At 51.8% G+C, this 113,595-nt stretch carries 116 protein-coding genes and 1 pseudogene (1 of these 117 running past the window's edge); 54 read left to right on the top strand and 63 right to left on the bottom strand.

What is annotated here, in order from left to right; genetic code table 11:
• Positions 1-155: 155 nt before the first annotated feature.
• From HZS52_RS12950 to HZS52_RS12925, 6 genes are all read left to right on the top strand, one after another.
• On the top strand, positions 156-1,133 hold the full coding sequence (locus tag HZS52_RS12950) for a succinylglutamate desuccinylase (RefSeq protein ID WP_190372923.1): 978 nt from the start codon (positions 156-158) through the stop codon (positions 1,131-1,133).
• 211 nt (positions 1,134-1,344) lie between these two features.
• A complete protein-coding gene (locus HZS52_RS12945; RefSeq protein ID WP_022522698.1) occupies positions 1,345-2,115 on the top strand; it encodes an ABC transporter ATP-binding protein in 771 nt (256 codons plus the stop codon).
• Between the two features lie 15 nt (positions 2,116-2,130).
• Positions 2,131-2,835, top strand: a complete 705-nt coding sequence (locus tag HZS52_RS12940; RefSeq protein WP_027960125.1) for an ABC transporter permease — start codon at positions 2,131-2,133, stop codon at positions 2,833-2,835.
• Positions 2,835-3,566, top strand: coding sequence for an ABC transporter permease (locus HZS52_RS12935; protein ID WP_022522697.1), 732 nt, complete (start codon positions 2,835-2,837; stop codon positions 3,564-3,566). Before HZS52_RS12940 ends, HZS52_RS12935 begins: the two co-directional genes overlap by 1 nt.
• A gap of 176 nt (positions 3,567-3,742) precedes the next feature.
• Entirely contained in the window at positions 3,743-4,510 is a 768-nt protein-coding gene (locus HZS52_RS12930) for a transporter substrate-binding domain-containing protein (protein WP_190372922.1), read from the top strand.
• A 404-nt stretch (positions 4,511-4,914) separates the two neighbouring features.
• Positions 4,915-5,718: a TraX family protein gene (locus HZS52_RS12925; RefSeq protein ID WP_190372921.1), complete on the top strand. Its 804-nt coding sequence runs from the start codon at positions 4,915-4,917 to the stop codon at positions 5,716-5,718.
• A gap of 9 nt (positions 5,719-5,727) precedes the next feature.
• Here HZS52_RS12925 and HZS52_RS12920 read toward each other — a convergent pair whose 3' ends face one another.
• From HZS52_RS12920 to purE, 3 genes are all read right to left on the bottom strand, one after another.
• Positions 5,728-7,302: a diguanylate cyclase domain-containing protein gene (locus HZS52_RS12920; protein ID WP_190372920.1), complete on the bottom strand. Its 1,575-nt coding sequence runs from the start codon at positions 7,300-7,302 to the stop codon at positions 5,728-5,730.
• A 163-nt stretch (positions 7,303-7,465) separates the two neighbouring features.
• Entirely contained in the window at positions 7,466-8,605 is a 1,140-nt protein-coding gene (locus tag HZS52_RS12915; protein WP_022522694.1) for a 5-(carboxyamino)imidazole ribonucleotide synthase, read from the bottom strand.
• Positions 8,606-8,616: 11 nt separating this feature from the next.
• Positions 8,617-9,132: a 5-(carboxyamino)imidazole ribonucleotide mutase gene (gene purE, locus HZS52_RS12910; RefSeq protein ID WP_022522693.1), complete on the bottom strand. Its 516-nt coding sequence runs from the start codon at positions 9,130-9,132 to the stop codon at positions 8,617-8,619.
• A gap of 219 nt (positions 9,133-9,351) precedes the next feature.
• Here purE and HZS52_RS12905 point away from each other — a divergent pair, with 219 nt between their 5' ends.
• On the top strand, positions 9,352-9,624 hold the full coding sequence (locus HZS52_RS12905; RefSeq protein WP_008958942.1) for an XRE family transcriptional regulator: 273 nt from the start codon (positions 9,352-9,354) through the stop codon (positions 9,622-9,624).
• A 126-nt stretch (positions 9,625-9,750) separates the two neighbouring features.
• Here HZS52_RS12905 and chrA read toward each other — a convergent pair whose 3' ends face one another.
• Both chrA and ilvD read right to left on the bottom strand, forming a co-directional pair.
• The gene (gene chrA, locus HZS52_RS12900) at positions 9,751-10,944 is read right to left on the bottom strand and encodes a chromate efflux transporter (protein WP_190372919.1); all 1,194 of its coding nucleotides are present in this window, start codon (positions 10,942-10,944) and stop codon (positions 9,751-9,753) included.
• 112 nt (positions 10,945-11,056) lie between these two features.
• Entirely contained in the window at positions 11,057-12,739 is a 1,683-nt protein-coding gene (gene ilvD / locus HZS52_RS12895) for a dihydroxy-acid dehydratase (RefSeq protein WP_009287633.1), read from the bottom strand.
• 172 nt (positions 12,740-12,911) lie between these two features.
• Here ilvD and HZS52_RS12890 point away from each other — a divergent pair, with 172 nt between their 5' ends.
• Both HZS52_RS12890 and HZS52_RS12885 read left to right on the top strand, forming a co-directional pair.
• On the top strand, positions 12,912-13,208 hold the full coding sequence (locus HZS52_RS12890) for a type II toxin-antitoxin system RelE/ParE family toxin (protein ID WP_022522690.1): 297 nt from the start codon (positions 12,912-12,914) through the stop codon (positions 13,206-13,208).
• A 4-nt stretch (positions 13,209-13,212) separates the two neighbouring features.
• Positions 13,213-13,527: an addiction module antidote protein gene (locus HZS52_RS12885; protein WP_022522689.1), complete on the top strand. Its 315-nt coding sequence runs from the start codon at positions 13,213-13,215 to the stop codon at positions 13,525-13,527.
• 94 nt (positions 13,528-13,621) lie between these two features.
• On the opposite strand, the gene HZS52_RS12880 is transcribed toward HZS52_RS12885, so the two are convergent.
• Together HZS52_RS12880 and HZS52_RS12875 are read right to left on the bottom strand one after the other, a co-directional pair.
• Positions 13,622-14,140: an RES family NAD+ phosphorylase gene (locus HZS52_RS12880; protein WP_009287632.1), complete on the bottom strand. Its 519-nt coding sequence runs from the start codon at positions 14,138-14,140 to the stop codon at positions 13,622-13,624.
• Entirely contained in the window at positions 14,137-14,568 is a 432-nt protein-coding gene (locus tag HZS52_RS12875; protein ID WP_022522688.1) for a DUF2384 domain-containing protein, read from the bottom strand. Before HZS52_RS12875 ends, HZS52_RS12880 begins: the two co-directional genes overlap by 4 nt.
• A gap of 176 nt (positions 14,569-14,744) precedes the next feature.
• Between HZS52_RS12875 and recC the strand changes: the two genes are divergently transcribed.
• Positions 14,745-18,371, top strand: a complete 3,627-nt coding sequence (recC, locus tag HZS52_RS12870) for an exodeoxyribonuclease V subunit gamma (protein WP_190372918.1) — start codon at positions 14,745-14,747, stop codon at positions 18,369-18,371.
• Positions 18,372-18,379: 8 nt separating this feature from the next.
• Here recC and HZS52_RS12865 read toward each other — a convergent pair whose 3' ends face one another.
• Complete coding sequence (locus tag HZS52_RS12865; RefSeq protein WP_138801637.1) at positions 18,380-19,315, bottom strand: Rpn family recombination-promoting nuclease/putative transposase; 936 nt, start codon at positions 19,313-19,315, stop codon at positions 18,380-18,382.
• Positions 19,316-19,347: 32 nt separating this feature from the next.
• Positions 19,348-20,529 (bottom strand): nicotinate phosphoribosyltransferase, encoded by a 1,182-nt coding sequence (pncB, locus tag HZS52_RS12860; RefSeq protein WP_190372917.1) that lies wholly within the window; start codon positions 20,527-20,529, stop codon positions 19,348-19,350.
• A 120-nt stretch (positions 20,530-20,649) separates the two neighbouring features.
• Between pncB and HZS52_RS12855 the strand changes: the two genes are divergently transcribed.
• The 6 genes from HZS52_RS12855 to HZS52_RS12830 all read left to right on the top strand — a co-directional run bounded on the left by HZS52_RS12855 (position 20,650) and on the right by HZS52_RS12830 (position 28,807).
• Complete coding sequence (locus HZS52_RS12855) at positions 20,650-20,943, top strand: nucleotidyltransferase domain-containing protein (protein WP_041158177.1); 294 nt, start codon at positions 20,650-20,652, stop codon at positions 20,941-20,943.
• Positions 20,944-21,047: 104 nt separating this feature from the next.
• On the top strand, positions 21,048-21,356 hold the full coding sequence (locus tag HZS52_RS12850; RefSeq protein ID WP_190372916.1) for a nucleotidyltransferase family protein: 309 nt from the start codon (positions 21,048-21,050) through the stop codon (positions 21,354-21,356).
• Positions 21,357-21,411: 55 nt separating this feature from the next.
• Positions 21,412-25,284 carry an exodeoxyribonuclease V subunit beta gene (gene recB / locus HZS52_RS12845; RefSeq protein ID WP_190372915.1) on the top strand — a complete coding sequence of 1,291 codons (3,873 nt, stop codon included), beginning with the start codon at positions 21,412-21,414 and terminating at the stop codon, positions 25,282-25,284.
• Positions 25,285-25,316: 32 nt separating this feature from the next.
• Complete coding sequence (recD, locus tag HZS52_RS12840; protein ID WP_190374918.1) at positions 25,317-27,608, top strand: exodeoxyribonuclease V subunit alpha; 2,292 nt, start codon at positions 25,317-25,319, stop codon at positions 27,606-27,608.
• Positions 27,601-28,092 (top strand): hypothetical protein, encoded by a 492-nt coding sequence (locus tag HZS52_RS12835; RefSeq protein WP_022522677.1) that lies wholly within the window; start codon positions 27,601-27,603, stop codon positions 28,090-28,092. Before recD ends, HZS52_RS12835 begins: the two co-directional genes overlap by 8 nt.
• A gap of 4 nt (positions 28,093-28,096) precedes the next feature.
• On the top strand, positions 28,097-28,807 hold the full coding sequence (locus HZS52_RS12830; protein ID WP_190372914.1) for a biosynthetic peptidoglycan transglycosylase: 711 nt from the start codon (positions 28,097-28,099) through the stop codon (positions 28,805-28,807).
• Here HZS52_RS12830 and HZS52_RS12825 read toward each other — a convergent pair.
• The 7 genes from HZS52_RS12825 to argP form a co-directional block, all read right to left on the bottom strand.
• The gene (locus HZS52_RS12825; RefSeq protein WP_022522675.1) at positions 28,784-29,377 is read right to left on the bottom strand and encodes a hypothetical protein; all 594 of its coding nucleotides are present in this window, start codon (positions 29,375-29,377) and stop codon (positions 28,784-28,786) included. The genes HZS52_RS12830 and HZS52_RS12825 overlap by 24 nt on opposite strands.
• 31 nt (positions 29,378-29,408) lie before the next feature.
• Entirely contained in the window at positions 29,409-29,984 is a 576-nt protein-coding gene (locus HZS52_RS12820) for a hypothetical protein (RefSeq protein ID WP_190372913.1), read from the bottom strand.
• Positions 29,985-30,151: 167 nt separating this feature from the next.
• A complete protein-coding gene (locus tag HZS52_RS12815; RefSeq protein WP_190372912.1) occupies positions 30,152-30,667 on the bottom strand; it encodes a hypothetical protein in 516 nt (171 codons plus the stop codon).
• Positions 30,668-31,126: 459 nt separating this feature from the next.
• Positions 31,127-31,369: an EamA family transporter gene (locus HZS52_RS12810; protein WP_022522672.1), complete on the bottom strand. Its 243-nt coding sequence runs from the start codon at positions 31,367-31,369 to the stop codon at positions 31,127-31,129.
• 28 nt (positions 31,370-31,397) lie between these two features.
• A complete protein-coding gene (istB, locus tag HZS52_RS12805) occupies positions 31,398-32,204 on the bottom strand; it encodes an IS21-like element helper ATPase IstB (protein ID WP_138801155.1) in 807 nt (268 codons plus the stop codon).
• Positions 32,201-33,382, bottom strand: a complete 1,182-nt coding sequence (gene istA, locus HZS52_RS12800; protein ID WP_190372911.1) for an IS21 family transposase — start codon at positions 33,380-33,382, stop codon at positions 32,201-32,203. The genes istB and istA overlap by 4 nt, the downstream gene beginning before the upstream one ends.
• 604 nt (positions 33,383-33,986) lie before the next feature.
• Entirely contained in the window at positions 33,987-34,874 is an 888-nt protein-coding gene (gene argP / locus HZS52_RS12795) for an HTH-type transcriptional regulator ArgP (protein ID WP_190372910.1), read from the bottom strand.
• A 273-nt stretch (positions 34,875-35,147) separates the two neighbouring features.
• Between argP and argG the strand changes: the two genes are divergently transcribed.
• The 4 genes from argG to HZS52_RS12775 are packed head-to-tail and all read left to right on the top strand — an operon-like array spanning position 35,148 to position 39,038.
• On the top strand, positions 35,148-36,395 hold the full coding sequence (argG, locus tag HZS52_RS12790; RefSeq protein ID WP_190372909.1) for an argininosuccinate synthase: 1,248 nt from the start codon (positions 35,148-35,150) through the stop codon (positions 36,393-36,395).
• Positions 36,388-36,930 (top strand): formyltransferase family protein, encoded by a 543-nt coding sequence (locus HZS52_RS12785; RefSeq protein WP_190372908.1) that lies wholly within the window; start codon positions 36,388-36,390, stop codon positions 36,928-36,930. The genes argG and HZS52_RS12785 overlap by 8 nt, the downstream gene beginning before the upstream one ends.
• A gap of 22 nt (positions 36,931-36,952) precedes the next feature.
• Positions 36,953-38,416: an argininosuccinate lyase gene (gene argH, locus HZS52_RS12780; protein ID WP_190372907.1), complete on the top strand. Its 1,464-nt coding sequence runs from the start codon at positions 36,953-36,955 to the stop codon at positions 38,414-38,416.
• 1 nt (position 38,417) lies between these two features.
• Positions 38,418-39,038 carry a LysE/ArgO family amino acid transporter gene (locus tag HZS52_RS12775; RefSeq protein WP_190372906.1) on the top strand — a complete coding sequence of 207 codons (621 nt, stop codon included), beginning with the start codon at positions 38,418-38,420 and terminating at the stop codon, positions 39,036-39,038.
• Between the two features lie 60 nt (positions 39,039-39,098).
• Here the strand turns inward: HZS52_RS12775 and HZS52_RS12770 are convergent, their stop codons facing one another.
• Positions 39,099-39,986 carry a DMT family transporter gene (locus HZS52_RS12770; protein ID WP_190372905.1) on the bottom strand — a complete coding sequence of 296 codons (888 nt, stop codon included), beginning with the start codon at positions 39,984-39,986 and terminating at the stop codon, positions 39,099-39,101.
• Between the two features lie 135 nt (positions 39,987-40,121).
• On the opposite strand from HZS52_RS12770, the gene HZS52_RS12765 reads away from it, so the two are divergent.
• Entirely contained in the window at positions 40,122-41,045 is a 924-nt protein-coding gene (locus tag HZS52_RS12765; protein ID WP_190372904.1) for a LysR substrate-binding domain-containing protein, read from the top strand.
• On the opposite strand, the gene HZS52_RS12760 is transcribed toward HZS52_RS12765, so the two are convergent.
• Positions 41,042-41,956: an SMP-30/gluconolactonase/LRE family protein gene (locus HZS52_RS12760; RefSeq protein ID WP_190372903.1), complete on the bottom strand. Its 915-nt coding sequence runs from the start codon at positions 41,954-41,956 to the stop codon at positions 41,042-41,044. The genes HZS52_RS12765 and HZS52_RS12760 overlap by 4 nt on opposite strands.
• Complete coding sequence (locus tag HZS52_RS12755; protein WP_190372902.1) at positions 41,953-42,819, bottom strand: SDR family NAD(P)-dependent oxidoreductase; 867 nt, start codon at positions 42,817-42,819, stop codon at positions 41,953-41,955. The genes HZS52_RS12760 and HZS52_RS12755 overlap by 4 nt, the downstream gene beginning before the upstream one ends.
• 143 nt (positions 42,820-42,962) lie before the next feature.
• Between HZS52_RS12755 and HZS52_RS12750 the strand changes: the two genes are divergently transcribed.
• The gene (locus HZS52_RS12750; RefSeq protein WP_190372901.1) at positions 42,963-43,853 is read left to right on the top strand and encodes a LysR family transcriptional regulator; all 891 of its coding nucleotides are present in this window, start codon (positions 42,963-42,965) and stop codon (positions 43,851-43,853) included.
• An 82-nt stretch (positions 43,854-43,935) separates the two neighbouring features.
• Positions 43,936-44,345, top strand: a pseudogene (locus tag HZS52_RS24410) (ATP-binding domain-containing protein); the annotation flags it as partial.
• A gap of 149 nt (positions 44,346-44,494) precedes the next feature.
• On the opposite strand, the gene HZS52_RS12745 reads toward HZS52_RS24410, so the two are convergent.
• From HZS52_RS12745 to HZS52_RS12700, 10 genes are all read right to left on the bottom strand, one after another.
• Positions 44,495-44,938: a hypothetical protein gene (locus tag HZS52_RS12745; RefSeq protein ID WP_223827921.1), complete on the bottom strand. Its 444-nt coding sequence runs from the start codon at positions 44,936-44,938 to the stop codon at positions 44,495-44,497.
• Positions 44,939-45,426: 488 nt separating this feature from the next.
• Complete coding sequence (locus tag HZS52_RS12740) at positions 45,427-46,791, bottom strand: SIR2 family protein (protein WP_190372899.1); 1,365 nt, start codon at positions 46,789-46,791, stop codon at positions 45,427-45,429.
• 129 nt (positions 46,792-46,920) lie between these two features.
• Positions 46,921-47,577, bottom strand: a complete 657-nt coding sequence (locus HZS52_RS12735; protein WP_190372898.1) for an NADAR family protein — start codon at positions 47,575-47,577, stop codon at positions 46,921-46,923.
• On the bottom strand, positions 47,558-48,598 hold the full coding sequence (locus HZS52_RS12730) for a phosphoribosyltransferase-like protein (RefSeq protein WP_190372897.1): 1,041 nt from the start codon (positions 48,596-48,598) through the stop codon (positions 47,558-47,560). The genes HZS52_RS12735 and HZS52_RS12730 overlap by 20 nt, the downstream gene beginning before the upstream one ends.
• 319 nt (positions 48,599-48,917) lie before the next feature.
• Positions 48,918-49,649 carry a Qat anti-phage system TatD family nuclease QatD gene (qatD, locus tag HZS52_RS12725; protein WP_190372896.1) on the bottom strand — a complete coding sequence of 244 codons (732 nt, stop codon included), beginning with the start codon at positions 49,647-49,649 and terminating at the stop codon, positions 48,918-48,920.
• Positions 49,646-50,953: a Qat anti-phage system QueC-like protein QatC gene (qatC, locus tag HZS52_RS12720; RefSeq protein WP_190372895.1), complete on the bottom strand. Its 1,308-nt coding sequence runs from the start codon at positions 50,951-50,953 to the stop codon at positions 49,646-49,648. Before qatC ends, qatD begins: the two co-directional genes overlap by 4 nt.
• On the bottom strand, positions 50,950-51,828 hold the full coding sequence (gene qatB / locus HZS52_RS12715; RefSeq protein ID WP_190372894.1) for a Qat anti-phage system associated protein QatB: 879 nt from the start codon (positions 51,826-51,828) through the stop codon (positions 50,950-50,952). Before qatB ends, qatC begins: the two co-directional genes overlap by 4 nt.
• The gene (locus HZS52_RS12710) at positions 51,806-53,683 is read right to left on the bottom strand and encodes a KAP family P-loop NTPase fold protein (protein WP_190372893.1); all 1,878 of its coding nucleotides are present in this window, start codon (positions 53,681-53,683) and stop codon (positions 51,806-51,808) included. Before HZS52_RS12710 ends, qatB begins: the two co-directional genes overlap by 23 nt.
• A 165-nt stretch (positions 53,684-53,848) precedes the next feature.
• Positions 53,849-54,172 carry a DUF427 domain-containing protein gene (locus HZS52_RS12705; RefSeq protein ID WP_190372892.1) on the bottom strand — a complete coding sequence of 108 codons (324 nt, stop codon included), beginning with the start codon at positions 54,170-54,172 and terminating at the stop codon, positions 53,849-53,851.
• A gap of 149 nt (positions 54,173-54,321) precedes the next feature.
• Positions 54,322-54,561: an EamA family transporter gene (locus tag HZS52_RS12700; RefSeq protein ID WP_423250057.1), complete on the bottom strand. Its 240-nt coding sequence runs from the start codon at positions 54,559-54,561 to the stop codon at positions 54,322-54,324.
• 54 nt (positions 54,562-54,615) lie between these two features.
• Between HZS52_RS12700 and HZS52_RS24640 the strand changes: the two genes are divergently transcribed.
• Positions 54,616-54,744, top strand: a complete 129-nt coding sequence (locus HZS52_RS24640; protein ID WP_263364868.1) for a hypothetical protein — start codon at positions 54,616-54,618, stop codon at positions 54,742-54,744.
• 84 nt (positions 54,745-54,828) lie between these two features.
• On the opposite strand, the gene HZS52_RS12695 is transcribed toward HZS52_RS24640, so the two are convergent.
• Entirely contained in the window at positions 54,829-55,272 is a 444-nt protein-coding gene (locus tag HZS52_RS12695; RefSeq protein ID WP_190372891.1) for a winged helix-turn-helix transcriptional regulator, read from the bottom strand.
• A 109-nt stretch (positions 55,273-55,381) separates the two neighbouring features.
• Here HZS52_RS12695 and HZS52_RS12690 point away from each other — a divergent pair, with 109 nt between their 5' ends.
• Together HZS52_RS12690 and HZS52_RS12685 are read left to right on the top strand one after the other, a co-directional pair.
• A complete protein-coding gene (locus HZS52_RS12690; RefSeq protein WP_190372890.1) occupies positions 55,382-56,626 on the top strand; it encodes an MFS transporter in 1,245 nt (414 codons plus the stop codon).
• A 34-nt stretch (positions 56,627-56,660) separates the two neighbouring features.
• Positions 56,661-56,927 (top strand): hypothetical protein, encoded by a 267-nt coding sequence (locus HZS52_RS12685; protein WP_190372889.1) that lies wholly within the window; start codon positions 56,661-56,663, stop codon positions 56,925-56,927.
• Between the two features lie 165 nt (positions 56,928-57,092).
• Here the strand turns inward: HZS52_RS12685 and HZS52_RS12680 are convergent, their stop codons facing one another.
• Positions 57,093-57,962, bottom strand: coding sequence for a WYL domain-containing protein (locus HZS52_RS12680; protein WP_190372888.1), 870 nt, complete (start codon positions 57,960-57,962; stop codon positions 57,093-57,095).
• A 117-nt stretch (positions 57,963-58,079) separates the two neighbouring features.
• Between HZS52_RS12680 and HZS52_RS12675 the strand changes: the two genes are divergently transcribed.
• The 3 genes from HZS52_RS12675 to HZS52_RS12665 all read left to right on the top strand — a co-directional run bounded on the left by HZS52_RS12675 (position 58,080) and on the right by HZS52_RS12665 (position 64,811).
• The gene (locus HZS52_RS12675) at positions 58,080-61,658 is read left to right on the top strand and encodes a hypothetical protein (protein ID WP_190372887.1); all 3,579 of its coding nucleotides are present in this window, start codon (positions 58,080-58,082) and stop codon (positions 61,656-61,658) included.
• Positions 61,659-61,855: 197 nt separating this feature from the next.
• Positions 61,856-63,667: a hypothetical protein gene (locus HZS52_RS12670; RefSeq protein WP_190372886.1), complete on the top strand. Its 1,812-nt coding sequence runs from the start codon at positions 61,856-61,858 to the stop codon at positions 63,665-63,667.
• A gap of 175 nt (positions 63,668-63,842) precedes the next feature.
• Entirely contained in the window at positions 63,843-64,811 is a 969-nt protein-coding gene (locus HZS52_RS12665; RefSeq protein ID WP_190372885.1) for an Rpn family recombination-promoting nuclease/putative transposase, read from the top strand.
• Between the two features lie 160 nt (positions 64,812-64,971).
• Here the strand turns inward: HZS52_RS12665 and mmuM are convergent, their stop codons facing one another.
• A complete protein-coding gene (gene mmuM, locus HZS52_RS12660; RefSeq protein WP_223827919.1) occupies positions 64,972-65,931 on the bottom strand; it encodes a homocysteine S-methyltransferase in 960 nt (319 codons plus the stop codon).
• Positions 65,928-67,370, bottom strand: coding sequence for an amino acid permease (locus tag HZS52_RS12655; protein WP_190372884.1), 1,443 nt, complete (start codon positions 67,368-67,370; stop codon positions 65,928-65,930). The genes mmuM and HZS52_RS12655 overlap by 4 nt, the downstream gene beginning before the upstream one ends.
• Before the next feature lie 288 nt (positions 67,371-67,658).
• Here HZS52_RS12655 and HZS52_RS12650 point away from each other — a divergent pair, with 288 nt between their 5' ends.
• Positions 67,659-68,627: an Rpn family recombination-promoting nuclease/putative transposase gene (locus tag HZS52_RS12650; protein WP_022522639.1), complete on the top strand. Its 969-nt coding sequence runs from the start codon at positions 67,659-67,661 to the stop codon at positions 68,625-68,627.
• A 36-nt stretch (positions 68,628-68,663) separates the two neighbouring features.
• On the opposite strand, the gene HZS52_RS12645 is transcribed toward HZS52_RS12650, so the two are convergent.
• Both HZS52_RS12645 and HZS52_RS12640 read right to left on the bottom strand, forming a co-directional pair.
• Positions 68,664-69,266: a glutathione S-transferase N-terminal domain-containing protein gene (locus tag HZS52_RS12645; protein WP_190372883.1), complete on the bottom strand. Its 603-nt coding sequence runs from the start codon at positions 69,264-69,266 to the stop codon at positions 68,664-68,666.
• Positions 69,266-70,519: a YbfB/YjiJ family MFS transporter gene (locus HZS52_RS12640; RefSeq protein WP_223827918.1), complete on the bottom strand. Its 1,254-nt coding sequence runs from the start codon at positions 70,517-70,519 to the stop codon at positions 69,266-69,268. Before HZS52_RS12640 ends, HZS52_RS12645 begins: the two co-directional genes overlap by 1 nt.
• 145 nt (positions 70,520-70,664) lie before the next feature.
• Here HZS52_RS12640 and HZS52_RS12635 point away from each other — a divergent pair, with 145 nt between their 5' ends.
• A complete protein-coding gene (locus HZS52_RS12635; RefSeq protein ID WP_190372882.1) occupies positions 70,665-71,558 on the top strand; it encodes a LysR family transcriptional regulator in 894 nt (297 codons plus the stop codon).
• Positions 71,559-71,568: 10 nt separating this feature from the next.
• On the opposite strand, the gene HZS52_RS12630 is transcribed toward HZS52_RS12635, so the two are convergent.
• A complete protein-coding gene (locus tag HZS52_RS12630) occupies positions 71,569-72,453 on the bottom strand; it encodes a LysR family transcriptional regulator (RefSeq protein ID WP_190372881.1) in 885 nt (294 codons plus the stop codon).
• Between the two features lie 121 nt (positions 72,454-72,574).
• On the opposite strand from HZS52_RS12630, the gene gstA reads away from it, so the two are divergent.
• The gene (gstA, locus tag HZS52_RS12625) at positions 72,575-73,180 is read left to right on the top strand and encodes a glutathione transferase GstA (RefSeq protein WP_138801398.1); all 606 of its coding nucleotides are present in this window, start codon (positions 72,575-72,577) and stop codon (positions 73,178-73,180) included.
• A gap of 331 nt (positions 73,181-73,511) precedes the next feature.
• Here the strand turns inward: gstA and HZS52_RS12620 are convergent, their stop codons facing one another.
• From HZS52_RS12620 to HZS52_RS12600, 5 genes are all read right to left on the bottom strand, one after another.
• Positions 73,512-73,799 (bottom strand): type II toxin-antitoxin system RelE/ParE family toxin, encoded by a 288-nt coding sequence (locus HZS52_RS12620; protein ID WP_008959972.1) that lies wholly within the window; start codon positions 73,797-73,799, stop codon positions 73,512-73,514.
• Entirely contained in the window at positions 73,796-73,984 is a 189-nt protein-coding gene (locus HZS52_RS12615; RefSeq protein WP_008959973.1) for a hypothetical protein, read from the bottom strand. The genes HZS52_RS12620 and HZS52_RS12615 overlap by 4 nt, the downstream gene beginning before the upstream one ends.
• Positions 73,985-74,231: 247 nt before the next feature.
• Complete coding sequence (locus HZS52_RS12610) at positions 74,232-74,927, bottom strand: haloacid dehalogenase type II (RefSeq protein WP_138801399.1); 696 nt, start codon at positions 74,925-74,927, stop codon at positions 74,232-74,234.
• Positions 74,908-76,143, bottom strand: a complete 1,236-nt coding sequence (locus HZS52_RS12605) for an MFS transporter (RefSeq protein WP_138801400.1) — start codon at positions 76,141-76,143, stop codon at positions 74,908-74,910. Before HZS52_RS12605 ends, HZS52_RS12610 begins: the two co-directional genes overlap by 20 nt.
• A gap of 17 nt (positions 76,144-76,160) precedes the next feature.
• Positions 76,161-76,496: a zinc ribbon domain-containing protein YjdM gene (locus HZS52_RS12600; RefSeq protein ID WP_190372880.1), complete on the bottom strand. Its 336-nt coding sequence runs from the start codon at positions 76,494-76,496 to the stop codon at positions 76,161-76,163.
• 99 nt (positions 76,497-76,595) lie between these two features.
• Here HZS52_RS12600 and HZS52_RS12595 point away from each other — a divergent pair, with 99 nt between their 5' ends.
• Positions 76,596-76,985, top strand: coding sequence for an ester cyclase (locus tag HZS52_RS12595; RefSeq protein ID WP_190372879.1), 390 nt, complete (start codon positions 76,596-76,598; stop codon positions 76,983-76,985).
• On the opposite strand, the gene HZS52_RS12590 is transcribed toward HZS52_RS12595, so the two are convergent.
• The 4 genes from HZS52_RS12590 to HZS52_RS12575 form a co-directional block, all read right to left on the bottom strand.
• Positions 76,973-78,592, bottom strand: a complete 1,620-nt coding sequence (locus HZS52_RS12590; protein ID WP_190372878.1) for an ABC-F family ATP-binding cassette domain-containing protein — start codon at positions 78,590-78,592, stop codon at positions 76,973-76,975. The genes HZS52_RS12595 and HZS52_RS12590 overlap by 13 nt on opposite strands.
• A gap of 308 nt (positions 78,593-78,900) precedes the next feature.
• Positions 78,901-80,577, bottom strand: a complete 1,677-nt coding sequence (locus tag HZS52_RS12585; protein ID WP_190372877.1) for a methyl-accepting chemotaxis protein — start codon at positions 80,575-80,577, stop codon at positions 78,901-78,903.
• A 242-nt stretch (positions 80,578-80,819) separates the two neighbouring features.
• Positions 80,820-81,278, bottom strand: a complete 459-nt coding sequence (locus HZS52_RS12580) for a GNAT family N-acetyltransferase (protein WP_223827917.1) — start codon at positions 81,276-81,278, stop codon at positions 80,820-80,822.
• Complete coding sequence (locus HZS52_RS12575) at positions 81,262-81,636, bottom strand: winged helix-turn-helix transcriptional regulator (RefSeq protein ID WP_144810790.1); 375 nt, start codon at positions 81,634-81,636, stop codon at positions 81,262-81,264. The genes HZS52_RS12580 and HZS52_RS12575 overlap by 17 nt, the downstream gene beginning before the upstream one ends.
• Before the next feature lie 90 nt (positions 81,637-81,726).
• On the opposite strand from HZS52_RS12575, the gene HZS52_RS12570 reads away from it, so the two are divergent.
• Together HZS52_RS12570 and HZS52_RS12565 are read left to right on the top strand one after the other, a co-directional pair.
• On the top strand, positions 81,727-82,053 hold the full coding sequence (locus tag HZS52_RS12570) for a nuclear transport factor 2 family protein (protein WP_190372876.1): 327 nt from the start codon (positions 81,727-81,729) through the stop codon (positions 82,051-82,053).
• On the top strand, positions 82,053-82,826 hold the full coding sequence (locus HZS52_RS12565) for an SDR family oxidoreductase (RefSeq protein WP_190372875.1): 774 nt from the start codon (positions 82,053-82,055) through the stop codon (positions 82,824-82,826). Before HZS52_RS12570 ends, HZS52_RS12565 begins: the two co-directional genes overlap by 1 nt.
• Positions 82,827-82,850: 24 nt before the next feature.
• Here the strand turns inward: HZS52_RS12565 and HZS52_RS12560 are convergent, their stop codons facing one another.
• Positions 82,851-83,309, bottom strand: coding sequence for a nucleotidyltransferase (locus HZS52_RS12560; RefSeq protein ID WP_190372874.1), 459 nt, complete (start codon positions 83,307-83,309; stop codon positions 82,851-82,853).
• Positions 83,310-83,640: 331 nt separating this feature from the next.
• Entirely contained in the window at positions 83,641-84,552 is a 912-nt protein-coding gene (locus HZS52_RS12555) for an AraC family transcriptional regulator (RefSeq protein WP_190374914.1), read from the bottom strand.
• Between the two features lie 158 nt (positions 84,553-84,710).
• Here HZS52_RS12555 and HZS52_RS12550 point away from each other — a divergent pair, with 158 nt between their 5' ends.
• From HZS52_RS12550 to HZS52_RS12540, 3 genes are all read left to right on the top strand, one after another.
• Positions 84,711-85,544 carry an oxidoreductase gene (locus HZS52_RS12550; RefSeq protein WP_190372873.1) on the top strand — a complete coding sequence of 278 codons (834 nt, stop codon included), beginning with the start codon at positions 84,711-84,713 and terminating at the stop codon, positions 85,542-85,544.
• A 175-nt stretch (positions 85,545-85,719) separates the two neighbouring features.
• Positions 85,720-86,550 carry a helix-turn-helix transcriptional regulator gene (locus HZS52_RS12545; RefSeq protein ID WP_027960094.1) on the top strand — a complete coding sequence of 277 codons (831 nt, stop codon included), beginning with the start codon at positions 85,720-85,722 and terminating at the stop codon, positions 86,548-86,550.
• 79 nt (positions 86,551-86,629) lie between these two features.
• Entirely contained in the window at positions 86,630-87,241 is a 612-nt protein-coding gene (locus HZS52_RS12540) for a LysE family translocator (RefSeq protein ID WP_022522614.1), read from the top strand.
• On the opposite strand, the gene HZS52_RS12535 is transcribed toward HZS52_RS12540, so the two are convergent.
• Positions 87,225-87,545, bottom strand: coding sequence for a hypothetical protein (locus HZS52_RS12535; RefSeq protein ID WP_190372872.1), 321 nt, complete (start codon positions 87,543-87,545; stop codon positions 87,225-87,227). The two genes, HZS52_RS12540 and HZS52_RS12535, sit on opposite strands and share 17 nt — an antisense overlap.
• 24 nt (positions 87,546-87,569) lie before the next feature.
• The gene (locus tag HZS52_RS12530; RefSeq protein ID WP_190372871.1) at positions 87,570-88,295 is read right to left on the bottom strand and encodes an ArsR/SmtB family transcription factor; all 726 of its coding nucleotides are present in this window, start codon (positions 88,293-88,295) and stop codon (positions 87,570-87,572) included.
• Between the two features lie 75 nt (positions 88,296-88,370).
• Here HZS52_RS12530 and HZS52_RS12525 point away from each other — a divergent pair, with 75 nt between their 5' ends.
• Complete coding sequence (locus tag HZS52_RS12525; RefSeq protein ID WP_022522611.1) at positions 88,371-88,718, top strand: NIPSNAP family protein; 348 nt, start codon at positions 88,371-88,373, stop codon at positions 88,716-88,718.
• Positions 88,715-89,062 carry an antibiotic biosynthesis monooxygenase family protein gene (locus HZS52_RS12520; protein WP_022522610.1) on the top strand — a complete coding sequence of 116 codons (348 nt, stop codon included), beginning with the start codon at positions 88,715-88,717 and terminating at the stop codon, positions 89,060-89,062. Before HZS52_RS12525 ends, HZS52_RS12520 begins: the two co-directional genes overlap by 4 nt.
• A gap of 10 nt (positions 89,063-89,072) precedes the next feature.
• Here the strand turns inward: HZS52_RS12520 and HZS52_RS12515 are convergent, their stop codons facing one another.
• The 6 genes from HZS52_RS12515 to trpB all read right to left on the bottom strand — a co-directional run bounded on the left by HZS52_RS12515 (position 89,073) and on the right by trpB (position 94,841).
• Positions 89,073-89,864 (bottom strand): carbon-nitrogen hydrolase family protein, encoded by a 792-nt coding sequence (locus tag HZS52_RS12515; RefSeq protein ID WP_190372870.1) that lies wholly within the window; start codon positions 89,862-89,864, stop codon positions 89,073-89,075.
• Between the two features lie 120 nt (positions 89,865-89,984).
• Positions 89,985-90,233, bottom strand: a complete 249-nt coding sequence (locus HZS52_RS12510) for an addiction module protein (protein ID WP_027965502.1) — start codon at positions 90,231-90,233, stop codon at positions 89,985-89,987.
• A gap of 122 nt (positions 90,234-90,355) precedes the next feature.
• Positions 90,356-90,976: a LysE family translocator gene (locus HZS52_RS12505; RefSeq protein ID WP_027960087.1), complete on the bottom strand. Its 621-nt coding sequence runs from the start codon at positions 90,974-90,976 to the stop codon at positions 90,356-90,358.
• A 139-nt stretch (positions 90,977-91,115) separates the two neighbouring features.
• A complete protein-coding gene (locus tag HZS52_RS12500) occupies positions 91,116-92,606 on the bottom strand; it encodes a Fic family protein (protein ID WP_027960086.1) in 1,491 nt (496 codons plus the stop codon).
• A gap of 139 nt (positions 92,607-92,745) precedes the next feature.
• The gene (gene trpA, locus HZS52_RS12495; protein ID WP_190372869.1) at positions 92,746-93,591 is read right to left on the bottom strand and encodes a tryptophan synthase subunit alpha; all 846 of its coding nucleotides are present in this window, start codon (positions 93,589-93,591) and stop codon (positions 92,746-92,748) included.
• A 20-nt stretch (positions 93,592-93,611) separates the two neighbouring features.
• Positions 93,612-94,841 carry a tryptophan synthase subunit beta gene (trpB, locus tag HZS52_RS12490; RefSeq protein ID WP_190372868.1) on the bottom strand — a complete coding sequence of 410 codons (1,230 nt, stop codon included), beginning with the start codon at positions 94,839-94,841 and terminating at the stop codon, positions 93,612-93,614.
• 118 nt (positions 94,842-94,959) lie between these two features.
• On the opposite strand from trpB, the gene HZS52_RS12485 reads away from it, so the two are divergent.
• Positions 94,960-95,874, top strand: coding sequence for a LysR family transcriptional regulator (locus tag HZS52_RS12485; protein ID WP_190372867.1), 915 nt, complete (start codon positions 94,960-94,962; stop codon positions 95,872-95,874).
• Between the two features lie 20 nt (positions 95,875-95,894).
• Here HZS52_RS12485 and HZS52_RS12480 read toward each other — a convergent pair whose 3' ends face one another.
• Positions 95,895-96,761 (bottom strand): LysR family transcriptional regulator, encoded by an 867-nt coding sequence (locus HZS52_RS12480; RefSeq protein ID WP_263366035.1) that lies wholly within the window; start codon positions 96,759-96,761, stop codon positions 95,895-95,897.
• Between the two features lie 137 nt (positions 96,762-96,898).
• Between HZS52_RS12480 and HZS52_RS12475 the strand changes: the two genes are divergently transcribed.
• The 3 genes from HZS52_RS12475 (at position 96,899) to HZS52_RS12465 (ending at position 98,378) form a co-directional block, all read left to right on the top strand.
• On the top strand, positions 96,899-97,669 hold the full coding sequence (locus HZS52_RS12475; RefSeq protein ID WP_190372865.1) for an NAD(P)H-dependent oxidoreductase: 771 nt from the start codon (positions 96,899-96,901) through the stop codon (positions 97,667-97,669).
• A 183-nt stretch (positions 97,670-97,852) separates the two neighbouring features.
• Complete coding sequence (locus tag HZS52_RS12470) at positions 97,853-98,125, top strand: type II toxin-antitoxin system Phd/YefM family antitoxin (protein ID WP_035584465.1); 273 nt, start codon at positions 97,853-97,855, stop codon at positions 98,123-98,125.
• Positions 98,106-98,378, top strand: a complete 273-nt coding sequence (locus tag HZS52_RS12465) for a Txe/YoeB family addiction module toxin (protein ID WP_022522593.1) — start codon at positions 98,106-98,108, stop codon at positions 98,376-98,378. Before HZS52_RS12470 ends, HZS52_RS12465 begins: the two co-directional genes overlap by 20 nt.
• A 28-nt stretch (positions 98,379-98,406) precedes the next feature.
• On the opposite strand, the gene HZS52_RS12460 is transcribed toward HZS52_RS12465, so the two are convergent.
• Positions 98,407-99,006 carry a class I SAM-dependent methyltransferase gene (locus HZS52_RS12460; RefSeq protein WP_190372864.1) on the bottom strand — a complete coding sequence of 200 codons (600 nt, stop codon included), beginning with the start codon at positions 99,004-99,006 and terminating at the stop codon, positions 98,407-98,409.
• 29 nt (positions 99,007-99,035) lie between these two features.
• The gene (locus HZS52_RS12455) at positions 99,036-99,989 is read right to left on the bottom strand and encodes a LysR family transcriptional regulator (RefSeq protein ID WP_190372863.1); all 954 of its coding nucleotides are present in this window, start codon (positions 99,987-99,989) and stop codon (positions 99,036-99,038) included.
• 106 nt (positions 99,990-100,095) lie between these two features.
• Between HZS52_RS12455 and HZS52_RS12450 the strand changes: the two genes are divergently transcribed.
• Complete coding sequence (locus HZS52_RS12450) at positions 100,096-101,079, top strand: aldo/keto reductase (protein ID WP_190372862.1); 984 nt, start codon at positions 100,096-100,098, stop codon at positions 101,077-101,079.
• Complete coding sequence (locus HZS52_RS24635) at positions 101,080-101,211, top strand: hypothetical protein (protein WP_263364864.1); 132 nt, start codon at positions 101,080-101,082, stop codon at positions 101,209-101,211.
• Between the two features lie 4 nt (positions 101,212-101,215).
• On the opposite strand, the gene HZS52_RS12445 is transcribed toward HZS52_RS24635, so the two are convergent.
• Positions 101,216-102,124, bottom strand: coding sequence for a LysR family transcriptional regulator (locus tag HZS52_RS12445; RefSeq protein ID WP_052475590.1), 909 nt, complete (start codon positions 102,122-102,124; stop codon positions 101,216-101,218).
• 133 nt (positions 102,125-102,257) lie between these two features.
• Here HZS52_RS12445 and HZS52_RS12440 point away from each other — a divergent pair, with 133 nt between their 5' ends.
• The 3 genes from HZS52_RS12440 to HZS52_RS12430 all read left to right on the top strand — a co-directional run bounded on the left by HZS52_RS12440 (position 102,258) and on the right by HZS52_RS12430 (position 105,224).
• Positions 102,258-103,451 (top strand): M20 aminoacylase family protein, encoded by a 1,194-nt coding sequence (locus HZS52_RS12440; RefSeq protein WP_190372861.1) that lies wholly within the window; start codon positions 102,258-102,260, stop codon positions 103,449-103,451.
• Positions 103,452-103,531: 80 nt separating this feature from the next.
• Positions 103,532-103,756: a DUF3311 domain-containing protein gene (locus HZS52_RS12435; protein WP_052475592.1), complete on the top strand. Its 225-nt coding sequence runs from the start codon at positions 103,532-103,534 to the stop codon at positions 103,754-103,756.
• Positions 103,749-105,224 (top strand): sodium:solute symporter family protein, encoded by a 1,476-nt coding sequence (locus HZS52_RS12430; protein WP_141440852.1) that lies wholly within the window; start codon positions 103,749-103,751, stop codon positions 105,222-105,224. The genes HZS52_RS12435 and HZS52_RS12430 overlap by 8 nt, the downstream gene beginning before the upstream one ends.
• A 133-nt stretch (positions 105,225-105,357) precedes the next feature.
• Here HZS52_RS12430 and HZS52_RS12425 read toward each other — a convergent pair whose 3' ends face one another.
• The 3 genes from HZS52_RS12425 to HZS52_RS12415 all read right to left on the bottom strand — a co-directional run bounded on the left by HZS52_RS12425 (position 105,358) and on the right by HZS52_RS12415 (position 107,090).
• Positions 105,358-105,987 (bottom strand): SDR family oxidoreductase, encoded by a 630-nt coding sequence (locus HZS52_RS12425; protein ID WP_190372860.1) that lies wholly within the window; start codon positions 105,985-105,987, stop codon positions 105,358-105,360.
• A 93-nt stretch (positions 105,988-106,080) separates the two neighbouring features.
• Entirely contained in the window at positions 106,081-106,770 is a 690-nt protein-coding gene (locus tag HZS52_RS12420; protein WP_190372859.1) for a VIT1/CCC1 transporter family protein, read from the bottom strand.
• A gap of 56 nt (positions 106,771-106,826) precedes the next feature.
• Positions 106,827-107,090, bottom strand: coding sequence for a PQQ-dependent sugar dehydrogenase (locus tag HZS52_RS12415; protein WP_223827916.1), 264 nt, complete (start codon positions 107,088-107,090; stop codon positions 106,827-106,829).
• 106 nt (positions 107,091-107,196) lie between these two features.
• Here HZS52_RS12415 and HZS52_RS12410 point away from each other — a divergent pair, with 106 nt between their 5' ends.
• Both HZS52_RS12410 and HZS52_RS12405 read left to right on the top strand, forming a co-directional pair.
• Entirely contained in the window at positions 107,197-107,739 is a 543-nt protein-coding gene (locus tag HZS52_RS12410; RefSeq protein ID WP_041158240.1) for a P-loop NTPase family protein, read from the top strand.
• A 149-nt stretch (positions 107,740-107,888) separates the two neighbouring features.
• Positions 107,889-108,824, top strand: a complete 936-nt coding sequence (locus tag HZS52_RS12405) for a glycerophosphodiester phosphodiesterase family protein (RefSeq protein WP_009287588.1) — start codon at positions 107,889-107,891, stop codon at positions 108,822-108,824.
• A 57-nt stretch (positions 108,825-108,881) separates the two neighbouring features.
• Here HZS52_RS12405 and HZS52_RS12400 read toward each other — a convergent pair whose 3' ends face one another.
• Positions 108,882-109,775 carry a dihydrodipicolinate synthase family protein gene (locus HZS52_RS12400; protein WP_022522582.1) on the bottom strand — a complete coding sequence of 298 codons (894 nt, stop codon included), beginning with the start codon at positions 109,773-109,775 and terminating at the stop codon, positions 108,882-108,884.
• A 381-nt stretch (positions 109,776-110,156) separates the two neighbouring features.
• Between HZS52_RS12400 and HZS52_RS12395 the strand changes: the two genes are divergently transcribed.
• The 3 genes in view from HZS52_RS12395 to HZS52_RS12385 are tightly spaced (at most 34 nt apart) and all read left to right on the top strand, a layout consistent with a single transcriptional unit that may run on beyond the window.
• Positions 110,157-110,600: a hypothetical protein gene (locus HZS52_RS12395; protein ID WP_022522580.1), complete on the top strand. Its 444-nt coding sequence runs from the start codon at positions 110,157-110,159 to the stop codon at positions 110,598-110,600.
• On the top strand, positions 110,569-111,795 hold the full coding sequence (locus HZS52_RS12390; RefSeq protein ID WP_022522579.1) for a hypothetical protein: 1,227 nt from the start codon (positions 110,569-110,571) through the stop codon (positions 111,793-111,795). Before HZS52_RS12395 ends, HZS52_RS12390 begins: the two co-directional genes overlap by 32 nt.
• A 34-nt stretch (positions 111,796-111,829) precedes the next feature.
• On the top strand, positions 111,830-113,595 hold the 5' portion of the coding sequence (locus HZS52_RS12385) for a bifunctional diguanylate cyclase/phosphodiesterase (RefSeq protein WP_190372858.1). The gene runs 1,111 nt beyond the window's last position; the window shows 1,766 of its 2,877 coding nt (coding positions 1-1,766); the start codon lies at positions 111,830-111,832; its stop codon lies beyond the right edge, outside the window.

Below are 113,595 nucleotides of genomic sequence, written 5' to 3'. Positions count from 1 at the left end.
AGCTTCCGCGTGTTTCATGAAGACGCTTTTTCACGAATACGCTAGGGTTTTACACGCGAACGACCTGCGGGCTTGTGGCATACGCCCAGCGTGGTAAACCTAGGCTCGCTTTTATACTGACAACGATACTCAAAACAGTTAACTGAGGAGCGACAATGCTAGGCCAATGGCTCGACTGGTCGCTTGATGGGCAACTCCCCACCGCCAGCCAAGGCGTCTTCGCCAGCGGCACTTATCATTTGCATGCGCCTGGTATTTTGGAGCTCACCCCTAACACGGTAAGCCAAAGCGCCCACACGTGCATTTTTTCAGCGGCGATCCATGGCAATGAAACCGCACCGGTTGAACTGGTGGGTGAATGGTTAAGCGGCGTAGAAGCGGGCAGCATATCGCTCGGCGCTCCTGTGCTGGTGATTTTAGGCAACCTGCCCGCGCTTAAGGCGCAGCAGCGTTTCCTTACCACCAATTTAAACCGGCTGTTTAGCCGCGAACTAGCCGCCAAGGGCGAGGAGCCAGATCGCGCCAGGCAATTAATGGCCGCGGTGGATAGTTTTTATGCCCGCCATGCCGGGCGCCCCAAACTGCACTACGACCTACATACCGCAATTCGGGATAGCCGCTACCCCTGTTTTGTAGTGGAGCCTTTTGCCGAATCCTCCACCGATGCTGAGCAGTGGGGCTGGCTGGCGGCGGCGGGTATGCAGGCGGTGCTGCACCAACATCAGCACAGCTGGACATTCTCCCACTACAGCAAGCACTATCACGCCGCTCAGGCATTTACCTTTGAGCTAGGGCGGGTAGCGCCTTTTGGCCACAACGATATGGCATCATTACAACCGATGCGTACACTACTCACCGCGCTTAGTGAAGGACATACGCCACCCAATCAGCCCGCCACGCAAATGCAGTTTTTCCAGGTTCAACACGAATTAATGCGTCACTCGGAGGACTTTACACTCTGTTTTGCCGAGGACACAGCCAACTTCAGCCGCTTTGAGCCCGGCACTCTGCTGGCCCAAGACGGTAAGTCGGGTGAGTTTCGGGTAGGCGATACGCCCCTTCATGTGGTGTTTCCTAACGCACAAGTAGAGGTGGGCGCCCGTGCCGCGCTGTTGGTGGCGCCTATCGTTTAACCCCCCAAGCAGGATCTACTTTAGCCAAGACAATAACAATGGTGAGGCGACAACAGAACCCTCGACGTCGATACGACTATCGTCGAGTGCATAATGTTAGAAGGAAAGCGCGCATAATGCGCCCAGCCTGATAGAATCGCCCCTTTTTCGCGCCAGCCGCATCAAACAAACCCACTTGTTGCTGCGGCAACTCTGTACTGGAGCCAATGATATGGCCGCTACGCCTACTCCCCTTGAAGTGCGTAATATTAAAAAACGCTTTGGCGATACGGAAGTTCTGAAAGGTCTTTCATTACAAGCCCAAAAGGGCGATGTGATTACCCTGATTGGTGCCTCTGGATCGGGTAAAAGTACTTTTTTGCGCTGCATGAACTTGCTTGAACAGCCCGACGATGGCGACCTCATTGTCCATGGCGAACCCATTCGCTTTAAGACCACGAAGCACGGCCGCGAACCTGAAGATTGGAAGCAGGTGGTACAAATGCGCGCCAAGCTCTCCATGGTGTTCCAGAGCTTTAACCTGTGGGCCCACATGACGCTGCTCGAAAACATCATCGAAGCGCCGATTCATGTGCTGAAAAAACCCAAAAAAGAAGCCTTGGAGCACGCCCATGCACTGCTCGATCGGGTTGGCTTAACGGCCCGCGCCAACGCCTACCCAGCACAGATGTCCGGCGGCCAACAGCAGCGCGGCGCTATTGCCCGCGCACTGGCGATGGATCCAGAAGTGATGCTGTTTGACGAACCCACCTCCGCTCTTGACCCGGAATTGGTCGGTGACGTATTGAAAGTCATGCACGACCTCGCTGAAGAGGGGCGCACCATGGTCGTGGTGACTCACGAGATGGGGTTTGCCCGTGATGTCTCCAGCCAAGTGATTTACCTTCACCAGGGCCTGGTGGAAGAAGCTGGCCCGCCCGATCAAGTGTTAGGCAACCCGCAATCACCGCGCCTGCAGCAATTCCTGGCACCTAATTACTGATCCGCGAGGCTGACCATGATTGATTTACAAGGGTATGGCCCCCGGCTGATCGAAGGGGCTGGCGTCACCATCCAATTAGCGGTGTTGTCGCTGATTTTAGCGATTATTTTAGGGCTCCTGACCGCCAGCGCGAAGATGTCGCGCAACTGGTTAGCTCATCGTCTTGCCACGCTTTACACCACACTTATTCGCGGTGTGCCCGACCTCGTGTTGATGATGCTGTTTTTTTTCGGCGGCCAAATTGGCGTCAACATGATCACCGACTGGATTTACTACTCGTTCGATATCGATATTTTTATCAATATTAATGCCTTCGTCGCGGGCGTTGTCACCATTGGGCTAATCTTCGGGGCCTATATGGGGGAAACCTTTCGCGGCGCTTTTATGGCGGTCGATAATGGGCAAATCGAAGCAGGTAAAGCCTATGGCATGAGCGATGGGCTGGTTTTTCGTCGCGTCCGTTTTCCGCAGATGATGCGCCATGCGCTGCCTGGCCTTTCCAACAACTGGATGGTATTGCTCAAAACCACAGCACTGGTCTCGGTAATCGGGCTTTCTGATATGGTGCGTGTCGCCTCAGAAGCCTCTAAAGCGACGCGCGAACCTTTCACTTTCATGATTATTGTCGCGCTTATCTATCTGCTCATCGCCAGCGTTTCGGAATGGATCTTTGCTCGTCTGCAAAAACGCTACAACATTGGCTATGGGGAGGCAGACTAATGACCGCTTTCATGACATGGCTCGAAAATCAGCTTGCCGAGAACAGTATTTTCACGCTGCAAACGCTTTCCTACTATGGCGATGGGTTGACCACCACGGTGCAACTGGTCTTTTTATCACTGGTCATTGGCTTAATCGCTGCGGTACCCCTTGCCATTGGGCGTGGTTCAAAACACGCCTGGATTAAGTGGCCTATTTTTGCTTACACCTATGTTTTTCGTGGCACACCGCTACTCATCCAACTCTACCTGATTTATTACGGCGTGGTGTTCGTGGACGGAATCCAAGAAAGTTGGCTATGGGTGATACTTGAAGAACCGTTCGTTCCCGCACTCATTGCATTTACCCTCAACACCGCCGCCTATACGACCGAGATTTTTCGCGGCGCGATTAAGTCTACCTCGAAAGGTGAAATTGAAGCGGCTCGTGCCTATGGCATGTCACCTCAGCAGACCATGCGGCGCATTATTATCCCCAGCGCTTTTCGTCGCGCACTGCCGGCCTACGGCAACGAAGTCATTTTCATGCTACATGCCAGCGCTATTGCCAGCGTAGTGACGATTATGGATCTGACCGGCGCGGCGCGCTTTGTCTATGCGCGTTTTTATGCACCTTTTGACGCATTCTTGTTTGTGGCAGCGATATACCTGTGTTTAACCTTCACCATCCTGTATCTCTTTCGTTATCTAGAGAAAAAGCTGCTCGCACATCTACAGCCACAGAACTCCTAGTGTGAAACAAACGTTGGTTTACGAATCATCAAGCGCTTTTCGTCAACGCCGAGTTAGGATAAGTTATCAATGATCATCACAACGCAACCTGTGACTAACGTGGTCAACGCCCTATAGGCAACGCCATCATTAGGCAGTGGTTGCTTAAATGAACTCTGCTTCCAAGGAGATACATAATGAAAAAACTGCTGTCTGTCTCACTGCTAGGCTTAGCCGTTGCAGTAAGCGCCGCCCAGGCGCAAGAAGACCAACTACGTATCGGGGTTGATGTGCCTTACGAGCCGATGGAATATCGCACGCCGGATGGCGAGCTGACCGGCTTTGATATCGACCTGGGCAACGCCCTCTGCGAGCGTATCGGCGTTGAATGTGAATGGGTTGTACAGGGCTGGGACGGCATTATCCCGGGTCTCATGGCACGTAAATACGACGCTATTATGTCCTCCATGACGATCAATGATGACCGTCGCGAGCAAGTGCTGTTCTCTGACCCCTACATCACCCCACCGTCCGCCTGGTTTGCTCCTGAAGGCACCGACCTTGATGCAACCAATGAAGAGTCGCTCGCCGGCATGACCATCGGCGTTCAGCGCGGCACTCTGCAGGACAATTACGTCACCGACATGTATGGCGATGTCGCCGACATCAACCGCTATTCTACCGCCGATGACATGGTGCTGGACATGGAGTCCGAGCGTTTGGACATCTTGTTCCTCGACTACCCAGTCGGTAAGTCCACGTTACTGGATAGCGAAGAAGGCAACTACGTTGTTGTCGGCGAGATGCTCACCGAACCTAAAGAGTATTTTGGTGATGGCTTTGGTATCGCGTTCCGTCAACGCGACGAAGCACTCGCTGAGCAGTTCAACGAAGCCCTGGCTGAAGTGAAAGAAGACGGCACTTACGACGAGATCTACAACCGTTATTTCGGTGGGCAAGAGTAAGCATCACAGCAAGCCCTAGGGCCTGTTGACGTTTCACTCGCGGCCGCGCTGGAGCCCGTTTTTATTCGCGGCAAGGCAGGAGGAGAGAAGTTTGGTGGTTCCAAATGAACGACGACTAACGCCGCCGCGGATAAAAACGGGCCCAGCCCTTCGGGTTGCCCCGCAAAGCGCGCCATACGGCGTTGCAAAACTTGAAAAGGGAACCACCCTTCCCAGCGTTTTGCGCCTTGTCTGACGCGCTTTGTGGGGCAACGCGGTTCGCGATGAAACGTCAACAGGCCCTAGTGTCCATCACCCCGGCAACCGCCGGGGTGATGCGTTTCTACCTAACGCTGAAAATTCAGTGAACTAGGTAAAGCTACCTCTGTCTGTGTATCATCGCGCATGTTCAACACGGAGGTTTTATGGCTCACCCGACTAGCCCACATGCAGGCACGCTACCTCGCCTCTCTTCTCACTGGACCGGCTGGGGGCAGTGGCTGGCCCTGATCACCATGACCGTGGATCACCTCACTCGCTATGTGCTGCCCGGCGATTGGGATCTAAGCTGGGCCGGGTCTTCCATTGGCCGTATCGCCTTCCCGCTGTTTGCCGCCATGGTGGCCTGGCACGGCCTGTTTAATACCCGCAACCCACTGCGCTACTCGCGCCGAATTCTAATTATCGGCTTGGTTGCCCAACTCCCCTACATGATGATGCCACGCTCATCAGACGCATTTATCCTCAACGTCTGCTTTACCCTGGCCAGTGGTTTAACCTTAGGTGCGCTAGTGCGCCAAGGCTGGCAGCACTACCAGCAGCAAACGTTAGGTTTGCCCTGGTTGTTAGCCGGTGCAGCGGTAGGTGTGACCGTGTGGTATCTGCTCGGTTTTTGGGTGGAGTACGGGCACAACGGGCTGCTGCTGATTCCACTATTAATGTTCGCGATGCACGCCTTGAGCCAAACTGAGAGCCATTTCCAAGCGCGCCTATGGGCAGGCCTAGCGGCATTTCCAGCACTCTGGATTTCCGGGCAAATGAATGCCTCTGACATGGCCAAATCGTTTACTGTAGGTACGTGCCTCATCGTGCTGGTACTTGCTGCAGGTGCAGCGCAACGAATCCCCCCCGTCTACTTAGTGATGCCGCGACGTTTATGGTTAGCGTGGTACCCCGGCCACTTTGCGTTAATCGCTTTATGGGTGCTGCTAATCGGTCAATTGGCTTAAGCGTTCGGATCACTGCATTTTATCGCGCATCCAGGGCTGGTAGCGGCAAAGCTGCGCCCGGCCTTCTGTTTTTGCACGATACATCGCAATATCCGCTTGTTTAAGTACTTCTTCGTAATCGCAAGCGACGGTTGTGAAGCAGGTATAGCCTATGCTGGGCGTTACGTTGGTATCGTTACTTGCCAGTCGGTAAGGCTGAGAGAGAGCCTGCTGAACCTTAAGCATATAAGTCTCAGCACGCGCCTCCAGGATCTCATCTGCCCCCTCGCCAAGCAGGGCCATTAGCACAAACTCATCCCCGCTGAGACGAGCAGCCATATCCTCCCCGTTCAAGCAGCTTTCAAGGCGGCGAGCCACTTGCACTAGTAGATTATCGCCCGCTGCATGTCCCAAAGTGTCGTTAATCAACTTAAAGCGATCCATATCCAAAAACATCAGTAACCCGCTCTGAGGCTCTGTTTGTTTCTCATCGCAAAGAGTTGCCAAACGCTCGATAAACAGCCGCCGATTGGGTAGATCGGTGAGAGAGTCATAAAAAGCCTGACGGTAAATAATCGCCTCAGCACGCTTACGCTCGGTGAAATCTTCAATAATGGCTACGCCGCCGACCATCTCATTACTGGCACTATGCACACCGTTGAAGAATGCCCGTAGCGGGGTGCCTGCGCTCGCTTTGGGCAAATAGTAAGTTCCCTCATAATAGCCAGTTCCTTTAGCGAGGGCATTGCGCACGGCCTTGGCAACCTCTGGATTCGCCGAGCTGGATAGCATCTTATAGCCGAGCAACTGAGCGCGGTTAACGTCCAGTATCTCCAACAGCTTACTATTACAATCAGTGATGAAACCCTGGCTATCAAAATGCAGCACTCCCAACGGCGAGCGTTGAAAGATAGAGCGGTAGCGATTTTCGCTCTCTTGCAACTGCGCCTCCCGGGCCGACATATTCACCCGCAGGGCAATGTTATCGTGAATAATTCTGCTTAAACGTCGACTAGTGGTAACAATCAGGCCAAGAAACAGGCTAAGCATGGCACCAATTAAAACTGCCAGCGGTGAACCTAATAGTAAAAACTGCACTAGCAGGGGAAGCAAAATCGGCAGCACAAAACCGAGTGCCACCCACCAAACGGCCGAAAGCGTTGTGACACCACCGGCAGCAATGCCCGCCAATACAATCGAAAGCGCAGCCACCTGACCGTGATTTTCGCCAGTAAACAGAACGACCCCGCCGACTCCCCAGACACAGCCAGCTAAAACTGCCCCGGCGCTAAACCGGTATAGCCAGCGGCGGCGCTGCTGTTGCTGTGCCGGTAAGCGGCGAAAATAGTAGGCCAAGGCAAGGCGAGCGAACGAAACAAAGGTCAATACTGCGAGCCAGGTGAGCAGTACCCAGCTTGCGACCACTGGCCACATGGCAGCGACTAGCAGCATGCCTGCCAACACGCTGCTTAGCACCGGTTGCCAAAGGTTGTCGTACAGCAGACGTACTTTTTCGCTATGCAGGCGCTTTACAGTGACATGGTGGTCGCGATGGAAACCACTGCGCAGCCCAGGGGCAGACCCAGTAGTTGAAGAGTGAGGCATACTAACTATCCGCCTAAAAGTCGCTATTAAGATCAGCATAATTTGCTGATTTTTTGTTGTGGCTCCTTTTTAGCGCATTTAGTCACTTTTAGCGATAAAAGTTGCATGATTGGACAACATTGGTAGAAAAAAGCCGCCTGAGCTAAGCAGGCGGCTGTAGAAACTACTGTTTGATGGTAAAGCTTAGCTGTGGCGGCGGCGCCTCCGGCAGTAACGCACTACAGGCGTTAACTTTTTCCAACAGTTCGGCATGGTTGGGCGCGAGAATATTGACGTGGGCGAGCTTACGGCCGGCACGCTCTGCTTTGTCGTAGCGATGCAGGTGCGTATTAGCAAGCGCTAGAATCGCCGCGTTATCGCCTTCACGACCAATCACGTTAATCATGCAGGTGGGGGCAATCGCCTGGGTATCGCCTAAGGGCAAGCCCTGTATCGCGCGCAGATGGTTTTCAAACTGGCTGGTCACTGCGCCGTCCATCGTCCAGTGGCCAGAGTTATGCACCCGGGGCGCCATTTCGTTGGCGAGCAGGCTGCCATCGCGGGTTTGAAACAGCTCTAGCGCTAGCACGCCCACGTAATCCAGCTCATCAAGCAGTGCACGAATATAGCCATCAGCGGTTTGCTGAACGCTGACATCCAGATCCGGCAGCGGCGCCACAGAGTAGCGCAGGATGCCATCCACATGCTGGTTTTCGGCCATGGGGTAGAACACCACCTCACCATCACGACCGCGCACGGCAATCATCGAGACTTCCCGCACGAAGTCGACGAAGGCCTCAACGACCAACTGCGAATGGCCAATTGCGCTCCACGCCTCGCCAGCCTGCTCAGGCTGTTTCAAGACGGCCTGGCCTTTACCGTCGTAGCCTTCAGTGACCGATTTTGCCACCACCGGGCAACCCAACTCACGGGCGGCGGCTTCAAGCTGCTCGGCGCTCTGCACTACCCGGTAAGCAGGGGTCGGAATGCCTAGACGATCAAACAGTGTCTTCTCTTCGACCCGGTTCTGGCACACTTCAATGGCACGACTGCTGGGATAAACCGGCTTGTGCTGCTCAATTTCGCGCAACAGTTGAACGGGCAGGTGTTCGAACTCGTAGGTCACTACATCAACCTTGGCCAAAAACTCAGCCAGGTGCTGGTTATTAGGATCGACAATTACATCGCCAATCCCAGCACTGGGATTACCCGTAGTATCTAAAAAAGTGAAACGATTACCCAGCGGATAACCCGCTAGCGCCAACATGCGGCCTAATTGACCTGCACCCAGTACGCCAATGTTTTTTGCAATACCAGAGTTCATAGCCAGACTCCTTATTCCGCTTCCGGCTCGGGGCGCGGGTCAGGGTTGTCGAGAACTTTCTGAGTCTGCTCGGCGCGAAACGCTTCAACCGCGCTGCGTACGGTCGCATCTTGCAGGCCAACGATCTGCGCTGCTAACAAACCAGCGTTAGTCGCGCCCGCTTTACCAATCGCCAGGGTGCCCACTGCGATGCCGCCGGGCATCTGCGCAATGGAGAGCAGCGAATCCAAACCTTTTAGCGCTTTCGACTCCACCGGCACACCCAGTACCGGTAGTGGCGTTTGCGAGGCCACCATACCTGGCAAGTGAGCAGCACCGCCCGCGCCTGCCACAATTACCTGCAAACCGCGCTCGGCAGCGCTCTTGGCATAGTCAAACAGCAGGTCAGGTGTACGGTGTGCTGACACCACGCGAGTTTCATAAGCCACGCCCAAACGCTCCAGCATGGAAACAGCGTGCTCCATGACTGGCCAGTCGGACTTGGATCCCATGATCACGCCCACCTTGGGTGCGCTGTTCGACGACATGCAAAACTCCTCGGCCCAACGGCCTATAAAAAGCGAAACTAAATTAAAAAACAGCGTGCGCCGGGTCAGGCACACATCAAAATAGGAAGGCGAATAGTCTACCAGAGCTAGCCCGTTTGCGGGCGTTGCCGAGGTCGTGAAATTTTCATCAAAATAGGCATTGAAATGCGCACCGGTTGGCGGCATTGTGTGTTTGTCATTTCAGACTGATGGAGCCACATGAGCACGGCACGCGCAACTGCCACTGCGGAACAGCTTGATCCTCCGCGAAGCAGCCCTGACCTCGACGTCAGGGAACTTGAAAAACGTACGCGATTAATGCGTATTATCACGCGTCTGATCGCCGTATCAGACCTAGGAAGCCGAGAAATTGCCCGCCGGGCAGGACTTCCCGTTCAGAAAATCAGCGACCTGCTCGCCGGAAGGCTTGAGCATCTGGGAGTGGATGAACTTCACGCCCTACGTCGCACCTTAGAGCTGGAGGCGCCATAGCAGACACTTTTTCTGCTGTTCCCACTTCTCCACTCCACGCAGGCCGCCTCCCGGCGGTCTGCCAAGAAAGTTTTTTTCACACTTACACCAATCCCGAGATTACTTCACTTCGTTCGTAATGACGGCTCATGGCGCAATCGCAATCCCCCCAAACGCTACAACCACCACCACGACCCAAGCGGGCAGCTTCCATACGGTTAATAGCAAGAAACCGGTAAGCGCCAGCGAAAACTCTTCTGCACCAATGATCGCACTCGTCCACACCGGCTGATAAAGCGCCGCGCCTAGAATACCGACCACTGCTGCATTGGCACCGCGCATTAGCGCCTGGGCACTGCCCCACTGACGAAATTGATTCCAAAACGGCAGCACGCCCACTAACAGCAAAAAGCCGGGGATAAAGATTGCCAGCAGCGCCAGCAAAGCACCGACTAAACCATTGATACCGGGCAGCAGCGCGCCTAAATAAGCCGCAAAGGTAAATAGCGGCCCTGGCACCGCCTGAGCGGCCCCGTAACCGGCCAAAAACTCACCCGGCGTAAGCCAACCCGACTGCACCACTTCCGCTTCCAACAGCGGAAGCACTACGTGCCCGCCACCAAACACTAATGCGCCTGAACGGTAAAACGCATCGGCGATATCCAGCCAAACCGCCATCCCCGCCAATAACGGCAGCAGAATCAACAGCCCTGCGAATACCCCCAGCGCCACCATGCCTGCCTTACGCGTCACCGGAAAATGCAGCGACTCACTTGCTGTAGCGGCAGCGCTATCGCGACACAGTGTTAGCCCGGCTAAGCCCCCCAACACAATCGCCGACACCTGACCCAGTGGGCCACTGACCAGCACCACCGTCAATACCGCCGCAAGCGCGATTCCCGTGCGGGTTTTATCCGGGCAGAGATTACGCGCCATGCCCCACACCGCGTGGGCAACAATCGCCACCGCCACCACTTTTAAGCCATGGATAATGCCACTGCCAATAGGGCCATCCAGCACCGCCGCGCCAAACGCAAACAGCACCAGGATAATCGCCGAGGGCAGTGTAAACGCCAGCCACGCCATGGCAGCCCCCCAAGGCCCCGCGCGCAATAGGCCAAGAGCAAAGCCCACCTGGCTGCTAGCGGGCCCCGGTAAGAACTGACACAGCGCCACTAGATCAGCGTAGGCCTGCTCAGAGAGCCACTGGCGCCGTTCCACAAAGGCCGTGCGAAAATACCCCAGGTGCGCTACCGGGCCGCCAAAGGACGTTAAGCCGAGTGCTAAAAATACCCAAAACACCTCACCTATGCGCCCACGTGCCTGCGTTTGCTCCACCATTTCGGCCACCTGTTATTCCAATAAAAAAGCGCAAGGCTTTTATACTAAGCCTTACGCTTTAATTCTTTATGACAGCGTGCTCATGAGGATACGCTCATAACGGCAACGCAGATTACTCCTGGTCGGTCACCGCGCCGGTGCTGGCCGAGCTAACCAAACGCGCATACTTAGCCAGCACACCGCGTGTATAGCGGGGTTCTGGCTGCTGCCAGGCGGCGCGGCGGCGCATCAGCTCTTCATCGGAGAGGTCAACATCGATAGTATCCGCTTCAGCATCGATGGTGATGGTATCGCCATCTTTCACCAGCGCCAACGGGCCGCCGTCAAAAGCTTCCGGTGACACATGGCCGACCACAAAACCGTGGCTGCCACCGGAGAAGCGCCCATCGGTAATGAGCGCCACGTCGTTACCCAAACCACGACCCATAATCGCCGAGGTCGGTGTGAGCATTTCGCGCATACCGGGGCCACCTTTCGGCCCTTCATAGCGAATCACCACCACATCGCCGGCAACGACGGTGCCATCGTTAATACGCGCCTGGGCTTCTTCTTCCGAGCCAAATACCCGCGCTGAACCAGAGAAGCGAGTGCCCTCCTTCCCGGTAATCTTCGCTACCGCGCCTTCCGGTGCCAGGTTGCCGTAGAGCATGCGCAGATGGCTTTCCGTTTTAATCGGATTACCCAGCGATGCAATAATCGGCGGCTCAGCAGGGTAAGGCTCAACCTCAGCAAGGTTCTCTTCCAACGTTTTGCCGGTGACGGTCAAGCAGTTGCCGTTGAGCAAGCCCGCATCCAACAGCATTCTCATCAGCGGCTGAATACCGCCAATCGCCACCAGCTCACTCATCATGTAGTGGCCGCTGGGGCGCAGGTCGGCAAGCACCGGTACGCGCTTACCTATTTCAGTGAAATCGGACAGCGACAGTTCAACGCCGATAGTGCGCGCCATGGCGATAAGGTGCAGCACCGCATTGGTAGAGCCACCCAAAGCAATGACGACAGTTATCGCGTTCTCGAACGCCTCGCGGGTCATAATATCGGAGGGTTTGATATCGTCGGCTAACAGCGCCAGCACCGCCTCGCCCGCCGCTTTGCAGTCGTCGCGCTTCTCTTGGGAGATGGCGTTTTGCGCCGAGCTACCCGGCAGGCTCATGCCCAAGGCTTCAATCGCCGACGCCATGGTGTTGGCGGTGTACATCCCCCCACAGGAGCCAGGGCCAGGGATCGCCGTTTCTTCGATGTTCTTAAGCTCGATCAGGTCGATATCACCACGGGAGTGCGCGCCCATGGCCTCGAAGACCGAAACAATATCGGTATGCCCCTTGCCAGGCATAATGGTGCCGCCATAAACAAACACGCTGGGGCGGTTCAGGCGCGCCAGGCCCATCAGACAGCCCGGCATGTTCTTATCACAGCCGCCAATGGCCACGAGGCCATCAAAGCCTTCACAACCGGCGACGGTTTCGATGGAGTCGGCGATCACCTCCCGCGACACCAACGAGTACTTCATCCCTTCGGTGCCGTTGGCAATACCATCGGAAATGGTAATAGTATTGAAAATAACACCTTTACCACCGCCTGCATCGGCACCGTCACGGGCAAACTCAGCCAGCTCGTTAATATGACTGTTGCAGGGCGTCACCATGCTCCAGGTAGAGGCAATACCCACCTGAGGCTTCTTGAAATCGGCATCCGTAAAGCCCACGGCGCGCAGCATGGCACGGCTAGCGGCTTTGCCTGGGCCATCGACTACTTGGGAAGAGTGGCGGCGGGAGTTTTGCGATGAATCAGACATTAGAAATCTCTCTTAGCGTTGTTCACGGTATCCGCATAGCTTGGCGATATATATCGCATCCCGCAAGATGATTAACTCCTGACACCATAGCGTTCCCCCCATCGTTTCTTTGCTTTTGATTAGACGTCAACCAAAGTTGACACTCTCAGAACTGCCAACTATAGTTATCACCATGATCGAGTTGATTAAAACCGATGTTTTCGATAGATGGCTACGCGAGCTTCGCGATATCCGTGCCCGCGCCAAGGTTGAAGCCCGCATCCGACGTTTGAGTCTGGGCAACCCTGGAGATGTGAAGCCGGTCGGTAAAGGCGTTTCTGAACTGCGAATTCCTTATGGGCCAGGCTACCGCGTCTATTATATTACCAAAGGGCCAGTAATCGTGGTTCTGCTGTGCGGTGGTGATAAAGCCACCCAATCCCACGATATCGAACTAGCCAAAGCCATTGCCGCGCAATGGAAGGAGTAACACCATGACCGTTCCTAATGTCACTTTCAGTCACTACGATACTGCTGATTACCTTCAAACTGAGGAGGATATTGCGGCCTATCTTGATGCAGTAATGGAAGAAAATGATCCTGCTCTTCTTGCCGCCGCACTTGGTGATATCGCCCGTGCCCGCAACATGAGCCAACTCGCCAAAGACGTAGGCATGAGCCGTGAAGGGCTTTACAAAGCCCTATCGGGGGAAGGAAACCCGGCTTTTGCGACCATTAGCAAAGTAGCCAACTCCTTGGGGTTGCGCCTATCTATTAAACCGCTATCGCGGCCAGAAGCGGGCAGCTAAGACGGCCTAGCGAGCATCGCAGAAAACGATTAACTTATGATACCTAGCTCTACAACATGACCTCTGTCTTAAAAGAAGATCAAAATAAAAACAATTACTGCCAAGAGCGCGCGTTGTGCGGCAAATCACCTTTGGGATCATAAACCTCGAGCATATCGTTTTCTGTTAACGTTTCGGTATAGAGAACGAGGTTGGTGCCTGAGTCTCTTGCCAACGAAGGAAAAAGTATCCCCTTGGCCCCCTGCTCCAACGCCATATCGCCTAATATCCAGCTAGGCGGCTCAATGCGCTGATTAAACCAATACTTACGCCAGTCACAGTTAAGCTCTTGCCAAAGGCTATCCCATTTCGAGTTATAACCTGATCGAAAATCGACAATAGTCGTCACGCTGACCGTATAGCTAACAATCAGTCCAGGTGGCATTAATGCAGAAAGCTGCTTGTACTCCGCTAACGCCGTTTGCTCCTCTAGCGACAGGTATAATGCATCTACACCAACTCGGTTTAGCCTTCCTCCATGCTCTCTCGCTCCGGCCCCACTAGTAGGCGAAAATGCCCAGCGCGGAACATGTACACGGTATGCCTGAGTTTTCAGCTCCGGCAGCACTATCATCCCACTACACCTGCTTGTAGCGCCTGAACATAGCGCAACAAGTCTTCTGCGCGCCCTTCACTTACGAGTTGCTCGGGTGTTTTATAGTCAAATGCGCTAAGCGGCTCGTTGCGAAACCAAAACAGAGCGTCATGAAAGTCACCATTAATATCCGCCGCTGCGCCGAGCACACGAAGTGCATCACGAAGATAACGTTGAAGTTTTTCCGCTCCCTGAGCACGGGATATCGTCGTACGATGAACATGTGCTTGGTTGGCCAGCGTTTGGATATCAATGCTCAATGCACTGGCAAACAACTTCGGGTTAATCAATGGGTGGCGATCTTTACGAGCAGCTCCCTTCAAATCAGCTAAAAACCGCTCGAATGAATCAGGAACCAAATACCCGGATGACTCATTAAGGGATTCTTTTACAGTGTCAATTGCCATGGGCAACCTCCTGCTACGCTCATACAGCTAATATCCAACTTATATGCATCATATTTCCATCATAGCAGTTCTCAAACAGGACGCTAGGGTTTCAAGCTTCAGAACTAAACTTATGGCACCATACACTTAGCCGCTCCGCCCCTGCCGTGAAGGAACCATCCATTAAGGAATCGTGCATGTCTGCAAACTCGCTGCTCTCGCAAACGCCGTTAACGCCGGGCTTTATGGTGGTACATGCCAATCGCCTGGAAGATTTGCGCGGCTTGGCGGTGGAGTGGATGCGCCGACATCCGCTCTCGCCGCTAGAGAACGAGACCATTCTGGTACAGAGCAACGGCATTGGGCAGTGGCTAAAACTGGCGCTGGCGGAAGGCCCGGCCCAAGGCGGTGCGGGCATAGCGGCGGCATTGAACGTCACCCTGCCCGCGCGCTTTCTATGGCAGGCCTACCGCACGGTGCTGACTCACTTAACGCACGACGCCCACGCGGTGCCTGAAACCTCGCCGTTTGATAAATCGCGGTTGATATGGCGCTTATTGCGCCTGCTGCCCAGCCTTGCCGAGCAGGAAGCTTTTGCTCCGCTGGCACGCTTTTTAGAAGTGGATCGCGACCAGCGCAAGCACTACCAACTGGCCGAGCGGCTGGCGGATCTATTCGACCAGTACCAAGTGTATCGCGCCGACTGGCTGGACGCCTGGGCCAAGGGCAACGATGTACTCATCACCGCCCGGGGCGAAGCCCGCCCGCTGGAAGCACACCAGCTGTGGCAGCCAGAGCTATGGCGCGCGCTGCGCGATGATGTGGCTAATAATCTAGGCGAGGCAGGCCTTAACAGCAGCCGTGCCCAGGTGCACAGCCGCTTTCTAGAAGCCGCCGTTCAGCTTGAAGGCCAAGCGTGCCCACCCGGCCTGCCCCGGCGATTGATTATTTTCGGCATCTCATCGCTGCCGCAACAGACGTTAGAAGCCCTGGCGGCGCTGTCGCGCTGCTGCCAAATCGTGCTCTGCGTGCACAACCCCTGCCAGTACTACTGGGCGGATATCATCGAGCACAAAGACCTGCTCCGCGCCAGCCGCTACCGCCAGCGGCGCAAGGCAGGCATGCCCGACGCCCTGGACGTACTCGGCACCGGTGATGCCGACGACGCCCTGCATCTGCACGCCCAACCGCTGCTGGCCGCCTGGGGCAAACAGGGGCGCGACTACCTGCGCCTGCTCGACGAACACGACGACGCGGGCAACTACCAAACGCTATTCGAGCAGCAGGCGCTGCGCATCGACATGTTCGAGCCGTTCAGCGGCGAAGAGCGCAACTGCCTGCTCAGCCAGCTACAAGACGATATCCGTGAGCTGCGCCCAGTGGCGGAAACCCAAACCCACTGGCCCGCGCTCGCCCCCGCCAGCGACGACTCCATCGTGTTCCATATCGCCCACGGCCCCCAGCGGGAAGTGGAGATCCTTCACGACCAGCTGCTGGCGGCCTTCAGCGCCGACCCGGATTTGCGACCGCGGGATATCATCGTCATGGTGCCGGATATCGACCGCTACGCGCCGCACATAGAAGCGGTGTTCGGCCAGTACCGCTCCACCTTCGGTGGCTATAATGCGAACGCGAGACCCGACGACCCGCGCTACATCCCTTACACCCTTTCGGATCAGGCCAGCCGCCACCGCTTGCCGCTGATGATTGCGCTGGAAAAACTACTGCGCCTGCCAGAACTTCGCCTTTCAGTGAGCGACCTGCTGGATCTACTGGAAGTCCCCGCGCTGCGCACACGCTTTGGCATCGACGAGCACGACCTGCCGACCCTCAGCCGCTGGATCGAGGGTGCAGGCATCCGCTGGGGGCTCAATGCCGAGCAGCGCACCCGGCTGGATCTACCCGAAGGGCTAACTCAGAACACCTGGGCCTTTGGCCTGCGCCGGTTGCTACTGGGGTATACGGTGGGAAGTGCAGAGGCGTGGCAAGGCATCGAACCATTCGATGATATTGGCGGGCTGGAAGCCTCTTTGGCAGGCCCGCTGGCAAATCTGCTGGAAAAACTGGAAAGCACCTGGGAAACCTTCTGCCAGCCCACCGACGCCGCCAGCTGGGTGGCCCGGCTGCGTGAACTGCTGGAAACCTACTTCTTGACCGACGACGCTCAAGAGAGCGTCATGCTCACCAAGCTGGAAACCGCGCTACAGCAGTTGTTGGACAGCACCGAAGAAGCCGAGCTTTTTGACCTGCTGCCGCTCTCCATGGTGCGTGAACACTGGCTAGGGCAAATCGACGAACATAGTCTTTCCCAGCGCTTCCTGGCGGGCGCGGTCAACTTCGCCACCCTCATGCCGATGCGCGCCATTCCGTTTAAGCGGGTGTGTTTATTGGGCATGAACGACGGCGAGTACCCCCGTTCCCAGCCGCCGCTGGACTTTGACTTAATGGGCAGCGACTACCGCCCCGGCGACCGCTCACGGCGGGAAGACGACCGCTACCTGTTTCTGGAAGCGCTGCTCTCCGCCCGCCAACAGCTCTACATTAGTTGGGTGGGGCGCAGCCAGATCGACAACAACCCCATGCCGCCCTCGGTGCTGGTCGGCCAGTTGCGCGACCACCTGGAGGCGGGCTGGCACACGCAAAACGGCGAGCCGCTGCTGGAAGCGTTAACCACCGAGCACCCGCTGCAGCCGTTTAGCCGCCGCTACTTCTCTTCCCACGCCAACGACTCCCCCGCCCAGGCGCGGCTATTCACGTATGCACATGAATGGCACGCCCTGCACACCCCAAGTGGCGAAAGCAATAAAGGCTCAAAATCACCAGAGCTTAAGGCGGACAGCGAACAGCAGAGCACGCTAACCCTGAACCAGCTAGGCAGCTTTCTACGCGAACCCGCCAAGGCGTTTTTCAACACCCGCCTGGGAGTCTATTTCGAGCAGGAGGAGCTTACCCAGCTGGACGTTGAACCCTTCACCCTGGACGGGCTACAGAACTGGCAGTTGCAGGATCAGCTAATCGCCGCCCAGCGCCAAGCGGTGGATAACGGCCTGCCGCGAGTGGAAGCACTGCACGCAGCACTGGAACGCTTTAAAGGCCAGGGCGTGCTAGCCGTGGGTGCCTTTGGAGAGAGGATGCGCGAAGCGCTGGCAGAACCAATGGACGCCCTGTTTGGCGCCTACGAAGAAGCGTTGCAAGAGTGGCCGCAAGTAGTGGCGGTGCCCCAGGCAGTGCATGTTGAAAGAGTTGAAGGAAAGGTAACGCTGGAAGATTGGCTGGGAGAACTTCGCCAGGATGACGCAGGCAATCGCTGCCGTCTGCTACTGCTCAGCAGTAGTTTAATCAGCCAGGGGCGTGGCCGCGGTCAATATCGCTGGCAGCACCTGCTACGCCCTTGGGTCGCCCACTTAGCGGGCAATGCCAAACACCCGATGACCACCCAGCTACTCTCAAAAGCAGGCCATGTGCGCTTGGAACCGTTAGAAGCCGAGAATGCCCGCTACCAGCTACAAAACCTGCTAAGCGCCTGGTGTGATGGCATGCAGGCCCCGCTACCGCTGGCTCCGCAAGCCGCTTTCGCCTGGCTGGCCAAACAAGGCACGCCGGAATTGGAAGCCGATAGCGCAAAGGAGAGCGACGCCTACGCCGCCGCCGAAACCGCCTACGAAGGCGGCCGCTTTCAAACCGGCGAAGTCGCCCAAAGCGCCTACCTCTTCCACCAATGGCCAAGCTTTGAAAAGCTATTCAACGAGCGTGCCCTTGGCCACAGCTTCGCCACGCTGACCGATGCGCTCTATGCGCCACTGCACCGATCAGTGAAAAATTAGGGCTTACCTTATTCAGCGTGGTTTTGAAGGCGCTTAACATCATCAATAGGCAACCCCGTCACCTTGGCTACAAACTGGGGATCAGCCCCCTCTTGCAAGAGGTTCCGAGCGGTTTCGATTTTACCCTCGATTTTGCCTTTGGCTTCACCTCGCGCTTCACCTCGGGCTTCCAACTGGGTGGCAATGGTCATAAAGGTATCTCCTATAGGCTGGGGCAAGCGATGGCTCTCTTCAATCAACTGATCAAGGTCAATCACGTTGCCTGTTCCTACCACATAGTTTAGCAAGGTAGCGATGAAATCCAACTGCTGGCGACTGTGCTCGTCAAAGCTCGCGCAGTCACGCAGCCATTCCATCAGGTAAGGATCGATGTGCGGTTCGCGAATGTGCTTTAGTACCCGAGCAACCAAGCCTATCCACTGCTGTTGTTTTAGCGCTTTGTCATCAAGCTGATTTACATCCACTAATGGTATTGGCCCCTGGAACAGCGTCTCCATTAGCCCCAGCGGATCTTCAAAGCAGTCAGCAAGATCCATTGAGTAGGGGTAGGGTGTTTGACGGCCGTGGTAGAACACCAGTGCATGAACCGGTGCCAGGGGTTCCTTGGGGCGCTGCTTCAACTGCTTGGTCAGCATCCCAAACAGATAATGCCCGATACGCACGGGCATGTGCGGGTCGGGGCTTGACTGATGTTCGACCAATACAGCTAGATACGCCGGTTGCCCCGCTAATTGACAACGGTACACCAGGTCGGAGACGGTTTCTCGCAGGGCTGAATCGAGGTGGCTATCATGCTCCAGCTTAAGACTGCCTAAATCCAGGGCGGCGCTAATTTTCTTGGGTAAATAATGTTGCATGAACCCCTGCGCGACGGCGTGGTTTTCCATCGCGCTACGAAAGAACCGATCATGAGGATTATGGGGTGGTTTGGAGGTATCAGCCACAAGCGGTTTCCATGTTTCGAACAGATTAGAGGCTAAGCATTCTTCCCATTCAGCGACAAGATGCGCTTCGCCAGCGAGATCATCTCCGGGTCGCCGGTGTTTTTTTCCGCCACGTCGGAAAGCTTGATCACCGGCAGCCAGCCCTGCCCTTCCGGGCGCGCCTCGACCATCTTGATCACCATGTTCATCGGTTCAGCGCCTACATCGTTGGTGAAGTTGGTGCCGATACCAAACGCCATGCCGATGCGACCTTTGCAGAAGGCATGTATCCGCTCGACCTTCTCCGGTGTTAGCGCGTCGGAGAAGATAATCGTCTTGCTTAGCGGGTTGATGCCCAAGCGCTCGTAGTGCTCGATGGTCTGGGAAGCAAACTCGATAGGATCGCCGCTGTCGTGGCGAACGCCATCGAACAGCTTGGCAAATTTCTTATCGAAGCTGTCGTAAAAGGCCCGCGAGGTAAAGGTATCCGTTAAGGCAATCCCAAGATCCCCCCGGTACACATCCACCCAATGCTCCAGGGCCAGACTATTGGCCATTTTGAAGCCGAAGCGGGCACCGTGGAACATAAACCACTCGTGGGCGTGGGTGCCGATCGGCTTAACGCCGTGGCGCATGGCCATCAGCACATTGCTGGTGCCGCTGAAGGCCTCACCGCCATGATGGCTAAGCGCACCGACCACCCGGTCGTGAACGTCAGAAGAGAAGCGCCGCCGGGTGCCAAACTCAGCGATTTTCAGCCCTAAACGGCGGTACAGTTCGATCTTCTCCTGGGCGTGCTGCTCAATCATCGCATCAGCGTCAGGCGTTATCGTCACGCCACGCAGCCGATACCAGAGCTCGCTGATCAGCGCCATCAGCGGCACTTCCCAGAGAATGGTGCGGTACCAGGGCCCTTCAATGATCACCGAAAGATCACTCCCCTGCTGCTCTACAATCACCTCGCTGGGGTTGTAATGAAACCCGGCAAGGAAATCGAGATACGTAGGGTCGAGATAAGGGCACGTTATTTCGAGATAGCGCTTCTCCTCATCGCTCAACCGTAGCGATGCCATCTTATCGACTTCGCGGCGAAGTTCGGCGCCAAAACCATCAGGAAACGCGTGCTCGCCACGATTGATAAAGGCGTAGCGCGCATGGGCATAAGGAAAGCGTTTGATCACGGCATTCTGCATCGTGATCTTATAGAAGTCATTATCCAGCAGCGATGTCAGCATGAGATCCCATCGTTAGAGTGAACCGAAGCCGCCGGTAGCGTAAACTAAAATGCACCTAAAGTGGCTCGGCGATAAGATTATCAGGTGGCGGGGCTGTCATACAGTTAAGGAGCTGACTTCATGCGTATTACCCAAACACATCGCGCAATCATTCTTTCTGGTGTGAGCGAGTTTATTGGTGATTCGGTGGAAACTCATGTGTTTGGTTCAAGGCTAGATGATTCAAAGCGAGGCGGCGGCGTTGATCTACTGTTGATCTCCCAGACAGCGATACCGCCACAGCCGTGTGCTGAACTCAAACAAATACTCGAAGAATACCTCAAACTGCCGGTGGAAATTGTCACCTATGTATCGACTGATGAGCCAAGCCCCACCCAAGCGAGAGTCTTAGCCGAAGCGCGCCCGATTGGCTAGGAAGCGTAAACTGAATATTCCAAGAGTGACTTAGCGTTAGGTTATTAGGTGGCGGGGCTGTCATATAGTCAGTGCTAGACTTTAACAAGCAAGGAGCTGTCTTCATGCGTCTTACTCAAGCACAGCGCACCGCCATTCTTTCAGGCGTGCACGAATTCATGGGCACAGATGTCAACGTTCATGTGTTTGGCTCGCGTCTTGATGATACAAAGCGAGGGGGCGATGTGGATCTACTGTTGATCTCCCAGACAACGATTCCGCTGCTTGCTTGTGCCGAACTCAAAATGGCACTCGAACAACGCCTCCAACTGCCTGTAGATATCGTGACCTATGTCTCGACGGCTGAACCCACACCCTTCCAAGCAATAGCCTTGGCACAGTCGAGCCCGATTGAAAATGAGGAAGCGGCATGAGTCAGTTGTTCACCGCTAGGCAAGATTTTTCCGCTGAAATTGACAGTATCTTCTTATGAGCCAGCCCGCACCCCTCAATCCATTGAGCCTCCCGCTCCACGGCAGCCGACTAATAGAGGCCAGCGCAGGCACCGGCAAAACCTTCACCATCGCCCTACTCTACGTGCGGCTAGTACTCGGCGGTCACAGCGTTGACGACGACACCGCGTTTATCCGCCCGCTCACGCCACCGGAAATCCTGGTCGTCACCTTCACCAACGCCGCCACCCAAGAGCTACGCGAACGCATCCGCAACCGGCTGGTAGAAGCAGCAGAAGTATTTCGAGCTGAGGACGTAGAAGGAGGGGCGCCGGGGGCAAGCCGTAGTGGAGGTCATTCAACAGGGATGTTGAATGTAGCGCCCACGGATGGGTTCACAGCGCCTCCACGTAGGCTTGCCGCCGGGGAAGCCCCGGTTGCACTAGATCCGTTGCTCCTAGAACTCCGCGACCAATACGCCCCTGCCACCTGGCCCGCCTGCTCACGGCGCCTGGCGCTGGCCGCCGAGTGGATGGACGAAGCCGCAGTTTCCACCATCCACAGCTGGTGCTACCGCATGCTGCGCGAACACGCCTTCGACAGCGGCAGCCTGTTCTCCCTCAACCTGGAAAACGACCAGCGCGAACTGGAACAGGAAGTGGTGCGCGACTACTGGCGCAGCTTCTACTACCCGCTGGACAGCGACGCCCTCGGCATTGTCACCCGCTACTGGAAATCACCGGACGACCTGCACGCCCCGCTGCAACGGCTACTGCCCGAAAGCGAAGCGCTAGGCGACGCAAAGCCCGCGCCCAGCGAGACCCTGGCCGCCACCCAGGCCGAACGCGCCGCCCAGCTCAGCGAACTCAAAGCCCCCTGGGCCGCCTGGCTGGACGAACTGGTGCCCGCCCTGGAAGACGCAGCCACGCGCAAAGCCTTCAAGGGCCAGAGCTTCAATGCCAAAAGCCGCGCCAACTGGCTAGGCGCCCTACGCGAGTGGTGCGAAACGGATGCCGACCGCCCTGCGCTCACCGACGCCGCCTGGAAACGCATGACGCCCGACGGCATGGCCGACATCTGGAAAGACGGCGCACCGCCTTGCCCGCAAGCATGGGAAGCGCTGGCACAGCTACCGGCGGCACTGGATGCCCTGCCCGAGCCGCGCAACGACCTGCTGATTCACGCCGTACAGTGGTGCCGCGCCCGGCTAGAGCGCGAACAGGAACGCCGCGCCGAGATGGGCCCCAACGACCTGCTTATCCATCTGGATCGCGCCCTGAAAGGCCCCAACAAAGCGGCCCTGGCCGCGCAGATTCAGCGCCAGTTCCCCGTGGCACTGATCGACGAGTTCCAGGATACCGACCCGATCCAGTACCGTATTTTCAACGCCGTGTATGACGTCGCAACGCCCCGCCGCGACAGCGCTATCCTGCTGATCGGCGACCCCAAACAGGCGATCTACGCCTTCCGCGGCGCGGATATCTTCACCTACCTGCAGGCCCGTCATGACACCGATGGCCGACACGTCACGCTGGGCACCAATTTCCGCTCCAGCCGCGACATGGTGGCAGCGGTCAACCACTGCTTCAGCTACGCCGACCAGCATGATGCCGGCGCCTTCCTGTTCCGTGCCGATGGCGGCGACAACCCACTGCCTTTCAACCCCGTTAACGCCAAAGGCACCAAGGAGACGCTGGTACTCAACGGCAAGCCCGTAGCAGCAATGACCCTGTGGCCACTGGAAAGCGAAGAGCCGCTCTCCAAAACCGCCTACCAAACGGAGATGGCCGAGCTCTGCGCCTCGCACATGGCCGCCCTTTTGGAAGCAGGCCGCCATCATCAAGCGGGCTTCGCTACTGAAGACGATAACGGAGAACAATCACTCACTCCGCTGGCCCCCTCGGACATGGCCGTGCTGGTCAACGGCCTACAGGAAGCGCGGGCGATTCGACTGGCGCTGGCCAGCCGAGGCATCAAGAGTGTCTACCTTTCCGATCACGACAAGGTGTTCAGTTCCCCCATTGCCCCGCAGCTGGCCATTTGGCTGCGCGCCTGCGCCGAGCCCCAAGCCAACTCCCGCCAGGCGGAAGCCAAGCTGCGCGCCGCCCTGGCAACATCAGTACTTGGGCTGAGCCTTGAAGAACTCGACCACCTCAACCAGAGCGAGCTGGCCTGGGAAGCGCGGGTCGAGCAGTTCAGCGACTACCACCGCCTGTGGCAGCGCCAAGGCGTACTGCCGCTGGTGCGCCGATTAATGGTCGATTTTGATATCGCCGCACGGCTGCTGGGCGAGTTCGCCGAGGGTGAGCGTTTGCTAACCGACCTGCTCCACCTGGGTGAAATGCTGCAGCACGCCAGTCAGGAACTGGATGGCGAACACGCGTTGATTCGCTTTCTAGCCGAAGCCATTGCCGACCCGGATAGCCACGGCGACAGCCACAAGCTGCGCCTGGAGAGCGACGCCGACTTGGTCAAGGTAGTGACCATTCACAAATCCAAGGGGCTGGAGTACCCGCTGGTGTTCCTGCCGTTTATCGCCAACCACCGCCCGGTCAGCGACACCGACCTGCCGCTGCGCTGGCACGATAGCGAAGGCACGCTGCAACTCAGCCTGAGCGCCGATGAAGCAACGCTAGCCACCGCCGACCGAGAACGCCTGGGTGAAGACCTGCGCAAGCTTTACGTCGCGCTCACTCGCGCCCGCCACGCCACTTGGCTGGGGCTGGCGCCGCTAAAAGGTAGCGAGAACAGCGCCATCGGCCACCTAATCAACGGCGGCAAGGCCATTGCTCCCAGCGCGTTTACTCAAGCGCTAGGTGAACTGGTGGAAGGCAGCGATATCGCGCTAAGTGCCGCCCCGGAACCCACCGCGCTGCGTTTCACCCCGGCGCCGGAACAGCAGGCGCTGGGCCATGCCCGCACCCCGCTGCGCCCCGCCCGTGAACAGTGGTGGATCGCCAGCTACTCAGCGCTGCGCACCTCAGGGGCTGTCTCGGAAGCGATGCCCGGCGCGGCCCTGCCAACGCCCACGCCGGAACCCACCACCCCCCAGGAAGCCACCACCCTGGAAGTGCTGGACGAGCCCCACGACAACGCCATCAACACAGAAGCGTTTCACCTGCACCGGTTTCCGCGAGGGCCTGGCCCCGGTACCTTCCTGCATGGATTGCTAGAGTGGGCGGGCCAACTGGGCTTTAACACAGCGCTAGAAGACCCCGCCGCCCGGGAAGACATGCTGCGGCGGCGCGTGCAGCTGCGCGGCTGGCAGGCGTGGCACGACACCCTGGCGGGCTGGCTAGAAGAACTGCTCGCCACGCCGCTTCCCTTGCCTCTATCTCTGTCACTGGCCCCGTCACAATCCAGCGAGGGCAGCCAGGTGGCGCTATGTGAACTCGAAAGCTATCAGGTAGAACTGGAGTTCTGGTTTGCCGCGCACCAGGTACTAACGCGCAAGCTGGATGAGCTGGTCAGTGACCACTTACTGCCAGGGGTATCACGCCCCGTATTGGATGCCGATACCCTCAACGGCATGCTCAAGGGCTTTATCGACCTCGCCTTTGAGCATGAAGGCCGCTTCTATGTGCTCGACTGGAAATCCAACTACCTGGGTAGCGACGACAGCGCCTACACCACCGACTCCCTGCGCGATGCAATGCTCGAAAAACGCTACGACCTGCAAGCGGCGCTGTATATGCTCGCCCTCCACCGGCTATTGAAAGCGCGCCTGCCCGACTACGACCCGCACCAACATTTGGGAGGCTCGATGACAGTATTTCTACGCGGCAGCCGCACCGCCGCCCGTGGCGTACACGCCGTGCCTGCGCCGGTCGCGCTGATCGAAGCGCTGGATGCCCTCTTTACCGGCACAGCGGCAGAAACTGCAGCACCCCATCAGGAGGCAGTCGTATGAGTAAGCGTGACTTAGCCTCCAAGAACGGGCCTATGAACCTCGACCTGTTCGCCGATGACGCACCGCCCGCAGCGGTTGATCCAACGGCATCGGCAGCACCACCGACAGAATCAGCCGCCAGAGCTACCCAACCGCACCCCGCGCTAAGCGATACCGCCGCGCTATTCCTACTGTGTGAACGCTGGGTTTCCCGTGGCTGGCTGCGGGACCTGGATCAGGCCCTGGTGCGCTTTCTCGACCGTGAAACCCAAAACGCCCCGCCGCTGCTACTGCTCGGCGCAGCGCTAGCCAGCCACCAGCTCGGCCGTGGCCATGTTTGCCTGGATTTAGCCACCACCTTGGAAGCGCCGGATTTTGCGCTTTCGCTGCCGCCGGAAGGCGACGACCTGAACGACCCGCCGCCGCTGCCCAGCCAAGTGCTAGCCACGCTAACGCTGCCCGAATGGCAGGCCGCGCTCAACCACCCCACGCTGATCAGCGACGGCCCCGGCAATACGCCGCTTGTAGTAAGCCACAGCGTCAACACCAGCAAACTCTACCTGCGACGCTACTGGCAGTTCGAGCAAACGCTACACCAGGAAATCGCCGCTCGACTTAGCGTGGATAGCTCTGTACATAGCTCTAGGAATAGCTCAGAGGAATCACCGCTACTCAAAAGCGCGCTGGATGCGTTATTCCCCGCTACCGGCACCCTGAATTGGCAAAAGAACGCCTGCGCCCTGGCAGCCCGCAGCCCCTTCGCGATCATCACCGGCGGCCCCGGCACCGGCAAAACCACCACCGTGATGCGCCTGCTGGCCTTGCTACAAACCCTGCAACTGGCCCAGCCCCACGCCCACCCGTTGCGCATTCGCCTAGCCGCCCCCACCGGCAAAGCCGCCGCACGGCTGAATGAATCCATCGCCGGGCAGGTGAAAGACCTCCCCCTAAGCGGGTTGGAATCTCTATTAGATGGGCACTCAGCCGCTGACTCCTCGAACGCAATCGACATTCCGACGGAAGTGACTACGATCCACAGGCTACTTGGCGCCCGCGCCGACACCCGCCATTTCCGCCACAACGCCGCCAACCCGCTGGCGCTGGATGTGCTGGTGGTGGATGAAGCCTCGATGGTGGATATCGAAATGATGACGGCGCTGCTCAGCGCCCTACCCGCCAGCGCCAAGCTGGTGCTGCTGGGGGATAAAGACCAGTTGGCATCCGTAGAAGCAGGTGCCGTGCTGGGCGACCTGTGCCGTCGCGCCGACGCCGCCCACTACACACCCGCCACGGCGCAGTGGCTAGCCGAACTCACCGGCCACCCGCTGCCGGAAACATTAATCGACCCCAACGGCCAGCCGCTGGATCAAGCCATTACCATGCTGCGGGTAAGCCACCGCTTTAATGCCCAAAGCGGCATCGGCCAACTCGCTCAAGCCATTAACCAACCGCTAAGCGAATCACAGAGTGAACGGGAGAAGCACCAAGCCGTGCATGGCGTGCTGAATAACGGCTATGCCGACCTGCACCACTTAGTGTTAAAGCCAGATGCACAAAACGAAGACAGCGCCCTGGAGCGCCTAGTAATCACCGGCAGCCCGGAACGTTTCCCCAACGCAGGCGAAGGCCGCACCAATTTCAAGGGCGAGCCGATTGCACCGCCCACCGGCTACCAGCACTACCTGAGCACCCTAGCGAGTGAACGGCCCGGTACGGCGCTAGCGTTTGAAGAGAACGGCGACGCTTACGATGGCTGGGCGAAGCAAGTACTAAAGGCTTACAGCCGCTTTCAGCTGCTGTGCGCGCTACGCAAAGGCCCCTGGGGGGTAGAAGGCTTAAACCTCCGAATCGCCAAAACCCTGCGCCGCGAAAAGCTGTTGTTTGGCAACGACCACTCGTTAGAAAAAGGCTGGTTTGAAGGCCGCCCGGTACTGGTCACCCAAAACGACTACGGCCTGAAACTAATGAACGGCGATATCGGCATTACCCTCGCCGTGCCTGATCCCCGCACTCCTGGTAGGTCGCTTTTACGTGTAGCCTTCCCAACCAGTGACGTAGACAACCCGATTCACTGGGTGCTGCCATCCCGCCTCCATGCGGTAGAAACCGTGTTCGCAATGACGGTACACAAATCCCAAGGCTCTGAGTTTCAGCACACCGCCTTGCTGCTACCACAAACACCCAACCCAATCCTCACCCGCGAGCTGGTCTACACCGGCATCACCCGTGCCCGCGATTGGCTAACAGTGATCGAAGCCAAACGCGGGATATTGAATGATGCGGTGACGAGGGAGGTTATGAGAGTTAGTGGGGTGGACATCACAAGGGGTTGCATAAATGAATAGTTTTGTTATGTCAACCTTATCAACTGTGGTAGGTGGCATAGCACTTGCGCTATTATTCTTTATTATAAAAGAGAAATTATTTCCATTAATTGAAATATCAGATCACTGGGAATTAACAACAACCACGCAAAAAACAAAGAGAAATCCTTTTAAAAACATGAAGATAAAATATGACCTTATTCTATGGCGCGAAGACAAAGTAATAAGAGGGACTGCAGAAAAATTCTTTGAAATATCGCAAACAGGGCATAAAACGTATTATGGAAAAAACAGAAAAAGAGGTAGAATTGAAGGTTATATAGAGAAGAACTATTTTTCTAAAGACAGGATAATTATAAATATGACTCTTGCTGACTTTGGCCGTGAATCAGACTACCTTTTTATGCTAACTGTAAAAAACAAAAATCTCGCTCAAGGTCGATTTTACTCAATGGTGGCAGAACAACATGGCCACGTGGAACTCACAAGAAAGGGCGAAGCATAGAATTATGAATAAAGACATATCCGAAACAATTGGCGGAAAACCAAAACTATTAATTGACATTAAAGGCTGGCTGATATATTTCAATCTAATTGTTGATATAATTATATCTCACTCAAGAAAAACTCAAAACACAACTAGTTTATGGATTGAAAATGATCTCACGAAATTTGAGAAAGCGGTGTTAACCATAGAGGATAAGCGCTATTTTAAACACGCTGGCATTGATTTTTATTGCGCGCCTAGAATACTCAAGCAGCTCATAATGAAGAAAAGATTAGGTGGTATAAGTACAATAGAACAGCAATATGTAAGAACTGTTATAAATATAAAAGAGCGTACTATCAAAAGAAAATCTCACGAAATGATTTTATCATGGCTTATAACTAAAAGATTAACAAAAAAAGCTGTGCTAAGAAGCTATCTCAGCTCTGCCTATTTTGGCTATAAACTAAATAGCTGCGATGACGCTTCACTACTAATTTTTCGCCGGTCAGCAGTAGAATTAGATCAAGAGCAATCTGCAATTTTGGCTAGCCTATTAGTTTATCCCCTACCCAAACAAATAGTAAATACTATAAAAAACGAAGAAGCCTATAAATACAAATATGCAGATGATTTTTTTAATTTTACAGCACAAGAAGCGCCCAACTGGACAAAAAAGATAAGAGTACGTAAAGAATATACCCAAAGATTAATCCAGGCCAAAAAGACGTAAAACCAGATATTCACAAGTCAATTTAGACCTATTACCAAAGGACACTTTTTTATTAAGGGTAAGAGTTGAATAGTCTTTCCTTCTTACTTTCCCCATAAGCCTTCGCACAAAATAAACCACTTCACTACCTAAGCGATTAAGCTCTTCCTCTAATTGGGATAGACTAAGAGTATTGGCTTTACTCTCTTTTATTAAAACCATTTCACAATGTATTCGATAAAATTTTCTGTGAATAAAATTTTCAAAAAAAGACACCTCCTCTCTAGAAAAACTATAATCAAGTTTAGACATAAAACCTCCAATTTTCTCATTCCATGATACAACCGCTTTCCTATACTCTTGCTCAACCTCCTGGCTATAGTTATTATTTCTAATATTCCAAACCTGCTCTCTTTGCTTATGAATTCTCATATGAGCCAGCTCAGAAATTTCGTTCACTAAAGTCAATGCTATATCTTCTTCTTTGGACTCAAACTTAAAACGTTCTTTTTTAAACCAACTATAATATTGGATCCAAGCAGTAAAAATAGCCAATAACACAGCAATCAAAAAACTAATTAAATAACCCATAAAAATCTCGCCGCATTAAATGTAATAACAATCAATACTTATATATAAAGTGATCATAATCACCATCAACAAAACCACAATCAATATTAAAATAACCACCTATCTCCTTGATAGCAAGGTAAATATCGCGTTTTATTTTAATCATATTATTTTTTGAAAACTCATGCTGAAATTTTGTAGCAAAACTAAACCCAGTATAAGTAATGGCTTCTTTATAATGCATAAGATAGTTTCTCATAGCAAATAATTTCTCAACACCACTTTTCCACTTTGAGTCCCCGTATAATAAATCTTCTATCTGATATAAACGTTTTATTTTAGCTATAGTACTTGAATAATTCCTTTCCTCTTCCTGGCTCGAAATTTTATTTCCCAACCATACTAGATTTACAAATGATTCAAGCGAGGCCGCCCATTCAATAATACACTCTATACAAAGTGCGATAGTTTCATCGTCCTCTAAACCAGGCCCTTCAAAATAATAGAGCTTACCTGTCTCAGGTATAGAGTCAGGCACATCGACCATTTTAGACAATGCTTTTTCATAATTATAACTTGCTCTCTTATACATCAACTGCTCAACATTTAGTCTATACCCGAATGTCATACTTACTCACCATTTAAAGAAATAGAAAACCATCTAACTATTTTAAAACATTAACGGAATTAAAACACTCAAGCTCAAGACTGTCCAACATAGCTATAAAAACCACATCTTAAAACTCAAATCAATAGAAAAAACTATTAGGTTAAAAAACGTACTAGATAATTTTATTAAGAATAAAAAAATGGCAATAACTTTGAAAAAACCAAGGTGCAGTATGCTAAAAAAAGGCTATAGTCTCTAAAAATGCTATACCAGCCAATTATATTTCCAGAACGCTCTAACTCTAACTTTAGACTGGGAAGCCATCTTTTCAACGCTGCTGCTTTTAAAGCAGAGTCACTTGGATTCAATATCTCTCCACTTTCTTCATTTATTGCGACTCCACCTTCAATAACATTTCGAGAGTATCCTGCCAAATGCTCCGCCAAATCCAAATACTTCCCATTTTTCTCTAAAAATTTATTATGGCGCTCTATTTTTTTCAAACCACTGACGACTGATATAGCCAGGAGGAATAGGCTTATAACAATTAGAGAGTTTTCATTAATACCAAACTCTCCAACTGCCTCATAATCTTTAGCAAAATAACCGAAGGTTGCAGCGCCAATTCCAACAACAAAATAATCATATTTATTTGAACCACTAATACTTTGCTTTGCTATTTCAACTGAACGCTCTGACATTTATCACCTTTAGTATATATTTTATATGACAATAAGATCATTCTAACTCCAAGCATCATACCAAATACTATCCGGCAACAACACACCGTATTTCATTTAATATGGAAAACAAGTGGTGGTTACTGAATGGAGAAGAATATCTATATACATATCTTCACGAGAAAAGTAGTGGCATTGCAAGTCTCCGTATTTGCGGGAATGGAGTGCACGCGTTGGCTAACGAGGTAAAGCTCACTGCGTGAGACATTTTGCATTTAGATTGTCCCTGAGGCGTTTATCGCTCTAATAATTTCAGACTAGCAGCAAAGCCTGTTTAAACCCATGCTAAATTCATTAAACTTTAGGCTACGGACATGACCTGGATCATGTTTATGTCGCATCTATTTCATACGTCCGCCCTACCACTGCCTTTGGCTGTCGCGATGGAGCACTGCACTGCGCAGAGCTCAGTATTGTCAGCTAACTCTTCCTTACACTCCAGTTTGCCTGGGTGGTGAGGAGCAGGCCGCTCACAATCAGCCCAGCCCCAATAAAATCCGCCATGCGCAACGGCTCCCCAAGTACAAGATAAGCGAGTAGTACGCCGAAGAACGGATTAAGAAGGTGATAGCTCGATGCCGTCGAGGCGCCGCTGATGCGGATCAGTACAAGCCAGAGGCTCATTCCTCCGATGGTGTCAACGTCAATGAAGGATGTCCGCATTTCATCACTCTAGATTGTCCCGTTTTTATCAGTGCTCTTTTATCGGAACAGCGTCAGGTTCGTTTGAGGTGGTGTCCTCCTTCGTCGTCGGTGTCGTCACTAAGCCAGCACGTCGTTTGTCCTTCAGTCGATAGCTCTCGCCTTTGATGTTCAGGGTGGTCGAGTGATGCAGTAGCCGATCCAAGATAGCCGTGGCAATGACCTGGTCGCCAAAGATCTCGCCCCAGTCCATGAACGATTTGTTCGAGGTTAGGATCGTACTGGCCCGCTCATAACGCCGGTTGATCAAGCGGAAGAACAGACTGGCTTCTTCGCGTGTCATCGGCAGGTAGCCCATCTCGTCCAGTACCAGCACCTTCGGGTACGTCAGTTGCTGGAGCTGTCGATCCAGGCGGTTTTCCTGTCGGGCACGCATCAGCGTGCTGACCAGCCGGTCTAACGTCATGAACAGCACCCGGTGGCCGGCTTCTGCCGCTTTCACCGCCAACGCCACGGCGAGGTGCGTCTTCCCGACGCCAGGCGGCCCGAGTAGCACGACGTTGTCACTACGCTCGACGAAGCCCAGGCCTGCCAGCTCACGCACGATCTTGTGGTCGATGCTGGGCTGGAAGCTAAAGTCGAACTGCTCCAGGGTCTTGATCCACGGCAGTCGGGCCTGCTTCAGGCGGGATTCCAGGCCCTTCTGATGACGCCCGCCCCATTCCTGCAACAGGGCCTGTTCCAAGAACTCGCGGTAGTTCAGGTCTTGCTTACTGGCGTGCTCACAGAGGCTGTCGAGCGACGCCTGAAGGTGCTCCATCTTCAGGCGATCAAGTAGCTGTTCCAGGGCCATCACAGCACCTCCTCGTAGACGCTCAGGTCACGCTGCTGCACGGAGAGCGTCTGCTGCCACAGGGCAGCATGATGTTCCGGCACGGTGTGCCAACCTGCTTGCGGGGCCTGTAGGCGGTGATAGGCGATGGTGTCACCGGCGGCGGTGTACACCGTTAGCTCATCGTCCAGGCTGAGCCGGATCACCACCGCCTGGCCGCAATAGCCGTCGGGCACGCTGTAGCGGTTGCCACGGACTTCGATGTAGCCGTCCCAGCCGACCTGGCGAAGGTCATGGTAGCGGGTATCGAAGTCGGTGGCCGGTAGCCCCTGAAGGGCCGTCGCTTCAGCCATAAAGCGCTCCAGCGGGATTTGCCGGAACTGCCGCAGTGGCCGCTGATCGGCCACGCGCTCCAGCCACAGCTGGAGCAGCTGGTTCAAGTGGGCGTAGCTCTCGAACGCCCGATAGCGCTGGAAGAAGTGCTGCTTTACGTAGCCCACCATGCGCTCGGTCTTGCCCTTGGTGCGCGGGCGTTGCGGGCGGCACGCCTTGGGCGCGAAGCTGTAATGGTTGGCCAGTTGCAGGAAGCCAGCGTTGAAGATCACGCGGTGGTCCCGGTCATGCTTGAGCACAGCAGCCTTCTGATTATCGACCAGTACGGTGCGCGGTACGCCGCCAAAATAACGGAAGGCCTGTACCAGCGCCTCGTAGGTATGCTCGGCATCTTGGCTAGGGGCCGCCCAGGCATGGAACCGCCGTGAGTAGCCCAAGGTATTAACCGCAAAATTGACCTTGCAGCGCTGACTAGCCACAACGGTCTCGGTCTCGCCCCAGTCATGTTGGAGCTGGAAACCAGGCGGGGTCTCGAAGCGGACGGTCTGCTTGCTGGGCCGCAACGACCGCTTGGGCTGGATATAGCGTCGCACCATGGTGCTGCCACCGGTGTAGCCCTGTTCACGGATCAGTTGGAAGATCACTTCGGCGTTCCAGACATTATCGGCCAGCAACTGATCGATGACGGGTTTGAAGGGATCCAGCTTGCTTGCTCGCAGCTTGGTCGGCCGCCCGGTGTGCGCCTCCTCACGGGCTAGATGGCGCCGCACGGTGCGTTCACAACAGCCAATCTGGTGCGCAATGTCCACGAGATGGGCGCCTCGCTGGTGAAGTTGCTTTATCATGAGAAAGTCCTCTCGGCTTAGCATGGCGCGATCTCTTGTGGTTTGGTCACCAACAAGGAAAGGTCATGCGGGTCGGGGGGACAATCTATTTTGATGATTTACGGACTTATAGCACCGGCGTCGACAATGGTGACGACAACTACCAGATATCGCTATCATCGTAGCGGTAGAAGGCACGGCAAGCGGCTGCCCAAATACCATGGCCATGGGTAGAAGAGCGACTGCGCCAGCAATGGATTGCCAGAAATTGGCCTGTAAGATGGGAAGGCCAGCGCCTTGGCCGCGGAAGAAATCAGTGTCACTGGCAAAGGCTAGATATCATGATCATCTATCAACGATAAACTAGTACAAATAAATATTTGATCGGTACGCGTAACCTTTATTCGCCCAAAATTTTCTGACGGTTTCACTCTAGATGTAGATCCATCAATGGTGATCTCATAAGCTCCTCTAGCAAAAGCTTACCAGCTGCATCTTAATTATTCTGGTAGAAGACTGTTACCTAAAAGTACTGAATATACACACCTTTATCACCGTTATTCATTATAAACATCTTATATTAATTAAAGCGTCACTTAGTTAACCATCAGTTTAGCTTTTTAGTAGCTATAAAAATTAATAATTAATTTTATTCAACCAAAACCTTCCTAGCTTGAGCAATGATTTTTTCACGAAACTTTATCAATTTAGGCAACTGAGTTTCCCAATAATGTAAATACAATGAGATATCTGTTTTTTCTGTTGGCATCAAATCAATCAAATCAGCCGATATGATTTTTTCTTCATATTTGGGTAGTGGCATCATGCCATAACCTATACCAAATAAAACTGCCTCATAATATGCTTCAGATGAAGGAATATAATGACAAGAACAAATATCTTGCATTAACCCAAAATTATTTTTTAAAAAATCTTCTTGCAATCTATCTTTTTCACAAAAAACAAGTAGTGGAGAATTTTTCAACGAGGTAAAATTAACTCCATTTTTAAACCATTTTTTATAAAAGACACTAGAGCAAGCTAGCTTATATCTCAACTTACCTAAGTAAACCGACTTACAGGAATTAAATGTTTTTTTCTTAGAAGTAACTGCCATTATCGTTAGTCCAGACTCTAATGCTAGATGGGTATAATCTTGATCGTCAATATAAACATCTAACATCACCTCTCCCGATTGAAGATATTCAGCTAGAACAGGCATTAACCAATTAGATAATGAATCATTATTAACAGCTATAGAAAATCTTAATTTGTTTTTTTTAACATCAATGAATTCATTCATGAATTCATTATCTAGATACTCTATATTTTTAAGATGACGGATTAATTTTTTTCCTTCCTCAGTAGGTCTACAGGGCCTGTCTCTTATTAAGAGTGACATCCCCATTTCAACCTCTAAAGCCCTCACTCTCTGAGAAACAGCAGAAGTTGTAATGTTCAGCTTACGAGCAGCTCGTTCGAACGAACCTGATGCGACAACTTCAATTAACGCCATCTTTTTTTTAGGATCAAACATATAACCTCCAGGAATAAAAAAATATCACCTAGGACTAACCAATAAATTCACAATGTGCAAAATAAATATAAAATCCAATAAAAACAACTAATTACATAAAGACATAACTCTATGTCTCCTATTTAAATGTCATGGCTATTTAACAATCTAAAAAGCGATCCTAACAAGGTTTTTGTTAAGAAAAAATTCACCCCATCAACTTATTCTTAACATAATTTACAAACCAACCATGAGATACGAAAGTGAAGCTGCCAAACAAACAGGAGGCGTATCATGAAAGCATCTGATTTAAAAGGAAAAACTATTGGATTTGCAGCATCTGGAGGCCTGGATAGCTGTACTATTACCCACTGGCTGTCTTCACAAGGAGTAAAAGTTATTTGTTTTACAGCCGATCTTGGCCAACCTGATGAAGATAATTTTTCTGATATTAAAGAGAGGATGCTAGCGTCAGGGGCCTTAGATTTTATTTCAATCGATTTAAAAAAAGAAATAGCCGAAATTGGTTTGGAACTAATTCAGTGCAATGCTCGGTATGAATTTGAGTATTGGAATTTAACAGGCGCCGCTAGGCAGGTGATAGTTAATGGTATCGTTAGAAATCTAAAACCTTACAATTTAAATATATTTAGCCATGGAGCGACAGGAAGAGGCAATGATCAAATCAGATTTCAAATAATAGCTTCCATGCTAAACCCAAATTTAGATTTTTATGCTGCATGGAGAGACGAAGAATTTCTAAAAAACTTCAAGGGTAGAAAAGAAATGATTGATTACTGTATTACACATAAAATACCCATTAAAGCTTCCAGTGAAAAGCCTTATTCAACTGACTCTAACCTATTAGGCCTTACTCATGAAGGTGGATTACTTGAAGATTTAAAAAACTCAGTATATGAAGTTGAACCTGAATTAGGATTTTGGCCAAAAAATTGCCTAGATGAAGCATTAACCATCAAGTTGACTTTCGAAAATGGAATTCCAAAAAAACTTAATAACGACACAGTAAGTTTAATTGATTTATTTTCTAAATTAAACCATATAGGTGGTGTACATGGAGTTGGGATAGCTAAGAACTTAGTTGAGAACAGAATTATTGGCGTTAAATCAAGAGGTGTATATGAATCTCCTGCCATTGAGATCTTAGGCAATTGTTATCAATACTTATTAAGCATAATTGTTGATAAAAGAACCCTAGAAACTTACAAGTACATGTCAAATGAGTTAGGCAATAGACTTTATGAAGGATACTGGATAGATCTAAATAGCACCATGATTAAATCAGCAATTAAAAAAATCACCAATCTTGTAAATGGAGAAATCACAATCGAGTTGTATAAAGGAAAAATACAAATTATATCAGTTAAAAATGTAAAAAACTCTTTATATACTTTAGATGGATCAATGGAAAACGAGGGTAATTTTGATCACGCTGATTCCGAAGGCCTTGCTAAAATTCTTACCCTTAGTGCTAGAAATATTTCTAATGCTCAACAAGTGGAGGAAACCGATAATGATTAACAAACGAGCACTGTATATAGGTGATTCTTCCATATGGTCAATAAAAGCTGAAAATTATTTAAGATGTATTTTTTTAAATGTTGATTCTATTCAGTATAATTACGACAAAGATAAACCCCCGAGTAGTATCAATTGGTTTGGTGATTGGATTTTCTCTTTCAAGTCTGACTTGATCTTACCTATAAAAACTTTAAATTCTGCAAAAGAAGCAGCAATAAATTTTCATCCCGCCCCGCCAAAATATAGAGGAATTGGAGGTTATAACTATGCATTACAAAATAAAGACTTAACTTATGGCAGTACTTGTCATTATATGGATGAAAAAATTGATCATGGTGAAATAATAGATGTTTCGTTTTTCTCAATATCTTCAAAAGAAAGCATAGATTCTTTAAAAGATAAAACTGCTGCATATTGCCTTACACAATTCATGTCGCTAGTTACTACTATAAGTAACGAAGATGACTTTCCACACAGTAATTATACCTGGTCAAAAAAATTGCATACTCGGAAAATGTTGAGCGAAGTATATTGATTTCAAAAAAAAGGAGTATTAAATGAAAATTTGGGCTGGTCGTCTTAGCAAAGAAATAAATGATAAAGTACTAAATTACACTGAAACAACCAACGCTGACTTAAGACTTATTAAGTATGACATTTTAGGATCTATAGCTCATGTTAAGATGTTACATAAGCAGAAAATAATAACTGAAAATTGTGAAAAAAATCTTTTATCTGCTCTTATCGAAATATACAGATTGAACGAAAATGAACTTTTCACCCTTGAGAAAGAGTACGAAGATGTACATCTAAACATCGAAAATAAAATAAACTGTATTATTGGAGATGAATTAGGTGGAATGCTCCATACAGCAAGATCTAGAAATGATCAAGTAGTAAATGACACACGGTTATATTTGAGGTCATATATATTAGAAATAAAAAAATCCTTAGAGGAATTCAGCGATAATTTATTATTAAAATCAACCGAAAACATGAATTCTTTAGCAGTAGGATATACGCATGTACAACCAGCTCAGCCAATATCTTTGGCTTTCTGGTATACAGCTTATGTAAGTATTTTTAACAGGGATATCACTAGATTAGAAAATACATTCAATAGTACAAACTGCAGCGTTCTAGGATCTTGTGCACTTTCTGGCACATCATTCAATATCGACCGATCCTACACACAAGAGTTACTCGGATTTGACAATATTATTGGTCACGCGCTTGATGCTACAAGTTCAAGAGATTTTATAATTGAGTGCTTAAGTACACTTTCGATAATAATGAGCAATTTATCCAGATTAGCAGAAGAAATTATTACTTGGAACTCTTTTGAATATGGCACTCTTAATATTGATGATAGCTTTACTACAGGAAGTTCTATAATGCCTCAGAAGAAAAACCCTGTAGTAGCTGAATTAGCAAAAGGAAAGGTAAGTAGGGTATATGGTGCATTAATGCAATCTCTTGCTATGGTTAAAGGTGTTGGCCTTGGATATAATTGTGACCTACAAGAAGACAAACCGTTACTTTGGGATGCATTAGATACTACAATTCAAACCATTAAGATACTTGATGAGCATATTAAAACATCATCATATGACTCACAACGCGCATATGATATATGTTGGGGTAGTTTTTCAACAATAACAGAGTTAGCAAATTGGCTAGTCACTAATAAAGGCCTGCCCTTCAGAAAATCTCATTTAATAGCTGGTCAATTAACTAATTTTTTAATTTCAAAAAAAGCCACTTTGAAAAGTTCAAATATTGCACTAGATTTTTTGAAATCTAAAGATATTGAATTATCTGAAGAAGAATACTTCGAAATACTTGACCCCAAAAATGTCATGAACAGACAAGTAAGTCTCGGCTCTACCTCACCTACCAGCGTTAAAATCATTATAGAAGAACTTGAAGAAAGCTTATTAGCACATAAGGAATTTACATTTAGGAAAAGCCTAGTTATTGAAAAAGCAGAATCTTCACTGTTAAAAATCAAACGAGGCTAATGTGTTGTCATATTTACAGGTGGGCCTTTATGCTTTTTTATTTGCCACTAGCATAATAATAGCTATAGGCCCGCAGAATATTTTCATAATAAAACAATCTATTTATCAAAAAAAACCATACCTAGCTGCTTTTATATGCGCTAGCTGTGATTTCTCTCTTATTACACTGGGCGTATATATTTTATCATCACATATAAATGATAGCTTATTAAGCATGTTGAAGTGGATAGGGATTTTATTTTTAATTATTTACGCTATTACAAACATAAAAGAAGCTATAAACCCTAAAAAAAACGTAAAAATTGAAAGTAACAAGGAAGAAAAAAAATCATTTTCCGCAAAAAACACAATAAGATTATCCTTTGCATTCTCTTTATTAAACCCTCACGTATACATTGACACAGTCCTGATCTTAGGGAGTCTTGGTGCCAAACATGAAGGATACGAGCGTTTATTTTTTATAATTGGTGCTAGCTTTGCATCATATTTATGGTTTTTTTTAAATGCTTACATTGGCACAAAAATGATCTATATTTTCTCAAAACCAGCTGTATCACGTAGCTTCGATATTCTAGTTTCATTAATAATGCTAGCTATGGCATATACTATATATAAGTTATAATTTAAGCCATCAGCCTACCCCTGCATTTACCGTTTCAGGTGATGAGCTCATTGCTGGTAGTTAACTCTGTCTTACCCTCCCGCTTGCCTGGGTGGTCATGAGCAGGCCGATCACAATCAGACCAGCCCCAACAAAATCCGCCATGCGCAACGGCTCCCCTAGTATTAGATAAGCGAGTAGTACGCCGAAGAACGGATTAAGAAGGTGGTAGCTCGATGCCGTCGAGGCGCCGCTGATGCGAATCAGCACTAGCCAGAGACTCATTCCGCCGATGGTGACGACAAGTACCAGATGTGTCATCGCTATCATCGTAGCGGTAGAAGGCACGGCAAGCGGCTGCCCGAACAGCATTGCCATTGGAAGAAGCGCGACAGCGCCAGCAATGGATTGCCAGAAATTGGCCTGCAAGACGGGAAGGCCTGCGCCTTGGCCGCGGAAGAACACGGTGCCACTGGCAAAGGCGAGCATGCCCCCAGTTGCCATAAGCACTCCCCAAATATCGACATTCATCCCGCTAGCAACGCCTGAGATGACCACCACTCCCACTAATCCCAGCGCCGCGCCGAGTAACTTCATTGGGGAAAGGGGTTCTACGCCCCACCATGCTGATAGCAAACTGGTTGCCAGCGGTGCGCAGCTAACAATAACAATAACGACCTGGGGGCGAACCGTCTGCAAGGCAGCAAAGCTCAGCCCCAGGTAAAGGGCGTTGTTAAGAACGCCAAGCAGCAATCCGCGCCTGATAGCGATGCGATCACCATGAGTTGATAACCGGAAACCGCCGCAGCTAAGGCAAATGGGCAGCATCAGTAACGCACTCAATAAAAACCGGATGGTGAGCAGCGTAAAGGGGTCGAAATCAGTCAGTGCAATGGCACCAGCTATAAATGCCGAACTCCAAACGATACTGAAAATGATCACCAAGACAGTTAATACGAAATTGTTCATGCAGCCCCCTAAAAGCGCCAGCTTGCTTTTGCTTCATCGCCATAAAACTGATGGTGCATGGGAGTTACGTGTAGTGGAAATTAATTATTAAACGGCCATAATTAGATGAATTAATATTAAGTACGGAGAGATAGTGTGTTTAATTGCCAACCTTCCCCCTTGGGCGATAGGCGAGTCACGCTGGAACACCTGCGCGCTTTCGTTCTGTTGGCCGAAGGCAATGGTTTTCAGCAGGCAGGTCTTCAGTTGTACCGCAGCCAGTCTGCGGTCACGCAAAGTCTGAAGCGGCTGGAGGAAATACTCGGCTGTAAGTTACTTGAGCGTCGCCAAGGTCATATCCTTGGCTTGACGGAAGACGGAGAGCGGTTTCTTCCCGCCGTCAATGAGATACTTGCCCGTACGTCTGAGGCGGTGAGTGCCATGCAACAACCGGAAATTTCCGGACGCTTGCTGATTGGTGTTCCCGATGATTTCAAGGTGGTGGATCTACATGGCGCTATTTCTCGGTGCGCCGAGCTAAACCGCAATCTGCGTCTGGAAGTTGTCTCTGCGCTCTCCTCGCAACTGCTCCACCAGCTCGATAACAGCGGCCTTGATCTCGCCATCTTTAAGTGTGTGGGAGACTTCACGCCAAGCGACCCGCGCTGGCAGTGTCATCTGCTGCGGCGAGAACCTCTCCACTGGGTGGCCGCGCAACGGCATGATTTTGACCGTATGTCTGATATACCGCTTGTTATCTTTCCTGACGGCTGTTGCTACCGAAGCGTAGCGCTCGCTGCATTGGATCAGCCCGGGAAGCACGGCTATAGCGCCTATGTCAGTGCCTCTTATGACAATATTCGTGCCGCTGTGTCGGCCGGTCTCGGCATCGGTGTGCTGCCCGCCAGTGCGCTTGCTGGAGACCACATTATTCTAGGCAAGCGGGAGGGATTTCCGGAGCTGCCGATGGTGGAACTCTTAATGGTTCAGGCGTCACAGAAGCGTGCCACCCAGCAACTGGCGGACTTCCTTAAGCTTTCGTCGGCAATGAAATCTCAAAAGGTTAGTGAATATCGTTAATCTGGAACCTCAGGTAGAGGGCAATTCCCCTGTTTCATAAGCGTTGCGCTGGAAAGCTGTGACTGTCTTTCCAATATCCGCTGGTAATCAACCCGCAACAGTGCCCCCGATGCGGGCGCCCTTTTTAGCTCGCTTTTGGACAAACCCAGTCGTGCCGAGGTAACGAAAAGATGTTGACCCGTAGCATCAAAGGCACAGCTCGTAGGGCGTGGAACAGGGAGCGCAATCGTACTAGCGATATATCCCTCTGGAGATATCCGGGCGATAGCAGCGCCATCAAACAGAACACTGAGCAGGAACCCCTCCCTATCTACCGTCAGCCCATCAGGCTTGCCTTTATTGGGGCTGATAAGGATGAGGGATCGTCGGTTTTTAACCTCACCGGATAAGGGGTCGTGATCATAGGCGTAGATGACACCTTGCCGGGAGTCTGTCACATAGAGCGTGCTCCTATCACGACTCCAGTCAATTCCATTAATGAGCGTGAATCCCGAATCAACAGTGTGCCACGCGCCATCAGGATCAAGTCGGTAGAGATAGCCCGAGCCTTCTTTTAGCTCTTCATTCATCAAGCCCACCCACAGGCGGCCTGAAGGGTCGAGGCTAGCATCATTGAACCGATACCCTTCTTGGTCATGCGGCACGGTCGCTATTCGATGCCTCTCACCTGACCTACTGACTCGCTCAACATGGCAAGCGGTGCCAATGATCCACTGACCAGCCGGTGTCTCCGCGACAAAGCCCAACGGGCTGGGCATAGCATGCGCGACATTTTGGCCCGTTATTGGGTCGAATATATTGAGCGAGGCCCCCAGGGTATCTACCCATAAAAGCCGAGCGATGGATGGGCTCCAAACAGGCGACTCCCCCAGCACTGCTTGGCTTGAGAATGCCACGGTCACCTCATTCATGAGCGAGGCTCCACACTAGGAACAGCAATCAGCGGCCAGTTCGCCGCCATTTCATCCGCCATTGAGACACGTACTGCACGCAGATCACGCGGATAATCCACACCCTCGGCTTCCATCGCCCTGGTGGCATGAAACTGCCCGTTCGCGGCACGGAGTATCCAGCCACTTTCGGCGCACTGCGAAGATGCAAGATACGCCACGCCTGGCGCGACATCGGTAGGACGCAGTTCATCTGGTTCACCCTCTATTCCCCACATGCGTGTCTTGGCAACGGGCGAAATCGCATTAACGATAATCCTATCCTTTTTGCCTTCAGCTGCAAGCACATGCATGATTCCCACCACCGCCATCTTGGCAGCCGCGTAGGAAGCGAGCCCGTTCTGAACATACTGTGGGTAGAGCGCCCGGCAAGAAGTGGTCATGACGATGCGGCCATAGCCCGCTGCTTTCATTGCAGGCCAGGCTGCCTGGGCGAGCCAAAGAGGTGCCTTGGCAGCGATGTCCATCATATGGTCAAAGGCGCTTTCCTCTATAGCGTCAATGTTTTCATAGGCTACCCACCCTGCATTATGAATCAGCGCATCCAACCGCCCGTTGATTGTCAGAGCACTGCGGACCAGTGCATGGCAGCCTTCACGCGTGCCAATATCTGCTGATACTGCTTTTGCATCCAGACCTTCCAACCGAAGTTGCTCTGCTGCAAGCTGCGCAACCTGTGGATCCGAGCCATTACCATCAGAACCGGCACCGTTATCCTGGATCAGAACTGTTGCACCAAGTCGTGCAACGCATTGGGCATACGAAAAACCAAGCCCGCGACCTGATCCAGTGATAAGTACCACCTGCCCTTTAAAATTCACCATTTCACACTCCCTCCTTTCTGAGAACACGAATGAAAGTATGAAATGGGCAATACAATACATAAAATACTAATAATATGGTTATTTGATATATTTTAAATATCATAAGAGTATTGAATTACTAATGGCATATTCGGAGTTGCCGCATGACGTCAGACACCAAAGCTCGTATCACCTTGCGTGCCATGGAGCAATTTGTGGCTGTGGCGGAAGAATTACACTTTCACCGTGCTGCTGCGCGATTGAATATGTCGCAGCCCCCTCTTACCAGCGCGATCCGCAAACTGGAGGGCGATATCAATGTCACCCTTATTGAGCGTGGCAACCGTGTTCTTGGCTTAACCCCTGCGGGAAAGAAATTCCTTGATGAAGCATACGAAACGCTTCGACGAGCAGAACAAGCCATTACCGCAACACAGGATGTCGCAGCAGGCAGAACAGGCTTGGTGCGCTTAGGCTATGTGGGAAGTTCACTTTATGGGCGACTACCTGATGTCATTCGTGAATTTCGGACAAGCCATCCTGAGGTTCGTCTTGAGCTACGTGAGGCAACGACTGCTGCACAGATTGGCGCGTTACGCGACGGAACACTGGACGTGGGCGTTTTGATCCCACCGCTTGTGAATGCTGAAGATATCGAGCAAACACACTTCGATAGTGACCGCTTATGCATGGCCATCCCGAAAGATCATCCTCTCTGCAGGCGGCCAACATTAACGCTTGCTGACCTCTCTGACGAACCTTTCATTCTATGGCCGATGGTGGAGGGGCGTGGTTTTCACCTGCAGGTTATCCGCCTTTGCGCCAATGCAGGCTTTGTACCCAAGGTGGCGCAAGAGGCACACGGGATGCATGCAGTGTTGTCTCTGGTAGCAGTCGGAGGCGGCGTATCTATTGTTCCCGAAAGCATGAGTGGCTTTCAGAGAGACCGAATCGGCTATCGTTCGTTCCCGGGTTCTGAAGCTCAATTCAATCTCACGTTGGGTTACCGTCATTTATCTCCTTCAGTTAAAGCCTTTATTCGTTCGACTGAATGACAGCACCTTAACCTGGCAAGGCATTGGCTGGTTGGAGCTAACGCCATCCAGGTAGTCAATGACGACACCGCATTGAATAAGCTGGTATGAAGGCCGCCAGGTACTGGTGACGCAAAATGACTGCGGCCTGAAACTGATGAACGGCGACATTAGCATTACCCTAGCGGTGCCGGACATGCGCACGCCGGGTAAATCATTACTCAGCGTCGTATTCCCAGCCAGCGACCCGGAAAACCCCATCAACTGAGTACTGCCCTCCCACCTGCACGCGGTAGCAGCCGTATTCGCGATGACGATACACAAATCCCAGGGCTCGGAGTTCCTGCATACCGCCTGCTGCTAACGCCCAACCCTATCCTCACCCGCGAGCGGGTCTACACCGGTATCACCCGCGCCCGCGAATGGCTCACTTTAATTGAGGCCAAACGGGGGATTTTGAATGATGCGGTGGCTAGGGAGGTTATGAGGGTTAGTGGTATGGGGAGGTTGTAATCAAAGCCGACATTACCGCTAGTGGTGTCGGTTTTCGGCCAAGAGCGGTCTTCCAGGCGTCACTAATGTAGCGCTTTAACGCTCGCATTTGTGGCTGGCTTGAAGCGCAGCGGATAACCAGTCCGACAACATGCGCTTGTTAAATGACTTTACGGACCAACCCATCGGCCATAGTTAATTGCATATTGACGCAACCGCGCAGCGCGATGCACAGGATGACCGTAAATCCACCACTTTATACTACTCCAACCATTTTTGAATAAATTGTAAGCAGCCAGTATTTCATGAGGGTGAGCATTCGCGGCCGCCCACTCATCGGCTTGCGCCTCTCTTTGAGCAGGATAAGCACCAGGATGCATAAACTGATGGCCTAATGTAATGTGTCCATGTTCATGGGCCCGGAAAAAACCACAAGCCGCTCCAATTTGTTGGCAGATTATAGGGTTATATATGATTACAGCCTCATACTGTGGATGAGGCTGAACCATGGCAATATCATTAAGGTTTGGATCTGCAATTTCAGGTACTTGCGCCCAAGAAGTTAACGGTATAAGCACTAACACCAATGAAACTATTTTACGTAGAGTTATCATGTGACCCCCTATTATCATCTAACAGTTTATTAGTGTGCATGTGTATTTCCCTGGCAACCAGCATCCTAGCTATCTATCCGTAATGCATTGGAATTTTATAAAAATAAAACTCACCTGCGCGATACGCTCTGCCAGGAAAATGTGCACCCACAGTAACACTATCGCCATACTTTAAAAGCTGCGCATAAACACAAAAAATTACTCATAAGCCATTGATTTTATTTTATTTAAAATTATTCTTATCATAAATATGAGCACTCATCTTACAAGCTCTGCCGAAAACGCGCATTGTGAGCTAATGGCTCCGTGAATATGTGATTTCGTTGATGACCGCTTAGGGCGTCATCTGCCTCACTATTAAGATAGGTCGAGATTCTTAATTCGGCCAGAAGAAGTCATGAGGTTTTCCTAATATAAAAAACCTTAAACAAGTCGCCGATTTGGAGCGGCAGCGGGAAATTTATCACATTTATTCACTGGCTAAATACTTATACCTGGACCTCATAATCCTCACCAGCTTTGACCAACTCCAGCAAATCTATTGCTGCCTGCGAATATTTGTGTGTTTGCATAACTTGTCCCGCCATTATTGCTACGTGATATTTATTATCACTTTGTTTTATATTCACGCCCTTATCTTGCTCAACTATCATAATTAGTTGATTTGCGTGATGCCAGCTTTTATATCCCAGAGCTTTTGCCGCCTGAGTTAAAGAGAAAGGATACATTGCATTTACGGCGGTGGGGTCGTCGAGCGTTGTTATCCCATAAAGCTTTGCTAACTGACCCTCTTCGGAAACGGCATGCTCAAGAGTTTGATAGTTGACCTCCACAGTCCGTTTTGGAATATCATGCCTAACTAGCGAGTAAGTCCGAGCAAGTAGCGCTCTCAGTATTTTTGGATTAATAGCAGTAATAGCATCTGATGAGCCAAATGCCTGATATACCCAAGTAAAATCGTCTGCGACTATACTTTTTACACGAACGCTTCGCTCATGGTCGATGGCAATGAGCTTCTCTCTTGGGTAGGACGTCATATTGGAAACATTATTATTCCATTCCACAATGTAGATATTTGGTATCAAGTCATTATCCGGAGCAAGAATTTCATCGATATCAGACAAGATAGACCTAATATTCGGATCTTCGGCGCTGTAACCAAGAAAGACGAGTGGGTGCTCGGCAAAGAAGGTTAATAATTTAGCGCTTAAATATTTTTTCTTAGCTTTAAAGTCCTCATAATCTGAAGACGTGATAACAATGCTTTCAGGTTCCGAAGAACAGCCATGAATTTTGAGAATTTCCCCAACATCAGTGTAATTTGCTTTTAGTATAGACTGGCCAATTATACTTGAATAATCAGAAAAAACTTGCTCAAAAAACCGATCATAATTAGTCGTGATCAACGCATGCGGCCTAATACTTTTCAGCGCCTCGATCTCTTCAGCAAAATCACCTGCAAAAACCTGATCAAAATCTGGCTTTATAACCTCTTCAAAGTATTCTGAAACCTTGTGCTTAAAGTAAATATCGGGCGGTTGAGAATCTGTGAACAGCTCTTCGGGAAACTGATCGTTTCCTTCACCCCATGCCCACTCCCGGTAAGCTTCTGAAAACTCAGCACCCACCTCAATTAAAGAATTATTCTTTTGCTTGTAGTAAGCGTAGCTTTTATCGAGGATAGGGCACTCCTCTGCTAGAGCTTTAAGCAAATCATTCCAATTCGGTCCGCCAAAGTAACGCTGAGACATCCCTGAGCCAACGAATAGAATCGGTTGAACGCCCATGCTATCTAGGCACGTTGCGATGTCGTCGGTCATATCCTCTTTATATTTTTCGAAATTACCTTCCATAATTCACTTCCGTTTCCTTATAGCTAACAATTGAGTTCAGAGGCGCTTGAGGCGACGCGTACTTTTTGGCAGCAAAAGTACGTGGCAGGTCAAACGTCCGCTGCGATGAATTGTTACGCATCCAAACCATCACCCTCTGAAGAGGTCGCCCTGAGCTACTGCCGACAACGAGTTCACTCCTGAGTCTTTTACCTCTCTCTCTACTGAGATCTTCTCGATAGGGCGGCTCAACAGAAAGAAATCCTTGATATTCGGCACTTGAACAGTTAAAAAATCGTCGGAAGACCGCTCCTTGAACCCTTCCCTTAGCTCCATCAAGAGCCGCCCTAATACGTTATAACCGACAAGCGTGTCGTCGCCTTCTGGTTTTGCACCCCAGAAGCTGTCCTTGCGTGACTCTTCAACAATTGGCTTTTCTTTAGTTGCAAGCAAGAGCCTTCCAAACGAATCCGGGTGATACGCGAGCTTTACCCTTAGGCACCATCGCATTACAGAGACTCTTACGCGCTCCCAATCAGGACGACTGTCTTTGCGAAATGGCTTACTTTTCATCTTTGCCGTCATCGGGCTAGTCTGCTGAAGAATCATCTCTTGAGCGTCAGGTAGGTGCGGGAACCTACAAGCTTGGTAAAGTGCCTCAGCTGATCGAACGCAAATGCCATTGACTCTCACTGGATAGCGCCCTGCCATATTCGACAGGCCACCATACAGCTCGTTGGTCTTAAGGAAGACTACACAGTCATCCCGGTGGTAAGTTCTAAGGTACTCAGACCGGCCCGAAGCCATCGGCTGTAATCCTTGCGATAAGGTTTTGCATCGCTGTCTGTGAGTTCGTGGTACGTTGGAACAATGGATACCAAGGGTCTCCGGCCCAAAGGGCTAAAGGCGCGTTGTTGGGACAGTTGCGAAAAGTCACGATCATGGAGCCAAATCCCAAGGATTCCAGAGTCATGTGCCCCAAAGGCCTCTGTGTATCGCCCAAATTGGGACACATGCCGCGGATTCTGACGCCCGCGACCAAGAACTCCTGTTCCAAGAGTGCACGCCCCTCCTCACTAGAAAAAATTTTCTGATTGCCTACACTCCCAGCTGCCCGAAGTGTTGGCGAGTATCGCAACTCTGCGACATATTCTTGGACCTCGGAATCATCAGGCACTAATGTGGGCCGAAGCACGTCGCTAGAATACGAATAAGCCCTCCTATCCTCGAGCTCGATCCTTCTCCACCAATCTATATCGATCTCTTTTCCTACCTCGGCAATCTTTTTTTCAATTCGCTGCTTGGCGTAGTACTGGCCACCACTATGGAGAGCTATGCAAATTACGTGAAGATGGCAGAGATTTGGAGCATGATTTTCTATCCAAGCCTCAAGGTCTCTACGCACTCGATTTCCAGTAAAGATTCCGTCGTCTAAATATACGAAAGTGTTAGGATGTTCATCGCCACGGTGAAATTCAACGCCACACTCGGCCCGAAGAATTTCTCTGAATAGGGCGTTCATTTCTCTCTGACTATTCCCTCCGCCCTGAACTTCCAATAGTTCCACTTGCGGCCAAAAACTGCATGGGTCATCGCCAGCAAGCTTCTTTGTTTTTAGGGCTCCACGCAAGAAGCGAGCAACAACATCTGCTGAGAAATAAGTGTTTTTCAGCACATGGTCGATCTCGGCGAGTATTGGCAACTGAACGGCCACACCAAATTGATTGACCCATCTATCAACATGATCAGGCGTCGGCGGAGCAAGATCGCCCGCTCTATAGTCCATTGTCGTGTTGCAAATGCTCTGCAACAATTCTTGTCTGCTCATGCTATCAGGATACTCCTTCGCCACATACTAGACGCATAACAGGAATTAGGCCCATGCTCGACAACTAAACTGAACGCGCGTTCAATAATATTATTCTGCGCGTTCGACCATCTTGCGTTCTATTGAAATCCTTAGACTTAAGTATAAATTGGTAGTACAACACAAAATATTGTGCATATTGCATATACCCAACGAACTTGCTATACGCCTTTTCCGGCATGTCAGCTTTGGGTCGTCAACTGCCGCTCCACTATCAGCGTAGCTTGAAGCTCTGTACTCGGCCATAAGCGGACGTTGGCTACCATCACTATTAACACTATTATTTAGATGCAATTAGCGTTCTAAAATTAGAAAATAAGACTTCATTAGCCTCAGATGGAGCCATATCCCATATACGGCTTAGGCCTACGACTGCCAATTCAACATCCCAAGGCATTAGAGGCTTTCCAGAAATTTTGGCGAAGGGCCCATCACTCTCCGTTAATATTCTATCTTTAGGTATATATTCCACCATTTCTATCGACCTTTTTGAATTCAACATGGCAGGACCAACGCTAAACCAAGCGTTTCTCTGAATTGCTCTTTTAAGATCGCCTTTCCCACCTGTAAACCAATGAAAAACCGGAATCCCAGCATCTGGATACTTATCAAGAATATCTATTACATCACTGGCTGCTCGCCTGCTATGTAAAGAAATTATCTTGCCTCCAGAATTACCACAGGATTTTAAGATATGTTTTAAGACTGCCAACTGAGATTTTTTATACTTTACAAACTCTGGAGATCCATCTAAACCAACTTCTCCGACATAATCAGTTTCATTGATAAAAGTATCAAACAACGGAAGCTCTGAAATCCGTTCATGAGCTATCTGAGGGTGAAGGCCAAGAGCTGTTTTAATGCGTGAATAGTGCTTTGCAATAGAGTATGTGCCTGTCCAAGCACTAGGGGTCGTTGTAACTGACAAGACATACATTTTTCGCCTCTCAATTTCTTTAACAACTTCACTTGGCTCAGGGCACAAATCTATATGGGCGTGCAAATCGATCATTTAACACCTTGAGAATTGAGAAACCCTTCAATTTCCCCAAGCCCTCTTTCAACCATTGCAGCTAGCTTGTCTTTATCTTCAACCAAAGACGAACTTATTGATGCCCCAAGCCACCTTTGAATTCCTTGCTCCTTAGCATCAGCTATTGCTAACAGCATTGATCGAACATCATCAAAACCAGCATGCTTTGCATCTTGAATACTTAAATCGTCATAGAAATACGTTGTCGAGTCGCCATCAGCTCCCCATGCTAGAAATGATGCACGCCTAACCATACAAGGGACACATCTGCCACAGTGTGCATATTTCTCGTCAACTTTATTCACGAGTATTCGGCCACAACTAGTCGTCATCCCTATCAAGGATGACATCAGTTTTTGGTTTTTACAGTCTTTTAGCATTTCACCTTTTGTTTTATGCCGATAAGGATTAACAATATTTACATTAATATTGGCGTTATTCAAAATTTTCTGCAATAGCCCTATAACTACTGGATGTGTAGTTCTAGTACTTAAACTGCCAACACGATTTGTGGTTAATGAGGGGTTTATAGAGATAAAACCATTTTCACAAACATACAGCGGAACATTATTACCTTCTTTATAGGACTTCAATGACGTGGCTACAAGAACTCCATAGGCCATGAAAATAATTGATCTTGCTCTTTGGGATTGAGGCCGCTCTTTGTTAGGTATTCTTACATTATGATTTGCTTGGAAACTGTTTAAACCTTTACCCATTGAGCCTCTATTCACTTCCTTAGCAAAATAGCTTTGTACGCTTGTATCTGGGGCTACTCTTTGACTAACGACATATGGTTTTTTACCCTCCGCAACCAGATCAATCACTCCGATGAGGCTATCGACCCCGCCAGAGAGTAACGCTGCACTATCTTCATTTGGAAAAACAGGTGATTTGGGAGGGGGTGGTAATATACCCCCGCCAATAAATTTCAGCTTCCATCTATCTGTTGTCAAAAAGGCCAACAAATCTTGCAAGATAGACACATTATTCTGCCAGAACTCTGTGTCACTTACTGAAACAGTTAATTCAAAAGATCTAGTCCAACCATCAGGACTAAGCTGTCTATGACCAGCTGAATCTGCACTAATAACAGCCAGAGCGATAGATAAAAAGTCCCAAGCTCTTGGTTCGGGAACAAGCTTTTTACGCTGTACTTCACGTTTAAGCGAGCCTCCAATAGATCCTTGAGACCCCTTGTTGGTCGGACCATAGAGGATGACATCAAGATCAGATTCCCTTGCATCAAAATTGAAATCCGAAAGAGCACAAGTAATCTTCATTCTGCGTACCCCTCAAAGACTTCGCATGTTTCCTTTATCGCATTTTGTACAATACTAATAACAGTGTTGTTGATAATTACTTGACCTGTTTCTTTTAGCTTTCTAAATGACGATGATACTGTTTCTCGGACATAATTCTTTACTTCCTTTAATCGCCCAAGAGCAGATGAAGTGTTAGGAGCTTTTTCTCGGATACATTTCCCTAAGTCTAAATCTATACGTCTAAACACATCTCCCGCTACATACCGCTCTATCGCTAGCTCTTTTTGCTCCGCTGAGAGATCATTTAAATCCGCATCAGGGTGTGCATTTAGCAAATCCGCCAATGCATCTTTGATCGACTCGCGACTTGCTTCGGTATCCTGTGTGCCATCTATGGGAGCTACGGCTTCAACAATGATATCCATAACCTCATACGCTGTTTTTCCTGACAGAGCGGCAGGATCGAGTGCGCCACCTTTTTGGGAATAGCTATTATCATCTCCAGTAGAAAGTGCTGAGAATAGTGACTGAGCGGTTGTTGCTGTACTTGCAAGCCTTTTTGTCGCTGTTGCACTTCCCCCGTACCCTTTTCGGACATATTGTCCCAGTCCTTTTTTCATGCTGGAACTATCGCCAGTTCGAGCATAGTCACCCATATTTCTTCTTGCTCCACCAAAACGAGAGGGTGGTGCTATAGGAGAACCTTTATTACCATTTTGATCTGGTGAGCCATCATTGCCATCCGCAGGAGGAGTTAAGACCGCGCCAGATGCATCATCTACCCCCCCATCAACACCTGTTTCAGGTTGTTGAGACGAAGGTATATCGGGAGTCCATGGTGGAACCATAGGAGTCCCGGAAGGAGAGCCGTTACTTGATTGAGACGTTCCCATTTTTCCTCCTTGAATTAATTGAATTTTTTACAGGGCGAGCGATATCTTCATCTGCTAGCCAGTAATCGAATAATCCAGTAGCCCAAGTTTCACCATCAAGCTTTGGAACAATGCTTGCTTTTATTTGCGCTGCTGGTCGATCTTTCAAAAAACCTCCCAAACGTTGCGCTTGAGTAGAATCAGCTTGTGCAATCAAAATGAGCGGATCTAGTATTGGCGGAGTTCCCCATTCCTGCTGTTGATTTGCCTTACCGAATAAACGATCCATAATGACAGACAGCTCAGGTTTCTGAATTTTCTGTAACTGCTCTTTCGAACTTGACGCCATGTCAGGGTGCTCAAGATATGCTTGAAGAAGTTCAGCTGCTTCTGGCGACAAACGATCTTCCGGTGTAATCAAAGGCGCATGTTCTCGACTTACATACAATGCTCCGCGTAAGTCTTGAGACCCTAAAGGAGGAGATAATCTGAGCCATTCTAAAGCAAATGCATCATCCCAAGGAGCATTAAGTTCAGGAGTATTTCCAGCGCTTACAATTTCTTCCCATTCGGATATGAATAGTGCCGTGCCGTCATTGCTTTCCGTAACTGCCTTGATCAACTCGGCATAAGCTTTAGTGTCTCCACATCTTTCGAACAAAAGTATTTTCGCAAGTGATGCCTCATCTACAGTAACGCCTTGTGACTTCGCCATGGCCATACGTATTGAAAGAGCATTCATGAAGCGTTTTATTAGCCTTGGATTTCCAGAAATTCCTGTCGCACTGGTCATAATGGGAGCTAGCCTATCAGCGACATCTAATCTGGCAACAAGCTCATCAGGTAACTCCCCGTTCAATTCACGCAGAAATTTTAGATCAACTCTTTTCCCCTGCCATGTTTTGCTTAATTGCTGACATACCCCTGAACGTAAGCTTTCTTTTTGAGCACTGCTTAAGTTGCTGTTTTCTACATGTAGCAACATCATGTAAGCGCGAACTTCTTGCGTACCTAAGGGGGGTACACGAATAGGCACTTGAATTAGCTTGTCAAAATAGTTGGTGACAAGCTCGTCTTCAACACCTTGAAAATGACGTTTAACGGCATGTTTTATCATTTGATCATCAGCGGCTATAACAAAAGCTGTGTGTTTGAGAAATAGTAGTAGGCGGATAGCTTCGAGAGTGGATATGGTGGTCTCAGGCAAGCATCTATCTAGATCATCGATTAGAACTACTAGTGTAACGCCCATATCCTTTAATGTTTCTTCGAAACTCTGCCTAAGAGCTTCTATTTGTTTTGGAGGAGTATTTACCTTTTTAGGAGTTATTAAACCCTTAGTCTTAGCCGATATATTTTCCGCGACGCTCTCTATATTTTCAATATCCGATTGATTTACGCCTCCATAAGCTAAGCCTTTGCCAGTATCAATAAGTTCATTTACCAATCCAACAGGGGGTAACCCTAATCCCAACGAAATAGCAGAACTCGCTGACATTTTTATCGCACGAAACCAATCTACTCTGGCGCAAAGGTCTTTTGCTTTATCTAGTCCAGTTTCCCTTGACTCAGCCTCTTTCAGTAAAGTTGAAGCAACAACTTCGATTAACGCTGCCCTCGCATCGTCATAGCCCTGATATAACCAAGCATTAAATTCGACAAAAACATATTTATTTTCCGTAGATAATTGGGAATCATCAGATTTCTTTAGTTCATTTCGGATAAGCTTAATCATTGAGGATTTTCCGATTCCCCATGCACCCGACACGCCTATTGATACTGGCTTTTCATTCGCATCTTCAATAACTTGAGAAACAGTTTTTGCAACACTACCAAAGTTTAAAAAGTCATATTCAGTTTCATTATCTGTCCACATTAGAACTCTACCCTTAAACTACTACAATCACGACATCTTGATTTGGTGTTGTTGTTAAAGCTGTATTTATTCATTGCGCGCACCATTTTGGTTAACTTCTTTAATAACAAATCTAATATTTTAATCATGGATATGCTTACTACGTCCGCTTCGGGTCGAAAGGCGTCATTTGCTAATTTGCTCATAAAACACCACCCTACCCGCTATTATTTCCATCCCTTCAATCGGCTGTTCGTAGCTCCAGGCAATATCTTTATTTTCGCCTAGCGAGAAATACACCGTACTGCCCTTAAACGGGCAGTGGGTAGTCGTTTCTGAGGTGGTAAGCAAATCCATCCGCACGTCATCGCGTGGGAAATAATGGCGTGGCGGGTAGCCGCGCTCGCGGAGTTCGAGAGCGTTGGTCGAGTCAGCAAGCAGCTTGCCATCAACATGCACCTGCACGCGTTGGCTAACGGGGTGAAGCTCGATGCGAGGTGCCTGTGGCATTAGATTGTTCCCTGCGGCTTTTTTAGCTCTAGTAAAATTAGCCTAGCAGCAAAGCTCGTTGAATCCCATGCTCTCCTCATCACACTTTAGGCTACGGCCATGACCTGTGTCATGTTTTTGCCACTGCTCTCTAATTCACTACGACTGTCCTAACGCTGCCGTGCTCTAGCCCTTGCCTGGGTGGTCATGAGCAGGGCGATGACAATCAGCCCAGCCCCAATGAAATCCGTCATGCGCAACGGCTCCCCAAGTACTAGATAAGCGAGTAGTACGCCGAAGAACGGATTAAGAAGGTGATAGCTCGATGCCGTCGAGGCGCCGCTGATGCGAATCAGCACAAGCCAGAGGCTCATTCCGCCGATGGTGACGACAAGTACCAGATGTGTCATCGCCATTATCGTAGCGGCAGAAGGTACGGCCAACGGCTGTTGTTAGAACTCGTGATGGTTCAGGCGTCACAGAAGCGTGCCACCCAGCAACTGGCGGACTTCCTTACGCTTTCGTCGGCAATGAAATCGCAACATATTAACGCCACTCAGGCCGATGTCGCCCTGCCCACCGGTATCAGTTGATGCCAACCAGCCAGTGGTTAGCCCACTTGGCGTATTTCCTCCACCGTTTTGGGCAATGGCCGTGAGGCTTAACTAATGATGCTACTAGAGTTTTCTTACTATCGCGTCATCCGGGGCCAGTACATCGCCATCACCGGTCTGAGGGGCCATATAGGGCACCGGCTGCCCTGTTGACTTGTCGATAAGCAGGGAGTGCTGCTCGCTGTGTGAAAACAAGTTACGTTCCCCCCACTGTCGCAGTGCAACCACCACAGGAAATAGACTCTCGCCCTTGGCTGTCAGCACGTATTCCTGATAGGCCGTGCCATCAGATGCAGGCCGAGTTTCCAGGATATCCGCTTCAACTAACCGACGCAGGCGTTCGGCCAGAATATTGCGAGCCATGCCCAGGCTGCGCTGAAAGTCACCGAATCGACTCATGCCGTCAAACGCGTCTCGTACAATAAGCAGCGACCATCGATCTCCGATAACGTCGACAGAGCGTGCCACCGGGCAGGTTTCAGTATGTGTGGATTTGCGGCGGGGCATGATATTTGCCTTCCATGTGTTTATGGCAATCTATGTAGTTGCATTTTAAAACCAGGTTACCTACCATCCAACTAGTTTTTATTTGAAACCAGCTGAATGAGAGGTGGCTATGAAGGCGTCTTCGGTACTGCCTGTATCGCTTCGTGATAACAGTACACCGGTCAACCAAACGGATATGCCACGCGGCTTAGTGCTACTTTTCGCCGCGGCCAGCGGCTTAAGTGTCGCCAACGTCTATTACGCACAGCCACTGTTAGATGCTCTGGCCTTGGATTTCGGTATCAGTCATGCAGCCGTTGGCGGTGTGATCACGGCCACTCAGGTCGGCTGCGCCTTGGCCTTGCTACTGCTCGTTCCACTAGGGGATCGGGTGAATCGTCGTCGCCTAATGGCGCTGCAATTGTTGGCGTTGGTGGCCTCTTTAGTGGTTGTAGCATTGTCGCAATCCACCTTAATGCTGCTGGCAGGAATGCTCGGTGTTGGCTTGCTCGGCACAGCGATGACGCAAGGGTTAATCGCCTACGCGGCTAGCGCTGCCGCCCCTCATGAACGGGGTCGTGTCGTCGGTGTAGCGCAAGGAGGTGTTTTTATTGGCTTGTTGCTTGCCCGCGTATTCGCTGGTGGTGTAAGCGACCTAGCCGGCTGGCGAGGCGTCTATTTGTGTTCTGCGGTCATAATGCTGGTAGTGGCACTACCGCTGTGGCGTCGACTGCCAACGCTAAAAGCTGCATCAGGTTCCATGAGCTATCCACACCTGATTGTCTCTATGTTGGTGTTATTGCGGGAAGAACGGGTGCTGCAAATTCGCGGCGTGCTGGCGATGCTAATGTTTGCTGCCTTCAACGTTTTCTGGAGCGCCCTGGTATTGCCACTTAGCGCACCACCCTATGAGTTTTCTCATACGGCCATTGGCGCATTTGGCTTGGCTGGCGTAGTGGGAGCCCTCGCAGCCGCTCGCGCCGGAAAATGGGCAGATCGAGGACTCGGTCAGCGTACCAGTGCAGCTGCGCTGGTGTTGCTGCTACTAGCGTGGGGGCCACTATCATTGATGGAGTGGTCGCTATGGGCGCTGATCATCGGGATTGTGCTGCTTGATATGGGTGGGCAGGCTCTTCACGTCACTAATCAGAGCATGATTTTTCACACACGTCCTGAGGCACATAGCCGCTTATTAGGCTTGTATATGCTGTTCTATTCAATCGGCAGTGGCCTAGGCGCCATCAGCACGACAACCGCCTATGCTCATGCAGGTTGGCAAGGTGTGTGCATTTTAGGCGCTTCGCTAAGCCTATTGGCGCTAGCGTTCTGGGCCACGACCCGGCGTTATATGCCGAATGATATATCACGAGGTTGAGAACCATTAGGAGCCACAGAGGAACGACATAGACTTGCAAGCTGACGCCGATGCAAGAGGACGACGCTACCTTTCCCAAAATGCCACCCAGCGAGTATTTCCCTCGGAAGCAGCTATCTCTGCACTGGAACTATTTGATGAACCGTTACCGTTGCAGGGTCTCTCGGCTGAGGACACGCTGGCACTCCTTGACGACACCGGATCCCCAGCGACAACAGCCTCCAATAGTCCACGCTATTTTGGCTTTGTGATAGGCGCTTCGTTGCCCGGTGCTAGTCACCCCAAACAACTACGGCCTTAAGCTGATGAACGGCGATTCATGGTTACTTTGTACTCATAAACAAAACCGACTCTGTTCTAATGCCAAAAAAGCCAAGGCTTAAACATAGAGAATGTACTGCTTGATGGGCCCGCCTGAGCTATGAACTTGATACGCGATACTTATTTACCTAACTCGCGACACTAACTAGCCAAAAATAAAGGGCTCAATGTCACCAGTATTCAATACTACCAACGGTTGCTCCTCGGGTTTGAACCTGTGCGAATCTAAGAATATGTTCAACGAGAGCATCAGGTAATGCACCATGGCCGCACGTACGCGAACCTCCAAGCACCACTCTGCACTCATCCCGTAATCCAAAGCCACCATTCGCTGCTGGGCTTCAGTAAGAGCTGGATTTGGAATTAACAGAAGAGCAATCTGGCGATTCCAGCTTTCATCTAATCCCGGGTCAGCCTCCGGCAACGCCTCGCCAATTATTTCCGCACCGGGCTCAATACGGGTGAGGACAAAATCCCGAAAACTCCGGTGTTTTTCACACCAAGCCCGAGCATGCCAGCGCAACCCTGAATAAACCAAGGTGTGAGGTGCGATTATGCGATCCTCCCCTTCAGGGGTTGAATGGGATCGATAAATCAGTTCCAGCCTGGCCCCTTTTTGGGTTGCTAGGACAACTTGCCTGACAATCGAGGGCGCAACAGCTCGATGAGGAAGAGAGACTGCCTCGGTCGGTGCCGGTATATCTTTAATACCTGAAAAAGAAGGGTTCAACGTACTGTGCTGAGTCATGAGCGATAAGTACTCGCCAAGATCACCTTTGCTAAACTGAAACTGAAAATCATCGCTTGGAGCGTAACCTCGAAGGCTCGAAGAATAGCTCAGATTCCCGTGTGTCAGACTATTATATGTCTGGAAAAGCCCAGCCCCCGTAGTACGACTATGTATGTCAAAGGCCCGCTTGAGGTGGTCATTCGTCACTCGGCCTTCCCAATAAGCAACTACCTCAATTAAATGGAATTTTCTCTTCTTATCCCACGCAACTTCCTCGATAGACATTGCTACCTCAGCTACACCTGTTCAAAAAGTGGACGCATTGTAGACCCATCCAGTATCGCGATTGTCAGTGAAATACGGCAGCCTAGTGGACGATGATTAGACGAAAAGGCGTCGAGAATGATAACAGAGCATCGATCCGAAAAAGCTAACCGTAGACAGCGACTTTCCCCGTTGGATGAGATACTGCAAAACGATCTTAGCGAGTTCCTCGGAGCTGAGAATGACCAAGGCTGCTTAGTGCCAATACCAGCACCAACGGGAATAGGGAAAACCCACAGCATCAAGATCGCAATCCTGGAAGAACTCATCAATTCTCGACACTCTGACCCGAGCAATCAACGTACGATCTACTATATCACCAACTCGGTAGACAACGTCCGACACACTTATGAGGAGCTGCTGCAACTAATTGATTCACAGCACATCAATGGAGAGCCCGGTCTATCTGAGCAGGAAAAAGCTCTACTCAAGAAGCGCATCGTCTATTTACCTGGGCAAGATACTCAACTGCTAGACACAAAAGAGGCTGTTGTTGAGCATGTGATGAACCGCTTCGAACTCTACTCAGATCCGCGAATACGCCACTGTTGGCAGTCACTGCAGAAACTCCGCCAATCGGTAGCCGCTCATCCTTCTATGAAACCTGGTTTACAAGAGGTGCTAAAGGAGAAGGCTGCGGAAACCTATCGTCTCATGCTCAACAGGATTCATAGCCTTCAGCGAAGTGAAAAAGGCATATGCCTATCAGTGGCAGATTACGAAGCTCTTGACCAATTGGTTCCGGGCGACCGCCTACAGCGCAATGTAGCCAATGTCTGCTTTATGACTACTCGAAAATTTCTTGGAGGCTACCAATCACTAAAATCAAGGATCCACCCTATTCGAGAACTGAATGGGACGCTGCTGATTATTGACGAGTTCGATCGACAAAACGAAGTTATCTTGAAGTACATGGCTGAACAAAGAGCGATGGATCTGATTCAAATAACGCGGACAATACATGCAAACCTTCAACAGCATGAACTGGAACGGTCTGAGCGCTACGAAGGCATTGAGGATATCTTCGACGACTTGAAAAAAAGCCTCGCAGAATTTGCCGAGCGATGGAATATACAATTCGCTTTCAATACCGTCGGCACCACACTGGAAACCGAAAAAGTTAGGCTGTTCTCCGATCGCACCATTACACATGCCCACAGTGCTGAGCATATACTCAGGTTGCGAACAGATACCAAGCGCCGGAAAAACTTGATACATAGTGAGCCACGAGACAGCGATACCGAACTACTCAAACAATTGCCCAACCGATTGAGTCGCTTCGTCAACGAAGCAGATTGGCAATACCGACGTTTTATCTGGACAATGAGGGCGTCGGTTTGGCGTTACCTCAGCAATACGGCCTCTTCTTTACACCTCAACACCGGTCAGCAGAGCGCAACTTATCAAGAGGCTGTGATATCCATTCTGCGGCACTTTAACCTACAAGATCTCAGTAATGCAGTTTTTGCTGCTTTCGACGCTCAGGTCAGTTTTGCTGGAAGGCGCTCAAAATTCCTGCAATCTCCAAGCCGTATAGCCTCCCGAACATATCATGACAATGGTCTCAAACTCACCGATGTTCGTCGAAATGAGGGGACAAGCGACACTGTGAGCTGCTTTTATACTGGCTTCACGATTACACCATCGGGGCTTATGGCACGATTAGTTGAATCTGGGGCTAAAGTTCTTGGCATCAGTGCAACTGCGACTTCTCCAACCGTAATCAAGAATTTTGACCTGGACTATCTGAGAAAAAGGCTTGGTTCCAGATTCGTTGAGCTATCTGACGTCCAAACAGCGAAGATAAGTGAGTACTACCATTCCCGGAGACGATACAACGCTTGCAGCATTAACGTTAATGCACGCTTTCTGAATGTTGACCGCGCTCTGGTAGCCGATGAATTGAAAACTCAATTCGGAAAGCCAGTACGGAAACCAGCTATGGTGATTAATAATTGGCTCCAGCTGGATCAGGGCCGTGAGTACACGTTGAAGTGGGTATCCAAGCTTCTGAAAGCCCTCCATCATTTCATAAATGCTCGACACAACCGCTATATGCTAGTGATGTTGAACCGGACTATTGATTCGGTACGCTACCCAGACTTTGTTCAGTTTCTCCAAAGATTTCTCGATAATAGGAACGAGCACAGCAGCAGATCAGTTCGGTTATTTTCGGGAATGAACTCCCAGTCGATGCGGCTCGGAGAGTTCAACGAAGTCCGCTCTTATCTCAGCCAAAGCAGTAACAAGGTGGTTCTATTGTCGACTTACGCATCAATGGGTGAGGGTAAGAACCCAGACTACCCGGTGATGCACCACAAAGACAGGAAGAGCCTGATTTGGGTCGGTGATGGGCCTGAAGCAGAGAATGTTAAAACCGATATTGATACTTTATATTTGGAAAAACCCTCTCATCAGTGGCTTTCGGATACAGACAACCACCAAGTCAACCAGTTACTTCTTTGCCATCAAGTTATGGCTTTACAAGAGTCAAACTGGATATCACACAGAGAGGCTCGGCACTGGATTAAGAAGGCATTGCTGGGCTCCAGTCATGAGCAAAATCTGAATAGTTATCACCAGACCGGCGATTACATTTGGTTAATCAGAAAGATTATTGAGCAGGCTGTTGGGCGTACCGCGCGGACAGCATTTAAAAGACCCAATATCGAATTGATGGCTGACTGTGATCTTCGGGAAGCCCTTGCCTCAGACCCCCGCCCTGATGAAGGACTCTCCATTGAATATATCGCTCTTACCCAGGAAGCCAAAGCTTTAGGAGACGCACATTTTGTGGATAGGGAATCCACTCGCATGCACAATCGCGCTGCCTTCTATACCGTTGACACACTCTCGTTAATAAAAGAACTAATGTCCGGATTCCGTGGTGCTGACCCGGAATCCGCTATCAGAGACTGGGAATCCCTGCGCAGGCAGCTTCTAACTGAACCCACAAGAGCTACAGCATCGGGCAACTGCCCTCGTCTATATCTTCAATCGCCTACTCTTGGCGGCTATCTTTTCTCGGGAAGTCTTGAGACACAAACGGATGCCCCTGGGCCTAACAATGAGCTCCGCTTTTTTGATCGAGCAGAAAAGGGGCGTTGGGTAAGTGAGATGGAGAGCGGCCTACCTGAACTGATGAGAAACGTACATGTTCGCAAGCATTTTGAAGAACAAGGCTTTGCAACAGAATGGCAGCCACACCCCTACATTATTAACCCAGCAGCTTTCTTTAACCTATACAAAGGCGCCCTTGGGGAAGAGGGAATTCGAGTAATCCTACGCCATTTCGGTCTACAGGTATCCGACCTTCCCAATAATACTTACGAAAACTTTGATTTTCTGATCAGAACTTCACCGGAAGCCCCCTGGATTGCCGTTGACGCAAAACATTGGCGCAGCGAAGGAACAGTAGATAATCATCAACAAAAAGCCATTACTATGGAACAGAAAGTTGGTGCTCGACACTTCGCCTACATAAACCTATTTGATTCACAAGGTAGCCAATGCCGATTCCTGAGCAACGAGTTTAGACCTACAAACCAACGTGAAAGCTCTGTGATCGAAATACCGGGAGTCCTTGGATGGGCGACAGGTAGCGTTATTGAGCGACATATAATCACCCTGCTGGAATGGATGGGGGAACATCAATGAATCCAGTTCTAACAAATTTTATGACAATGACCCCATGTGACCTCCCAGCTCTTGCCGCCAGGTTTTCAGTGGCATCGGTGTCATATCGAAGTTGGAATAAAGAAGAGAGGGAGATCCGTTTCCCGAACCTTCCCAAGAATATCTATAGCTCGGGGCCAGTACTTTCAATAATAAAGGACGGAAAGGAGTCGCGATTCTTGGTGTTACTGCCTGTAGATCAAGAAATTCACCTCAATGACTACGCACTAGCCGTCAGGTCAGAACCGCTAGATAAAATACCACAGTGGGCTTTACGTGCGCTTCTTGTCAGAGCTATTCCTAGAGTTTTAGAGCCAGACAACAAACCAGCACGCTTCGAAGCAGATGGCCTTTACTACGTCATCAGACGGCGACTATTCGCTGCCAAATGGAATGTAATTACCGCAGTTCGCATCGACCCCAAGTGGAGTCCAATTGCAAAGCGCTGGTATTTAGATATCCAGACAACCACTTTTACACCCACCAAAATGTACGAAAATGAAGGGGGGACGTTACAAAAAAAGATTGCCAAACTGTCACGATATGATCTGGATATTCTAGGCCAGGAATTGCACAAAAACACTGGAGGCGCCTACGTTAAGAGAGCTCCGACTACAAAAAAGAAAAATCGCGTCTCAGCAATAGATCTACAAGGGCAGCCTACTTTGGAATCCTACTACCAAACAAGGCTCGGTGTTTTGTCCATGTTCCTGGATGACCTTAAAAGAGCCTATGGCAGCACAATCGATTTTAGTCAGGAATCAATCTCCCCGAACGTTCACAAGCAAGTTAATCCCCGGCAAGTCAACAACGCCTACATCACACTGAATAATTGGATGAGGCAATATCCCATCTGTATCACTAACCGTTGTAATGATGCAGATGCAGATGCAGGACGGCGGCTGGCTTCGGAACTTAGCCGTCTAGGAATTCAATCAGTGCTCACTGATGAGATCGAACCCGATGAGCTGAACATTCTCGTAGTGAATAACAAAGACAGTTACGAGAACCGGGACGTTGATCCTTATTTGGTAACACGCCGACAGTACCCCGATTCAGTTATACAATCCTGTTATCCTGAGCGACTTCAAGGGGAAAGTAAATCACATGTCGTTCAGGTTCTGGTCAAAGAGCTCCTGATCAAGATGGAAGTGAAAGAAAGAACCCTGGTGCTAGACTACCCAGAACTTCCAAACGAAGCTTGGTTTATCACCTCTATTAGGCCGCAACAAGAGAAATTTTCGCCCAAGGCTGTTTGGCCGATGTATTACTGCCAAAAAGATGGTGACCGGTTAATATTCGACAGCCTCCCAGACGCGGTAAGGGAGGAGCTATGGATGGATCTTGATGATAAACAACAACGGCAGATTTTTGAAGGATATGATCGTGCCGATCTCATCTACTGGCCAGACCAAGGCAAAGTCATCATTGCCGCCGACACTAACGCGATTTGTCTACCGAACGAGAAGCAGATACATAAGTGGGTTCAGGAAATTGACAGCACGCTATCGAGCGGCATTCCCTCTGAACTCATTGCCCAGTATTGTGATCAAAATCCTGGTAGCAAGCTAGTTCATGGACTCGCAGAGATCATCTCGAACAGTAAAGAGACTGTAGCCGCTCAAAATCTGATTGGGATTGATTACAAGAGCAAAGAAAAACAAGATTTCCATAACTTTTTGGCCGAGCAGGGATACCGCCTTAAAGCACCCTTTGCCTCCTGGGAACGAGGTGTATTTCAAGCTACAACAGGAATCTGGATTGATCGCGAATCAGGCTTATATGCAGCAGGTTCAGTTGGATCACCCGCAAGAAAGCAAGATAATTTCAATCACATCTATCGCGCAGACGCCGGATCAGATGCCGTACCCGAATGGTTTTGGGATAGTCTTGATGTCTGGCACGTACGCCATAAAGGGCCCACTGTTTTCCCATTCATTTTTAAGCATTTAAGAGAGTATGGTGAGCGGAGAATACAGGCTGTCGGATAGAATTTTTTAAGGGTCAGTACCAATATCGACTCTGAATCGCTTTCGTGGGCATAGAAGCTGATATTGAGAAGAGTATCACTGGTGGCTGGAGTAACCTATGACACCTTTATCCCATGCCAAATACAGAGATCCGTGCACTTTGGTAAGATATGGACTTTGAACAAGGAGTGCGCGCATGGCGGACACCGTCCACAAATACCACGATACCGGCTACAAGGAGTTGTTTAGCTACCCCGAGTTTGTGCAGCAGTTGATCGAAGGCTTTGCGCCCGCAGAGATCGCCAAGCTAATGGATTTCTCCACGCTGAAGAGCCATAGCGGCAACTACATTACTCCGCTGTTTGAAGAGAAGATTGAGGATGTGGTGTGGTCGGTTGAAGTGACCTGGGAAGGCGTCACCCAAGAGGTGTACCTGTACATCTTGTTGGAGTTTCAATCCTCGGTGGATCGCACCATGCCCATTCGGCTGCTGCACTATGCTGCTTGTTTCTATAGTGAGCTACTCAAGCAGAAGGTCATCACGCCCGGCCAAGGCTTGCCACCCGTGTTTCCGGTGGTGTTGTATAACGGCTCGGAGCGCTGGACGGCTCCGTTAGACATCTTCGAGATGATCACCCCGGAACCGCCCGACTTTCTACAGATTTATCAGCCCCACCTACGCTATTACCTGGTCGATGAAGGGCGCTATACTGATAAACAGCTAGGCTTGGTTCAGACACCGTTAAGCGGCGTGTTCAGCGTCGAAAACGCAGGGGAGAGTTGGGAAACCTTGCAGCGAGCCGTTGATCGTATTGTGGCCATCATTCAAGCGGATCCGAACAAAGAGCGCATTGATAAGGTCATTACACGTTGGATCAAGCGCCACCTGCAACGTCTTGGGGCAGAGGTGAATCTGGAGCAGCTCAACAGTTTGGTGGAGGATAAAGATATGTTGGCAGAAAACTTAGAAAATCTGGTGCAAAAAGAGCGTCAGGAAGGACGCCAGGAGGGGCTTCAGGAAGCCGAGAAACGGGCTTTGGAAAGCAAGCGCGATACTGTTCGCCATCTGTTAGCGTTTGGTGTGCTTACTGATGAGCAGATTGCTCAGGCAACGGGGTTATCGGTTGACGATATCGCTAAGCTGCGTCTCGAAGATAAGCACTGAAAACGAGCGATTCCTCCAGTAGCGCTCAATTTTGTCAGTCGACACTATAAAAATCGATAGTCAGATTATGGGGGACATCGAAGAGATGTCCGCCGTAGAGTTGCCCTTCAAAGAAATAGAAAAGTTTCGGGCAGAGAATCAGCATTAAAGCCTAAATAACCTAGCGCGACCTCCGCCACTCAGCCAGCGCTTGAATATCTTCCGGTGTCGTCCGGCAGCAACCGCCAATGCCTGACGCGCCTGCTGCAAGCCAATGCTCAACCCCTTGAGCCAGCCCGGAAATATCCGCAGCTGTATGATCGCATTGGGCCGGGTGCCAGGTTTTGGTCACTGCGTTGTAGACTTCCCCAGAGTTGGGGTAGACCAATATAGGCAGATCGCACTGACGCCGGATCGCCTGAATCAGCGATTTGATATGGGCCAACGCCGTGCAGTTCACACCAATCGCCGCTACGCCTGGGCAGTTGGCCAGGGCCCTCGCACATTCTGCGATCGGCGTGCCATCGCTGATATGTTGGCCATCCTTCGCCGAGAAGGTTATCCAGGCTTGGGCACCTGGATGCTCGGCTAGTAAATCGGTGATCGCCAGCGCTTCCTCCAAGGAGGGCAAGGTTTCAGCGGCGAGTAGCTCCGCCCCCGCCGCCAGCAGGAGTTCAAACCGCTCACGGTGAAACTCAACCAGCCCGGCGCGATCCAGGTCATAGCCACCTCGGTACTCACTGCCGTCCGCCAGATATGCGCCATAAGGGCCAACGGATGCGGCTACCAGCGGTTTGGGGCGGTCGGTTTGGTCGGGCTGCCAGACCGCATCCCGCGCCTGCTGCGCCAGGGTGACCGATAACTGAATCAGCGCCCGCGCCTCTTCCGCCGTCATCCCCGCCTGCATAAAACCGGGCACCGTGGCTTGATAGCTGGCGGTAATCGCACAGTCGGCACCGGCTTCAAAGTAGGCCTGATGCACCTGACGAATCTTCTCCGGGGCTTGCGTCAACAAGCGCGCCGACCAGAGGGCGTCATTGAGGTCACAGCCGAGCGCTTCCAGCTCGGTGGCCATGGCGCCGTCGATGACCATAAAGGGTACGTCGGCCAACAGGGCTTTGATCGGGTTCAACTCATTCATACGGTGTTTTCCTCAACGGCGTCGGGCGAAGGTTCAGAACGTTGGGAGGCCGAGCGGTGGCGCACATAGTGCACCAGGTAGCACAGGCCAATGAAAGGCACACCGAAATAGAGCGCCACGCGTTGATGCGGGTCGAAGGCAATGCCAATGCACGCGGCCAGACAGGCTGCAAAGGCAATAATCGGCACCCAGGGGTAGAACGGCGTGCGATAAACCAGATCCTTCAGTTGCCCGCCTTCACGCAGGTAGTGGCGCCGGAAGTTAAACTGGCTAAGCGCAATCGCCATCCAGACCACCACCACGGCCAAACCGGAAATCGAGACCAGCACCAGATAGACAGTTTCAGGGGCATACACGCTGGAGAACAGCGCGCCCAGGCCGCCGACCATGCTGAGTAGCAGGGCATTCATCGGAATGCCACGCTTGTTGAGGCGGCCAAGCGACTTGGGCAAGGTGCCCTGGTCAGCGAGCGTCCATAGCATGCGCGACGAGGCATAAAGACCGGAATTGGCCGCCGAAAGCAGCGCGGTGATGATCACAAAATTCATGATATCGGCTGCACCCGGTACGCCAAGGCGTTGGAATACAGCCACGAAGGGGCTTTGACTGAGCCCGGCTTGATCCTGAGGTAACAGCGCCGCAATCACGACGATGGTGCCGACGAAAAACAGGATCAATCGCCACAGGGTCGCGCGGATCGCTTTGGGCACATTGCGGGCCGGGTCTACCGTTTCTCCGGCGGCGATCCCAATCAGCTCGGTGCCGGAAAAGGCAAACATCACAGCCAGTAAGGCGGTACCAATGGCCATCAGGTTGGGCGGCATGGCGCTCTCTCCCCATAGTGCCGATAGCCCCGGTGAGGCGACCTCAGCGCCAGCGGCATCATGCAACGGCACCCAGCCAATAATCGCCACGGCGCCCACCAGCACAAACACCACCACCGCGATCACTTTGATCAATGAGAGCCAGAATTCAGATTCGGCAAAGAAGCGTGAGGTAAACGCATTAACGCCAAAAACAATCGCCGCAAACATGCCGCTCCAGTACCAGCCGGGGATATCGGGAAACCAGCGCCCCATAAAGACCGCCGCCGCGGTGAACTCTGACCCTAGCGCCACCGTCCAGGTGAGCCAGTACATCCAGGCCACCATATAGCCGGTTCCTGGGCCGATATAGCGGCTGGCATGCGCACTGAAGGCGCCTGAATTCGGCATATGCACCGCCAGCTCGCCCAGGCACATCATCACCAGCCAAGCAACAATGCCACCTACCAGATAGGCCAACACTGCCCCAATAGGCCCGGCCTGCTGCACGGTATAACCGGAACTCAAAAACAGCCCGGTGCCAATCACGCCGCCCAACGAGAGCATCACCAAATGGCGCGTCTGCATACTGCGCTTGAAGTGCGCCCCCTCTTGATCACTTGCTGGCTCACTCATGGTGATATCCCTATCTTTGGCCTAACACGGCGCCAGGCGTCCAGCGGCCTGGCTCAGAAAGGGCACCATTTTAGTGCATCCTTAATTTACTAAAAAGTATAAAAGAAATTTTTGATATTCTTATTTTGAATATGCAGTCTGGCATGGGTGATAAGGGCTGGATATATCAAATGCAGGCAGTGTCTAACGCCAACCCGACAACAGTTGCTTGCCAAGCCCCGCTATTTATTCTTAGGTATATTGTTTTTTGCGATGCACTCGCTTAGGCACATTGAATAAGGAGCACTCATGGTGGGCACCATTCACAAACATCATGATACCGGCTACAAGGAGCTGTTTAGCTACCCCGAATTCGTGCAACAGTTGATCGAAGGCTTTACGCCTGCTGAGATTGCTAAGCTGATGGATTTCTCCACCCTAAAGAGCCACAGCGGCAACTACATTACGCCGCTTTTTGAAGAGAAGATTGAAGATGTGGTGTGGTCGGTTGAAGTGAAATGGAAAGGCCTCACCCAACGAGTATTTCTGTATATTCTGCTGGAATTTCAGTCCTCGGTGGATCGCACTATGCCCATTCGACTACTGCACTACGTCGCCTGTTTCTATAGCGAACTATTCAAACAGAAGATCATCACGCCCAGCCAAGGGTTGCCGCCCGTGCTCCCTGTCGTGTTGTATAACGGCTCAGAGCGATGGACGGCACCGCTAGATATCTTCGAGATGATCACCCCAGAACCGCCCGACTTTCTTCAGATTTATCAGCCCCACCTACGCTATTACCTAGTCGATGAAGGGCGCTATACTGATGAACAGCTAGGCTTAGTTCAGACACCATTAAGCGGTGTGTTCAGCGTCGAAAACGCCGGTGAGAGTTGGGAAGCCCTGCAACTAGCCGTTGATCGTATTGTGGCCATTATCAAAGCGGATCCGAACAAAGAACGCATTGATAAGGTCATCACGCGCTGGATTAAACGTCATCTGCAGCGGCTTGGTGCAGAAGTTAATCTAGAGCGGCTCAACAGTTTGGTGGAGGATAAAGACATGTTGGCAGAAAACTTAGAAAATCTGGTGCAAAAAGAGCGTCAGGAAGGGCGTCTGGAAGGGCGTCAGGAAGCCGAGCAACGTGCCTTGGAAGGCAAACGCAACGCGGCCCGAAAGCTGATCGCTCGCACCGAAATGGATGATCAAATGATCGCAGATATTGAAGAACTGCCGGTTGAAGAAGTGGAAAAGTTGCGGGCTGAGATCCAGCACTGAGCTCGCTTTCTCCCCCACTTCTCCTAATAGAAAGTCCTAACAGAAAGCCGTCTGCTGAAAGCTCTCTCGCGCAGTAACGCTAGCGTGCCATGCCAGAAGCAGCGGGTAGTCTTTTTTCCAGTTCACCTCTGGCAGCCTAAAGGCGAGATAATCCAGCGCCACTGAGGTGGCAATGTGACCCAGATTGATAGTTGAGGTCTGTTGTATTTCGCCAAGCTCACCGTCCAGCTGCTTTAAGAGCCGCTGAATGGCCCGCGAACGCCTCTGCCCCAGCTCGCTATCATCAATTCCATTGCCGTAATGCTTTCTGGCAATCACGGTATTGAACGCGGCATCCATCAGGTTTTGACCCAACCCCGCCAGGTGCAGCACCTCACCTAAACCAGCCTTGGGAATCATCGGCTTGTTGGGGCTAACGCTATCCAGGTAAACGGCAATCAGCATTGATTCGCTTAGCGTGGTGCCCTCCTCCGTTACCAGCACGGGAATACGCCCGGCGGGGTTGGCTTTTAACAGATCTACATCATCTGCCCAGGGGTCGCACCACTTTAGCGTCACGGCGTCCATCAGGCCTTTTTCCAGTAATACGATGCGCACTAGGCGCGCATAGGGCGAGGTTGCGTTTAGGTAGAGTTCCATTATTGCCTCCCTTGGTTTGAAGATTGCTGTGTAGGTTGCTGGGCAGAAAGATGCGAGTGACGCTGCTGTACGCCACGGCTAAGCAGCACCAGCAAAAAGCCAGCGACGAGGATGAGGCCGCTGATGGCAAACAGTGGCGTGTAGCTGCCCCAAGCGCCATAAAGCGCCGACATGGCATAGCCCGCCACCGCCTGGGCGGCTGCAAAGGCGGCGGTGGCTTGCCCCCAGAGCTTCTTGTGGGCGGTTGGCCCTACCAACTCAGCAAGGCGGCCAGAAGTGAGTGCCACAATACCGGGGATCATTGCCCCTACCATGAAGGAGGAAACCGACTGGCTGAGCAGTGCAAGCGAGAACACCGGCAGCAAGACAGCGGCGGCCTTCGCCGCAAAGGCGATCATCAAGCCCCCCTGCCAGCCCACTCGCTGCGCCAGTGCGCCTACCATGAACGGCCCACACAAGGCGCCCAACCCGAAGATTCCCCACTGCAGGGAAGCCGCTTGGTTACCCAGAGCGTTTTCCCTGGCGAGATAGTCCACCCAGAACACGGTATGGGGCACAAAGCCAATTGCATCCAGGGCATAAGCGCCAATGACAAGCAGCACAACGACCTTTACACCCGCATACCCTGTGGAACTATTACCCACCGAGCTAGCCGTTATGGGTGAGGTTAAGTGCGCTACTCCCTGTTGTTGCAAAAAATAGTCGCACAAAAGGCCAGCGGCAATACAGAGCAGCCCCAGCGTGCCCCAGGTGACTGTCAGGCTTAACCCAAGAAGTAACGGTACGATGAAGGCCGAAAGCAGTGCCCCAAAGCCAATACCGGTAAACACCATGGCACCAACACGCGTTCGCCTTTCAGGTGGTGTGGCCGCCAACGCCAGCGAGGGACCAACGACCATTAAGATGGCCCCGGCAATGCCCGACACCAACCGCCAGAAGAAGAACCAGAGGAAACCACCTGCCCCGGCGCAGAGCACAAAGCTTAGCGCGATACCCGCAAAGCTTGCGGCCATCACCAAGCGAGGAGAAAAGCGCTCACTCAGCGAGTGAGCTACGAGTGCACCGATAAAATACCCCAGCAGGTTGGCGGCCCCCAGGTAGGCGCCTTGGCTCGCGGTAAACCAACCCTCTTGAATAATCGCAGGCAATAGCGGCGTATAGGCGAAGCGCGCAATGCCAATCCCCGCCAGGGTCGCCATTATCCCTGTCATCAGGGCGGGCAGATCGTGAGTAGTGAGTGATCGATTCATCATGTTGTGTCCTTTTCGTGCCGCCTTTCGGGCAAGGTGGGCAGCGCGTTAGTGCACAGTCAGACTACGCGCGAGGAACTATTTCTAGAAACGATTAGTTTTGATCGCTACTATCTTGTTTAAAGATAGCCTGACAGGGAGATGGCGCGTGCAATTGAAATCACTTCGACTATTCATGGCCGTAGCCGAAACCGGCAGCTTCGTGACGGCGGCTAAGCAGCTGCACACGGTGCAATCCAATGTGACGGCCCACATCAAGAAACTTGAGGAAGAGTTAGGCGTACAGCTGATTCACCGTGCAGGACACGTTCGCCCTACGAGTGCCGGATCGGCGCTGGTGGAGTACGCCGAGCGCATGCTGACAGCCCACGACGAAGCGGTATCGCTGTTCAAAGGCCAAGAGAAGGCGTGTGGGCGGCTGCGTATAGGCGCCATGGAGACCACGACGGCGTTGCGCCTTCCGCCGATACTGGCGGCGTACCACGCAGCGCAGCCTGACGTTGATATCCAGATAAAGACCGGGCCCACGGCTGAGCTGGTCGAGTTGTTGCTTAACGGGCAGGTGGACTGTGTCTTCGTGGCCGGGCGACTCGAGCATGGCCGCTACCACTTGCTCAAAGCATTTAGCGAGCAGCTTGTCTTAGTCGGCTCAACACCTATGACGAGAATGCCCTCTTCACAAGAACTGCTGACGTCTGCTTTCTTGGCGTTTCGCCAGGGGTGCAGCTACCGCCAGCGTATTGAGCTGTTGCTGGCTTCCTACGGCGTCAATGCAGGCCGGATTTTTGAGTTCGGCTCCCTGGACGCGATGCTTGGCTGCGTTGCTGCCGGGATGGGTTACACGGTGCTACCCCGTGGGACGGTTGAAGCCCACCAGCACCGGTTCGGGATTCATACGCTGGAACTGCCCACGTCCATCGCCAATGTCGATACCTATTTTGTCGCCCCCGAACCAGAGTCCTGGACACCCGCCCTGGCAAGCTTCGCTGAAACGTTGCGTGACGCGGTGGTGGTGGATGAGCCTCAGCTTACTGTGTCGTGAAGTGGGTATCCTATGGTGGCGTTTTGTGATTTGCTACGTGTTGCCAGAAAGTCTCGACAAGTTTCAAGACCGGTGTGGCCGTTGCAGGGACGAGCCCAAACCTTCGATAAATCGGCTGTGTCAGCGATAACACGCGTAAACCACGCTGATCTTCGGGTAGTGTTGATTCCGGCACGATGGCGACTCCCATTCCTCCACGAACCAGTACACAGGCACTGACCCAGTCACGTACCGTCACACGGATATTGCTCAACGCTACTCCCCTCTCTTGAGCCAAATGCTGGGCATTCACCGCGCAGCCCCCCGTTGCGAGAATGAACGGCTGGGTAGCGAGTTCTGCAAAGTCGACACCTCGTGCGGATGCACGGCGCGCCATGGGGTGAGCCGTTGGCACCACGGCTACCCAAGCATCGCAGCCGAGTATCAAGGCTTGGCGTTCCGGCGTAGGATTCAGCACCACGCCAAGGTCGATGGCGCCACTAGCTAACCATGTCTCGACTTCTTCATCGGTACCTTCCAGAGCGACGATGTCGATACCGGGATGGCGCTGTCGAAAGGAGCCGAGCAGTGCAGGGAGACGAGTCGAGATTACAGACGGGAAACTAGCTAATCGAAGACGGCCACTCCCTATACCTTTCTGCTCATCGGCCAAACCACCAATCGCGTTGAGGCTCGCCAACATACCACGCGCGTGCTCGACAACCGCATCTCCAAAGGCCGTCATGCTGACGTCTCGTCGCGAACGGGCAAATAGCGGTGCCCCCAGCGTTTCCTCCATTTGTGCGAGCGCCTGGCTGGCGCCGGATTGAGTCATGCCAACACGCTCGGCACCTCGTGTGATAGTGCCAGTGTCCGCGATGGCGACAATCAAGCGCCAATGGGAGAGATTCATCATGTCAGTAGCTCAGCTAATGGCTAACTCGTGAGATATTAATTTTACGGTGATTAAAAGGATCTGCACACTTTTGAATTGTTAGCGGTAGCTAATCTCTTTTTTATCACTATAAAGGAATCCCATGAAGCTGTATTACGCCCCCGATACCTGTTCGTTATCGCCTCATATTGTCCTGCGTGAATTGGCGCTGCCTTTCACGTTAGTGCGTGTCGACAACCAAACAAAAACAACAGAGGATGGCCGAGACTTCCTCACCATCAATCCCAAGGGCTATGTAGCGGCTTTGGAGCTAAAGGATGGGCAGATCCTGACCGAGGGGCCTGCCATACTCCAGTACCTAGCTGATCTATCGCCGGAAGCGAACCTTGCTCCACCACTAGGAAGCTGGGGGAGAGTTCGTCTTCAAGAGTGGCTGGCTTTCATTAATAGCGAGATTCACGCTGGATTAGCGCCACTGTTTAACACCAGCCTGGCCGAAGAGGCCAAGCGTGTGTTTCACGATAAGTCCTTCAAGCGCTTTGACTATCTCGACAGTGTTCTTGAGTACAACGCTTACCTGATGGGCAAAAACTTTTCTGTCGCGGATGCCTATCTATTCACAGTGTTAGGTTGGTGTCGGTTTTTCGACATTGACCTGGGTCATTGGCCGACGCTGACAAATTATGTATCACGTGTGGGTGAACGACCGTCGGTTCAGGCTGCTCAGAAGGCAGAATGGCAGAGGTGAAAAACTGGGAGTGGCGATAATTTGCATCACGGCCAACAAGCACCAGTATCTCGCTGAACTTATGATGGCCTATTCCTTGAAAGTGCCACGACTGAACAGTCTAATCATATCCATTGGTATAGGACAGTCGCAGCCCACCAACACCGGGGTGGGATTCCCACCCTGGAGTTGTCCACGTCCATCGCCATGATCGCTACCTATTTTGCGAACCAGAGTCCTGGACACCCGCCCTGGCAAGCTTCGCTGAGACGTTGCGTGATGCGGTGGTGGTCGGTGAGCCTCAGTTGACTGCGTCGTGAGGTGGGCGTCGACACTACGCTATAACGTTGCCCTATTCGCTTTTCAGTCGGTTCATAGATGCGTGTAAAACGGCGAGAACGTCAATTTGATCTGGTTTGATGTAGTAAATAATGCGGTAAGCGCCACACAAGACTTCCCTTATTTGAGCGATATCGTACTCCGGCACCTTACGTCCTGAAGCGGGGAAATCACCAATCTGTTGTGACCTTCGGGTGATTTTATCAACGGTGCTCAACGCATAAGCTTCTGAGTCCTGCGCGATATAAGCATAAATCGCGTCCAAATGGGCTTCTGCTGTTGCTGTCCAAAACACATTCATTCAGGCAAGCCGTATTTCTTGCGAATATCCGCCACACTCGTAATGTTACCCGCTTGGCTATCTGCCATGCCCTTTTCGATGGTCTCCCGAACGTAGATCTCATGCATAAGGTCTTCCCACGTGGCATTCACGGGAAGTTGCTCAATTAGCTTGTGCGCGTCGTCTTTGCTCATCGTAGCTGACATGGTGACTACCTTTTTTAGGTACGTAGAAAATGCTGCTGGAGGATACCCTAGGTTACCGAGAGTGTTGCGGTTTATGCCATTCTCTGCAAATACATCGCCAAGGTCGATACCAATTTTGTCGCCTCCGAATCGGAAACCTGGATACCCGCCCTGGCAAGCTTCGCTGAAACGTTTCGTGATGCAATGGTGGATGCAGGGCCTTAATAGTACTAACCCCTGCCCTGCGCTTACGCTACTTATTGTTGGCTCACTCTATTAGCCGCTCGCTCAACGCGACGAGGTCTTCAGCCACAAAATCCCATGCTTCCTCTGCTTCTAAATCTTTGCTCTGTTGAGGGCCATATTCTGTGCGTCGGGGTATAAACGCTGTTTTCATTCCTAATGCACGGGCAGCACGCAGGTCAGCATTATGCGCCGCACACAGCATTACCTCTTCAGGCGGTAGGCGTAGCAGACGGCAAGCTCCTAAATAAACCTCCGAATCAGGTTTGTAGTGCTCGAATAACTCGGCGCAAAAAATCATATCCCACGGTAGCTTGGCGTGACGGGCAACATCGACCATTAATGAGACATTACCATTGGTCAGCGTTGCGATGATGGTGTGCTCTTTCAAGCGCTGTAGGCCATGTGGGACATCGGACCAGGGCTCTAATTGGTGCCAAAAGTAATTGACGCGATCAATGGTCGCTTCGTCTAGCGCAATCCCATGTTGATTGAGTAGTTTGACTAAGCTTTCTCGATGCAGATCATCTAATACCGTCCAGGGGATTTCCCCTCTGCGTACCCTGTCCATGGAAGGCGCATAAAGCTGACGCCATTGATCAGCCAGCACTTCACTAGGCAGTTCAATCCCCAACTCTTTCTCTAGCTCATTGAACTGATGAATCAAACTGGAGCGCCAATCAACAATAGTGCCAAATACGTCAAACACGATGGCTTTCATTATTTTCTCCTTGCCGCTGGATGGTCATTAATAGCCCCAATAACGTCATGGCGATCAGCAGACTCCAGCCGAGCATAAAACTGTCACTTATATCTAACAGCCACCCAAGGAGTGGTGGTATCGATACAATCGCCAGTTGGTTAATCGCCATAGCCAATCCCAGTACAAAACCGGTTTTATCAGCAGGTGCAGACTCAGCCACATAAGCTACCCAAGGGCCGTACCAACCAAAACCAAAAAAGCCCAACCAAGCCATCAAACCGCTCAGCATGAGCGTTGAGTGAAGCGGCAGCCAAACCAATACCAGCAGCCCTACTATCACCGCCACCATGCACACCATGACCGGGAAATAGCGCGAGCGACAGCGATCACTCCAGGCCGCCAACAAAATACGCCCGGCTATCCCAGCCCCCTGGGCTACGAATAGCAACGTCGCCGCCTGCAGTACCTCCATCTGCAAACGACTATGCAGATAGAGCACGGTAAAAATCAAAATGCCGTACTGAACCGAGATCAAACTAATACCGGACGCCATGATCTGTTTCATGGCCGGCTCACGAATCATCGCCAGTCGCGATAAGACGACTTTTTTTACGCTACCTTCAGAGGCTCTTGCAACCGGCACCACGCCACCCGGGGCACGGTAAAAGAGCATAAAGACCAACGCCCCGAAGATCGCAATCAGCCCACCCACCAGAAAAGAGGCGCGCCACCCCCAGGTGATCGCAACTGTTGGCAGTATAATCGCCGCCAGCGCACCACCCAGCGGCAATCCCGCCTGACGAATCCCCATGGCAAAGCCGCGCTGGGATTTATCAAACCAAGCAGCTACCGATTTGCTACCGCCGGGTTGGGCGGTACTGTAGCCTGCCCCTACGATGACCAAAAACAGCAGCATGGCCCAGTAACTCTCTGCCAGCACGGCAGCGCTAAGCGCAATGCCCACAACGAGGGTTCCCACTCCCACCACCAAACGCTCACTGAATCTGTCTAGCAACTCTCCAGCAACCAACAGCCCAACCAACGGCACCAGCTGAGCCGCCGAGACCAGCGTCCCAATCTGAAATGCAGAGAGCGCCATATCTGCCTGTATATAAACGCTGATGGCGCCGATGCCTTGAACGAAAAAGCATGCCGCTGCTTGAGCCAGGGTGGCTATCAGCAAAATGATCCAGCGGTAATGTCGGCTAGCAGTCATCGGCGGCACGGTTGTCATGTAAGTTCAGATTTTAGTCAGGCCTTCTTCACAAAATGGGCGGTCACCATCATGTCGCCGACGCCGTCGACCTTGCAGTCCAGTTGGTGATCCTTGCTATCCAAGAGCCGCTTGATAACGGCTTTGGTGCCCACCTTGAGTACCAGTGAGCTGCCTTTGACCTTGAGGTCTTTGATCATCGTTACCTTATCGCCTTCCGCTAACAGCGTGCCATGGGCATCTTTTACCGTCACGGTGTCTTCCACCTCAGTCTCAGAAGGGTTCCATTCGTGGGCGCACTCGGGGCAGATGAACAGGCTTTGATCCTGATAGACAAATTCGGATTGGCAATGGGGGCAAGGTGGGCACGACATGAATGATGACTTTTGTGGCTTGGTTTAGGCTGCTTATGATACTGAGCCTGTGTACCCTTGGCGAATGCCTTCACGCCAGCCCATGAAAGGAGAACCAGGATGAACAAACGTGACCTGGAAGCGACATACCGTGATTACATCACCTGCCTCAATAATCAGAACTGGACGAACCTTGACCAGTTCGTGCATAACGATGTCCACCACAACAGCAGGCGCCTAGGCGTTGATGGCTATCGCGCCATGCTGGAAGCCGATTATGAACAGATACCAGATCTTCACTTCAACATTGAGCTTTTGACCGTTGATCCACCCTATGTCGCGTGCAGGTTGCGATTCGATGTCACACCCAAAGGTAGCTTCCTCGGCCTTGCGGTGGACGGCAAAAAAGTGACGTTTTGCGAGAACGCGTTCTACCTCTTCCGTGATAATAAGATTCAGGAAGTCTGGTCGGTGATCGACAAGACAGCAATAGAAGCTCAGCTGGATTGAGGCTCCAAATGCCACCCTTGTTCGGTTGCCAGCAGGCGGTCTGTCAGGGCGAGGTTTTCCAGAAACGCATCATCATGGGATACCACTACTAACGCGCCTTGGTAACTGCGCAACAGCGTTTCCAGCGCTTGTGCCGATGGCAGGTCGAGGTGGTTATTTGGCTCATCCAGCAGCAATAGTTGCGGTGGCGAGTCGGCGTAGAGGAGGCAGGCCAGTGCTCCTTTCAGACGTTCACCTCCGCTTAATAGTCCGCTGGGTGTGGTGATCTTCTGCGCGTCCAGGCCTAGTTGGGCCAGTAGCATACGCAACTCGCCTTCCGTCGTTGAGCGGTTAGCCATTTGCAACTGTTCGAGCACAGTTTTATCCGGCTCAAGATTCGCTAGTCGCTGGTCGAGATAGACGCTTTTAGAGGTTACTTTGCAGGTTCCGGATAATGGCTCAATTTGACCTGCAAGCACACGAAGCAGCGTGGATTTACCGCAGCCGTTGGGGCCGACAACCCCTATGCGCTGTTGCCCTCTCAGCTGTAGGCGAATGTGACGAGTGGCTCCCATGACGAACGGTAGCTCTACCCTCTCCAATTCTGCCAAACTGCGCTTTGTGGCCTGATTAACGGGTATCCCATGCAGGGTGATGTGCGCTTCGTTTTCAACCTGCTTTGCCGCTTCCCGCACGCGCTGGTTAAGCTGATCACGGCTGGCTGCCTGCTTTTGGCGCAATGCGCCGGTGGAGTTCTCGCTGCGCTCTTTCTGACCATCCAGCAGTATCTTGGCCTGGTTGGCTTCCTTGCCCTGCCGATTTCCGCGGGCCTGCCGTTTCTCCTGGCGTTCACGCTGCTTACGCATCGCCCTTTCTTGGCGTTGGCGCTCTAGCTTGTGTCTATTGAGTTGGTCAATCGCATTTTGCTGCTCGTGTGCTTTCGCCTCTGCATAGAAGGTGTAGTTGCCGCCATAACTGTGCAGCCCTGAGGGGGTCAGTTCTACGATACGCTCCATGGCTTCCAGCAATTGCCGGTCATGACTTACCACAATCAGCCCACGCGGCCAGCGTTGCAGTTGTTCAATGAGTGCTTGGCGGTTTGGTCGGTCGAGATGGTTGCTTGGCTCATCAAGAATCAGGAAATCAGCATTCGAGAGCATGGCGCCCATTAAGGCAACCCGCATGGCTTCCCCACCGCTCAGTGTGTTGGCCGGTGTTGTGACTTCAAGATAGCCCAAACCGTTGCGTTCAAGTTCATGGCGAAACCGCTGGGGCATATCCCAGCGGTCATCGACTGCTTCAAAATCCTCTGGTGCGGTGCTGCCAGCTTCAATGCGCGCCAATGCGTCCAGGGTTGTTCGAATGCCTGCGAGATCGGCGACAGAAGCCCCCTTCGACTGGGCCACTTGCTGGGCAAGGTAATGCACGCTATTGGGGCAGTGACAATAGCCAGCGGTTGGTTGCAACAGACCCGCGAGAATTTGGGCTAAAACTGTTTTACCCACACCATTGCGACCCACCAGCCCCGTGGGGCGTGTGTCGAACTGCTCGTGAAGGTCGGTGAAAAGCGGTCTGCCATCCTGCAAAACGTAGGAGACACCTTTTAAGGTGAGATGGGTAGTGGTCATAGTTGATTCCAGCGATGCCAAGTACTCCCCCTGCTTTAGGGGCTAATGGAGACTGGCCGTTATTGCAACGGCGGGCATCAATGGCTCATTGGACAACTACCTCTGCTTAACGTGGAAAGACGTACCATCATACAAATAATGACGGCGAACCAACAAGGTTATGACAGTCCTGGTCTAGATATTTGAATTATCCCCATTAACAAACGAGTAAAGAAAATATCAGATCGGTAGGCTCAGAATTTTCTTGCGGAGGCTTTCGGCTCACAAAAAAGCGCCCTGGCTGGGCGCTTCATGGTTGCTTCAGGCGTTTAGAAAGATGCCCATTCTTCGGTCTCTTTTTTACTACCGAGAACATGAGTCGGCAAGCCTTTACTAGCCCGAGGCTGGCTGTCGCGCGGTCTTGGCGTAGCGGGTAGCGCGCGTTGGTTTTGGCCATTGGTCGCTCCTCTAAAGAACGACACCTCGTTCAACAACGCCTCTGCTTGGCTTTGCAGTGAACGCCCCGCCGAGCTGGACTCTTCCACCAGACTCGCGTTCTGCTGGGTGACACTGTCCATTTGCGAGACGGCGGTGTTGACCTGATCGATACCCTGGGCCTGCTCGCGGCTGGCGGTGGCAATCTCACCCATCAACACCGAGACACGCTTAACGCCATGAACGATACCTTCAAGCGACTTACCTGCTTGGTTGACCAGGTTTGAGCCGGTGTCCACTTGGCCGATACTCTCTTCGACGAGCTTTTTGATGTCTTTGGCGGCGTCAGCACTGCGCCCTGCTAGGTTGCGCACTTCGTTGGCCACCACCGCAAAGCCGCGCCCTTGCTCGCCCGCACGGGCGGCTTCTACCGAGGCGTTCAGCGCCAGCAAATTGGTCTGGAAGGCAATTTGATCGATCAACCCGACGATACCGGAGATCTTACGGCTTGAGATGTTGATGTCTTCCATCGCTTTGACGGCTTGCTCGGCGATCTCCCCCCCGGCGTTGGCTTGCTGGCTGACGTCATATACGAGTTTATCGGCTTCGGCAGCATTGTCTGCGTTCTGACGCACGGTCGAGGTAATTTCATCCATCGAGGCCGCGGTCTCTTCGATGTTTGAGGCCTGCTCCTGAGTACGGCGGCTAAGATCGTCGGTGCCTAGCACGATTTCGTCAGCGGCCACATTCACAGACTCGGCGTTATGACGAACGGACATGACCACCTGCGAGAACTTGCTTTCCATGCTCTTTAACGCCCGAAGCATCACACCAAACTCATCTTTGCATGTGACGTCAATCTCGTTATCAAGCCTTCCTTCAGCCATGGCGTTGGCGAGTGCTTGTGCCTTGCCCAGCGGCGTCATGATGCCGCGGATCAACCATATAGCGAGCAGAATTCCGAAGATGACAGCCGCCGCCATCACCCCAATAACGAAATTGCGCGTCCAAACATAATCACTTGAGGATTGTTGGTTATTTGCAGCGGCTTGAGTGCTGTTACGGTCGATGAGCCCCTGGATCGCCGTTAGCACCTTTGGATATTCTGCGCGTAGCGTGGTGGTGGCAATCTCTCTTGCAGCATCGAAATCATTGCCGATCATTGCCGCGTTAATGTCGTCAATACCGGCGCGAAGACTGGTCAGCGACGCAATAAACTCATTAGCGATGGCACGTTCTTGATCATCGGAGACACGATCAGGAAAGTAATCATTCCAGGCAGCATCGATAATAGCGTCGTTCTCAGCGACCTCCTGCTTCGTGGTAATGGCAGATGCTGGATTCCGATCACGCTGTTCGGCCGTTACTTTCACCCGGTTGCCGAGCAGGGCTTGGTTGATCTGAGTAAGGTTACCCAAGGTGAGCACGTTCCCCTCATAGGTTCTATTGAGGGCATCGTTGGTGTTGCTGAGGCTGTAGAGACCGATAGTACCGACGACGATTAACATCAGGATGCACGCGCCTAAACTCACGGCAAGCCGCAGTTTGACGCTTCGATTCAGAAGTAGCATGGAAAGATCTCGTAGAAGCCCGCAGCACTTTTCTTTGGGCAGGTGGAAGCCATCTCGGTAACTGCAAGTGTTCATACAGAACGTATCCTGCTAGTCACCGTTTAGCATTATCGGCTCACGTTCAGAAACATTGAGTATTTATCTTAAAAATCGCCAATACCTTGTGCGACCCCATGCCAACCGACCCGGTGTAGTCTCACGTGCGTCAACCCAACCCCATAACGTATAAAGCGCTACTAAAACTAAACGTTATGGTTATCTCCATTCACGAACGAATAGAGCAAAATATCAGATCGGTAGGCCCAGCCTTGATGAGCCCAGAACTTCTGGGCGGCTTCGTTCTCGGGAAGAATCATCAAGTGCGATTTCAGGATGCCTTCGCTCTCCAGCGCTTCCAGGCAGAGGTTTACCAGCCGTGTGGCGATACCTAACCGACGGTGAGAATTCGCTACCGATAAGTGCTGAACATAGCCGCGCTTGCCATCGTGGCCCGCCATGATCGTGCCCACCAGTTCCCCTTCCACTTCTGCCACAAAGCTCAGGCCAGGATTGCGCAGCAGGTATTTTTCGATGCCTGCCCGTGAATCGGCATCGCGCAGCCGCACGCCTTCACTTTCGCTCCACAGAGCAATGGCGGCTTCATAGTCGTTGATGGTCATGGTGCGGTAGTGCATCAGGCGGTTCTCATTGGGTGGCGGCATCATTTTGTTCGTTCTGCTCGTCAGGGTTGTTGAAGTGATCCTTCTGCTCTGCCCATTTCAATAAGGCATCCAGCGCCGGGCAGAGCGTTTGCCCCCATTCGGTAAGGCGGTATTCCACTTTCGGCGGCACCTGGGGATAGACCTTTCGGGCCACAATGCCATCCGCTTCCAGTTGGCGCAGCTGTTGGGCGAGCATTTTCTGGGAGATGTCAGGGATGAGTTTTCCGAAATCGGAGTAGCGCTGCACTTTTCCATCGAACAGATGAAAGAGAATAATGAGCTTCCAGCGCCCTTCCAGCATTTTTAATACATTTTCCACATCGCTTGCGGCGGTAGTGGGCGTATAAATCTTTCTCATGGGTAAGCCACTTACCTTTTTGTGCGTTCTTGATAACGCGTCAGCCTGGGCAGAATATTCTCTCACATTACCTTGTAAGAGATGACCACCATGAGCTTGTCACTGCCAGACGCAATCACCACTTATTTCAGCATCAGCAACGGTGCGGATGACACCCACATTGCGGATTGCTTTACCCAAGATGCCTGTGTGTTTGATGAAGGAGAGACACACCGCGGGCAAACCGCTATTCAAGCCTGGCTGCGCGCCACCCGTGCCAAGATTGAGTATCGCGTCGAGCCGGTCAGTGTTTCCCAACAAGGCAACACGATGGTGGTTACCGCGACCGTGACCGGTAACTTCCCCGGCAGCCCGGTGCAACTTGATCACGCTTTTGAGCTTGCCGAGTCGCAAATCCAGTCATTGGAGACCCACTAATGAACCTGAACTTGAACGGGCGACGTGTATTGATCACCGGGGGCAGCAAAGGGGTTGGCGCGGCCGCGGTGGCACTCTTTCGCGAAGAAGGTGCGCAAGTGCTAACAACCGCCCGTACTCGCCCCGCTGACCTGCCCGATGAGCTGTTTGTAACCGCTGACCTGACGACGGCCGAAGGCTGTGCCACGGTGGCCAATGCGGTCAACGAACGTTTGGGCGGCGTGGATATTATCGTGCATGTCCTGGGTGGCTCATCCGCCCCCGGTGGCGGTTTCGCGGCCCTTGGAGAGGAGGAGTGGCAGCGAGAGCTCGACATCAACCTGTTTCCCGCCGTGCGGCTGGATCGCGCCCTGCTGCCCGGCATGCTGGCCCAAGGCGATGGGGTGATTATCCACGTGACCTCCATTCAGCGTGAACTCCCTCTGCCCGAGTCGACCACGGCTTATGCGGCTGCCAAGTCGTCGCTCTCCACCTATAGCAAGAGCTTGTCCAAGGAAGTGTCACCCAAAGGGGTGCGTGTGGTTCGGGTGTCGCCGGGCTGGATCGAGACGGAAGCCGCCGTTACGCTGGCCGAGCGAATCGCCCAACAGGCCGGCACCGATTACGCAGGCGGCAAGCAGATCATCATGGAATCGCTGGGTGGCATCCCGATTGGCCGTCCTTCGAAGCCTGCAGAAGTGGCCAACCTGATTGCGTTTCTGGCATCACCGCTGGCAGCCACTATTACGGGCACGGAGTACGTGATTGATGGCGGCACCGTGCCCGTCGCTTGAGGATGGCGGTGAAATGGCGCTTGCCTATCTTATGGCGCGAATATCGTCGATATCGACGGGTCTTGAGAGCACAGACTTATAACGAATCAAGTCTTCCTTCAACATCAAGGGAAGCTCCAGGCCCAGTAAACTGGCAGTTTCATAGCGGTCAAACGCTATATTTAGTGGCACCCAGGCCTGGCTGGCTGCATCAAAAATTTGCGCGCCGTCGGCGTTGCCAACCTCCACCTTGATGCCTTCATACTTGAACTGGACATAGGTTAAATCCCAGCCCTCCTCGCAGTAGTGCGTAGCGGGTTTGGATATGTTCGCTTGGCCAGCCTGCACCACCGTCAAAAAATGCTCGCTGGGTACGAACAGATCAATATCGTTCAACGCTCGTTCAGAGCCATACCCCTTTGCTGCGAGCCCTCCGCAGATTTGAAAAGGGATACTTCTATCTCTCAGTACCCCCACTATCCATTGAGCCGCTAACTGATGCACGTCTTCTCCTTCTTTTTACATATAGCACCAAGGTTATCACGCCGGTTTTGCACAACCGCAAAGGCTCGCGAGGTTAGCTCCCCCCATCATAATCTACCTGGTCACTAACCTGACACTGAGCGCTTATTCTCACAGCCGATTAGCAATTATGTACAAGCATTGAGAGGTAGCGATGGCATAAGCTAGGTGGCGTGACTAATCAGGAGGGGCGGCATGAATAACGCAAGCCGGTTTCAATTCATCAAGAGCCAGCACTAACGGTGCTATTTGCGTTGGGAGCGCAACTCATTAGCCTGCGCATGGCGGCGTTGTGACTAAACTCAAGTCAACCTCAATGCGACGAGACGTAATCCGACTTGGTGAAAGCAGGCGGTAGCGCGAAGTTCTCCCGCATTCGCTTCGTTTCGGCAGCTGGCGTCAATCCGAAAAGCCGTTTGAACTCCCGATTGAATTGCGAAGCACTCAGGTAGCCGACGGCGTGGCAAGCGGCCTCTGCCGTCATGCTCTGACGAACCATCAGCAGTCGTGCTTGATGCAGTCGCGTGGATTTAACGTACTGCATGGGTGAAGTGTGCGTAATGGCTTTGAAGTGATTAAGAAACGTCGGAACGCTCATACCAGCCTCGCTAGCCAGTTGCGACAGGTTAAGCGGCTGAGCGTAGGTCGCGTGGATGTGGCGTAACGCCTTGCCGATTTTCCCGAACTGCCCCTGCATTGCCAGCGCCGCACGCATGGCATTGCCCTGCGCACCGGTGAGCACGCGAAAATACAGTTCTCTCACCAGCGCGGGGCCGAGAATCTCCGCCTCAAGCGGCTGACTCATCGTTTCGAGAAAACGTGTCACGGACACCCGCAACGCAGCATCCATGGGACTGGACATTAGGCTTTGGGCCACGTTTTTCTGGGTAGGAGACTGATGGCGGTCGATCTGGATCATCAGCTCCGCGGCGAGCTGAAAGTCCAGATGCATATATATGGCTAGCAGTGGGTGTTCTGGCGTCGCCTCGGTTTCCATCGTGAAGGGTACCGGCACCGCGACCGCCAGATAGTGCTGCTCGTCGTAAAGATAAACCTGATGGCCGAAATACCCCCGCTTTCGCCCCTGGCAAACAATCACGATACCGGGGTCGTACAGCACGGGGGTACGAGACAAGGGACGATCCGAACGCAGAATGCGTACGTCGGGCAGAGCCGTGAGGTTGTATCCTTCTTCCGGCGCCAGCGCCTGAAGCAGCGTCACCATGTGCCGCTGTTCAGCCGTCTGCGGAGTGGAAAGTGTCTTTTTCACGTGATACCGACTGGAATTATCAGAATAGGCAATAATATAAGAATTTTATGCCTGAAAGAAGGCAATACAAAGAGGTAATGTGCATCTTCCACTGATACACAGGAGCTATTTGCATGTCTACCAGCAAACTTTTACTCATCACGGGCGTCAGTAGCGGCTTTGGCCGGGCGCTGGCTCAGGAAGCACTTACTACCGGCCATCAGGTGGTCGGCACGGTACGTAGCGAACGGGCCAAGCAGGCATTTGAAGCACTCGATCCGGCGAAAGCGGTGGGCCGTGTGCTCGATGTGACCGACTTCGATGCCATCGATGGGGTAGTGGCCGAGATAGAGGCAAACGTCGGAGAAATCGATGTTCTCGTCAACAACGCCGGTTATGGCCATGAAGGTATCCTGGAGGAATCCTCATTGGCCGAAATGCGTCGGCAGTTTGACGTGAACGTATTCGGAGCTGTTGCCGTCACAAAGGCTGTGTTGCCATACATGCGCTCACGTCGGCGCGGACATATCCTCAACATCACGTCTATGGGTGGTTTCATCACGATGCCAGGCATCGCTTATTACTGTGGTAGTAAATTTGCACTGGAAGGTATTTCGGAGGTGCTTGGCAAAGAAGTGAAATCGTTCAATGTTCATGTCACTGCCGTGGCACCCGGCTCGTTTCGTACCGACTGGGCTGGTCGCTCGATGTCCCGCTCGCCGCGCTCGATCTCCGACTACGACGCGCTATTTGATCCGATTCGTAATGCCCGCGTCGAGAAAAGCGGTCAGCAACTTGGCGATCCGGCAAAGGCAGCTCGCGCAATGCTGGACGCAATAGCCAGCGACACGCCGCCGGAGCATCTGCTGCTGGGAAGCGATGCACTAGCGCTGGTGCGCAGCAAGTTGTCGGCTCTTGCCGACGAAATCAGTGAATGGGAGACACTCACGCGTTCGACCGATGGCTGAAGGTTCAACTGCTAAATCCCTTCGCATGGCTACCTTTCGATAGCGCAATAGATGCCAATGCATCGTTGTCGGTTATCTCGCCTCCTTCCCCCGCAGACGATTAGCAATTATGTACAAGCATCCGGGCGCGGGGTTGGCATAAGCTAGGTGGTGTGACTAATCAGGAGGGGGCGGCATGAGTAACGCAAGCCGGTTTCAATTCATCAAGAGCCAGCACGTGCCAACGCTGACGGTGCTTCATGCGGCCATTGAAGATTTCAGCTACGACCGCCATGCCCACGAGGAGTATGCCTTCGGCGTAACGCTGGCGGGACGTCAGGATTTCTTCAGCGGCGGGCAGTTTCATCGTAGCCCGCCGGGCAACGTTATTTTGTTCAATCCAGAGGAAGTTCACGACGGCCAACCGGGCGGAGAGCGCTCACTGGATTACCTGATGGTATATGCGCATCCCGAGCAGGTTAATGCCCTGTTTGCTGATGCTCTGGGCCACGAGCGCACGGCGGACTTTCGCTCAAATAACACTCTTGTTCAGGACATTCGGCTACGCAATGCCATTTTGGAACTGGCGCGCTTAGTCACTTCTCACTCTGGTAGCTGTATCGATCAGGAGAATGCGCTTTATCAGGTAATCGAGCGAACTGTGCAACTCGGCGGGATTTCTCAGCCCAACCAGGTGCTCACCCGCCCCGATGCGCTGCTGGGCCTGGCGAAAGATTATATTCACGCCCACTTGGATACGGATATCTCCCTGGATGACATCAGCCAAGCGGCGCATATCTCCAAGTACCACTTCTTACGCCTGTTTCGTCAGCATTACGGCATTACGCCGCATCAGTATGTGATTAATTGCCGAATCAATGCGGCCCGTTCGGCGCTAGACCTAGGCGCTTCCCTAACAGAGGTCGCTTTGCGCTATGGGTTTGCCGATCTCAGCCATTTCAATCGCCGCTTTAAGCGAATTTATGGCATGACGCCCCATCAGTACCAGCGTGATATCGCACGCTAGGCTCTGCACGAAAACTGCCTGCGCTCGCCGACTTTTCGTACAGGCTCTTACACCTAAATACCAGCATAGAGGTTTAACCATGTTAGGAATTGTCGCCTATGCCCTAGGCGCTATGTATTCGCCTGGGCCTGTGAATCTGCTTGGCTTGAATATTGGCATCAATGGGCAAGCCAGGCAGTCGGTTGGGTTTTGCCTTGGCGTGGGTACTGCGATGCTGGCGTACTTATTAGTATTGGGTTGGGCGGGTGCTGCATGGATCGATGATGAAGCACTCATCGTGGTGAGTGCCTTGGGCTGCGGCTATATTGTTTATCTCGCGAGCAAGATTGCCCGTTCAAGTGTTGATATAAGCGAGCCAGACAACGCCCCACGGCTAGTCAGTTATCGTGATGGGCTGGTCATGCAGTTGCTTAATCCCAAAGCCATTTTGGCCACCCTGCCCATTGCCACACTGCAGTTTCCTGCCGCTGACATTCATGGGCTTAGCTTAGTGTTTTGGGCATTCGGGCTGGCGATGTTAGCCGCGGGCGCACCCGGTAGCTATATCGTGATTGGCAGCGCCGTAGGCAGCCGTATTAAAAGCCCTGCTATCGTTAAGGGCTTTAATTGGCTGATGGCAGCTTTGCTGGTGGCCGTGGCGCTTTCGATTGGTGTTGAGCATGTGTGGGTACCACTTACTGCCCGAAATTGATCCCCAGTCGCAGGGCTTGTAAGCCGTCGAATTCGACACTTACTTCATCAGAGAATAAGGGATGGCCCTGCACTATCAAATCCAGCGTCGCCTGAGAGCCGCGATAAGTGACGCTCACTTCAATATTCGCAGTCGTGTTAATGGGCGCCAGCACACCATACTCAATGTTATCCACGCTAACTGCGGTGAGGCCACGCTCATCCAACTGCTGCTGAACTTCCCGTTCAACGACAACGCCGTAATAGAAGTAAATACCGGCATAGCCAAGCGCTAACAATACAACCAGTGAAAAGAGCTTTCCCATTATTTCTCTCAGTTTTATAGAATCTTAGAGGGTTACAGCGGCTTGTCGGGCTGAAACCGGTGGCGTGCTCTGCGGTGCGAGCATTGCCCACAGCAACTTCTCCCCTTGGGCGCTGAAGACGATAACGCGAGAGTTTTTTTCTCGCCTCGCCCAGCCAAGCGCCTGAATTCGGGTAAGCAGTGCACTGCCGAGCGCGCCCGCTAGATGATGCCTGCGCTCGCTCCAATCGAGACACTCCCTACAAAATGAGCGTTTTGAAGAAGCAAGCGCGTCTGTATCGATGCCAAATTGATTAAACCACACCCTTCCCTGCTCAGTGAGCTGTAGCCCTCCTGGGTGCTGATGAAGGATATCCGTTCGCAGCATCTGTTCATACACTGAAACACCCAACTCTCCGGCAAGGTGGTCGTAACAAATACGGGCCTTGCGCAGGGCGGGATCACGTGGCCCTGTAACAAGGCGGTTCCCCTCATTGCGGCAAGCGAGGCCCATCAGCGACTCCAGGAGACTGGCCACCTCCGGACCCATCAGCCGGAAATAGCGGTGACGGCCCTGCTGCTGCTCCGTGATCAGCCCTGCACCCAGTAGCTTGCCAAGATGAAAACTGATGGTTTGCTTGGTAACACCGGCCGTGTCCGCCAGTTCGGTCGCCGTCAGCGCACGACCAGACATCAGGGCGGAGAGAACCTCCGCCCGAGCATTATCGCCGATAAGCGCTGCAACGCGCACAATGTTAGGGCCTTCACTCATGGTTCGATTCTAGTCGAACCACCTGGGGCCGACAACGCGGTATCGTCCTAGCTACCGTTCAAAGGAGATACCCCTATGAGCATTACCTGCTTTATCCGCTACGAGATCGACCCTTTCCAACGCGACGCCTTCAAGGCGTATGCCGAAAACTGGGGGCAAATCATACCCCGGTGCGGTGGCCACCTTATCGGTTATTTTCTTCCCTACGAGGGCACTAACAATGTTGCCTGGGGGCTAATCGCATTCGATAGCCTGGCTACCTATGAGGCCTACCGCGCCCGGCTGAAGTCTGACGAAGGCGGGCACGCGAACTTCACCATGGCTCAAGAGAAGAAGTTTATTCTCAAGGAGGAGCGCAGCTTCGTTGAGGTGGTGGACGGCACACTGGGCGTTGAATCTGTCTATCCGTGGAGTGTTTTATGATCGCCGTGATATTTGAAGTTCTACCGCATTCGGAGCGGAAACAGGACTACCTGGACGCTGCCAGCGGGCTGAGCCAACACCTGGAAGGCGTCGACGGTTTTATCTCGATTGAGCGCTTCGAGAGCCTCACACATCCTGGAAAGATCCTGTCGCTCTCCTTCTGGCGGGACGAAGAAGCCGTGAAGCAGTGGCGCACGTTCGAACCTCACCGTTCCGTCCAGAAAGCGGGCCGGCAGGATATCTTTGCCGACTACCGGCTTCGCGTCGCTTCCGTCATCCGGGACTATGGAATGAATGACCGCCGCGAGGCACCGAAGGATTCGCTTGACGCACACCCATCATAGAGCGGGCGGGCTAGCCCAATGGGCAGCTGTCTTCGATAGGTAAATTGGTCACTAGCGAGGCGCCGAGTGCGCCTCCGTTTATAGCGCAAATCACAATGCAGGCTTCAGTGCCGTCAGCCGTGATCGCGAGTTCACCATCCACATTCCAAGCGCCGCTTTTACCGCAGGTTTGCCAGCCACCTGTGTTGGAAATGTGGTTAGCAAGTAGCACCGGGAACTGGTGGCGTTTCGCCATGGCAGCTAGTAGCTGCGCATCGACCTCGTACCCTGCTTCAGATATCAGCGCGCTGGCAATATATACCTCCGCTTGCTGGGCGGATGCCGCTTCTGCATGGGAGGGATTGGCGAAGTCTGCACAAATGGCCAAGGCTATTCGAGTACCGTTAACCGTACATAGATAACTTTCGTTACCAGTCGAACAGTAAACCGCTTCCCCTTCGTGCAGGTACTGCTTTGCGTAGAATGCTCGCTCGCCGCTCGGGAAGCAGATAACTGCCCCTATCTGCGGCTTTCTGCCTTCACTAATGAGCGGACAGCCTGCTATCACGACGATATTATGGGCAACAGCGGCTGTGGAAAGTGTGTCGAACACCTCTGAATCTTTCAGCAACGCTAGCTGCTCTAATAGCTCAAGCTCATAGCCGGTCAGCGAAAGCTCAGGGAACACTACTAGATCGGCCCCTCGCACGGCGGCGTTCTGAATATAGGCAAGGTGCATTTCAAGGTTCTCGGCCACTGCACCTTTTACTACGGGTAGTTGAGCGAGTGCGATAGTGGTGCCGCGTGTGCCTCTGGGTTTCATTTCAACACGCCTCGCCTTTAAATATTTTGTTCACTTCAGCCACAAAATATTTAGTTAGCGGCAAAAAGGCTATTTTTATTAATCCGTCATTGCGGAAGTGGAAACCTAACTTATAGCTGATTACTTCCCGTAATTTGGCTCACAATGTAAATGCATTCTAGCGCGCAAATTAGCAAACTCTTGCTCACTTGAAACAGTAGCTACTTTACGCGCCCGAATGTCGTCTAAACGACTTTGGGCAACATCGACCCACTGCTTGTCGATACTTGATTCTGGAGAATTGAGGCTACGCAGCAGCGCATCGACTACTCTTACGCGCTCTTCAACGGGTAATGACTCTGCTTCACTAACAAGCTCTTGAATGTTCATAGCGCTACCTTATTAATGCATCAAGTTGAAGGTATATCACCTATTATCTTTTCGCTATCCCAACGTCTATAGACAGCCTGGGAAGGTCACGAGCTAAAGCTCTCTCCCATGTTAAAGCTTGCTCACTCTTTTTTAGCAAGCAATAGCCCTACTCCTGCGCTGGCCAATAAGCCTGCGCAGCCGCGGTTGAATAAACGCCGCATGGCGGGGCGTGAAAACCAGTGGCTTAAAAAGCTGCCTGCATAGGCGTAACCTGCAATCGCTACCCATTCCAGCAGCAAAAACAGCGCACCTAGCACTATAAATTGCTGCCCTACATTGCCGCTGGGCTCCACAAACTGCGGCAGGAATGCAGTAAAAATCAGGATGGCTTTTGGGTTACCGGCGGCAAGCAGAAACTCTTGTCGCGCCAGCTCAAACAGGCTCTTGGGCTGGGTGTCTCCGTCATCGCTTTCAGTGCTGTCGGCACCCCATAATTGATACGCCAGCCATATCAGATAGAGGCCACCTACTACCTTGATGACCAGGAAAATCTTTTCAGAGGTGTAAAGCAGCGTCGCCAAACCGGTAGCAGCCAGCGTAATCATGCCAACAAACGCTGCCAACCGCCCAATACCTGCTAGACAAGCAGCCCTAACGCCATAACGCTTGGAATTGGTCAGTGACAGCAGATTGTTAGGCCCAGGTGCCATATTGAGGGCAAAACAGGCAGGGATAAAAAGCAGCAATGTGGTTAGATTCATAAAAATCGCCTCTATCAGCTCAAATTGAGACCCCTCATGCGCATTAGGCTCACTGCCTAAGTGTTTAGATTAATCGCTCGCAAAGGTTTGGCTCAATCCTGGATACCCAAAGCACTGATAATTGATTTTCAAACTACTCTCACGGGCTTTTGTGCTCTTCAAGTGCATCTTGCGCTTCTGCTTCAATGGCATCCAACACCTCGTCAGGAACTTGGTAGCGGAACTGTTTACGCCGATTGTTTGAGAGGCGTCCTTGATTACTTAAACACATCATCACCAGGCGTGCTAAATCGCTTCCACGTATATCGAACGTTGCATCCACCACTGCATAGACGCGATCGAAACATGCGAGGTAGCGCGTTTCTGCTTTCAGCTCATCTTCCAGCGCTACTTTTGCCATTTTCAGGGTAAAAGCCACGGCGTTAGTGGCATCCCAATAACGATAGAGCGCATCAATACCCAGATACTCAAACTCGTATTGGTCGGCATCGATCCAGCTTACTCGCCAATGCTCACGGGCAGGTTTTGAAAATGCTTCTAACGCTGCCAGGTAATCAGCTTCATAACGCTTCATGGCAACCGAAATAGGCAGAAGATTATCGTGAAGAAGCCCATTCATTCGGCATAGCGTATGGTGCATAAGAAAACGGGAGATGCGCCCATTTCCATCCATAAAAGGGTGCAAAAAAACAAACCCAAAAGAAAGTACCGCTGCTGCGACCAGCGCGGGAACTGCTGCTGAATCACTTTCCGACAGTTGATTGGCCCAACCCATCAGTGCATCCATTAACGCGTCACAAAGCTCTGGCGGTGGCGGTAAATAGCTGACCCCTAACGCGCCACGCAATCCGTTATGCAAGTAATTCTGTTCGTGGCGAAATGCTGCGGCTTTGTCGAAAGGATTGCTGATAGTGCTATTTTGCAGTTCGACAAGATACGCTTGCGTTAGCGGCTTACGCTCATGGGCTTGGTGCAATAGCTGCATAAAACGCTGCTGCTTATCAGGCGATGGTGACTCTTGTTCAATGGCAAACGAGGACTGGGTTTCGCTGAGATAGGCCCATTGAATCGCTCGATCGAGCATTCCAGGGGGCAACGAGGCCATAAAGGTGGTGGCCTGGGTTAGGATATCTTCTTCAAGTAGTGCGGCGATTTCCGCTGTACGCCGAACGGTTGCACAATACGTCAGCGTTCCCAACCCGTTGAAGTCTATTCGCCAGCGGCTATCACGTACTGCGGGGCCGGTGATATAGCGGTCAGGGTCGAATAACGGTACCGCTCGACCACTGACGGCTATATCGAACGGTAGGCGCTTTACCAACGCTTCGTATAGATAACCCAATTTTCTTAGATAAATGCCATTTGGCGAGGCTTGCAGGGCGTCCTGTAGTGCTGATTCAGGCAAGTGCGGCAAAACGCCAGCCAGAATGGCAAGGTCAATCCCCTCATGTTTAAGGGCAAAAAGCAGATGGCCGAGCAGTGACGCGTCTGGTGCTCGCCCGGCAGGTACTGCAATCTCCCGCTCCATAAACATAATGCGAGTGACGGGGCGCACCCGCGCAGGGTAAACGGGCGCACATACCCCCAAGGCTAAATGCTCATGCAGGTACGCATAGCCTACCGATTTCATCACGAAGTGCCTCGAATCTAAATATTTTGTTCACTTGAACAAGAAAATATTCAGTAAGCAACCAAAACACGTTTTTTTATTAACCTGGAAGAGCCAACGGGATGGCTAGCAGCCAATACCGTCACAAACTAAAGCAGCTTCACACTGCGGCTTTCGCTGGTTGGCTCACCTCTCTACACCCCCTGACGCTTTCAGCCAATTCGCTGACCAAACCATGTACTCGATCAACGGCGTCATCAGGCGTGTTGGCATGCTCGATACAATCGACTAGTGCGGAGCCGACGACGACCGCATCACTATAGCGGCCAATGGTGGCAGCTTGTTCGGCGGTGCGAACACCAAAGCCTACCGCAATGGGTAGATCAGTGTGGTGGCGCAGCCGTGCAACCGAGTTTTCCAGTTTCTCAGGCGTCGGCGCATTACCACCGGTAACACCCGCCACGGAGACGTAGTAGATAAACCCGGAAGTGTTCGCCAGCACCTTGGGCAGGCGTTTGGCATCGGTGGTCGGCGTGGCCAGGCGAATAAAATCAATGCCGTGTTGTGCCGCTGGCTGGCAGAGCTCTTCGTCGTGCTCGGGCGGCAGGTCTACCACGATTAGGCCATCGACCCCGGCCTTGGCGGCATCGGTCAAGAAGCGTTCGACGCCGTAACAGTAAATGGGGTTGTAGTAGCCCATCAGCACAATGGGCGTAGTGCTGTCTTCTTCACGGAAACGGCGCACCATTTCCAGCGTTTTGGCTTGTGTCTGGCCGTTATTCAAGGCACGCAGCGCGGCTTTCTGGATGGCGGGACCATCGGCCATTGGATCGCTGAACGGCATACCGAGTTCGATGATATCCACCCCCGCTTTTGGCAACCCGTGCAACAGGCGGCGGGAGGTCTCGGCATCCGGGTCGCCAGCGGTAAGGTAGCTGACCAGCGCCGGGCGGTTTTGCTGCTTGAGGGAAGCAAAGCAGTATTCAAGACGAGAGGTATGGGTCATGACGTTCTCCTGTGTCGCGCTCATAGCTGTTCAACCCCGAATTTTTCACCAAGGTGATGGGCCACGCTCATCATGTCCTTGTCACCCCGGCCGCTGAGGTTCACCACCATTAAGTGCTCGCGGGGCAGGCTGGGGGCACGCTTGGCCACTTCGGCCAGGGCATGGGCGGTCTCCAGGGCGGGAATAATGCCCTCCTGGCGGCAGCAGACCTGAAAAGCTTCCAGCGCTTCATCGTCAGTGGCAGAGACGTACTCGACCCGCCCCTGCTCGTGCAACCATGCGTGCTCCGGCCCGATACCGGGGTAATCCAGCCCGGCGGAAATCGAGTGAGCGTCGATAATCTGGCCATCTTCGCTTTGCAGCAAGTAAGTGCGGTTGCCGTGCAGCACGCCGGGGGTGCCGCCGTTCAGGCTGGCCGCATGTAGGCCGCTTTTAACGCCCTTGCCACCCGCTTCTACGCCAATCATCTTCACATCAAGGTCATCAAGGAACGGGTGAAACAGCCCCATGGCGTTTGAACCGCCGCCAATGCAGGCCACTAGCGAGTCCGGCAGGCGCCCTTTCTTTTCCAGCATTTGCGCACGGGTTTCATGACCGATCACGGCCTGAAAATCACGTACCATGGCCGGGTACGGGTGTGGCCCCGCTACGGTGCCAATGATGTAGAAGGTGTCGTCGACATTCGTTACCCAGTCGCGCAACGCTTCGTTCATGGCATCTTTTAGCGTGCCTGTGCCCGAGGTAACGGGGATGACTTCCGCGCCCAGCAGCTTCATGCGGAATACGTTGGGCTGCTGACGTTCGATATCGGTTGCGCCCATGTAAATGACACAAGGCAAGCCAAAGCGCGCCGCAACGGTAGCGGTGGCAACGCCGTGCATGCCTGCACCGGTTTCCGCGATGATGCGCTTTTTGCCCATCTGCTTGGCCAACAATACCTGACCGATGCAGTTGTTGATCTTGTGCGCGCCGGTGTGATTCAGCTCTTCGCGCTTCAAGTAAATACTCGCCCCGCCAAAGTGCTCGGTCAGCCGCTCGGCAAAGTAGAGCGGGCTTGGCCGCCCCACGTAGTCGCCCTGGAAATAGGCCAACTGGCGCTGGAATTCGGGGTCGTTCTTAGCGATGGTGTATTCATCTTGCAGCTCTAGAATTAGTGGCATCAGCGTTTCGGCGACAAAGCGACCACCGAAGCTGCCAAATAATCCGTTGGCGTCGGGCAGGCTCTTGGATACGTCTACAGGTTGATTCATCGCGACCTCTGAATGCGTTATCGAACATTGCAGTGAAAATAGCGCAAGCAGGTGGGGATAAAAATCGATAAGATGTCAGCAACATGTGAGTTTAAATCAACAGTCAGCAGGATATCTCATGCAACACAGCATGCCCCCGCTTAGCGCCCTGCGCGCCTTTGAAGCCACTGCCCGTTTGGGTAGCGTGACCGCCGCTGCCGATGAGCTAAGCGTGACTCACGGTGCTGTCAGCCGCCAGCTAAAGAGCCTGGATGACCATTTTGGAGTAGCACTTTTTGCCAAAGCGGGCCGAGGTATTGTACTGACCTCGCACGGGGAGCGACTGCAGAGTGGTGTGGGTGAAGCGTTCTTAAGATTGAAAGATAGTTGCGCCGCGCTCAAGCGTGAGGTGGAAGACGTTCCCTTCACGCTCGCCTGCCCCGGCAGCCTGCTAGCACGCTGGTTGATTCCCAGGCTGGATCGTCTGCACCGCGATTTGCCCGAGTTCAAGCTTAAAGTGGTGGTGAGTGAAAGCGAACAGCCCGGCAAGCAAACGGATGCCAGTGCCACCCTGGCGTTTTCCGAGCCGCCCTGGCCTGCGGATGTGGACGTCGTTGAACTTATCCCAGAGCAGATATGCGCGGTGGTTAGCCCGCAACTGGCCGCGCAGTGCGACCCCGGCGCCCCGGCTACGCTATTCGACAACACGTTGCTATACACCGCCTCGCGCCCTCAGGCATGGCCGCAGTGGGCCAACGCCCAAAGGCTTGCGCTGGCGCAACTTGAAGCATCACTCAGCGAGGGCCAGGGATTTGAACATCTTTACTACTTGATGGAAGCGGCCGTGGCGGGTCTGGGCGTGGCGATTGCGCCCACACTATTGGTAGAAGACGACTTGAGGAGCGGGCGGCTAGTGGCGCCCTGGGGAAGTATCGAAACCCCCGCCCGGCTGTGCCTGTGGTTGCCCAGCCAAGCCGACTTACTCACCCACCCTCGCCGCAGCGAGCCACTGGCAGAGTGGCTCAAGCAGGAGTTGGAGGCTGACCGCTGCTAATATGACTGTTTGATCAACGTTTATTTCGCGCAAAGGGTGCGTGCTATTTGCTCACGCACCCAACGATGCGCACTATGACCATGATTGCGCTCATGCCACACCATACCGACTTTGAATCCCAGTGATTTAATGGGGGATTCAACAATTTTAAGGTCGGAACGCTGGGCAACTAAACGCCGCGGCACCAGTGCTACAAAACGTGAGTGAGCAACAATCTCAAGGACGAACAGGAATGAAGATGTCGACAGAACAACATTGCGTCTATAGCCCAATGTTTGTAAGACCTGATCCACCTGAGTGGAAAAATCGCCTCCGCTGAGCGAAACGATTACGTGCTCAAGCTGGACATACTCTTCAATCGTCATTTCTTCACTTAGCTGTGAGTGATTCCAGCACCCAACCAGCACATAGTTCTCATCATACAGCGGCCTGATTCGTAAAACCTTGGGCGCCTCTTCGGGTGTCATGAGTGCAAGATCCACTTCACCCCGTGCCATTTGAGCTTCCAGCCTGGGTGGCTCCAGACTACGTATGGCGATTCTAATGCCAGGTGCTTGACGCCTTAATTCGTTCATGACCGCCAATCCAATGACCGCTTGAAGGTAATCGGTGCATGCAATCGTAATGGTCAGCGACGCTTGGGCAGGTTCAAAGTCCTGGTGCGTTATCAGCGTCTCTCGCACCTGATCCAGTGCAATACGTAGTGGGGTAAGTAACTCCAACGCTTTGGTGGTAGGCATCATCCCGCGGTGAGCCGGAATGAGCAGCGGGTCGTTGAACATATCCCTAAGGCGGCTCAGCTGAGCGCTGACGGCAGGCTGACTAAGATGCAGCCGTGCGGCGGCTCTCGTGACATTTTGCTCTTCAAGCAAAGCCTCTAAGGTCACCAACAAATTAAGATCCAGCCTTTTATTATCCATATTTTATATAGTAGATCATAAAACTATTAATTTCATTGATAGCTTATTCTTGCCCACAATCTCTAGCGTATCCACCAAGTAAATTCGCCTGTAGGAGCATTAGAGTGTCCAAGACCATATTGATTGTGTATGCGCACCCAGAACCCACATCATTGACCCGCCGGTTCGTAACTGAAACGGTACAAATACTGGAGCGACAAGGCCAAACCGTGCTGCAGTCAGACCTATATGGCATGGGTTGGAAAGCGACGTTTGATGAGCACGATTTCCCCAACCGTATAAACAATGACCGGCTAGGCTTTATTCAAGAGTCGCAGCACGCCTATGCCACTCACCAGCAGACGCAGGATGTCGCCGCAGAGCAGGACAAGCTGCTTGCCGCCGACGCCGTCATATTCCACTTTCCCTTGTGGTGGTTTGGTATGCCCGCCATTCTCAAAGGCTGGATTGACCGGGTGTACGCCTATGGATTTGCTTACGGATACAAAGGTGAAGGCAATCGTTATCGCTATGGAGACGGTATTCTCAAAGGCAAACGGGCATTACTGTCGGTAATGGTGGGTGGCCCAGCGGAGGACTATTCACCCCGAGGTATTAATGGCCCCTTGGAGGAATTGCTATTCCCCATCACCCACGGCGCCCTGTTTTTCCCAGGTATGGATGTACTGCCAACCCATGCCGTGTATGGCACCGGCAAACTTTCGAAAGTCAGCGTAGCGAAGGAGCTAGCCGCTTGGCGTCTACGCCTCGAAAATCTTTTTAATGAATCCCCTATTCCATTCCGGCGGCAAAATGGTGGGGAGTATCAGCAAAATATACTCGCTGACCATATTGCTATGGGGAAAGAGGGACTGACCATTCACATCGACCATTAGCAGATTTTTAGACAGCAACATCATGCAGACAAAGTATTATTAGCTGCACAATATTACCAGCACGTGCAACTATGAATTCAGAAAATCTAGGCCAAGCGCAGCGATAAAGCTATCGCTGCGCTTGGCCTTGTCGGAGCTAGTGAGATATAGTTGTACGGAATTTCCGTACATTATGGTGACGTTATGGATATTATCAGTGTTAACAAATTCAGAGACAACCTGAAAAGCGTAGTAGAACAAGTGATTAGCCAGCACGAACCCTTAAAAGTAACCCGTCGTGCCGGAGAGGCGTTTGTGGTGATTAGCGCTGAGGACTGGGAAAGAGAGCAAGAAACACTGCATGTGCTTCAGAACCGAGACCTCATGCAACAAATTGCGGCTTCTCTAGATACCCATAGTCGTGGTCAAGGATACCAACCTGATAATGAGCAGATGAATGAGATCACTGGTATTTGAGGGCCGTACGTGGGAAGCCTATGAAAAAATGCGTGAAACAGATAAGAAGCTGCATAAAGCGCTCTGCAAACTCTTAAAAGAAATGCTCCGCTCTGACGATCCAACGGCTGGTATCGGAAAACCCGAGCCACTCAGACACAATCTTTCTGGCTTGTGGTCAAGGCGCATTTCACAAAGAGATCGGCTGATCTACCGGTTCGATGACAAAGCTATTTATATTTTTGCCATCGGCGGACATTACGATCAGTCCTGATAATAGTTAATTGATGAAAAGCACGACGCTACCTTTTCTGCACTATCAAATAAGTATGCAACTCCGGGTGCTGATCGTACTCCAGATGTCTGCACACCGCGCCTAACTTCATCAATAAGGATACGAAGCCGTTTGTGCCAAGCGTAGAGTAGTAGACCTCGGGCCCCATAAAACTATCGGTATGCTCACCAGGTTCGTCGGTACCGCCGAAAGAGAAGATCAGTACCCCACCCTTATTTAGGCTTCCGATAAGTTTGGTCATCACACTTTCCTGCTGCACTAGCGGAATATGCCAAATGCTGTCCCAGGCGGTGATAAAGTCGTATTTTTCCAGCGGCTGCCACTGGCAAATATCCTGGTGGTGAAAGGTCACGTCAGGGTGCTTCTGCTTAGCGAGGCGCAGCATTTCATCGGAAATATCCACGCCTTCAGGCGTAAAGCCTTCTTGTTGCAAGAAGTCGATAAAGCGGCCGGTACACCCACAACCGATATCGAGTGCCTTTCCTCGGCCTTTCACAAACGAAAGCGCTCTCTTGTGCGCCTCCAAACCGTTAGCGAGATTGAATTTCTCGCTTTGCCAAAGGTGAGTGATCTGATTGTAGGCGCTGCCAATATCAGTAGGTGTCATGGGTGGCCTATAGGATAAAAAGTGAAAATTTAGTGACTATACCACCCACTCAAGCGCTCGCAGTTATTGGCCACCAGCTCAGCCAGAAAATCCGCCACGGCACGGGTACGGCCTGATTGGGTAAGATCCGTCTGGATGACCAAGTAGATGGGTTGATCCACGCCAATATCCGCAGCGACACAGACCAGTCCAGCCTCCAACGCCAGAAAATGCGGCAACACCGCTATCCCCAGCCCCGCTTTTGCCGCCGCTAGCTGGGTTGCCAGCGAGGTGGTGGTTAGCGCCGGTTCGCGCCCCTGCAGAACACGCTCAACCCACTGAGCGGCAGGCAAGTGCGCCTGCGTTTCGCCCCAGGTAACAAAGGCATCGGTGTCGTAATCGCCAGCATCGCGGTGAGCCTCACGCTGCGCTACATAATCGGGGCTGGCGTAAAGCCCGAAACCTAGAGTACCGAGGCGACGAAGGGTGACATTACCCCGCTCGGGCTTGACCATTCTGAGCGCCAAATCGGCGTCGCGACGGTGCAGATTGACGGTGGTGATATCGGTCACCAGCTCAAGTGTGATGCCGGGGTACTGAGCATAAAATTGTGGCAATGCAGGCAGAATCAACGACGTAGCCAGGTTTTCAGCGGTGGCCAAGCGCACCCTGCCGCTCAGTTGCGTAGCGAGTGCGCCGCCGCTAGAGAAGGCCGCTGCGGCGGCTTCCAGCGCTTCGGCTTTTTCGATTAACCCGGCACCTTCCTCGGTAAGCTGATAGCCCGACTGCTGGCGAACAAACAGCGGCAGCTTCAAGGCTTTTTCCAGCCGCTCGATACGCCGGGAGAGCGTCGCGATACCTAGATGGAGTTCCGCTGCCGCGCCGCTCAAAGTGCCATGGCGGGCCACCGCCAGAAAGGTGCGTGTGTCATCCCAGACCCACCCGCGGGGCATCTCGTTTTCAAAACTGGAAAACGGCTTACCGAACTCGTTCATTTTTTTCATTATTGGATAGTGCCACGCTGTTATTGCGCGTTTCAACAAGCGCTCGAAAACGGCTCACGCTCTCTTGATGGGCCATGGTTTCGTAAGTCATTACAGGAGACATAGCATGCAAAAACGTACGCTAGGCACCGACCTGACCCTCTCTGCCATTGGCTTAGGCTGCATGGGAATGAGCGAGTTCTACGGCCCCCGAGACGATAGCGAGTCGCTTCGGGTGTTGGCTCAGGCGGTGGAGCTGGGAATCGACTTTTTTGACACGGCGGATATGTACGGGCCACACCATAACGAGGAGCTGATTGGCCGTTTTCTTGCCAGCCATAAGCCAAACGTACGTATCGCCACCAAATTCGGCATTGTTCGCAACCCTGGTGAGTATCAGCGTAGCCTGGATAGCAGCGCCCATTATGCCCGCCAAGCTTGCGAGGCGTCGCTGAAGCGGCTGGGCATCGAACAAATCGATCTCTACTACGTTCACCGCGTTAACCCGGAAACTCCTATCGAAGAGACCATGGAGGGCTTGGCACAACTGGTTAAAGAGGGAAAAATTGCCCACATTGGCCTCTGCGAGGTTAGCGACGAGACCCTGCACCGCGCACACGCCGTGCACCCGGTGACGGCGGTTCAAACCGAATACTCGCTCTGGACACGGGACGTGGAGCAAGCGGTACTCCCCACCTGCAAGGAGCTCGGCATCGGCTTTGTGCCCTACTCTCCTCTTGGCCGAGGATTTTTAACGGGTAGGTTTCAAGAAAACGCTGATTTCGGCGAAGACGATTTTCGTTCTAACCTGCCGCGCTTCTCTGAACAGGCCATGGACACTAACCGCCGAATCGCGGAGGTGATTGGTGACATGGCAGCACTCAAAGGCTGCACCCCTGCGCAGCTCTCGCTGGCCTGGCTGCTATCCAAAGGCGACAACATTGTGCCGATTCCCGGCACCAAGCGGCTGCGCTATCTTGAAGAGAATGCGGCAGCTGCATCCATCACCATGACCGCTAATGAGCAGCAACAGCTTGAGGCGGCCACTGCTCGCCTTCCTGTCATCGGCGAGCGCTATACACCGGAGGGCATGAAGGGGGTGAATGCGTGAGTGAACTATCGCCTATCGTTGCACCCAGCCAATGGCGCGGCTAATGCAGCTTTAACCCAGTACGCCAAACGTGGGGCGAAAAACCTGGACGACTTTCGCCCGGCTGCTGCCAAAGCCGCCTTTGAAGGATAAAACCTCATTCCTTCATTTCATGCGTCGCTAAGGATTCAGTTTCTGCAATTTCGATTAGGCGGCGTACTGCTGACAGCCCCGAATCTCGCCGCCAAACCAGCATCAGAGGCAAAGTCAGATTGAGGTCTTCTAAGCGATGGCTCACTACGCCTTCTGGCGCTCCAGCCATGGTCATTGCCGGTAGGATACTGCAGCCCATACCGGCAGCCACCAAGCATAGCATCGTCGCATTGTCGGTTCCCTCTTGCACCACATGTGGCGTGAAGCCCTCTCGCTGAAAGGCATGAATTAGCTTGTCGTGATAGACCGGGGTAGCACTGCGGTCAAACCAAATAAAATTCTCGTCGTTAAGATCAGCAAGAAACTTTGGAGGGTGATGCGCTAGGTGTGAGGTCGCACTGGTGACCAGTACAAGATGATCTTCATAAAGGCAATGACAACACAGGCTACTATCGTCCTCTGGCGGAAAGAACAACATGCCTGCATCAAGCCGGCCACGCCGAATGGCTTCAACCTGAGGCCCGGAAAGCAATGATTCTACCTTCAGTGTGACCTCTGGATAACGCTCACGAAAGCGATTGAGCAAACCGATGATCTGCGGCACCCATAAATGCATGACGGTTACTCCCAGTCGCAGTTGACCGAACTGACCATCTGCTATGCGTCGTGCATTACGCTTAGCCTGCTCAAACTCGCCCAGCAAGCGCCGGGTATCACGATAGAACGCTTCACCAGCGGCAGTCAGCCGAATGCCGTGCCGCGAACGGATCAGCAACGTCGTACCAACCTCGTCTTCAAGCAACTGCAATTGACGCGACAGTGCCGGCTGAGCAAGAGGTACCCGACGGGCCGCCGATGATATGGCGCCTTCCTCCACAACCACTTGGAAATATTTTAAACGCTTGAAATCCATCTGGTGCCCCTAGCCATAACATCTACCGCAATCCATCCAATATTAGTATGGAAAGCTAATAAAAAAACTATTTTCTCTATATCACCGAAACAACCAAGATGAAAAAGGCCATCTTCAACCATGCGAATTGACTATGACAGAACTCATTGATCCAAACTTCTTCGAGCGCCATCACGCTGAACTGATCCAGATAAGACACGAGTTACATCGCCACCCGGAGCTGGGGTTTCAGGAACACGAAACGGCCAAGCTCATCGAGACAGAACTAGAACGTCTCGGCTTGCCTTTTGAAGCCGGCATCGGTAAGACCGGCATCGTTGCGACCGTGACGGGAAAACGACCTGACAACGGACGACATATTGGTCTTCGTGCTGATATGGACGCACTGCCTATCCAGGAGCTAAACGAACACAGCTATACCTCAGCAGTGCCCGGCCGGATGCATGCTTGTGGTCATGACGGCCACACCACTCTACTGCTCGGTGTAGCTCGCTACCTAGCTGAACATCGTGACTTCGCGGGTACTCTTCATCTCGTCTTCCAGCCAGCCGAAGAGGGCCTGGGTGGCGGCCGAGCAATGGTTGAAGAGGGCCTATTTGAGCGCTTTCCTATGCAGGCGATTTATGCCCTACATAACTGGCCTTCGCTACCTGCAGGCCAAGTGGCTATTCGACCCGGCGCGATCATGGCGGCCACCGACCGTCTAGATATCCGTGTACGTGGCAAAGGAGGCCATGGTGGCGTCAACCCTCATCTATCGACGGATCCTGTTCGTATGGCGGGCGCCCTTATTCAAAGCCTGCACTCCGTGGTCGCACGTGATATTAATCCGCTCTCGCCCGCCGCCTTGAGTCTATGCGGTTTGCAGGGTGGCGACCTGGACGGCTTCGCCATCATTCCTGATGAGGTGCACATCAGCGGTACAGCGAGAAGCCTTGATGTTGATACTCAGGATCGCATGGAGCATATGGTTCGCCGTGTTTGTGAAGGGGTAGCAATCGCCCATGGCGGTGACATTGACGTCGATTACCAGCGCATATTTCCGGCGACGATCAATACCGAGGCAGAAACCCGTCATGTGGAAGCCTGCATTGTGCAAACACTCAGCGAGTCGGCCCTAATACGCGACGTTGCTCCCAGCCTCGGCGGTGAGGATTTTTCCTTCATGTTGCAACGCTGCCCTGGGGCTTACTTCTTTCTCGGCACAGCGAAGAGCGACACTACACCGCCACTTCATAACGCTCGTTATGACTTTAATGACGACATTATTCCCACCGGCTGCCGGTTGCTTTTAGCGATAGGCCTTAACGCGCTCGTTGCGAACTGACTAAGGCTAACGCAACTACTTATAACTCTACAAAAGCATAACGAAACAACCATACAACTTCATAAAAACGAGGTATGCACATGAAAACTCAGCCCTCGCTCCCTTCTAGGGGAATGCTGATTTACTTTACTGTCTGTGCCCTGGCCATGATCTGGCCCGGTGCACTGGTAGCGAATCGTATTGAACCGATGATAATCGGTTTGCCCTTTTTCCTGTTCTGGTATGTAGCCTGGGTGTTTGCCCTGTTCGTGGGACTGGTCATTGCCTATCGTAGTGATGCCGCGCAGGAGGTGGACGATGAGTGATTCACTGCTGATCACCACCATTACCCTGGCCTACCTACTGATTGTGCTAACAGTGGGACTAAGCGCACGCCACAATCAAAACTCCTCTCTGGAAGGGTATGTGGCCGGTGGACGACACATGGGTTTACTGGTGCTGTTCTTTATTCTCGGAGCGGAGATATTCTCTGCTTTCGCCTTCTTGGGTGCGCCTGGCTGGGCCTACAGCAAAGGAGCGCCAGCACTCTATATCATCGCCTACCTGGCACTGGCCGTGATCGTGTGGTGGTTGATCGCCCCCTACATCTCGCGACTCGGCCGCCTCCATGGTTTCCTGACTCAAGCGGAGTTCCTCTCTGCCTGTTACCCAACCCGCGGCAACTTGCTGGGCCTATTTATCGGCGTGGTTAGCGTGCTAGCAATGATTCCCTATTTGACCATTCAGATCGCCGGTGCAGGACTTCTCTTCGAGGCTGCTACCTCTGGCACCATTCCCTTCTGGCTCGGCAGTTTACTCGCCTGTGGCGTGGTAGCTGCCTATGTCTATGCAAGCGGCTTGCAAGGTATCGGTTGGACCAACCTACTTCAGGGCGTGATGATGGTGGGCGTGGCGTGGTTTCTGGGCTTGGCGACGGCTGACCAATTCTTTGGTGGGGTCGGCGAGATGTTCCGCGAACTACAGCGAGAAGCCCCTGAATACCTAACCATGCCCGGCGCAGGCGGCATGGGCTGGGGCGCTTTCTCTACGGCTATTCTGGTAAGTGCTCTAGGCTGCGTAATGTGGCCGCACATTTTCATGAAATTCTATAGTGCTCGCAGTGAGCGAACCCTCAAGCGGGTATTCGTGCTCTACCCTCTTTACAGCTATCTGTTGATACCATTACTAATTATTGGTTTTGCTGGGGTTCTACTGTTGGAGGATAGCCCGCTTGACTCCGCCGATCGAGTATTGCTAACGCTGGTAGTTGAGCTAGCTGACTTCCCGGCTTGGCTGATAGGCGTAGCTCTCTCCGGCGCCCTGGCCGCTGCCATGTCTACTGCTGCAAACCTAGCTCATACCTCCGCTACTATTCTGGTACGCGACGTGGGCCAGCACTTACCAGCACTTCGCAACATGCCAGACAATAAGGCGCTCAAATTGACTCGCTACGGCGTGGTGCTAATCTCACTTGCGGCTTACCTACTTGCCCTTGTCAATCCCGGCTCATTGGTTGACCTACTGCTCGGCGCCTATGGCATCGTGGTGCAGTTACTACCCATGCTACTGGGCGCATTGTTCTGGCGCCGCGCTTCCCGTGCTGGCGCTTTCGCTGGCTTGGCAATAGGTGCTGCACTGACCCTATTATTTCAATTTGGTGTTAGCACCCCATTCGGCTGGCATGCTGGCTTCTGCGGCTTAGTAGTCAATACAGCCGTATTCATTAGCGTGAGTTTAGCAATGCGAAGCGCATCATCGTGTTCGCCAGCTCAAGCTCTCGGCACTAACACTTGATCTGTGAAATAAAATGCAGTCAACATCAAGAGGTGGCAGCAGCCACCTCTTGATGCATAAGAGTATTTCTACTTAATTGAAGCGTGGGCAAATAAGTACGCAAATGTGCATTGAGTAGTGACCACCACACCAATTATTGAATAATCTCGCCTATCGAACGCTTACCGTCCAATAGTAGGTACTCTTGGTTGGTCACACCTGAAGTTTGCACCACATGCAGCAGTGCATGGGCGACATTGGCTCGTGAGATTTGGTTGTCGCCTGCTTCATCCAATGAACTGGCAAACTGCTGGCTGGCGGTTTCGTCGGTCAAACGCCCTGGCTTGAGAATAACGTAGGGCATACCGCTGTTGCGAAGGTGGGCATCGGCGGCAAATTTAGCAGCCATATAGGGGCGCAGCTTTTCGGGCGCTTCCATAGGGTTTTCTGCCCGCATAGCGCTGATCATAATGTAGCGGGAGAGACCTTTTTGCTTGGCGATATCGACGGTACGAATGGCGCCAAAAAGGTCAATCATCAGGGTTTTATCCGGCCCGGTGTGGGGCCCTGACCCCGCAGTGAAGACCACTTGGTCGCAGCCGTCAAAGGCGTGCTCAAACTCACCTTCTAGATCGGCTAGCACGCTGTCAATGCCGCGCTCTTTGAACCAGGCTGCCTGCTCTTCACTGCGGATCATCGCCTTGATAGGCGTGCCCGCTTTTTGGGCCAGTTCGCAAAACTGCTTGCCAATCTGTCCATTCGCGCCAATCACTAACGTTGTCATAACGGCTCCTTGTGAATTACTTGCTCATCTAATGCGTGTAGGCACTTAGACGAAATTCAACCCCGGGTGCAGGCACTGTCAGCCATTTTGCCTTTAAGCCATCACTCCAAACACATGTCCGATGGCGGAGGTTAATGCCATCGCAAGAGCGCCCCAAAACATCACTCTTGCTGCAGCTTTTAGGATTGGTGCTCCACCCACTCGGGCGGCTATGCCGCCCAACAAGGCTAAAAAAAGCAGGGAGAACACCGCTACCAGTGGGATCAACAGTGAAGGTGGCGCCCACCAAGCGACCAGTAGCGGTAGCAGTGCGCCGATAGTGAAAGTGGCGGCTGAAGAGAGTGCTGCTTGGAGCGGGCGCGCTTGGCTGGTGTCGGTGATGCCGATCTCATCTCGCGCATGTGCGCCTAAGGCGTCTTTGGTCATTAATTGTTCGGCGACTTGTCGTGCCAATTCGGGTGCCAAGCCGCGCGTTTCATAGATAGCGGCAAGCTCTTCCTGCTCTAGTTCATAGTGCTCCGCCAATGCTTTGCGTTCGATATCGAGATCAGCATTTTCAGTGTCCGATTGAGAGCTTACCGAAACATACTCCCCCGCTGCCATCGACATTGCGCCAGCCACCAGGCCCGCAATACCCGCCAGCATAATACCGCTTTGAGTGGTATTGGCTGCGGCTACCCCCAGTATTAAACTGCTAGTAGAAACGATGCCATCGTTGGCGCCCATCACAGCGGCACGCAGCCAGCCGGAACGGTGAGATCGATGGTGCTCTGAATGGATCATGGGCTTTCCTTTCTGTGAGGCGCATCCAAGTCAACAATAGCATCTAAGGTCATGAACTATTTTGCTGGCACTACTCGAAGTAGCCTGCCCTCGGAGCTGTCGGTAAGTAGGTACACTTCACCTTCTGGGCCTACCCGCACATCTCTTATACGCTCGTCTAGCTCACCAAACAGGCCTTCGACATCGCTGGCATTGTTAGATAAACGTACCCGGCGCACTTCGTTATTTACCAGCGCTCCTATCAGTATATCGCCCTGCCACTGCGGGAACAGCTCGCCGCTGTAAAGCGCTATCCCCGAGGGGCAATAGAGGGCGTCCATTCTAAAAGTGGTGGTACGGTACCAGGGTACTCATTGACGCCGTATGGTGCGCTTGCTGCCTCTTTGAGCACTTATTAAAATGTCGCGCCACCTAAAGAGAACTCCCATGAAAATTAATGTGGTTGGTACGAGTGGCAGTGGCAAAAGTACCCTTGCAAAGCAGCTCGCAGATGCCTTGAACGCCCCATGCGTCCAGCTTGATCAATTATTCTGGCGCGCTAACTGGCAAGGAGCACCGGACGATGAGTTCTTCGCCGAGCTGGAAGAGGCTTTAGCAGCCTCACCTCAAGAGTGGATACTGGACGGTAATTTTGACCGTACTCGGCATATAAAGTGGCGCGAAGTGGATATGGTGGTGTGGATCGACTACCCCTTTTGGCGAGTATTTAGCCAAGCCCTCACCCGTGCTGTTAAACGCATCATCAGCCAAGAGGAGCTTTGGCCCGGTACAGGTAATCACGAAAGCTTCCGCAAAACATTTCTAAGCCGTGATTCGGTTCTGCTATGGTCACTAAAAACGTGGCGGCAAAACCGTAAACGCTACTTTGCCGATATGGTGAATCCACGCTATGCGCCTATTCAATTTGTACGTTTGACCTCTATAAAAGAAGCGCAAGCGTTGGTGAAAAGTCTCAACGTGGGTACCTAGCCCTTAGGTGACTATATAGCCCCACTGCGTATTCGCTTGATGGCTGCTCTCTTCGGCTCTCGATGAATCACCGAACAGTTCTCGTCACTTGGCTTTAACGCTCCAGGCCATGTACGCTTATTGAACGAACATTCAATTAAGGTGCTTTAATGCAACGTCATTCGCTATTCGCCGCAATGTCACTGGGGCTTTTTGCTGGTGCTGCCACAACCACCGCGCTGGCGGAGTCCACACCGTTGGAGGAGCAGCTCAAAGAGCTTGAGTCATTCCAAGTGATCGCCCACCGCGGGGCCAGCGGCCACGCGCCGGAAAGCACCATGGCGGCCTATGAATTGGCCCATGAGTGGAATGTCGACTACTTAGAGCTGGACGCCCAAATCACCGCCGATGGTGAAGTCGTGGTATTTCATGATGACGCCATTGACCGCACCAGCGATGGTGAAGGCAAGATTAACGACTACACCATGGAAGAGCTGAAAGCGCTGGATACCGGCTCTTGGTTCAATGAAGCCAATGCTGATAAAGCAGACGCGGACTTTGCAGGGGCACAGATCCTCACGCTGGATGAGCTTTTCGAGCGTTTCGGTCACGATGCTCGCTACTACATTGAGACCAAGTCACCGCAGCTAAACCCAGGCTTGGAAGAAGCCCTGGTAAAAACGCTGGAAGAGTACGACATGGTCGAGAGTGGCCGAGTATTAGTGCAGTCTTTCGAGCAGGAGAGCCTGTTAAAAGTGCAGGAACTAAACGATGACATTCCGCTAATCCAGCTCGTTTGGTACTACCCCAGTGAAGAGGACGAATCGCGTTTAGTGGAGTGGACTGGTGTGACACCGGGCCCAGCAGAGATTAATGATGAAGACTTCCAGGCGGTAGCGGAATACGCGTCAGGAATCGGAACTAACTATATCTACGAAGGCCAAGAAGTCATCGATGCCGACTTTATTCGTCAAGCAAATGAAAATGGCCTGCCGGTGCACGTTTACACCGTCAATGAAACCGATGAGATGGAGCGTTTGATGGAAATGGGCGCAAACGGCCTGTTCACAAATTATCCAGATCGCTTGCTTAAGCTCGTTGAGTAACCATCGTTTAATGGCATATTACGCCCGGCCTTGGCCGGGCGTTTTTATAATAAGGTTTTACTCAAGCCCAAGCTGCCCCAGTACCTGCTCTACTCTTTTACGATCGCCCGCTTGCAGCGTTTTAAGCGGCTGGGGCAAGCAGGGCTGACTCACCTTCCCGGTGATTTCTGCAATGGTAGCCGCCACTCGCAGGCTACCGCCGTATTCACGGTAGAGTGCCCACAGCGGCTCAAGGCCGTCTGAAAGCGCCTTGGCCTGTTGAACATCCCCCGCCTGAGCAGCTCGGGTTATCGCCAGCGCTGCTCTAGGGTATAACCCGCCGATAACGGAATACCAGGCATCACATCCTGCATTTAGACCGGTGGCTGCTGCCGCGTCGCCGCTGATGCCGATAGTGACATCAGCGGGGATCAGCTTGCGCAACCCAGTCACTCGCTCCTTTGCAGAGTCAATATCATTGTTCACCGGCGGAATTTTGATAGAGCGAACCTGGGGCAGTTGGGCGATTCGCCCATGCAGCTCATCGCTAAATTCAAAATGGGTTGTGCCAGGGTTATCGTACACGCAGAGCGGCACACTCAGCGATTGGCAAACCGTGGCGTATAGATCGAAGACCTCGTCGTCGGTGAGCTTTTGGTAGGAGACCGGCGCTAGCAGCACGCCGCTGGCACCTGCCTGCTGAGCGCGTTCTGCATTAGCCAGCACATCACGAGTACGTAGCGCCCCAATGCCTGCAATGACAGGCGCGCCAACTGCATTTTCAACGCTAAGCTGAATAACACGGGCGCGCTCATCACGGTTTAAATAGGCGTAGCTACCGGTCGAGCCCAGCACGCCAATGGAATCCACCGCTGCCTCAGCTAAATAAGCAACTAAACGGACAAACTCATACTCATTAATGCCCTGCTCGTTCATGGGGGTTAGCGGGAATGCACTTAGGCCGGTGAACATGGTGGATGATCCTTTTAAGATGGATGGCATTCGCAGTGTCGCACAGACGATTAGCTATTATGTACAAGCATACGGTAATGGAATAGCCACAGCTTATCCTCGTTATTCGTTGACATAACTTTCTGTTATTTTTCTTGAATTGATGTAGTGTTTGCGTATACGCCGTATCGATACGGCACAGTTGCTTTAGATGTGTATCTTTCAGTCATACCATCATGACTGAATATAAAAACAGTCTCGTTAGTGCTGCGAGGGAGAACACGTCATCAATACATACACATTTTCAGCGCAGAGCAGAACGGCACCGCGGGTGAACCTGGCGTTCATCAATCAACCAGTAAGCCACTACCAATGCCATTACCCATTATAAGCGGCTCTCTAATGCGATTGGCCTTACTGGCAGCGACTACTTTTATTGTGTTGGTGGGGCTCGCTTTCGCAACAACGAATGCCATCGCTCGAGAAGCGCCGCTTTTTTTAGTGGCTCACCCTGACGTCACTACCCACTGGCTGAACCGTGATACTACCCGCGCGATTTTCGCCATGCGCCAACGCACCTGGCCGGATGGTCAAGCGGTTAGGGTTTTCGTTTTAAGTAACAACAACCCAGTACATGCTCGCTTTACCAAAGAGCAGTTGGCGGTTTACCCGCACCAACTTCAATTAGCCTGGGATCGCATGGTTTTTTCAGGTACCGGTCAAGCCCCCGACCGAGTAAATGACCAGGAAGAGATGCGCGAGCGCGTCGCCTCAACGCCGGGTGCCATTGGGTATCTTGAAAGGGAGTATCTGGATGATAGAGTCCAAGTCATTTCGATGGAATGAATGCAGAGCCCTTGCCGCTTTGCTAGGCACCGTTGTAATGGGTTTATCTGCTCCCGCCCAAAGCGACGAACACGCTCTGGATACTTTACAGGTACATGGCTTTCTTAGTCAGGCGCTGGTCGTGACTGACAATAACAACTTTTTTGGTCAGAGCAGCCAGGATGAAGGCAGCATAGAATTTACCGAAATTGGCCTCAACGTCTCCTTACGCCCCCATCAGGATGTACTCGTTGCTGCTCAGGTGCTAAGTCGTCGAGCTGGAGGCAATAGCAGCGACGCAGAACCTAAACTGGATTACGGTCTCATTGATTACCAAATGATTTCTGACCAAGGGCGTACGTTTGGTGTTCAGCTTGGTCGGATTAAAAATCCTTTTGGATTTTATAATCAAACCCGCGATGTGGCATTTACCCGTCCCAGCATCTTACTGCCTCAGTCTATCTATTTTGACCGAACACGCTCAATGGCTCTCACAGGTGACGGCCTAACGTTCTATTTGGAACAGAGATTAAGCAACGGAGTACTACGAGGACAGTTTGGCTTAGGAAAGCCTCAGGCTGGTGACGATTTAAGCGATACGCTTCAACTTCAGCGTATATCAGGCACCTTCGATCCTCAGCAGTCTACGATTGCCCAAGTTCGTTATGAACATGATGGAGGTCGTGTCGTTGCAGCGATTAGCAATGCCAACGTGAGATCCCAAATAGAGTCACATCAATCAGGTGTCAGCGACGGAGATTTTTATTTTACACCCTGGGTATTTTCACTCCAATACAATCAAGAACTCTGGAGTGTAACGACTGAATACGCACTGCGCCGTTCAGGGTTAAAAAACTTCAATCAGTCTTCTGTAAACTTCGACACGACAGGGGAAAGTTGGTATATCCAATACGCTCGGCGTTTTGCAAATGACTGGCAGTGGTTAATGCGTTATGACAGCCTTACCAGCAACCGCGCAGACCGCAACGGTAAATCTTTCGAGGCGAGTACAGGGGGAAGCGTTCCAGCCCATACCCAATTCGCAGATGACCTAACCGTTGGCCTGCAGTGGACGCCGCACCCTCAAGTCATGCTGGCAGGTGAATACCACCATGTCGATGGCACGGGTTGGCTGCCTATTCAGGATAATCCAGATTCATCAGCGACCAGCAGAAGATGGAGCATGTGGTTGTTTCAATTATCGCTGCGCTTCTGACGTTTACCTCGATCCTGGCTAGGACGCTACCGCGATGAAACCATTTACCCTTTTCCGAACGCCCCAACGCCTTAGCCTGACATGGCGGGTCATCGCGTTAAGTAGCCTGCTGCTGCTGGCGCTGGTAACGCTCTTTACCTGGCTAGGCCACGACAATCTTACCCGTCAGTTTCAAGAAAGCCGAAGCCAGCACTATGAACGCCAACAGCGAGAAATTCGTTTAGCGCTAGTTCGCTCATCGGAAAATTTACGTCAGTTGGCAGGGTTAACCGCGGCCTCGGCAAGCTTAGGCTCGCCCTTGCAAGCAGGTAATACCGCCGCAGTTGAGCAAGCACTAGACTCCCAGTGGCCCGCTCTACAGCTTGAGGCGGGTATCGATGAAATATTAATTATTAATACCCAGGGGCAAATCTTGGGTAATTGGGGCACCGGCAATACACAAACGCAGCTTCCCATTCTGAGTTGGATCAGGCGGGTGATGCACACCGAGCAGCCACTCACTACATTGCGTTGTTCAGCTAGCTGCCAACAGTTCGCTGCCGTGCCGGTGCTAGTGGCGGGAGAAAGCGTTGGTATGGTCGTACTGACCCGCTCGCTAGCCGATGTCACTCGGCAGGCCAAGGAGGTATCTGGCAGTGAAGTCGCACTACTTGTCACCGGGCCCACTGAAGATAGCGGGATGACAGCAACTCGAGAGCTAAAATCATGGAATGGTCAACTGCTAGCCCTCACAAGCGAAGAGCAAACCCTAGCACCTTTGCAGCGAGCGTCAGATACAGCTCCTGTTCGCCGTTTAATGGAAACACCATTAAATCTTGAACATGATGGCAGACATTTAGAACTCAGCGCAGTACGCATGGAAGAGGATAATGAACGTAGCAATATCGGATACTTGCTGCTGATATCAGACATTACCGAGCAAATTAAGGCAATTAACCAGGATACTCGCACACTCTTGTTCGTAGGCGTACTCGGCTGGATTGCCGCTGAACTACTGCTATTGGTCATACTGCTGGGCCCAATGGCTCGACTGCGTAGAGTCGCTGGATTGCTTCCTGCCCTAGCTGACGGAAAATTTAGCGATATACACGCCGCCATTCCCAACCACCGCCGCCGCATTCCCGACGAGATCGATGTACTTGAGAGCATTACCCTTGAGCTTTCACGCCAACTTGAATTGTTAGAGAGTGAAGTACAAGAGCGCGGTGACCAACTAGCCGTGCGCATTGGGGAGCTAGCCAAAGAGCGAGATTTCGTTAATGGCCTGCTGGATACGGCCCAGGTATTTATCATTGCCCAGGATGACACTGGACGAATTAGCTTGGTCAATGAGTATACCCAGTTGATGCTAGGACTTAATGAAGCTTCGCTACTCGGGCGTCATTTTGTTGATGTATTCGAGGCAGGTGCCTCTACCAAGGTGAATACGTTCTCCCATCCCCAGCAAGAGGAGAAAACACTCCGTACGCCCGATCACAGGACTCATACTATCGCTTGGTACCATGCACCGTTACAAACGGGTAATGACGGCAAGGTGTCACGTATATCGGTTGGTCTGGATATTACCGAACGTAAGGCTGCCGAAGCTCGGCTAACGTGGCTGGCCGAACGTGACCCGCTAACGGAACTTTACAACCGGCGCTTCTTCCAACATGCACTGCAAACCGCCCTTGAACGCCCATCGAAGACAAAAGGGGCAGTATTGCTACTGGATTTGAATCAGTTCAAGGAGGTTAACGAGCTAAGTGGCCACCATGTAGGCGATAAATTGCTTCGTGAAGTGGCTGACACCCTCTTCCG

This window comes from Vreelandella titanicae (genome assembly GCF_014697095.1).
Lineage (GTDB): Bacteria > Pseudomonadota > Gammaproteobacteria > Pseudomonadales > Halomonadaceae > Vreelandella > Vreelandella titanicae.
The sequence above is the reverse complement of the archived record's forward strand: the minus strand, read 5'-3'. Positions and strand labels throughout refer to the sequence as shown.

Coding starts and splice junctions, on each gene's coding strand:
- HZS52_RS12405 (WP_009287588.1), top strand. CDS start 107,889: ATGCAACGTCATTCGCTATTCGCCGCAATGTCACTGGGGCTTTTTGCT.
- HZS52_RS12880 (WP_009287632.1), bottom strand. CDS start 14,140: ATGATAGTGCTGCCGGAGCTGAAAACTCAGGCATACCGTGTACATGTT.
- HZS52_RS12435 (WP_052475592.1), top strand. CDS start 103,532: ATGAAAACTCAGCCCTCGCTCCCTTCTAGGGGAATGCTGATTTACTTT.
- HZS52_RS12535 (WP_190372872.1), bottom strand. CDS start 87,545: ATGGGAAAGCTCTTTTCACTGGTTGTATTGTTAGCGCTTGGCTATGCC.
- HZS52_RS12940 (WP_027960125.1), top strand. CDS start 2,131: ATGATTGATTTACAAGGGTATGGCCCCCGGCTGATCGAAGGGGCTGGC.
- HZS52_RS12850 (WP_190372916.1), top strand. CDS start 21,048: ATGCGTCTTACTCAAGCACAGCGCACCGCCATTCTTTCAGGCGTGCAC.
- HZS52_RS12485 (WP_190372867.1), top strand. CDS start 94,960: ATGCAACACAGCATGCCCCCGCTTAGCGCCCTGCGCGCCTTTGAAGCC.
- HZS52_RS12645 (WP_190372883.1), bottom strand. CDS start 69,266: ATGGAACTCTACCTAAACGCAACCTCGCCCTATGCGCGCCTAGTGCGC.
- HZS52_RS12390 (WP_022522579.1), top strand. CDS start 110,569: ATGATAGAGTCCAAGTCATTTCGATGGAATGAATGCAGAGCCCTTGCC.
- recD (WP_190374918.1), top strand. CDS start 25,317: ATGAACCTCGACCTGTTCGCCGATGACGCACCGCCCGCAGCGGTTGAT.
- HZS52_RS12665 (WP_190372885.1), top strand. CDS start 63,843: ATGGCGGACACCGTCCACAAATACCACGATACCGGCTACAAGGAGTTG.
- HZS52_RS12915 (WP_022522694.1), bottom strand. CDS start 8,605: ATGAACTCTGGTATTGCAAAAAACATTGGCGTACTGGGTGCAGGTCAA.
- HZS52_RS12500 (WP_027960086.1), bottom strand. CDS start 92,606: ATGAAATCGGTAGGCTATGCGTACCTGCATGAGCATTTAGCCTTGGGG.
- HZS52_RS12580 (WP_223827917.1), bottom strand. CDS start 81,278: ATGCCGCCACCCAATGAGAACCGCCTGATGCACTACCGCACCATGACC.
- HZS52_RS12505 (WP_027960087.1), bottom strand. CDS start 90,976: ATGAATCTAACCACATTGCTGCTTTTTATCCCTGCCTGTTTTGCCCTC.
- HZS52_RS12630 (WP_190372881.1), bottom strand. CDS start 72,453: ATGATGAATCTCTCCCATTGGCGCTTGATTGTCGCCATCGCGGACACT.
- ilvD (WP_009287633.1), bottom strand. CDS start 12,739: ATGTCTGATTCATCGCAAAACTCCCGCCGCCACTCTTCCCAAGTAGTC.
- HZS52_RS12395 (WP_022522580.1), top strand. CDS start 110,157: ATGCGATTGGCCTTACTGGCAGCGACTACTTTTATTGTGTTGGTGGGG.
- HZS52_RS12820 (WP_190372913.1), bottom strand. CDS start 29,984: ATGACATTCGGGTATAGACTAAATGTTGAGCAGTTGATGTATAAGAGA.
- HZS52_RS12540 (WP_022522614.1), top strand. CDS start 86,630: ATGTTAGGAATTGTCGCCTATGCCCTAGGCGCTATGTATTCGCCTGGG.
- HZS52_RS24640 (WP_263364868.1), top strand. CDS start 54,616: ATGGTTCAGGCGTCACAGAAGCGTGCCACCCAGCAACTGGCGGACTTC.
- recC (WP_190372918.1), top strand. CDS start 14,745: ATGTCTGCAAACTCGCTGCTCTCGCAAACGCCGTTAACGCCGGGCTTT.
- HZS52_RS12815 (WP_190372912.1), bottom strand. CDS start 30,667: ATGTCAGAGCGTTCAGTTGAAATAGCAAAGCAAAGTATTAGTGGTTCA.
- HZS52_RS12600 (WP_190372880.1), bottom strand. CDS start 76,496: ATGTCGTGCCCACCTTGCCCCCATTGCCAATCCGAATTTGTCTATCAG.
- HZS52_RS12565 (WP_190372875.1), top strand. CDS start 82,053: ATGAACCTGAACTTGAACGGGCGACGTGTATTGATCACCGGGGGCAGC.
- HZS52_RS12650 (WP_022522639.1), top strand. CDS start 67,659: ATGGTGGGCACCATTCACAAACATCATGATACCGGCTACAAGGAGCTG.
- HZS52_RS12930 (WP_190372922.1), top strand. CDS start 3,743: ATGAAAAAACTGCTGTCTGTCTCACTGCTAGGCTTAGCCGTTGCAGTA.
- HZS52_RS12695 (WP_190372891.1), bottom strand. CDS start 55,272: ATGCCCCGCCGCAAATCCACACATACTGAAACCTGCCCGGTGGCACGC.
- HZS52_RS12610 (WP_138801399.1), bottom strand. CDS start 74,927: ATGAAAGCCATCGTGTTTGACGTATTTGGCACTATTGTTGATTGGCGC.
- mmuM (WP_223827919.1), bottom strand. CDS start 65,931: ATGAATGAGTTGAACCCGATCAAAGCCCTGTTGGCCGACGTACCCTTT.
- HZS52_RS12525 (WP_022522611.1), top strand. CDS start 88,371: ATGAGCATTACCTGCTTTATCCGCTACGAGATCGACCCTTTCCAACGC.
- HZS52_RS12655 (WP_190372884.1), bottom strand. CDS start 67,370: ATGAGTGAGCCAGCAAGTGATCAAGAGGGGGCGCACTTCAAGCGCAGT.
- qatC (WP_190372895.1), bottom strand. CDS start 50,953: ATGAAGATTACTTGTGCTCTTTCGGATTTCAATTTTGATGCAAGGGAA.
- HZS52_RS12615 (WP_008959973.1), bottom strand. CDS start 73,984: ATGTCAGCTACGATGAGCAAAGACGACGCGCACAAGCTAATTGAGCAA.
- HZS52_RS12710 (WP_190372893.1), bottom strand. CDS start 53,683: ATGTGGACAGATAATGAAACTGAATATGACTTTTTAAACTTTGGTAGT.
- trpB (WP_190372868.1), bottom strand. CDS start 94,841: ATGAATCAACCTGTAGACGTATCCAAGAGCCTGCCCGACGCCAACGGA.
- HZS52_RS12410 (WP_041158240.1), top strand. CDS start 107,197: ATGAAAATTAATGTGGTTGGTACGAGTGGCAGTGGCAAAAGTACCCTT.
- HZS52_RS12785 (WP_190372908.1), top strand. CDS start 36,388: ATGATTAACAAACGAGCACTGTATATAGGTGATTCTTCCATATGGTCA.
- HZS52_RS12620 (WP_008959972.1), bottom strand. CDS start 73,799: ATGAATGTGTTTTGGACAGCAACAGCAGAAGCCCATTTGGACGCGATT.
- HZS52_RS12450 (WP_190372862.1), top strand. CDS start 100,096: ATGCAAAAACGTACGCTAGGCACCGACCTGACCCTCTCTGCCATTGGC.
- HZS52_RS12705 (WP_190372892.1), bottom strand. CDS start 54,172: ATGCCACAGGCACCTCGCATCGAGCTTCACCCCGTTAGCCAACGCGTG.
- istA (WP_190372911.1), bottom strand. CDS start 33,382: ATGCTAAGCCGAGAGGACTTTCTCATGATAAAGCAACTTCACCAGCGA.
- HZS52_RS12855 (WP_041158177.1), top strand. CDS start 20,650: ATGCGTATTACCCAAACACATCGCGCAATCATTCTTTCTGGTGTGAGC.
- HZS52_RS12445 (WP_052475590.1), bottom strand. CDS start 102,124: ATGGATTTCAAGCGTTTAAAATATTTCCAAGTGGTTGTGGAGGAAGGC.
- argP (WP_190372910.1), bottom strand. CDS start 34,874: ATGTTTGATCCTAAAAAAAAGATGGCGTTAATTGAAGTTGTCGCATCA.
- HZS52_RS12885 (WP_022522689.1), top strand. CDS start 13,213: ATGACCGTTCCTAATGTCACTTTCAGTCACTACGATACTGCTGATTAC.
- HZS52_RS12740 (WP_190372899.1), bottom strand. CDS start 46,791: ATGGAAGGTAATTTCGAAAAATATAAAGAGGATATGACCGACGACATC.
- HZS52_RS12590 (WP_190372878.1), bottom strand. CDS start 78,592: ATGACCACTACCCATCTCACCTTAAAAGGTGTCTCCTACGTTTTGCAG.
- HZS52_RS12750 (WP_190372901.1), top strand. CDS start 42,963: ATGACGTCAGACACCAAAGCTCGTATCACCTTGCGTGCCATGGAGCAA.
- purE (WP_022522693.1), bottom strand. CDS start 9,132: ATGTCGTCGAACAGCGCACCCAAGGTGGGCGTGATCATGGGATCCAAG.
- HZS52_RS12760 (WP_190372903.1), bottom strand. CDS start 41,956: ATGAATGAGGTGACCGTGGCATTCTCAAGCCAAGCAGTGCTGGGGGAG.
- HZS52_RS12550 (WP_190372873.1), top strand. CDS start 84,711: ATGTCTACCAGCAAACTTTTACTCATCACGGGCGTCAGTAGCGGCTTT.
- qatB (WP_190372894.1), bottom strand. CDS start 51,828: ATGGGAACGTCTCAATCAAGTAACGGCTCTCCTTCCGGGACTCCTATG.
- HZS52_RS12875 (WP_022522688.1), bottom strand. CDS start 14,568: ATGGCAATTGACACTGTAAAAGAATCCCTTAATGAGTCATCCGGGTAT.
- HZS52_RS12575 (WP_144810790.1), bottom strand. CDS start 81,636: ATGAGAAAGATTTATACGCCCACTACCGCCGCAAGCGATGTGGAAAAT.
- HZS52_RS12950 (WP_190372923.1), top strand. CDS start 156: ATGCTAGGCCAATGGCTCGACTGGTCGCTTGATGGGCAACTCCCCACC.
- HZS52_RS12830 (WP_190372914.1), top strand. CDS start 28,097: ATGAATAAAGACATATCCGAAACAATTGGCGGAAAACCAAAACTATTA.
- HZS52_RS12570 (WP_190372876.1), top strand. CDS start 81,727: ATGAGCTTGTCACTGCCAGACGCAATCACCACTTATTTCAGCATCAGC.
- HZS52_RS12595 (WP_190372879.1), top strand. CDS start 76,596: ATGAACAAACGTGACCTGGAAGCGACATACCGTGATTACATCACCTGC.
- HZS52_RS12460 (WP_190372864.1), bottom strand. CDS start 99,006: ATGACACCTACTGATATTGGCAGCGCCTACAATCAGATCACTCACCTT.
- HZS52_RS12745 (WP_223827921.1), bottom strand. CDS start 44,938: ATGATAACTCTACGTAAAATAGTTTCATTGGTGTTAGTGCTTATACCG.
- HZS52_RS12420 (WP_190372859.1), bottom strand. CDS start 106,770: ATGATCCATTCAGAGCACCATCGATCTCACCGTTCCGGCTGGCTGCGT.
- HZS52_RS12680 (WP_190372888.1), bottom strand. CDS start 57,962: ATGTCTATCGAGGAAGTTGCGTGGGATAAGAAGAGAAAATTCCATTTA.
- trpA (WP_190372869.1), bottom strand. CDS start 93,591: ATGACCCATACCTCTCGTCTTGAATACTGCTTTGCTTCCCTCAAGCAG.
- qatD (WP_190372896.1), bottom strand. CDS start 49,649: ATGATCGATTTGCACGCCCATATAGATTTGTGCCCTGAGCCAAGTGAA.
- pncB (WP_190372917.1), bottom strand. CDS start 20,529: ATGCTGACATCGCTGCTGGATAATGACTTCTATAAGATCACGATGCAG.
- HZS52_RS12400 (WP_022522582.1), bottom strand. CDS start 109,775: ATGTTCACCGGCCTAAGTGCATTCCCGCTAACCCCCATGAACGAGCAG.
- chrA (WP_190372919.1), bottom strand. CDS start 10,944: ATGGTGGAGCAAACGCAGGCACGTGGGCGCATAGGTGAGGTGTTTTGG.
- HZS52_RS12585 (WP_190372877.1), bottom strand. CDS start 80,577: ATGCTACTTCTGAATCGAAGCGTCAAACTGCGGCTTGCCGTGAGTTTA.
- HZS52_RS12455 (WP_190372863.1), bottom strand. CDS start 99,989: ATGAAAAAAATGAACGAGTTCGGTAAGCCGTTTTCCAGTTTTGAAAAC.
- HZS52_RS12730 (WP_190372897.1), bottom strand. CDS start 48,598: ATGAGCAGACAAGAATTGTTGCAGAGCATTTGCAACACGACAATGGAC.
- HZS52_RS12555 (WP_190374914.1), bottom strand. CDS start 84,552: ATGGTGACGCTGCTTCAGGCGCTGGCGCCGGAAGAAGGATACAACCTC.
- HZS52_RS12545 (WP_027960094.1), top strand. CDS start 85,720: ATGAGTAACGCAAGCCGGTTTCAATTCATCAAGAGCCAGCACGTGCCA.
- HZS52_RS12755 (WP_190372902.1), bottom strand. CDS start 42,819: ATGGTGAATTTTAAAGGGCAGGTGGTACTTATCACTGGATCAGGTCGC.
- HZS52_RS12770 (WP_190372905.1), bottom strand. CDS start 39,986: ATGAACAATTTCGTATTAACTGTCTTGGTGATCATTTTCAGTATCGTT.
- HZS52_RS12520 (WP_022522610.1), top strand. CDS start 88,715: ATGATCGCCGTGATATTTGAAGTTCTACCGCATTCGGAGCGGAAACAG.
- HZS52_RS12810 (WP_022522672.1), bottom strand. CDS start 31,369: ATGCGGACATCCTTCATTGACGTTGACACCATCGGAGGAATGAGCCTC.
- HZS52_RS12415 (WP_223827916.1), bottom strand. CDS start 107,090: ATGGACGCCCTCTATTGCCCCTCGGGGATAGCGCTTTACAGCGGCGAG.
- argH (WP_190372907.1), top strand. CDS start 36,953: ATGAAAATTTGGGCTGGTCGTCTTAGCAAAGAAATAAATGATAAAGTA.
- HZS52_RS12835 (WP_022522677.1), top strand. CDS start 27,601: ATGAATAGTTTTGTTATGTCAACCTTATCAACTGTGGTAGGTGGCATA.
- gstA (WP_138801398.1), top strand. CDS start 72,575: ATGAAGCTGTATTACGCCCCCGATACCTGTTCGTTATCGCCTCATATT.
- HZS52_RS12890 (WP_022522690.1), top strand. CDS start 12,912: ATGATCGAGTTGATTAAAACCGATGTTTTCGATAGATGGCTACGCGAG.
- HZS52_RS12430 (WP_141440852.1), top strand. CDS start 103,749: ATGAGTGATTCACTGCTGATCACCACCATTACCCTGGCCTACCTACTG.
- HZS52_RS12470 (WP_035584465.1), top strand. CDS start 97,853: ATGGATATTATCAGTGTTAACAAATTCAGAGACAACCTGAAAAGCGTA.
- HZS52_RS12925 (WP_190372921.1), top strand. CDS start 4,915: ATGGCTCACCCGACTAGCCCACATGCAGGCACGCTACCTCGCCTCTCT.
- HZS52_RS12905 (WP_008958942.1), top strand. CDS start 9,352: ATGAGCACGGCACGCGCAACTGCCACTGCGGAACAGCTTGATCCTCCG.
- HZS52_RS12510 (WP_027965502.1), bottom strand. CDS start 90,233: ATGAACATTCAAGAGCTTGTTAGTGAAGCAGAGTCATTACCCGTTGAA.
- recB (WP_190372915.1), top strand. CDS start 21,412: ATGAGCCAGCCCGCACCCCTCAATCCATTGAGCCTCCCGCTCCACGGC.
- HZS52_RS12825 (WP_022522675.1), bottom strand. CDS start 29,377: ATGGGTTATTTAATTAGTTTTTTGATTGCTGTGTTATTGGCTATTTTT.
- HZS52_RS12605 (WP_138801400.1), bottom strand. CDS start 76,143: ATGACAACCGTGCCGCCGATGACTGCTAGCCGACATTACCGCTGGATC.
- HZS52_RS12530 (WP_190372871.1), bottom strand. CDS start 88,295: ATGAGTGAAGGCCCTAACATTGTGCGCGTTGCAGCGCTTATCGGCGAT.
- HZS52_RS12675 (WP_190372887.1), top strand. CDS start 58,080: ATGATAACAGAGCATCGATCCGAAAAAGCTAACCGTAGACAGCGACTT.
- HZS52_RS12515 (WP_190372870.1), bottom strand. CDS start 89,864: ATGAAACCCAGAGGCACACGCGGCACCACTATCGCACTCGCTCAACTA.
- HZS52_RS12440 (WP_190372861.1), top strand. CDS start 102,258: ATGACAGAACTCATTGATCCAAACTTCTTCGAGCGCCATCACGCTGAA.
- HZS52_RS12465 (WP_022522593.1), top strand. CDS start 98,106: ATGAGATCACTGGTATTTGAGGGCCGTACGTGGGAAGCCTATGAAAAA.
- HZS52_RS12920 (WP_190372920.1), bottom strand. CDS start 7,302: ATGCCTCACTCTTCAACTACTGGGTCTGCCCCTGGGCTGCGCAGTGGT.
- HZS52_RS12690 (WP_190372890.1), top strand. CDS start 55,382: ATGAAGGCGTCTTCGGTACTGCCTGTATCGCTTCGTGATAACAGTACA.
- HZS52_RS12425 (WP_190372860.1), bottom strand. CDS start 105,987: ATGACAACGTTAGTGATTGGCGCGAATGGACAGATTGGCAAGCAGTTT.
- HZS52_RS12935 (WP_022522697.1), top strand. CDS start 2,835: ATGACCGCTTTCATGACATGGCTCGAAAATCAGCTTGCCGAGAACAGT.
- HZS52_RS12735 (WP_190372898.1), bottom strand. CDS start 47,577: ATGGCTTCGGGCCGGTCTGAGTACCTTAGAACTTACCACCGGGATGAC.
- HZS52_RS12945 (WP_022522698.1), top strand. CDS start 1,345: ATGGCCGCTACGCCTACTCCCCTTGAAGTGCGTAATATTAAAAAACGC.
- HZS52_RS12700 (WP_423250057.1), bottom strand. CDS start 54,561: ATGACACATCTGGTACTTGTCGTCACCATCGGCGGAATGAGCCTCTGG.
- argG (WP_190372909.1), top strand. CDS start 35,148: ATGAAAGCATCTGATTTAAAAGGAAAAACTATTGGATTTGCAGCATCT.
- HZS52_RS12640 (WP_223827918.1), bottom strand. CDS start 70,519: ATGATGAATCGATCACTCACTACTCACGATCTGCCCGCCCTGATGACA.